127 protein-coding genes and 1 other annotated feature are annotated in these 112294 nt (G+C 40.0%); of the genes, 87 read left to right on the top strand and 40 right to left on the bottom strand.

What is annotated here, in order from left to right:
- Positions 1 to 84: 84 nt before the first annotated feature.
- Complete coding sequence (locus LCM09_RS17995) at positions 85 to 1368, top strand: MDR family MFS transporter (protein ID WP_318246533.1); 1284 nt, start codon at positions 85 to 87, stop codon at positions 1366 to 1368.
- Positions 1369 to 1466: 98 nt separating this feature from the next.
- Positions 1467 to 1748: a sporulation YhaL family protein gene (locus LCM09_RS20945; RefSeq protein ID WP_318246532.1), complete on the top strand. Its 282-nt coding sequence runs from the start codon at positions 1467 to 1469 to the stop codon at positions 1746 to 1748.
- A gap of 50 nt (positions 1749 to 1798) precedes the next feature.
- Here the strand turns inward: LCM09_RS20945 and LCM09_RS17985 are convergent, their stop codons facing one another.
- Positions 1799 to 2701, bottom strand: coding sequence for a peptidylprolyl isomerase (locus LCM09_RS17985; RefSeq protein ID WP_224884759.1), 903 nt, complete (start codon positions 2699 to 2701; stop codon positions 1799 to 1801).
- 195 nt (positions 2702 to 2896) lie between these two features.
- Positions 2897 to 3076: a hypothetical protein gene (locus tag LCM09_RS17980; RefSeq protein WP_224884855.1), complete on the bottom strand. Its 180-nt coding sequence runs from the start codon at positions 3074 to 3076 to the stop codon at positions 2897 to 2899.
- Positions 3077 to 3200: 124 nt separating this feature from the next.
- Here LCM09_RS17980 and LCM09_RS17975 point away from each other — a divergent pair, with 124 nt between their 5' ends.
- Positions 3201 to 3797 (top strand): YpmS family protein, encoded by a 597-nt coding sequence (locus LCM09_RS17975; protein ID WP_224884757.1) that lies wholly within the window; start codon positions 3201 to 3203, stop codon positions 3795 to 3797.
- Positions 3798 to 3918: 121 nt separating this feature from the next.
- Here LCM09_RS17975 and LCM09_RS17970 read toward each other — a convergent pair whose 3' ends face one another.
- A complete protein-coding gene (locus LCM09_RS17970) occupies positions 3919 to 4464 on the bottom strand; it encodes a DUF3267 domain-containing protein (RefSeq protein WP_224884755.1) in 546 nt (181 codons plus the stop codon).
- 229 nt (positions 4465 to 4693) lie between these two features.
- Here LCM09_RS17970 and LCM09_RS17965 point away from each other — a divergent pair, with 229 nt between their 5' ends.
- Positions 4694 to 5038, top strand: coding sequence for a DUF1878 family protein (locus LCM09_RS17965; RefSeq protein WP_224884753.1), 345 nt, complete (start codon positions 4694 to 4696; stop codon positions 5036 to 5038).
- Here LCM09_RS17965 and LCM09_RS17960 read toward each other — a convergent pair.
- Together LCM09_RS17960 and LCM09_RS17955 are read right to left on the bottom strand one after the other, a co-directional pair.
- Positions 5035 to 5607, bottom strand: a complete 573-nt coding sequence (locus LCM09_RS17960; protein WP_224884751.1) for an HTH-type transcriptional regulator Hpr — start codon at positions 5605 to 5607, stop codon at positions 5035 to 5037. The two genes, LCM09_RS17965 and LCM09_RS17960, sit on opposite strands and share 4 nt — an antisense overlap.
- Before the next feature lie 78 nt (positions 5608 to 5685).
- Positions 5686 to 6054, bottom strand: coding sequence for a YtxH domain-containing protein (locus LCM09_RS17955; RefSeq protein ID WP_224884747.1), 369 nt, complete (start codon positions 6052 to 6054; stop codon positions 5686 to 5688).
- 165 nt (positions 6055 to 6219) lie between these two features.
- Here LCM09_RS17955 and LCM09_RS17950 point away from each other — a divergent pair, with 165 nt between their 5' ends.
- Both LCM09_RS17950 and LCM09_RS17945 read left to right on the top strand, forming a co-directional pair.
- A complete protein-coding gene (locus LCM09_RS17950; RefSeq protein ID WP_224884745.1) occupies positions 6220 to 6417 on the top strand; it encodes a hypothetical protein in 198 nt (65 codons plus the stop codon).
- Between the two features lie 125 nt (positions 6418 to 6542).
- On the top strand, positions 6543 to 6941 hold the full coding sequence (locus LCM09_RS17945; RefSeq protein ID WP_224884743.1) for a YkvA family protein: 399 nt from the start codon (positions 6543 to 6545) through the stop codon (positions 6939 to 6941).
- A 48-nt stretch (positions 6942 to 6989) separates the two neighbouring features.
- Here the strand turns inward: LCM09_RS17945 and LCM09_RS17940 are convergent, their stop codons facing one another.
- The 4 genes from LCM09_RS17940 to serC form a co-directional block, all read right to left on the bottom strand.
- A complete protein-coding gene (locus LCM09_RS17940) occupies positions 6990 to 7232 on the bottom strand; it encodes a hypothetical protein (protein WP_224884741.1) in 243 nt (80 codons plus the stop codon).
- Entirely contained in the window at positions 7229 to 8869 is a 1641-nt protein-coding gene (locus LCM09_RS17935; protein WP_224884740.1) for an ABC1 kinase family protein, read from the bottom strand. Before LCM09_RS17935 ends, LCM09_RS17940 begins: the two co-directional genes overlap by 4 nt.
- Positions 8870 to 9040: 171 nt before the next feature.
- A complete protein-coding gene (locus LCM09_RS17930; protein WP_224884738.1) occupies positions 9041 to 9559 on the bottom strand; it encodes a tryptophan transporter in 519 nt (172 codons plus the stop codon).
- A gap of 131 nt (positions 9560 to 9690) precedes the next feature.
- Positions 9691 to 10779, bottom strand: coding sequence for a 3-phosphoserine/phosphohydroxythreonine transaminase (serC, locus tag LCM09_RS17925; protein ID WP_224884735.1), 1089 nt, complete (start codon positions 10777 to 10779; stop codon positions 9691 to 9693).
- 193 nt (positions 10780 to 10972) lie between these two features.
- On the opposite strand from serC, the gene LCM09_RS17920 reads away from it, so the two are divergent.
- Positions 10973 to 11860, top strand: coding sequence for a hypothetical protein (locus LCM09_RS17920; protein ID WP_224884733.1), 888 nt, complete (start codon positions 10973 to 10975; stop codon positions 11858 to 11860).
- A 31-nt stretch (positions 11861 to 11891) separates the two neighbouring features.
- On the opposite strand, the gene LCM09_RS17915 is transcribed toward LCM09_RS17920, so the two are convergent.
- Entirely contained in the window at positions 11892 to 12323 is a 432-nt protein-coding gene (locus LCM09_RS17915; protein WP_224884732.1) for an HIT family protein, read from the bottom strand.
- A 263-nt stretch (positions 12324 to 12586) separates the two neighbouring features.
- Between LCM09_RS17915 and LCM09_RS17910 the strand changes: the two genes are divergently transcribed.
- The 4 genes from LCM09_RS17910 (at position 12587) to LCM09_RS17895 (ending at position 15841) form a co-directional block, all read left to right on the top strand.
- Positions 12587 to 13054 carry a PCYCGC motif-containing (lipo)protein gene (locus LCM09_RS17910; protein WP_224884730.1) on the top strand — a complete coding sequence of 156 codons (468 nt, stop codon included), beginning with the start codon at positions 12587 to 12589 and terminating at the stop codon, positions 13052 to 13054.
- A 64-nt stretch (positions 13055 to 13118) separates the two neighbouring features.
- Positions 13119 to 13859 carry an ABC transporter ATP-binding protein gene (locus LCM09_RS17905; protein ID WP_224884728.1) on the top strand — a complete coding sequence of 247 codons (741 nt, stop codon included), beginning with the start codon at positions 13119 to 13121 and terminating at the stop codon, positions 13857 to 13859.
- The gene (locus LCM09_RS17900; RefSeq protein WP_224884726.1) at positions 13856 to 15061 is read left to right on the top strand and encodes an ABC transporter permease; all 1206 of its coding nucleotides are present in this window, start codon (positions 13856 to 13858) and stop codon (positions 15059 to 15061) included. Before LCM09_RS17905 ends, LCM09_RS17900 begins: the two co-directional genes overlap by 4 nt.
- Before the next feature lie 42 nt (positions 15062 to 15103).
- Entirely contained in the window at positions 15104 to 15841 is a 738-nt protein-coding gene (locus LCM09_RS17895) for an EcsC family protein (protein ID WP_224884723.1), read from the top strand.
- Between the two features lie 41 nt (positions 15842 to 15882).
- On the opposite strand, the gene LCM09_RS17890 is transcribed toward LCM09_RS17895, so the two are convergent.
- On the bottom strand, positions 15883 to 16317 hold the full coding sequence (locus LCM09_RS17890; protein ID WP_224884721.1) for a ferritin-like domain-containing protein: 435 nt from the start codon (positions 16315 to 16317) through the stop codon (positions 15883 to 15885).
- 166 nt (positions 16318 to 16483) lie between these two features.
- Between LCM09_RS17890 and LCM09_RS17885 the strand changes: the two genes are divergently transcribed.
- Both LCM09_RS17885 and LCM09_RS17880 read left to right on the top strand, forming a co-directional pair.
- Complete coding sequence (locus tag LCM09_RS17885) at positions 16484 to 16999, top strand: type 1 glutamine amidotransferase domain-containing protein (protein ID WP_263623066.1); 516 nt, start codon at positions 16484 to 16486, stop codon at positions 16997 to 16999.
- A gap of 15 nt (positions 17000 to 17014) precedes the next feature.
- Entirely contained in the window at positions 17015 to 17362 is a 348-nt protein-coding gene (locus LCM09_RS17880) for a DUF3243 domain-containing protein (protein ID WP_224884719.1), read from the top strand.
- Between the two features lie 46 nt (positions 17363 to 17408).
- Here the strand turns inward: LCM09_RS17880 and LCM09_RS17875 are convergent, their stop codons facing one another.
- The 4 genes from LCM09_RS17875 to LCM09_RS17860 form a co-directional block, all read right to left on the bottom strand.
- The gene (locus tag LCM09_RS17875; protein WP_224884717.1) at positions 17409 to 18293 is read right to left on the bottom strand and encodes a diacylglycerol/lipid kinase family protein; all 885 of its coding nucleotides are present in this window, start codon (positions 18291 to 18293) and stop codon (positions 17409 to 17411) included.
- A gap of 39 nt (positions 18294 to 18332) precedes the next feature.
- On the bottom strand, positions 18333 to 19196 hold the full coding sequence (locus LCM09_RS17870) for a formate/nitrite transporter family protein (protein WP_224884714.1): 864 nt from the start codon (positions 19194 to 19196) through the stop codon (positions 18333 to 18335).
- A 175-nt stretch (positions 19197 to 19371) separates the two neighbouring features.
- A complete protein-coding gene (locus LCM09_RS17865) occupies positions 19372 to 20115 on the bottom strand; it encodes a PRC-barrel domain containing protein (protein WP_224884712.1) in 744 nt (247 codons plus the stop codon).
- A gap of 65 nt (positions 20116 to 20180) precedes the next feature.
- On the bottom strand, positions 20181 to 20738 hold the full coding sequence (locus tag LCM09_RS17860) for an antibiotic biosynthesis monooxygenase family protein (protein WP_224884711.1): 558 nt from the start codon (positions 20736 to 20738) through the stop codon (positions 20181 to 20183).
- Positions 20739 to 20842: 104 nt separating this feature from the next.
- Between LCM09_RS17860 and LCM09_RS17855 the strand changes: the two genes are divergently transcribed.
- From LCM09_RS17855 to LCM09_RS17810, 10 genes are all read left to right on the top strand, one after another.
- A complete protein-coding gene (locus tag LCM09_RS17855) occupies positions 20843 to 23005 on the top strand; it encodes a transglycosylase domain-containing protein (protein ID WP_224884709.1) in 2163 nt (720 codons plus the stop codon).
- Between the two features lie 205 nt (positions 23006 to 23210).
- Positions 23211 to 24254, top strand: coding sequence for a uroporphyrinogen decarboxylase (gene hemE / locus LCM09_RS17850; protein WP_224884707.1), 1044 nt, complete (start codon positions 23211 to 23213; stop codon positions 24252 to 24254).
- An 18-nt stretch (positions 24255 to 24272) separates the two neighbouring features.
- Positions 24273 to 25229, top strand: coding sequence for a ferrochelatase (gene hemH / locus LCM09_RS17845; RefSeq protein WP_224884705.1), 957 nt, complete (start codon positions 24273 to 24275; stop codon positions 25227 to 25229).
- Positions 25222 to 26637: a protoporphyrinogen oxidase gene (gene hemY, locus LCM09_RS17840; RefSeq protein ID WP_224884703.1), complete on the top strand. Its 1416-nt coding sequence runs from the start codon at positions 25222 to 25224 to the stop codon at positions 26635 to 26637. Before hemH ends, hemY begins: the two co-directional genes overlap by 8 nt.
- A 78-nt stretch (positions 26638 to 26715) precedes the next feature.
- Positions 26716 to 27999, top strand: coding sequence for an ATP-binding protein (locus LCM09_RS17835; protein ID WP_224884701.1), 1284 nt, complete (start codon positions 26716 to 26718; stop codon positions 27997 to 27999).
- Positions 28000 to 28011: 12 nt separating this feature from the next.
- Positions 28012 to 28587 carry a TetR/AcrR family transcriptional regulator gene (locus tag LCM09_RS17830; protein WP_224884700.1) on the top strand — a complete coding sequence of 192 codons (576 nt, stop codon included), beginning with the start codon at positions 28012 to 28014 and terminating at the stop codon, positions 28585 to 28587.
- 181 nt (positions 28588 to 28768) lie between these two features.
- Positions 28769 to 31075 (top strand): YhgE/Pip domain-containing protein, encoded by a 2307-nt coding sequence (locus tag LCM09_RS17825; RefSeq protein ID WP_224884698.1) that lies wholly within the window; start codon positions 28769 to 28771, stop codon positions 31073 to 31075.
- 173 nt (positions 31076 to 31248) lie between these two features.
- Positions 31249 to 32388 (top strand): ABC transporter ATP-binding protein, encoded by a 1140-nt coding sequence (locus tag LCM09_RS17820; protein WP_224884696.1) that lies wholly within the window; start codon positions 31249 to 31251, stop codon positions 32386 to 32388.
- A complete protein-coding gene (locus LCM09_RS17815; RefSeq protein ID WP_224884694.1) occupies positions 32381 to 33043 on the top strand; it encodes an ABC transporter permease in 663 nt (220 codons plus the stop codon). Before LCM09_RS17820 ends, LCM09_RS17815 begins: the two co-directional genes overlap by 8 nt.
- A gap of 34 nt (positions 33044 to 33077) precedes the next feature.
- Positions 33078 to 33959, top strand: coding sequence for a glycine betaine ABC transporter substrate-binding protein (locus LCM09_RS17810; protein WP_489753194.1), 882 nt, complete (start codon positions 33078 to 33080; stop codon positions 33957 to 33959).
- Positions 33960 to 34011: 52 nt separating this feature from the next.
- Here LCM09_RS17810 and LCM09_RS17805 read toward each other — a convergent pair whose 3' ends face one another.
- On the bottom strand, positions 34012 to 34740 hold the full coding sequence (locus LCM09_RS17805; protein ID WP_263623065.1) for an amino acid ABC transporter ATP-binding protein: 729 nt from the start codon (positions 34738 to 34740) through the stop codon (positions 34012 to 34014).
- A 191-nt stretch (positions 34741 to 34931) separates the two neighbouring features.
- On the opposite strand from LCM09_RS17805, the gene LCM09_RS17800 reads away from it, so the two are divergent.
- From LCM09_RS17800 to LCM09_RS17785, 4 genes are all read left to right on the top strand, one after another.
- Positions 34932 to 36611, top strand: a complete 1680-nt coding sequence (locus tag LCM09_RS17800; protein ID WP_224884690.1) for a glycoside hydrolase family 13 protein — start codon at positions 34932 to 34934, stop codon at positions 36609 to 36611.
- 478 nt (positions 36612 to 37089) lie between these two features.
- A complete protein-coding gene (tkt, locus tag LCM09_RS17795; protein ID WP_224884688.1) occupies positions 37090 to 39090 on the top strand; it encodes a transketolase in 2001 nt (666 codons plus the stop codon).
- A 96-nt stretch (positions 39091 to 39186) separates the two neighbouring features.
- Positions 39187 to 40140: a DNA-binding transcriptional repressor DeoR gene (deoR, locus tag LCM09_RS17790; RefSeq protein ID WP_224884686.1), complete on the top strand. Its 954-nt coding sequence runs from the start codon at positions 39187 to 39189 to the stop codon at positions 40138 to 40140.
- Between the two features lie 2 nt (positions 40141 to 40142).
- Positions 40143 to 40877 carry an MBL fold metallo-hydrolase gene (locus LCM09_RS17785; RefSeq protein ID WP_224884685.1) on the top strand — a complete coding sequence of 245 codons (735 nt, stop codon included), beginning with the start codon at positions 40143 to 40145 and terminating at the stop codon, positions 40875 to 40877.
- A 40-nt stretch (positions 40878 to 40917) separates the two neighbouring features.
- On the opposite strand, the gene LCM09_RS17780 is transcribed toward LCM09_RS17785, so the two are convergent.
- Positions 40918 to 41112: a hypothetical protein gene (locus tag LCM09_RS17780; protein WP_224884683.1), complete on the bottom strand. Its 195-nt coding sequence runs from the start codon at positions 41110 to 41112 to the stop codon at positions 40918 to 40920.
- Positions 41113 to 41266: 154 nt separating this feature from the next.
- On the opposite strand from LCM09_RS17780, the gene lplA reads away from it, so the two are divergent.
- The 10 genes from lplA (at position 41267) to paaX (ending at position 49657) form a co-directional block, all read left to right on the top strand.
- Positions 41267 to 42256 (top strand): lipoate--protein ligase, encoded by a 990-nt coding sequence (lplA, locus tag LCM09_RS17775; protein WP_224884852.1) that lies wholly within the window; start codon positions 41267 to 41269, stop codon positions 42254 to 42256.
- 147 nt (positions 42257 to 42403) lie between these two features.
- A complete protein-coding gene (locus LCM09_RS17770) occupies positions 42404 to 43930 on the top strand; it encodes a fatty acid--CoA ligase family protein (protein WP_224884681.1) in 1527 nt (508 codons plus the stop codon).
- A gap of 124 nt (positions 43931 to 44054) precedes the next feature.
- Positions 44055 to 45002, top strand: coding sequence for a 1,2-phenylacetyl-CoA epoxidase subunit PaaA (gene paaA / locus LCM09_RS17765; RefSeq protein ID WP_224884678.1), 948 nt, complete (start codon positions 44055 to 44057; stop codon positions 45000 to 45002).
- 14 nt (positions 45003 to 45016) lie between these two features.
- Positions 45017 to 45358: a 1,2-phenylacetyl-CoA epoxidase subunit PaaB gene (gene paaB / locus LCM09_RS17760; protein ID WP_224884676.1), complete on the top strand. Its 342-nt coding sequence runs from the start codon at positions 45017 to 45019 to the stop codon at positions 45356 to 45358.
- Positions 45358 to 46137 (top strand): 1,2-phenylacetyl-CoA epoxidase subunit PaaC, encoded by a 780-nt coding sequence (gene paaC, locus LCM09_RS17755; RefSeq protein WP_224884674.1) that lies wholly within the window; start codon positions 45358 to 45360, stop codon positions 46135 to 46137. The genes paaB and paaC overlap by 1 nt, the downstream gene beginning before the upstream one ends.
- Positions 46138 to 46155: 18 nt before the next feature.
- Positions 46156 to 46629 (top strand): 1,2-phenylacetyl-CoA epoxidase subunit PaaD, encoded by a 474-nt coding sequence (gene paaD / locus LCM09_RS17750; protein ID WP_224884672.1) that lies wholly within the window; start codon positions 46156 to 46158, stop codon positions 46627 to 46629.
- Between the two features lie 24 nt (positions 46630 to 46653).
- On the top strand, positions 46654 to 46977 hold the full coding sequence (locus tag LCM09_RS17745) for an EthD family reductase (RefSeq protein WP_224884670.1): 324 nt from the start codon (positions 46654 to 46656) through the stop codon (positions 46975 to 46977).
- 15 nt (positions 46978 to 46992) lie between these two features.
- A complete protein-coding gene (locus tag LCM09_RS17740; RefSeq protein ID WP_224884668.1) occupies positions 46993 to 47766 on the top strand; it encodes an enoyl-CoA hydratase-related protein in 774 nt (257 codons plus the stop codon).
- Between the two features lie 130 nt (positions 47767 to 47896).
- Entirely contained in the window at positions 47897 to 48673 is a 777-nt protein-coding gene (locus LCM09_RS17735; protein ID WP_224884666.1) for an enoyl-CoA hydratase-related protein, read from the top strand.
- A gap of 93 nt (positions 48674 to 48766) precedes the next feature.
- Positions 48767 to 49657, top strand: a complete 891-nt coding sequence (paaX, locus tag LCM09_RS17730; RefSeq protein ID WP_224884664.1) for a phenylacetic acid degradation operon negative regulatory protein PaaX — start codon at positions 48767 to 48769, stop codon at positions 49655 to 49657.
- Between the two features lie 31 nt (positions 49658 to 49688).
- Here paaX and LCM09_RS17725 read toward each other — a convergent pair whose 3' ends face one another.
- Positions 49689 to 50219 (bottom strand): gamma carbonic anhydrase family protein, encoded by a 531-nt coding sequence (locus LCM09_RS17725; RefSeq protein WP_224884662.1) that lies wholly within the window; start codon positions 50217 to 50219, stop codon positions 49689 to 49691.
- Positions 50220 to 50346: 127 nt separating this feature from the next.
- On the opposite strand from LCM09_RS17725, the gene LCM09_RS17720 reads away from it, so the two are divergent.
- From LCM09_RS17720 to LCM09_RS17675, 10 genes are all read left to right on the top strand, one after another.
- The gene (locus LCM09_RS17720; protein ID WP_224884661.1) at positions 50347 to 51318 is read left to right on the top strand and encodes an NAD(P)H-dependent flavin oxidoreductase; all 972 of its coding nucleotides are present in this window, start codon (positions 50347 to 50349) and stop codon (positions 51316 to 51318) included.
- A 167-nt stretch (positions 51319 to 51485) separates the two neighbouring features.
- On the top strand, positions 51486 to 52502 hold the full coding sequence (locus tag LCM09_RS17715; protein WP_404800863.1) for an ABC transporter substrate-binding protein: 1017 nt from the start codon (positions 51486 to 51488) through the stop codon (positions 52500 to 52502).
- A gap of 86 nt (positions 52503 to 52588) precedes the next feature.
- Positions 52589 to 53623 carry an ABC transporter permease gene (locus LCM09_RS17710; protein ID WP_224884657.1) on the top strand — a complete coding sequence of 345 codons (1035 nt, stop codon included), beginning with the start codon at positions 52589 to 52591 and terminating at the stop codon, positions 53621 to 53623.
- Positions 53589 to 54383 (top strand): ABC transporter ATP-binding protein, encoded by a 795-nt coding sequence (locus LCM09_RS17705; protein ID WP_224884655.1) that lies wholly within the window; start codon positions 53589 to 53591, stop codon positions 54381 to 54383. Before LCM09_RS17710 ends, LCM09_RS17705 begins: the two co-directional genes overlap by 35 nt.
- Positions 54384 to 54548: 165 nt before the next feature.
- Positions 54549 to 54944, top strand: a complete 396-nt coding sequence (locus LCM09_RS17700) for a thioesterase family protein (protein ID WP_224884653.1) — start codon at positions 54549 to 54551, stop codon at positions 54942 to 54944.
- Between the two features lie 25 nt (positions 54945 to 54969).
- On the top strand, positions 54970 to 56070 hold the full coding sequence (locus LCM09_RS17695) for a Glu/Leu/Phe/Val dehydrogenase dimerization domain-containing protein (RefSeq protein WP_224884651.1): 1101 nt from the start codon (positions 54970 to 54972) through the stop codon (positions 56068 to 56070).
- 29 nt (positions 56071 to 56099) lie between these two features.
- Positions 56100 to 57164 carry a pyruvate dehydrogenase (acetyl-transferring) E1 component subunit alpha gene (gene pdhA / locus LCM09_RS17690; protein ID WP_224884851.1) on the top strand — a complete coding sequence of 355 codons (1065 nt, stop codon included), beginning with the start codon at positions 56100 to 56102 and terminating at the stop codon, positions 57162 to 57164.
- Entirely contained in the window at positions 57161 to 58156 is a 996-nt protein-coding gene (locus LCM09_RS17685) for an alpha-ketoacid dehydrogenase subunit beta (protein WP_224884649.1), read from the top strand. The genes pdhA and LCM09_RS17685 overlap by 4 nt, the downstream gene beginning before the upstream one ends.
- Before the next feature lie 15 nt (positions 58157 to 58171).
- Positions 58172 to 59341 carry a dihydrolipoamide acetyltransferase family protein gene (locus LCM09_RS17680; RefSeq protein ID WP_224884647.1) on the top strand — a complete coding sequence of 390 codons (1170 nt, stop codon included), beginning with the start codon at positions 58172 to 58174 and terminating at the stop codon, positions 59339 to 59341.
- Positions 59341 to 60756: a dihydrolipoyl dehydrogenase family protein gene (locus tag LCM09_RS17675; protein WP_224884645.1), complete on the top strand. Its 1416-nt coding sequence runs from the start codon at positions 59341 to 59343 to the stop codon at positions 60754 to 60756. Before LCM09_RS17680 ends, LCM09_RS17675 begins: the two co-directional genes overlap by 1 nt.
- Before the next feature lie 20 nt (positions 60757 to 60776).
- Here the strand turns inward: LCM09_RS17675 and LCM09_RS17670 are convergent, their stop codons facing one another.
- Positions 60777 to 61346, bottom strand: coding sequence for a helix-turn-helix domain-containing protein (locus LCM09_RS17670; protein WP_224884643.1), 570 nt, complete (start codon positions 61344 to 61346; stop codon positions 60777 to 60779).
- Positions 61347 to 61444: 98 nt separating this feature from the next.
- On the opposite strand from LCM09_RS17670, the gene LCM09_RS17665 reads away from it, so the two are divergent.
- The 4 genes from LCM09_RS17665 (at position 61445) to LCM09_RS17650 (ending at position 64363) form a co-directional block, all read left to right on the top strand.
- Positions 61445 to 62155 carry an AzlC family ABC transporter permease gene (locus LCM09_RS17665; RefSeq protein ID WP_224884641.1) on the top strand — a complete coding sequence of 237 codons (711 nt, stop codon included), beginning with the start codon at positions 61445 to 61447 and terminating at the stop codon, positions 62153 to 62155.
- The gene (locus LCM09_RS17660) at positions 62148 to 62456 is read left to right on the top strand and encodes an AzlD domain-containing protein (protein ID WP_224884640.1); all 309 of its coding nucleotides are present in this window, start codon (positions 62148 to 62150) and stop codon (positions 62454 to 62456) included. The genes LCM09_RS17665 and LCM09_RS17660 overlap by 8 nt, the downstream gene beginning before the upstream one ends.
- Positions 62457 to 62639: 183 nt before the next feature.
- Positions 62640 to 62891 (top strand): hypothetical protein, encoded by a 252-nt coding sequence (locus LCM09_RS17655; protein WP_224884639.1) that lies wholly within the window; start codon positions 62640 to 62642, stop codon positions 62889 to 62891.
- A 200-nt stretch (positions 62892 to 63091) separates the two neighbouring features.
- Positions 63092 to 64363 (top strand): M48 family metallopeptidase, encoded by a 1272-nt coding sequence (locus LCM09_RS17650; protein ID WP_224884637.1) that lies wholly within the window; start codon positions 63092 to 63094, stop codon positions 64361 to 64363.
- Here LCM09_RS17650 and LCM09_RS17645 read toward each other — a convergent pair.
- Complete coding sequence (locus LCM09_RS17645; protein ID WP_224884634.1) at positions 64323 to 64682, bottom strand: hypothetical protein; 360 nt, start codon at positions 64680 to 64682, stop codon at positions 64323 to 64325. The genes LCM09_RS17650 and LCM09_RS17645 overlap by 41 nt on opposite strands.
- 268 nt (positions 64683 to 64950) lie before the next feature.
- On the opposite strand from LCM09_RS17645, the gene LCM09_RS17640 reads away from it, so the two are divergent.
- Complete coding sequence (locus LCM09_RS17640) at positions 64951 to 65337, top strand: YueI family protein (RefSeq protein WP_224884632.1); 387 nt, start codon at positions 64951 to 64953, stop codon at positions 65335 to 65337.
- Positions 65338 to 65362: 25 nt separating this feature from the next.
- A complete protein-coding gene (locus LCM09_RS17635) occupies positions 65363 to 65878 on the top strand; it encodes a redoxin domain-containing protein (RefSeq protein WP_224884630.1) in 516 nt (171 codons plus the stop codon).
- Positions 65879 to 65912: 34 nt separating this feature from the next.
- On the opposite strand, the gene LCM09_RS17630 is transcribed toward LCM09_RS17635, so the two are convergent.
- Positions 65913 to 67253 (bottom strand): DUF2254 domain-containing protein, encoded by a 1341-nt coding sequence (locus LCM09_RS17630; RefSeq protein ID WP_224884628.1) that lies wholly within the window; start codon positions 67251 to 67253, stop codon positions 65913 to 65915.
- A 129-nt stretch (positions 67254 to 67382) separates the two neighbouring features.
- Between LCM09_RS17630 and LCM09_RS17625 the strand changes: the two genes are divergently transcribed.
- A complete protein-coding gene (locus LCM09_RS17625; RefSeq protein WP_224884626.1) occupies positions 67383 to 67550 on the top strand; it encodes a hypothetical protein in 168 nt (55 codons plus the stop codon).
- A gap of 241 nt (positions 67551 to 67791) precedes the next feature.
- Here LCM09_RS17625 and LCM09_RS17615 read toward each other — a convergent pair whose 3' ends face one another.
- A complete protein-coding gene (locus LCM09_RS17615) occupies positions 67792 to 68346 on the bottom strand; it encodes a histidine phosphatase family protein (protein WP_224884622.1) in 555 nt (184 codons plus the stop codon).
- 205 nt (positions 68347 to 68551) lie between these two features.
- Here LCM09_RS17615 and LCM09_RS17610 point away from each other — a divergent pair, with 205 nt between their 5' ends.
- The gene (locus LCM09_RS17610; RefSeq protein WP_224884620.1) at positions 68552 to 69124 is read left to right on the top strand and encodes a GNAT family N-acetyltransferase; all 573 of its coding nucleotides are present in this window, start codon (positions 68552 to 68554) and stop codon (positions 69122 to 69124) included.
- Here the strand turns inward: LCM09_RS17610 and cls are convergent.
- Positions 69099 to 70601: a cardiolipin synthase gene (cls, locus tag LCM09_RS17605; RefSeq protein WP_224884618.1), complete on the bottom strand. Its 1503-nt coding sequence runs from the start codon at positions 70599 to 70601 to the stop codon at positions 69099 to 69101. The genes LCM09_RS17610 and cls overlap by 26 nt on opposite strands.
- Positions 70602 to 70653: 52 nt before the next feature.
- Positions 70654 to 71049: a DUF948 domain-containing protein gene (locus tag LCM09_RS17600; RefSeq protein WP_224884850.1), complete on the bottom strand. Its 396-nt coding sequence runs from the start codon at positions 71047 to 71049 to the stop codon at positions 70654 to 70656.
- Between the two features lie 161 nt (positions 71050 to 71210).
- Between LCM09_RS17600 and LCM09_RS17595 the strand changes: the two genes are divergently transcribed.
- The 3 genes from LCM09_RS17595 (at position 71211) to LCM09_RS17585 (ending at position 73050) form a co-directional block, all read left to right on the top strand.
- Complete coding sequence (locus tag LCM09_RS17595; protein WP_224884616.1) at positions 71211 to 71909, top strand: AIM24 family protein; 699 nt, start codon at positions 71211 to 71213, stop codon at positions 71907 to 71909.
- Positions 71910 to 72056: 147 nt separating this feature from the next.
- A complete protein-coding gene (locus LCM09_RS17590) occupies positions 72057 to 72497 on the top strand; it encodes a macro domain-containing protein (RefSeq protein WP_224884614.1) in 441 nt (146 codons plus the stop codon).
- A 172-nt stretch (positions 72498 to 72669) separates the two neighbouring features.
- The gene (locus LCM09_RS17585) at positions 72670 to 73050 is read left to right on the top strand and encodes a KGG domain-containing protein (RefSeq protein WP_224884612.1); all 381 of its coding nucleotides are present in this window, start codon (positions 72670 to 72672) and stop codon (positions 73048 to 73050) included.
- 102 nt (positions 73051 to 73152) lie between these two features.
- Here the strand turns inward: LCM09_RS17585 and LCM09_RS17580 are convergent, their stop codons facing one another.
- From LCM09_RS17580 to ymzB, 3 genes are all read right to left on the bottom strand, one after another.
- Entirely contained in the window at positions 73153 to 73350 is a 198-nt protein-coding gene (locus LCM09_RS17580; RefSeq protein ID WP_224884611.1) for a DUF2188 domain-containing protein, read from the bottom strand.
- A 312-nt stretch (positions 73351 to 73662) separates the two neighbouring features.
- Positions 73663 to 74025 carry a DUF4870 domain-containing protein gene (locus tag LCM09_RS17575; protein WP_224884609.1) on the bottom strand — a complete coding sequence of 121 codons (363 nt, stop codon included), beginning with the start codon at positions 74023 to 74025 and terminating at the stop codon, positions 73663 to 73665.
- 93 nt (positions 74026 to 74118) lie between these two features.
- Positions 74119 to 74466, bottom strand: a complete 348-nt coding sequence (gene ymzB / locus LCM09_RS17570; protein WP_224884607.1) for a protein YmzB — start codon at positions 74464 to 74466, stop codon at positions 74119 to 74121.
- A gap of 116 nt (positions 74467 to 74582) precedes the next feature.
- Between ymzB and mnmH the strand changes: the two genes are divergently transcribed.
- The gene (gene mnmH / locus LCM09_RS17565) at positions 74583 to 75644 is read left to right on the top strand and encodes a tRNA 2-selenouridine(34) synthase MnmH (RefSeq protein ID WP_224884605.1); all 1062 of its coding nucleotides are present in this window, start codon (positions 74583 to 74585) and stop codon (positions 75642 to 75644) included.
- On the opposite strand, the gene LCM09_RS17560 is transcribed toward mnmH, so the two are convergent.
- The gene (locus LCM09_RS17560) at positions 75607 to 76071 is read right to left on the bottom strand and encodes a hypothetical protein (RefSeq protein WP_224884603.1); all 465 of its coding nucleotides are present in this window, start codon (positions 76069 to 76071) and stop codon (positions 75607 to 75609) included. The genes mnmH and LCM09_RS17560 overlap by 38 nt on opposite strands.
- 342 nt (positions 76072 to 76413) lie before the next feature.
- Here LCM09_RS17560 and LCM09_RS17555 point away from each other — a divergent pair, with 342 nt between their 5' ends.
- The 5 genes from LCM09_RS17555 to LCM09_RS17535 all read left to right on the top strand — a co-directional run bounded on the left by LCM09_RS17555 (position 76414) and on the right by LCM09_RS17535 (position 83428).
- On the top strand, positions 76414 to 78540 hold the full coding sequence (locus LCM09_RS17555) for an ATP-dependent Clp protease ATP-binding subunit (protein WP_224884601.1): 2127 nt from the start codon (positions 76414 to 76416) through the stop codon (positions 78538 to 78540).
- Between the two features lie 261 nt (positions 78541 to 78801).
- Positions 78802 to 80070: an ATP-grasp domain-containing protein gene (locus tag LCM09_RS17550; protein ID WP_224884599.1), complete on the top strand. Its 1269-nt coding sequence runs from the start codon at positions 78802 to 78804 to the stop codon at positions 80068 to 80070.
- Between the two features lie 30 nt (positions 80071 to 80100).
- Positions 80101 to 82071, top strand: coding sequence for a hypothetical protein (locus tag LCM09_RS17545; protein ID WP_224884597.1), 1971 nt, complete (start codon positions 80101 to 80103; stop codon positions 82069 to 82071).
- A gap of 139 nt (positions 82072 to 82210) precedes the next feature.
- Positions 82211 to 83203, top strand: a complete 993-nt coding sequence (locus LCM09_RS17540) for a zinc-binding dehydrogenase (protein ID WP_224884595.1) — start codon at positions 82211 to 82213, stop codon at positions 83201 to 83203.
- A gap of 54 nt (positions 83204 to 83257) precedes the next feature.
- Positions 83258 to 83428 carry a hypothetical protein gene (locus tag LCM09_RS17535; RefSeq protein WP_224884593.1) on the top strand — a complete coding sequence of 57 codons (171 nt, stop codon included), beginning with the start codon at positions 83258 to 83260 and terminating at the stop codon, positions 83426 to 83428.
- 74 nt (positions 83429 to 83502) lie between these two features.
- On the opposite strand, the gene LCM09_RS17530 is transcribed toward LCM09_RS17535, so the two are convergent.
- Positions 83503 to 84123: a hypothetical protein gene (locus LCM09_RS17530; protein WP_224884591.1), complete on the bottom strand. Its 621-nt coding sequence runs from the start codon at positions 84121 to 84123 to the stop codon at positions 83503 to 83505.
- 172 nt (positions 84124 to 84295) lie between these two features.
- On the opposite strand from LCM09_RS17530, the gene LCM09_RS17525 reads away from it, so the two are divergent.
- The gene (locus tag LCM09_RS17525; RefSeq protein WP_224884588.1) at positions 84296 to 84976 is read left to right on the top strand and encodes a DUF1836 domain-containing protein; all 681 of its coding nucleotides are present in this window, start codon (positions 84296 to 84298) and stop codon (positions 84974 to 84976) included.
- A 52-nt stretch (positions 84977 to 85028) separates the two neighbouring features.
- On the opposite strand, the gene LCM09_RS17520 is transcribed toward LCM09_RS17525, so the two are convergent.
- The gene (locus tag LCM09_RS17520) at positions 85029 to 85526 is read right to left on the bottom strand and encodes a BsuPI-related putative proteinase inhibitor (protein WP_224884586.1); all 498 of its coding nucleotides are present in this window, start codon (positions 85524 to 85526) and stop codon (positions 85029 to 85031) included.
- 140 nt (positions 85527 to 85666) lie between these two features.
- Between LCM09_RS17520 and LCM09_RS17515 the strand changes: the two genes are divergently transcribed.
- The 3 genes from LCM09_RS17515 to LCM09_RS17505 all read left to right on the top strand — a co-directional run bounded on the left by LCM09_RS17515 (position 85667) and on the right by LCM09_RS17505 (position 87173).
- Positions 85667 to 86290: an NUDIX hydrolase gene (locus tag LCM09_RS17515; protein WP_224884584.1), complete on the top strand. Its 624-nt coding sequence runs from the start codon at positions 85667 to 85669 to the stop codon at positions 86288 to 86290.
- A gap of 204 nt (positions 86291 to 86494) precedes the next feature.
- Positions 86495 to 86698, top strand: coding sequence for a hypothetical protein (locus LCM09_RS17510; protein WP_224884582.1), 204 nt, complete (start codon positions 86495 to 86497; stop codon positions 86696 to 86698).
- Positions 86691 to 87173 carry an endolytic transglycosylase MltG gene (locus tag LCM09_RS17505; RefSeq protein WP_224884580.1) on the top strand — a complete coding sequence of 161 codons (483 nt, stop codon included), beginning with the start codon at positions 86691 to 86693 and terminating at the stop codon, positions 87171 to 87173. Before LCM09_RS17510 ends, LCM09_RS17505 begins: the two co-directional genes overlap by 8 nt.
- 123 nt (positions 87174 to 87296) lie before the next feature.
- On the opposite strand, the gene LCM09_RS17500 is transcribed toward LCM09_RS17505, so the two are convergent.
- Together LCM09_RS17500 and LCM09_RS17495 are read right to left on the bottom strand one after the other, a co-directional pair.
- On the bottom strand, positions 87297 to 88505 hold the full coding sequence (locus LCM09_RS17500; protein ID WP_224884578.1) for a GerMN domain-containing protein: 1209 nt from the start codon (positions 88503 to 88505) through the stop codon (positions 87297 to 87299).
- Entirely contained in the window at positions 88505 to 89038 is a 534-nt protein-coding gene (locus tag LCM09_RS17495) for an RNA polymerase sigma factor SigX (RefSeq protein ID WP_224884577.1), read from the bottom strand. The genes LCM09_RS17500 and LCM09_RS17495 overlap by 1 nt, the downstream gene beginning before the upstream one ends.
- 151 nt (positions 89039 to 89189) lie before the next feature.
- Between LCM09_RS17495 and LCM09_RS17490 the strand changes: the two genes are divergently transcribed.
- The gene (locus LCM09_RS17490; protein ID WP_224884575.1) at positions 89190 to 90467 is read left to right on the top strand and encodes an MFS transporter; all 1278 of its coding nucleotides are present in this window, start codon (positions 89190 to 89192) and stop codon (positions 90465 to 90467) included.
- A gap of 33 nt (positions 90468 to 90500) precedes the next feature.
- On the opposite strand, the gene LCM09_RS17485 is transcribed toward LCM09_RS17490, so the two are convergent.
- From LCM09_RS17485 to LCM09_RS17475, 3 genes are read right to left on the bottom strand one after another with little or no spacing between them, the layout of a single operon-like run.
- The gene (locus LCM09_RS17485) at positions 90501 to 91103 is read right to left on the bottom strand and encodes a GNAT family N-acetyltransferase (protein WP_224884573.1); all 603 of its coding nucleotides are present in this window, start codon (positions 91101 to 91103) and stop codon (positions 90501 to 90503) included.
- Between the two features lie 29 nt (positions 91104 to 91132).
- Positions 91133 to 92014, bottom strand: a complete 882-nt coding sequence (locus tag LCM09_RS17480) for a protein-glutamine gamma-glutamyltransferase (RefSeq protein ID WP_224884571.1) — start codon at positions 92012 to 92014, stop codon at positions 91133 to 91135.
- On the bottom strand, positions 91995 to 92927 hold the full coding sequence (locus LCM09_RS17475; protein WP_224884569.1) for a hypothetical protein: 933 nt from the start codon (positions 92925 to 92927) through the stop codon (positions 91995 to 91997). The genes LCM09_RS17480 and LCM09_RS17475 overlap by 20 nt, the downstream gene beginning before the upstream one ends.
- Before the next feature lie 167 nt (positions 92928 to 93094).
- On the opposite strand from LCM09_RS17475, the gene LCM09_RS17470 reads away from it, so the two are divergent.
- Both LCM09_RS17470 and LCM09_RS17465 read left to right on the top strand, forming a co-directional pair.
- Positions 93095 to 93952 carry an ABC transporter permease subunit gene (locus tag LCM09_RS17470; RefSeq protein WP_224884567.1) on the top strand — a complete coding sequence of 286 codons (858 nt, stop codon included), beginning with the start codon at positions 93095 to 93097 and terminating at the stop codon, positions 93950 to 93952.
- 27 nt (positions 93953 to 93979) lie between these two features.
- Positions 93980 to 95017, top strand: a complete 1038-nt coding sequence (locus LCM09_RS17465) for an ABC transporter permease (RefSeq protein WP_224884849.1) — start codon at positions 93980 to 93982, stop codon at positions 95015 to 95017.
- A 44-nt stretch (positions 95018 to 95061) separates the two neighbouring features.
- Here LCM09_RS17465 and LCM09_RS17460 read toward each other — a convergent pair whose 3' ends face one another.
- Complete coding sequence (locus LCM09_RS17460) at positions 95062 to 95700, bottom strand: hypothetical protein (protein WP_224884565.1); 639 nt, start codon at positions 95698 to 95700, stop codon at positions 95062 to 95064.
- On the bottom strand, positions 95697 to 96260 hold the full coding sequence (locus LCM09_RS17455) for a sigma-70 family RNA polymerase sigma factor (RefSeq protein ID WP_224884564.1): 564 nt from the start codon (positions 96258 to 96260) through the stop codon (positions 95697 to 95699). The genes LCM09_RS17460 and LCM09_RS17455 overlap by 4 nt, the downstream gene beginning before the upstream one ends.
- A gap of 153 nt (positions 96261 to 96413) precedes the next feature.
- On the opposite strand from LCM09_RS17455, the gene LCM09_RS17450 reads away from it, so the two are divergent.
- The gene (locus LCM09_RS17450; RefSeq protein WP_224884562.1) at positions 96414 to 97055 is read left to right on the top strand and encodes an N-acetylmuramoyl-L-alanine amidase; all 642 of its coding nucleotides are present in this window, start codon (positions 96414 to 96416) and stop codon (positions 97053 to 97055) included.
- A 305-nt stretch (positions 97056 to 97360) separates the two neighbouring features.
- Here the strand turns inward: LCM09_RS17450 and LCM09_RS17445 are convergent, their stop codons facing one another.
- Positions 97361 to 97528, bottom strand: coding sequence for a YfhE family protein (locus tag LCM09_RS17445; protein ID WP_224884560.1), 168 nt, complete (start codon positions 97526 to 97528; stop codon positions 97361 to 97363).
- A 163-nt stretch (positions 97529 to 97691) separates the two neighbouring features.
- On the opposite strand from LCM09_RS17445, the gene LCM09_RS17440 reads away from it, so the two are divergent.
- The 3 genes from LCM09_RS17440 to argS all read left to right on the top strand — a co-directional run bounded on the left by LCM09_RS17440 (position 97692) and on the right by argS (position 100422).
- On the top strand, positions 97692 to 98006 hold the full coding sequence (locus LCM09_RS17440) for a hypothetical protein (RefSeq protein ID WP_224884558.1): 315 nt from the start codon (positions 97692 to 97694) through the stop codon (positions 98004 to 98006).
- Positions 98007 to 98237: 231 nt separating this feature from the next.
- Positions 98238 to 98420, top strand: coding sequence for a hypothetical protein (locus LCM09_RS17435; protein WP_224884556.1), 183 nt, complete (start codon positions 98238 to 98240; stop codon positions 98418 to 98420).
- Positions 98421 to 98475: 55 nt separating this feature from the next.
- Positions 98476 to 98688, top strand: a binding site (T-box leader).
- Positions 98689 to 98736: 48 nt separating this feature from the next.
- On the top strand, positions 98737 to 100422 hold the full coding sequence (gene argS, locus LCM09_RS17430) for an arginine--tRNA ligase (RefSeq protein ID WP_224884554.1): 1686 nt from the start codon (positions 98737 to 98739) through the stop codon (positions 100420 to 100422).
- Positions 100423 to 100463: 41 nt separating this feature from the next.
- Here argS and LCM09_RS17425 read toward each other — a convergent pair whose 3' ends face one another.
- On the bottom strand, positions 100464 to 101198 hold the full coding sequence (locus tag LCM09_RS17425) for a TraR/DksA C4-type zinc finger protein (RefSeq protein WP_224884552.1): 735 nt from the start codon (positions 101196 to 101198) through the stop codon (positions 100464 to 100466).
- Between the two features lie 151 nt (positions 101199 to 101349).
- On the opposite strand from LCM09_RS17425, the gene LCM09_RS17420 reads away from it, so the two are divergent.
- Positions 101350 to 101817, top strand: coding sequence for a hypothetical protein (locus tag LCM09_RS17420; protein ID WP_224884550.1), 468 nt, complete (start codon positions 101350 to 101352; stop codon positions 101815 to 101817).
- A gap of 39 nt (positions 101818 to 101856) precedes the next feature.
- Here the strand turns inward: LCM09_RS17420 and ctaG are convergent, their stop codons facing one another.
- Positions 101857 to 102762 carry a cytochrome c oxidase assembly factor CtaG gene (gene ctaG, locus LCM09_RS17415; RefSeq protein WP_224884548.1) on the bottom strand — a complete coding sequence of 302 codons (906 nt, stop codon included), beginning with the start codon at positions 102760 to 102762 and terminating at the stop codon, positions 101857 to 101859.
- 262 nt (positions 102763 to 103024) lie between these two features.
- Between ctaG and LCM09_RS17410 the strand changes: the two genes are divergently transcribed.
- The 11 genes from LCM09_RS17410 (at position 103025) to LCM09_RS17365 (ending at position 112280) form a co-directional block, all read left to right on the top strand.
- Positions 103025 to 103351, top strand: coding sequence for an ArsR/SmtB family transcription factor (locus tag LCM09_RS17410; protein ID WP_224884546.1), 327 nt, complete (start codon positions 103025 to 103027; stop codon positions 103349 to 103351).
- 102 nt (positions 103352 to 103453) lie between these two features.
- A complete protein-coding gene (locus LCM09_RS20850; protein WP_263623060.1) occupies positions 103454 to 103576 on the top strand; it encodes a hypothetical protein in 123 nt (40 codons plus the stop codon).
- Positions 103577 to 103611: 35 nt separating this feature from the next.
- Entirely contained in the window at positions 103612 to 103758 is a 147-nt protein-coding gene (locus tag LCM09_RS17405; RefSeq protein ID WP_224884544.1) for a hypothetical protein, read from the top strand.
- Between the two features lie 162 nt (positions 103759 to 103920).
- Positions 103921 to 104850, top strand: a complete 930-nt coding sequence (locus tag LCM09_RS17400) for a cation diffusion facilitator family transporter (protein ID WP_224884541.1) — start codon at positions 103921 to 103923, stop codon at positions 104848 to 104850.
- Between the two features lie 109 nt (positions 104851 to 104959).
- Entirely contained in the window at positions 104960 to 105277 is a 318-nt protein-coding gene (locus LCM09_RS17395) for an ArsR/SmtB family transcription factor (RefSeq protein WP_224884540.1), read from the top strand.
- A 69-nt stretch (positions 105278 to 105346) separates the two neighbouring features.
- On the top strand, positions 105347 to 106120 hold the full coding sequence (locus LCM09_RS17390; protein WP_224884538.1) for an SDR family NAD(P)-dependent oxidoreductase: 774 nt from the start codon (positions 105347 to 105349) through the stop codon (positions 106118 to 106120).
- A 130-nt stretch (positions 106121 to 106250) separates the two neighbouring features.
- Positions 106251 to 106823 (top strand): SCO family protein, encoded by a 573-nt coding sequence (locus tag LCM09_RS17385; protein ID WP_224884536.1) that lies wholly within the window; start codon positions 106251 to 106253, stop codon positions 106821 to 106823.
- Positions 106824 to 107078: 255 nt separating this feature from the next.
- Entirely contained in the window at positions 107079 to 108518 is a 1440-nt protein-coding gene (locus LCM09_RS17380) for an NADP-dependent isocitrate dehydrogenase (protein ID WP_224884534.1), read from the top strand.
- A 99-nt stretch (positions 108519 to 108617) separates the two neighbouring features.
- The gene (locus LCM09_RS17375) at positions 108618 to 110096 is read left to right on the top strand and encodes a spore germination protein (protein ID WP_224884533.1); all 1479 of its coding nucleotides are present in this window, start codon (positions 108618 to 108620) and stop codon (positions 110094 to 110096) included.
- Between the two features lie 22 nt (positions 110097 to 110118).
- A complete protein-coding gene (locus LCM09_RS17370) occupies positions 110119 to 111213 on the top strand; it encodes a GerAB/ArcD/ProY family transporter (RefSeq protein ID WP_224884531.1) in 1095 nt (364 codons plus the stop codon).
- Positions 111210 to 112280 carry a Ger(x)C family spore germination protein gene (locus LCM09_RS17365; RefSeq protein ID WP_224884529.1) on the top strand — a complete coding sequence of 357 codons (1071 nt, stop codon included), beginning with the start codon at positions 111210 to 111212 and terminating at the stop codon, positions 112278 to 112280. The genes LCM09_RS17370 and LCM09_RS17365 overlap by 4 nt, the downstream gene beginning before the upstream one ends.
- The last annotated feature ends 14 nt before the right edge of the window (positions 112281 to 112294 follow it).

Raw genomic sequence — 112294 nt, 5'->3', positions numbered from 1 at the left:
ACTTGTAGAACGATAGAGAAACGCTACTGGCGTTTCTCTATTTTACTGTTAGCGATCATCATAGAAATTGCTAGGAAGGAAAAGATGATGAAATTAAGAGATTGGGATCGTAATCTAAAAATCCGTTTGTTTGGGGAAGGTATGATTAATGTTCTGTTCTGGATGTTTTTCCCTTTCATGGCTATCTATTTTTCTGATTCATTTGGTAAAGGGATGGCTGGACTCCTCCTTGTACTATCTCAAGTATTCGGAGTTCTAGCTAACCTTGTAGGAGGATACTGTGCAGATAAGTATGGTCGGAAACGAATGATGCTCATCGCTGCAGTAGGCCAAGCATTAACGTTTCTTCTTTTTGCATATGCCAATTCACCATGGCTTGTTTCGCCAGTACTAACATTCGTAAGTTTTTCGATCCTGGGCATATTCGGATCACTCTATTGGCCTGCTAGTCATGCGATGATAGCTGACGTCGTAGAAGAAAAGGATCGGAATACAGTGTTTGCCGTTTTTTATACTGCTTTAAATATATCTGTCGTAGTGGGACCGATACTTGGAGGGATTTTCTTCTTCCAGCATAGGTTCGGCTTATTACTAACCGCCGCAATCGTGAGTTTCGGTGTTGCTTTCTTGATTGCAGCTTTCATTCGAGAAACAGCTCCAGATCAGATGGAGAAAAAGCTTGTTACCGATTCTTCTACCAAATGGTATGGATTTGTGAAAGAGCAGCTTAAAGACTATAGAGTCATCGTACAAGACAAGGTCTTTCTGCTATTCATTCTTGCTGGAATTTTTGTTGCACAGACGTTCATGCAACTAGACCTCTTGATTGCTGTTCACCTAAGTGAATCAGTACAAGAGCAAACCGTAAGTAAGCTTTTCGACATCAGGGCAGATGGGAAAGAAATCTTTGGTTGGCTGATAGCCGAAAATGGACTGCTCGTAGCTCTGTTAACGGTGTATATGACGTCGAAGATGAGTCGCTTTAAAGAAAAGAATGTGTTCATCGTTTCTTGCGTAATCTATGCCATGAGTATGATTATGTTTGGCTATACGACGCATGTTTGGATGCTTGTCTTTGCTATGTTTGTATTCACGATGGGTGAGCTAATGGTAGTAGGTATTCAGGAAGGATTCGTGTCAAGGTTAGCTCCAGAGCATATGAGAGGTCAATATTTTGCAGCAGCTAGTCTCCGATTTACAATAGGTAGAACGATTGCACCTCTAGCCATCCCACTGACTGCGATCATTGGATTCCCCTTAACTTTTTCACTTATCGGCTTGTTAGCGCTAGTAGCAGCAATGTTGTATTACGTCATGTTTAATTTAAGAGAGGCAAAGAAAGAAGAGCTTCATGAAGGAGTTCTATGATTGTATGAAACATTGGTATATTCCTTTCTATTCTTTCATAAATTGTAGTAATCCAAAGAGCTTGTACTGAAGAAGTGAATGAAAGGGAGGCGCGAGAGGTGAGAAGAGGAATTCTTGTTACACTTGGGATTTTATTTATTATTAGTATCCTTCAGCTTACTGAAATCTTTTCAACAGTCACAGCGTTTGCATCAAGTTTACCTTGGTGGATTTATTTTGTTTTAGCTGGAATCATTTACAGTGGGTATAAATCCATGACCTTAACGGTCGAAGACCGGAAAGTTGATCAGATTCACATTGAAGAAGAAGGGAAAATCTATGTGAAGCGGATGGAAGATGAGAGAGAAAGAAGAAAAAAAGCACGGGTAAGTGGTCAATAAGAAACGAAAAAAGCCGAGAGGGACACGCCCTCTCGGCTTTGCTTTTATGATTACTCAGCGTTTTCTTCGTCTGCTTTTTGTTCAGCTTCTTGTTCTTTTTCTTTAAAAAGATCTTTAAACTGATCGTCTTTTACTTTAATATCGGCTTCTTTAATTAATTCGTCGATTACAGTAGGAACGTCTTTTGCGTTCTGTTGTAGATACTGTTCTTTCACTTCTTCTTTTGATTCTTCAAAAGGTTTTACAGTTTTACTTTTTAGCTTGATGATGTGATAACCAAATTGTGATTGGACGATATCACTGACTTCGCCTTTTTCTAGAGCGAATGCAGCTTCTTCAAATTCAGCAACCATGTCACCTTTTTTGAAAATTCCAAGATCTCCGCCATTTTGAGCTGATCCATCTTTGGAATATTCTTTCGCAAGCTCTGCGAAATCTCCGCCGTCATTTAATTTTTCTTTGACTTCTTTTGCAGTCTCTTCATCATCAACTAGAATATGACTTGCTTCTAACTCTGTAAAAAGATTTTGGTTTTCTTCATAGAACGTTTTAAGCTTTTCATCTGATACATCTACGCCTTCGGTAGCTGCTTTCTGAGCAAGTAACTGTTTACGGACATCCGTCTTAAACTGCTCAAGATCTTTGTATCCATTTGCTTGTAGTGCTTCTTCAAGCTGTTCGTCTGACTCGAAGTTTTCTTTAATCTTGTCTAACTCAGCTTGTACTTCTTTGTCGGAAACATCATATTTATCTTCAAGAATTTTTGTTTGAACGAGATCGCTAAGTACCGTTTCACCAGTCTGGTCTTTCATAGCCTGATAAAATTCTTCTTTCGTTATGTTACCTGCGCCTGTTTCTACTACTACTTCTGAATCGTCGCCAGAATTATTACTACATGCTGATATAGCAAGAATTGCGATGAAAGCAGTAAGTAAAATGAACATTTTTTTCATCAAGCATACACCCCTAAGCGTTAGTTAAATTTAACATTTTTGTGTCACAATTAATACTATAGCACAAATTGTATGATGAAGTTAAATTGGGTGAGAAATATGAGAGAAATTACATATTACAGCCAAAGTCATATGAATTGATTATAATAAAAAGATGGGGCATAAGCCCCATCCTATAAGTTTGCATATACGTTTTTAGGTGAAGAGTATTTCTACATAAGATGAAATAAGGAGAATCGTGATTAAAACATTAATCGTCCGAAACACATTAGGTTGCTTTTCTTCAGGAATATTCTTCTTCGTGCAAAGAGCATTCGTCATTGAATTAAAAGCAAGTAATATCATTGTTGCAAACAGGATGAAAATCAACCCGATAATTGTCATTTGAAAACCTCCCAGAGTCCAATTCGATAATTCGAAGGAATGTATAACAGTGTTTCCTTAAGCTGTCTATTCGTAGTATGATGAAAAAGATTCGTTCCACAAGGAGATGGTTAGATTGTTAAAAAATAAATGGCGCACAGCCTTTATCGCACTTGCCTCTTTAGTCATTATTGTTCTAGTGGCTATAGTTGGATTCTATCACTATTATTTCCCTGATAGTGAGTTTGCTAGAATTCCAGATAAGACGGCAGAAGAAGAGTCCTTTGAAACGACTTTTTCTATTCAGATGAAGAAAGAGCAACTAAATGAGATTATTAACAACGAGCTAGAAAAATATAGCGAAAAGCAAGAAAATCTCGGTTATAGTGTAAGCCTCAACGAGCTTGCAACGTTTCAAGGCTATATTACCATCTTTGATCGAAAAGTTGATTTCTTTCTTAAATTCGAACCGCAGGTCCAACCAAATGGTGACCTACTTTTACAAGAAAAGGCATTTCAAATAGGGATTCTTGAGTTGCCAAGCGATAAAGTACTTTCTTTTATAAAAAAACAGGCATCGTTACCGCCTGAAATTACGATTGATGCCGATGAAGGAACAATCTATATGGCTGTTAGTGACCTAGAGTTAAAGAATGGTATGAAATTAAGAGCTCAATCATTTGATCTACCGAATGATCAAATTGTTTTTGATGCTTACTATCCTATTAACTAGATCTGTGATCCTATTGTTATTATGAAGGAAGTCTTGTGAGAATTCAATACTGCCGGCTTTTGGGCTATATGCAAAAGAACAGAGCGCTTATTGAGAGCGCTCTGTTTCGTTTCTTATATAATTAAGATGCTCGCTTGATAAGGATATGAAATCCTTCGCTTCGATCTTCTACAAAAGCATGCCTCGGAGCTTTGAATACTTGTGATGCATAGAGAAAATCACTGAAACTAAAACCAAGATTTATCGCAGCAAGTATCGAGAAAAACGATACATATGAAGGCATAGCGATGGAAAAGCCAATCGCAGCAGCTGTTATCACGATGGCTGGACTCAATGCAGCAGTCAGATAAAGGTTTCGTGAAATTGGATTGCACGTTTCACAATGCATCTTTGGGACGATTGCCATACCCTTTTCTAATCTCATCGTCGCTTTCATACCAGCAAATGTTAAAGGAAGCCAGTGTAGAAGCTTATGAATAGGGAAAAGGATAGCCAACGAGCCAAGAAACGGCAAGATAGGCACAATCGCGTGTTCTGTTTTAGGATAGAACATACTGAACGTCAGGTAAAAAGCAATAAAATAAAGTAACGTTAATAACGTTGAGAAAATCGTCAGTCGGTGTACTCCGAATTCGCGATTTAAATAGATTGATTTCCAGCAATTCATAAGGATCACCTGCTTCCGTCTATGATGTGAATTATGTTGAATACTCGTATACTGTACAGCGATTTTCTGCAGAAATCAATACGTTTTGTAGAATTGAAATATGTCAAAAAATTTTAGACAAAATAACCGTTTTTTCGCATTGGTTGTTATTGGAAAAGACGTTTTCATTCCTACCCTAGTCCGTTAAAATAAAAGTACAATTGATCGCAGAGTGAGGAGTTATTTGTAGATGGAATCTATCCACGAACGTCTTAATAAAATAGAGTATCATAATCGTCTACTTGCTATGATGTATGAAGAGAATGGCAAGTATCCTTTCTATAGATTAGTAATCGAGCAAGGTCTAACAGAAGAAGAAGTGGAAGGGGTTTTCAAGCTTTGTGATGAGATAAAGAAAAAAATGCATGAGCAGATGGAAGAAGGGCTTCTTAGCCGAACCTCACTGCTCACACATTTTGTGGGAATGTTAGATATGAAATTAAAGCCTTTACCTACGATAAAGGCGATACAGTACCAGGAAGAGAAATACTCAAACGTAATGACTGAACTTCTTACAGCTTCTCCAGAGAACTAATAGATGTTTTGCTCATTTTCTTCATTGATGAATTTCTCGTCTTTTGAGAACTCGCCTTCAAGCTTTGTAAATGATTTCTGGAATATCTCCAAAAAATCATCACCATACAACCCTTTGATCACACTCATCATTTCATTGAACTCAGGGAATTTGCCGTAGAGATCTCGAAGCGGCATAGATGCCTTCAAGACACTATCTTTATTTGGTGAGTAATGTGCCCATGTTTCTTTGAGAAGTCTTTCGCCATCTTCTGTTAGCTGTACATATGTATTCCGTTTATCATTTTCTCTTTTTGAGAAAGTAAGAAGGGAGCGTGATTCGAGTTTCTTTGAAAAGTTAAACGCCGTCGAAACGTGCATAACTCCGAACTTCGCTATATCGGAAATTGAAGAGCCATCAAGGTGGTAGGCGATGGACAAAATGTGATGCTCATTAATGTTTAAGTCGAAGGGTTTCAACCATTCTTGCCAATCCCGTTCAACTGACTTCCAAAGCGCCTTGCTTAATTGACCTATTCGGTGGCTGAAAATCATAGCTTCTTGGATAGATAGATCATGACTACCTTTCATATTTGCCTCCTTAACAAATTCCCATTTTCGTTGGGAAATCTATATTAGAATACTGTTATGATGTTGTAAAAAAACCGGCTATTTTGGAGCCGGTTTGTTAACTTCACTCTTTACAGTTTCGATTGATTGTTGCATTTCCTCAATGTCTTCCTTAAGGCGAGTGAGGTTTGGTGCAATATCTTCTTGGAAGGAAGAAATGGAACGCTTTAAGTCTGAGCTGACCTCAGCGATTATTTGTTTTCCTTCAGAAGAAAGTTGTTTAATATGAGTCGTTAGTTCATTGAGGTCTTCTTTCAGTACATTGAAGCTTTCCTTTATCTCATCGCTTTTGTTCTTTGCGTCAGTAATCATGTCCTTCCCTGATTTTGGTGTTGTTAGCAGGACTGATGTGGCGGAGATGACTCCTCCAATAAAAAACCCCGTCACTAGTGCTTTTGCTTTTCCCATGATGATTTCATCCTTTCCTGACAATCCTATTCTTCTATGACAGTATTTCTCCGTTTAAGTGTGAATTCCTTCTTTTTTATCACTCTGCCCCCGGTCATGAAATGCCTATTTTGCACATATATTTTCTAGTAATGAATTCATGACGCGTGAATAGGAGGCATGAGTATGACTGGTTTTATATTTGCTCTTATTGTAGCAGGGTGTCTACTACTGTTAGCAACGTTCAATCGCTTGTTGCTGATAAGGAAATATTCGTTTTATACCGAACAGATTATACAAAAGAAACGAAATGCATTTTTGTTCGGAACGTTCGCTGTGGTCTTTTTACTACTAGGTGTTTCGATGGCTTTCTTAGTTTTTTAGGTAAGAAATCGTTCATTCTTTATTTTTCCCATATAATTTGATCTACAAACCCTTAAGCAGAAGGTTAGAAACACGCTCATTTGAGGTATCCTATATAAAGAAGGACCAAAGGAGCGTGTGTAATTATGAATAGAATGGTGAAAAGTGTGTTTAAGAAAATGACGCAAAAAGCCGTCAGCGTTGTAAAAGACAAAGATCAATTAAAAGAAGTTTCACTAGAATCCTTAAAAAAGGGAGCTCTTTATAAAGGGAAAAAGGGTATGAGTGATATGTGGGTGGACGTCAAAACGTTCTCAAGACTCGTACAGGAAGTAAGAAAAGGAGCGTATACCGATATATCAAGGAAAGCGGTTATCATGATCGTCGGGGGATTGCTGTATTTTATAAGTCCTCTAGACGCTGTTCCTGACTTTCTTGCAGGAGTAGGACTCTTAGATGACGTAGCAGTAATCGGTTTTGTAGCGAGGCAATTAAAACAAGAGTTGGAAAAGTTCCGCGAGTGGGAAACTGGAGTGAAAATTTAATTTGTTTATAAAGATAACGAGCTGGAGACAATGTGTCTCCAGCTCGTTTTATGGTTTTGTATAACGATTCCAAAATCGCAAGATCCAAGAGAATGGGAAAGGAAGTCGGTAACCTGCTTTCTCTAATTGCTTTAAAAGGTTTATAAATGCCCCGCCTACACGCCTATTTTGCTTCAGCTTCTCTTTATTCCCTTTAACGGTGATGCGATAGCCGTTTGAGAGACCTTCTATTTTCACCTCTGAATCGCCAAGCTTTTCAGTCGTTTCTTTCATTATGTTCTCGTCGCTCATTTCGTACTCTCCTTTTTTTGCCAGATTCTTTTCTCGCGTGATCCTGAAATCAGCATGAATAGGAAGCTTACTCCACCAGTTATGGAAGTTGCTAATTGCAGTTGATCAAGCTGGAATGAAAGGCTTATAAAAAAGCCAATGATACTGGTGAGTAGAATGAAGAAGCTATAATGCTTATTCCACAGCATGCTTTTAGATCGAGATTCCTTTCGTTTTACCGACTCTTCCCACGTGCGGTGGTCGTTCAATTCATCAGAAATTCTATCTAAAGGATTCTCGATCGAGCTTAGCTTTCCATAGATTTTACGGAAAATCTTTGTGGGATCATTTCGTTCTTCAGATGATTCGCTCTGTTCCACCCACTCCTGGACGATCGGTTTTCCTTCTTCAATAAGATCGATAGAAGGATCAAGTGTATAAAGGATTCCTATTATGGTAGAGATCGCACGTCCAAGAAAGGCAAACTCGCTTGGAAGCTGAATAGGCTGTTTGTTCACAAGGGTTTGAACTTCACGAAGAACTTGCTCAGCTGTATCCTCATCCATCATCGTTAAATCTTGTTCTACAAATAGGGTCACTAGAGTTTTGATCGCTTTTTCGATCTGTCTCTTATCAGAATCAGGCAGAAGGAAGCGTAGTTCGTCAAGTGCGTCTGTAACATCATCATACTGGCTGAGAACAACACCAGTAATCAGTTTTCGAATAGAGAGGGCATCACTCGCTTCAATAAATCCAACCATTCCAAAATCTATAAACACGATTGTGCCGTCGTTCTGAATAAGAATATTTCCAGAGTGAGGGTCTGCGTGAAATTGTCCTTCTTGTAATAGCTGTTCAAGGAATCCCTTTAACAGTTTTCTTGCAAGCTCTTTCCGGTTGATGCCCTGCTCTTCAATGTACGAGAGGTTTGTTACTCGAGCTCCTTCCATCCATTCCATCACGAGCACTTTTTTCGTTGACCATTCTGAAATGTAATGGGGGATACGGTACTGTGTACTTTCTTTATAACGTTCTTGAAAATTGATGCCATTCTTTAGTTCTTTACTAAAGTCGAGTTCATCTTCAATGACCACCCGAATTTCATCATATAATTTGGGGAGATCTAGCTGGTTGCTGTAAGATGTGAACTTATCCATCAACCAGAAAACGATTCGGAGTGCTTTAAAATCAGCACTAATAATCTTGCGTATATTTGGACGCCTGATTTTTATCGCTACTTCCTCGCCGGTCATGAGGTTTGCTCGATACACTTGACCAATCGAAGCAGATGCTACAGGACGTTCAGATACATTTTTGATTATATCTTCGTAATTGGAGGACCATTCTTCTTCTAAAATTCGTTTTGCTTTTGCCCAAGAAAAAGAAGGGACTCGATCGACAAGGTCTTCAATTTCTTCAAGAAACACTTTCGGAAGGATGTCTGCTCTTGTTGAAAGAAACTGACCGAGCTTAACAAGAAGCCCTTCAAGTCGAATGGCTTTTTCTTTATATTCTTTTGCCTGTTTCTTCAAGAGTTTTTGAAAGCGTTCTTGGTTCCATGAATGCTTGCTTTTTCTCCTGAACGTTTCGAGTTGGATGAAGAATTTAACGGACATAAAGACAATGACAATAATTCGGTATAGTGAGTTGAACTTCATTTTTTTCACCTGATTCTATAATGTGCGTTTAATGGTTAACATAGCCTATTTACGAAGTTTAGAAACAACTTTTTTATGTAAATAGCATATTAGAACAGCTCTATGTGGGGTAAATCAAACAAAAAAAGTAGGCTGACGAGAATGATCTCGTCAGCCTACTTTTTGTATATTTTAAAAGGCGAAAGTTGTGCGTTTAAGAATGGATTGTACTACTGGATAAATGAATACCATCGCAATCGTATTAACGATTGCTGTTGGAAGAACCACCGTTAGAAATAGTCCCGTAAATGCTGCGCCGCCAGGTAGTCCTGCGAATACGAGCGCTGCACCTAAGAATATTGCGCCACTAATCATTGTACCGATTGCCGTTAGTGCACCAGCTGTAACGAGTGAATTACCAAATCGTTGAACAAGCAAGTATAAACCAAAGAATGCAAAAGCAGTAATAGGCTTATCAATTACATTGGCAAGTTGTCCACCAGGAAAAGTTGTTGTTGCTGCAGATATAACACCTGTGGCCAAACCGAGTACAAGAACGCTTCTACGGTCAGGAAATAATAGAATTCCAAGAAACATCATCGTTAGAAGCATGTCGTTTTTCATTCCAGAAATAAGTCCTGGAATAATAGCATGCAAGATCGTTCCGATCCCTAGTAGTAAAGCCATCAATACCAAATTTTTTGTTTTCATAAAGAAACTCTCTCCTCTTCTCATCTCATTTTCCGTCAGTGTGTGACGGTGGTTCCCTCCAGAAGTGCTCTATGTGCCTCCTGCGAAAGAACTAGTTTAATAGTAACAAACGAACTGCCTATTGAAAAGTGTTAAATATTGTGCTTTTGATGGAATGTGTTCATAAAGTCGCATAAAGCTTCGACTGACTCTAGAGGAACAGCGTTGTAAATAGAAGCACGACAACCTCCTATTGAACGATGACCTTTCAGGCCTACAAACCCTTCTTCTTCTGCTTCTTTTAAAAATAGCTCTTCTAATTGCTTTTCAGGTAATATAAACGTGACGTTCATGCTAGATCGACTATCTTTGTCTGCAATACCAGTGTAAAAGCCCTTGCTTGCATCGATCGTATGATAGAGAAGGTTTGCTTTCTGCTTGTTCCATTCTTCAATCGCCTGTATGCCACCGTATTTCTTTGTCCATTTAAGAACGAGTGAAAGCATGTAAATGGAGAAGGACGGCGGTGTGTTATAAAGTGAGCTCTTCTCAACATGAGTACGATAATCAAGCATTGTTGGAAGGTTTTCAGGTGTGTCTTTCAGTAGGTCTTTCTTTAATATAACCACCGTAACACCTGCTGGGCCAAGGTTCTTCTGAGCGCCTGCATAGATCAGTCCAAATTGTTCGATTGGAATCGAACGACTTAAGATATCACTAGACATATCCGCAATGAACGTCTTGTCCGCTTTCTTAGGGAATTCCTTCCACTGCGTTCCGTGAATTGTATTATTCGAGGTGATGTGTACATAAGCGTCGTTATCACTGTAGGTTAACTCCTCTTCAGTAGGAATGCGGCTGAAATTGGTATGTTCACCAGTTGCTCCTGTGAACGTTTCCCCTACCTTTTGAGCTTCTTTAAGAGCTTTTTGTGACCAGCTGCCTGTGATGAAATAATTCCCTTGTTGTCCGTCTTGTAGAAAGTTCATCGGTACCATTGAGAATTGTAAGCTTGCGCCACCTTGTAAGAAGAGCACTTCATAATCATCAGGGATCTGTAGAAGTTCTCGTAACAGGTTTACTGCTCCCTCATGAATAGCTTTGTATTCTTTACTTCGATGACTGAATTCCATAACCGACATACCAAATTGCTGATAGCTAATTAATTCTGATTGCGCTTGATCTAATACTTCAAGAGGTAGTGCCGAAGGGCCGGCATTAAAGTTAAATCGTCTATTCAAGAGAAGACACTCCTTTAGTATAGTAATGCGATAACCTATTTTTGTTTGTAATTATCCTATCATTAATAGAAACATTATCGCTATATTTTTTCTGAATCTTATAAAATATTTGTTCGAATGTTCATCTAGTTTTTGATTACTTGCATTGTTTTGCTATCCTTATAGGAGCGAATGAAAAGGAGTGAATCACAACATGTACCGCGAAAGTAAACCCATTCACATTGGACCATACGACCATCCAGATATTTATCCAGGACCTAGACCATCTTCTTCGTTCGTGTATCATGACGGAAAAGCTCATCGAATCGACGAAGTACAGAATGTGCCAATTGAAGACCAGGTTGTTCATTATTCTTTAGGGGACGAAGTAACAGGAACGCTAGCATTCTCATCACCTTCAAGGATGACGGTTGAGGAATTGTTGGAAAGTGAGGGACTTGCTCCTATTGAAGATCGGATTCCTTTATTGGCATATGGCTCTAACGTGTGTTTGGCACAATTGAAATATAAGTTTAGCCTTAATCCAGATGTAAGTGACTTTATTTTGTTCTGCCGCGCCAATATCGTTGATACTGATGTAGTTGCAGGGTCTTTCTTAGCACCATATGGAGCACTTCCAGCTGTCATTGCGCCTGTCTCAGGAGCGAAAACGGAAGTGTGGGTTACATTTGTTGAAAGAGAGCAACTTGAACTTTTAAACCGCACTGAAGGAAGCTATGTACTGAGGGAGCATCAACACGAAAAGCTTGCTCTTACAACGGGAGAGCGGTTTGAGCGGGTATATGCATATTATTATCCTCATGCACTCTTAAAGGAAGGTTCCATGGTTCGGTTTATGGATATCCCAGGGGAATCCCCTTTGCCATCTATGTGGCAAGCTGATCTGTTGAATGAATTGAAAGGTCTTATGGGGTACGAGGGGCATAGAGAAGAGTTCATACATGAGCTCCGGTGGAATTCAGTCCTGCAATCAAAAGTCTCAACTTTCCTTACTGGAATGGAGGAGAAGTTCGACCATTCTGATTGGGTGGAGCCAACAGGATTTCACACGTTGAAGGAAATGAAGAGGTCACATAATTAAGAAAAGGAGGCAGCGGCCTCCTTTTCTTATATTAATTAAATTGTGAACGAATTCCTTCAGCAAGCTTTTGAAGCTTATCGGCATCGTACTCACTTTCGTGGGTTTTCCACACAGCTCCAAATCCATCACCTTTTCCATAGCGAGGAATGAGATGAAGGTGGTAGTGGAACACAGACTGTCCAGCAATCGCTTCATTGTTATTTAGGATATTCATTCCTTCCGGAGTAAAGTTTGCTTTTAGTGCATTTGCAATTTCAGGTACAGCTTCAAATAGCTTCGATGCCGTATCAGTGTCTAATTCATAAATATTCTGCTTATGTTTCTTTGGAATGACGAGTGTGTGTCCTTCTGTTACTTGAGTGAGGTCGAGGAAAGCGAGTACGTCTTCAGATTCATACACTTTTGCTGATGGAATATCACCGTTAATAATTTTACAGAAGATACAGTCAGGAGAATGACTCATTACGATCATCCTTTCATCATTTTTGTATATCGTACCATATTTTACATATGTATTGAAAAAAACAAAAGGCTCTGCCGGGGGTGCAGAGCCGTGAGCGTAACTTGTTTCAGGGAAGACGTCACACTCCATACTATGTTGCTCTGAAATGGACCAAACTATTCAACAAGATGTATCTGTTTTTCGAATATTCATATGAAATGATGGAATCCTTCGTTTAATCAAGATATGATGTGTACAGATTTAGTTAATGGAGGAGAGAGAATATGAAGGTTCGCTTATTAGCGTTAGTGTCATTACTGATGATATCTGTAGTTACAGGGTGTAATAGTTCTGAAAGTCACCAAGAGCACACGAGCAACGGAGATATACAAGAAACCACAGAGCTCAACGAATTACCTACTTTCCTTGAAAACCAACATGATACTGTCCAAGCTATTTATTCAAAAGTGGAATCTGAAGAAGACTTATTAGAACATATTCCATGTTATTGCGGGTGTGGCGAAATGGCTGGTCATATGAATAACTATGATTGTTTCGTTCATGACAAAACTGACGACACAGTGACATGGGACGACCATGGAACGAAATGTGGTGTTTGTCTTGATATCGCTGTAAAGGCAATAGATATGAAGGAAAATGGAAAGTCAGTTACTGAGATTAGAACGTATATCGATCAAAAGTATGAGAGTGGATATGGCAAGCCAACACCAACGCCATTACCAGAAGCATAGTCGTTTCACCGAGGGTATGTAAGTTTGTTAAAATGGAGTCAAATAAAGAAATGAGAGGGCCATTATGACGAATTCGATTTTAGAAGTGAACAATCTAACTGGTGGTTACCAGGCGAATAAACCTGTGTTACACGATCTATCTCTTAATGTGAATGAAAATGAAATCGTGGGACTGATCGGATTGAATGGAGCAGGAAAAAGTACCACCATAAAGCATGTGCTAGGGTTGCTTGATCCGATGAAAGGCAATATTCGTGTTGCAGGAAGTACGTTCAGTGAAAATAAAGATACGTATCGAAAACAGTTTTCGTATATACCAGAAACGCCTCTTCTGTACGATGAGCTAACATTATGGGAGCATCTACAATTGACAGCTCTAGCATATGAATTAGATGATGATTGGCAGCAAAGAGCAGAAGGACTCTTAAAAGAATTTCGAATGACGAACATGAAAAATTGGTTTCCTGGTCACTTTTCAAAAGGCATGAGGCAGAAGGTTATGATTATGTGTGCGTTTCTTGTTCAGCCTTCTCTCTATATCGTTGATGAACCTTTTGTTGGTCTTGATCCAATAGGTATCCAATCGTTTTTAGATACCATGGTACAAATGAAAGAAAAAGGCGCAGGTGTGCTGATGTCGACTCACATTCTTTCAACTGCTGAAAGATACTGTGATCGTTTCATCATTCTCCACGATGGCGTCATTGTTATGTCAGGAACAATGACAGAACTGCAGCATGAAATTGGGAAACCAGGCGCAACCTTAGATGAGATCTATATCAAAGCGACCAGGAGCGGTAAATGATGCAGCTCGAGATGTTATGGAAGGAAAGAGCAGGAGCGTTTTGGAATATTGCTCTTCGTTACTTTCGCTTAATTGGTAATAGTAGCTTTTTGTTTACGCTCGTCCTGACTCTTATTTTCGGAGCATATTATTATAGTGAGCTATTGAAAGTATTACCAGAGACTTTCCCGGGTGTGGCAGTGATTACAATTATTGCTGCTTTTGTTATCGTAAGAACGCCTCTTCGATTCTTTTTATCAGAAGCAGATCTTGTTTTCTTGTTGCCAGCAGAAAGTAAGCTCAAGGATTATTTCCTTCGATCTCTGTTTTATAGTTTTATGCTTCAGGCATTTATTACGGTAGTAACGATGGTTATTCTTGCGCCTCTCTATCAGCATGAAATGGCTGCCGGAACTAGTTACTATATATTTGTGATTGCTATCATGCTTTTGCTAAAAGGTCTAAATGTTCTAATGAAATGGATGGAATTGCATCTGCCGGCACATCGCTCGGTTGTCGGGTTCGTAGTTGTTCGTACGTTTATGACGATGCTACTGTCTTATTTATTGTTTGTTCAAGCCTCATGGGTGTTTGTCTCACTAACCGCAATTGGGTTCGTTGGTGTTCTATTGTTTGTGTTTTTTCCTCTACAAGGGAAGTATGCGATCAAGTGGGAAAAACTCCTTGCACTCGATGAGAAGCAAAGTATGAAGTTTTACCGAACGGCCAATTTATTTACGGATGTACCGAAACTAAAGCAATCTGTTAAAGGGAGAAGAGTGATTAGTTCAATTGCAGATAAAATTCTTCCGAATGATACCGTGTATGAAAAGCTTTATCAAAAAGCATTCGTTCGAAGTAATGAGTATCTCGGCATATACCTTCGCCTATTGCTCATTGGTCTATTAGTGATCGTTTTTGTACCTGGAACAACAGGTAAGATGATTGGGGCAGGGCTCTTTATCTATTTAACTGCTACGCAGCTTAGGACGCTTTATCCTCATTTCGATGCACATGTGATGATTAAGTTATATCCTCTAAAAAGCGGGCAGAAAGATCTTGCATTCCAAAAAATGCTCAAACGATTATTAGGAGTACAGGCCGTTTTGTTTGCACTGATTGCACTCGTCCTGACTCAAAGCGTAATAACCTTCTTTCTAATCGGATTGATAGGAAGCGTTGCTGTGCTGGTTGCTACTATGAAGAAAACAAGCAAACCGTAATTCCTTATGTAACACCAAACTCATACATAAAGGAAGATTGCTATGAATGGCTATGAAGCAGAAATTCGAGATGAGCTGATCATCTGGGAAAGGAAGATGACCCGGAAAGCTCCAATGTTTTCGAGAGCAACTAAGAAACTGCAAAACAAAGTAAATCATGTTATTCCTGAACGTGTCCATACAGTCGTTACGAATAGCATTCGAAAGATGGTTGAAGGAGTTCTCGCTGGAAACTCTTATACTGTGAAAGAACCTTTAAAGAATTTATCACTACAAGAAAGAGACAAGTTAGCAAGAGAAGCAACTGTTACCTTCAAAAGAATTGCAGCTGTTGAAGGAGCTGGAACTGGAGCAGGTGGGATTTTGTTAGGATTAGCAGATTTCCCATTGCTGTTATCGATCAAGATGAAGTTCCTTTTTAATTTAGCTAGTATTTATGGCTTTGATGCAAGACGATTTGAAGAAAGAGTGTTCATTCTTACGATTTTTCAGTTAGCTTTTTCCTCAAATCAAAAACGTAAAGAAGTATTCAGAAGGTTAAAGGACTGGGAAGCTACAGCAAATGGTTATAAAGAAAAGGCGTCCTTTGATAAAGAGTATGATTGGAAGTCGTTTCAACTGGAATATAGAGATTACATCGACATCCCAAAGCTTCTTCAAATGATTCCTGGATTAGGAGCAATCGTTGGGGCATTTGTGAATTTCCACTTTATCGATTGGTTAGGGGAGATTGGAATGAATGCGTATCGTCAAAGGTTGTTACCATCTAAAACGTCGTAACACAGTAAGAGCCGGCCATCATCAGGCCGGCTCTTTTGCTATTATTCGAATCGTGCATCGCTTAAAATGCGGTCCATTTCTTCCATATGGTGCGTTTCGTCTGCAATCATATCATCAAGCTTCACAACGAGTTCAGTATATCCTAGTTCTTCAGCTTGTTTTTTGCGCTTTTCGTAGCGGTCGATCGTATCTTTTTCTGCTCGTCTTGCTTCTAAGAGCATTTCCTTAACATCGCTCAGTTGTTTGACCTCAGCTGGTGTTGTAGTAGGTGTACCACCAAGAGTTTTGATCTTTTCAGCAAGGTAGAGGGCATGTCCTTGTTCGTCAGCTACTTCACCCTCAAAGAAGGGCTTCAACGTTTGACGATACAAGCCTGATACAACTGCCGCGTTGTACGTATACATGATACTCGCTGCATATTCATTGGCTAGGTCTACGTTTAATCCTTCGATTAGCTCCTGCTTCTTATCTTCCATTCAAAACACCCTTTCTAGTCAAAATGAGTTCCATCTTATTTTTACCCATTCATGAATTTTATAAAACATGGCTACACTAATCTTAGCTGCCTACTCAAATGTTTGCATAGGTGATGAAGGGGTAATAGTCAACTAGAACGTTATCTAAATGCAAGGAGGATTCACATTGAGTAAAATTGCAGTTCTTATGACAAATATGTTTGAAGACGTAGAGTATACAAAGCCAGCTGAGCAATTCGCTAATGCTGGACATGAGTTGACTGTTATTAGTCATAGTGCAGGAGAAGAGTTAACCGGAAAGCAGCAAGAAGCGACCGTAACTTCAGATATAGGCATCGACGAAGTCAAAGCAGAGGATTTTGATGTCTTATTCATTCCTGGAGGAGTTTCTCCGGATGAGTTACGAGCGGACGAGCGCTTTGTAAGCTTCACAAAGAAAATGATGTACCAGAACAAGAAAACACTCGTAATCTGCCATGGTCCTCAACTTCTATTAACTGCTGAAGTCCTTCATGGTCGTAACATTACTGGGTTTAAGTCGATCCAAACAGACCTTAAATATGCTGGAGCAAATGTATTTGATGAAGAAGTCGTTGTGTGTGGTGGGACATTAGTAAGCAGTCGTAACCCAGACGATATTCCAGCATTTATCGAAACGTCATTGTCTATAATGGATAGCTAAGGAGCGTGAATGGTAATGAGCGAAAAAAATCATTTAGTGAATAAGAAAAGTGAAGTAGACTTAAAAAAAGTGGACGACACGATGGATCGTATTAGTGAAGATCGTTTTGACGATATTCTGTCCAACTTTGAACAGTTCAAAGAGTATCTTGCTAACAAGGTAGAAGTAGGGGAGAAGCTTGGACTTAGTGAAGAGAGGTTAGCGCAAGCAGCAGAGAAAGTTGCTGATTATCTAGCTTATAAAGAAGAGCCTAAGAATAGAGAAGAAAAGCTTCTTCAAGAACTGTGGCTCGTAGGTGAAAAAGAGCATCGTCATGCTCTAGCACATATGCTTGTTAGAATGGTCTTAAAAGAAGATAAATAAAGAAAAGCCGCTGAATTTTTTCAGCGGCTTTTTAAGTGCCTGGCACCTAGAGGTCTCCAGCGAGGACAGTTAAGTGTTCAGGAAGTAGTTCTAATGTTGATGGGGTCGTGTAGTTACGCTCACCATCACAATCTATTTTCTGTTCAGGGTCGGCAGAAATACTTAATTTTTTCGTTTGGAAATGAATGATATCTTCATTTAAAGCAGGTTGTTTTGTGAATTTAGACTGAAAGAAAGACCAGAACGTAGGGAGTGACGATTCTTTAATAATCAAGACGTCGAACTTTCCGTCTGTAAGGTTATTCTCAGGAAAGAACGCTTGAACGCCTCCAGTAAAGGGTCCGTTTCCTACAAGCATCATAACTGCTTCACCTTCAAATTGTTTTTCATCTGACTCAACCGTTAGATGGAATGGAGAAGGGTCGTTAATTGTCTGAGCTGTGCTAATATAATACGATAGTCTTCCAAACAGTTCCTTCGTGTTCGGGTCGATATTTTCTGAAGCTTGCGTGATCATTCCGATGCCCCAGAAATTAAGAAAGTACTCATTATTCGAGCGACCCACATCGATGGTTTTTCTATTGTTTTGTATGAGCTGTTCAACAGCTAAAAGTGGGTTCTGGTTCAAACCGATCGCTCGTGAGAAATCGTTACAAGTTCCACCTGGAATAATACCGAAAGCGGGACGGTTCTTTTTGCTACAAAGCGCATTTGCTAATTCATATATCGTTCCATCCCCGCCAGCTCCAATCAGAACATCTACTTCTTCACAAATGTCATCCACGATTTCTGCTCCGTGACCAGGGTATTCTGTTTCGTAGAATGTAAACTGATCAAAGTTTTCTTCGAGTCTTTTCTTTATCGTGTCGATTTGCCTGATCATTTTTTGGTTTCCTGCATTTGGATTCAGCAACAGTGCTGCATGTGCCATGGGCAATTTCTCCTTTCGTTTAGATTCACTTACCTTTCATTAAGCTTCTTCTCGAGGGAAGTGCTCTTCGTTAATTTCTTCTTTGTACGCATAAGTGAAAGTGAGCGCTACTAATACTCCGCCTCCAATAAGGTTTCCGATACTAGCAGGAACGAGGTTGAATAATAAGAACTCCACCCATGTATACTCGGCGCTGTGGAAGATCGCTGTTCCGAAGTACCCCATGTTTGCTACGCTATGCTGGAAGTTCCCTGCAACGAAAATGATTACCGGAAGTGCAGTAGCAAGAACTTTACCAGTTAAGTCTCTTGCAGCGGTTGCAAGGAATGCTGCCATTCCGATCAACCAGTTTGCAATGATTCCGGAAAGAAGGATTTGGAACCAGCCTTTTGTTCCTTCAGATAAAAACTTCATTTTATGTTCAATATACACGTTCAGTTCAGTGTAGAACTCAGGCGAAAGAGAACCTGACAGCACAACTAACAATCCTACTAAAAGTGCTCCTAGTATATTCCCCAAATAGCAAACTACCCAGAACTTCATAAGTTGTTTTGGAATCCAGAACTTTCTTTGCAGAATATAGCTTGGTAATAAGACGTTAACTTCTGTAAATAGGATGGCTCCTGAGATAAATACGATCGCATACCCGGTTACGAAACCTGCACCGGCTAGAAGATTATGTATACCTTTCGTTTCAACCCCAAGGGCAATGAGAACAGAGAGAATTGAACCAAACGTTACAAAAGCTCCTGCTAGTATCGATAAGATAAACTGTCGATTGAGTGGTCTTGCACTATGAGACTCGCCCTTAACGATAAATGTTTCTACGATTTGAGCCGGGAAGTAGAATTGTCTTTCCGGATAAGAAGCTTTCCCTTCCTTCTTTTTATCCTGATAGGCCATAACAAGTCTCCTAACGTAATCTATTACTGCAAAACGGTTATGCAGTTACTTGTCAAATAAGCTCATGTCGCTAGTTGTCTAGAACTATCGTTTTTCGTCATATAAGGAGATTTCCTGGGAAATGTGAATACTCCCTGTCGGAAAATAAGCGAGATGGTCACCATCTCGCTCGATATCAAAATTTCCAGTATCCAGTTTTGCCGTAATGAGTATAAAGATCTTCTTCGAATCGTCGTGTCAGAGGCTCATTCAATAAATATTCTGGTGCGTTTTCTATTTTCTCTTTCGTAACATTTACTACAACGCTACGATCAGTCCAATGGATATCATCAATCCATTCAGTAGACAGTAAAACCTTTTTACCATGTAGGAGGTCCTTAGTGTCTACGACAAAATATCGAAGCTTCCACGTTTTGTCGTCGAATATAAAATCTTCAACGTGCCCGATTTCGCCATCGGTTGCTTGTATATGATAATTTGAAACTTCTTTTGTACTGCGAAGGTGATTATCGTCTTTACCTCGTTCATCATAATAACTTTCAGGGTTCGTTTCTTGTGGGGTAGGATACATCCCGCTACCCCATGCACCGGTTCCTACCCAATAGTAAGGCCAACCATAATGTTTATTGATAGACATTTCATGTTTTCTAGAGATTGTTTGGTCCGCATCGATCGAAGGACTGTTCTTCAATTCATCTGTTGAAAGGGAAACCGAGATTTCTTCTTTATCGTGCGTAAGCTTCTCTATTGAGTATGGTGATAGTAAGATTTTTCTTCCTGGTAACCATTTTCGGGTATCAACCACTAAATACCTAACAGCCCAGTGTTCATCATCAAAGTATAGTTCTTTCAATGCACCTTTTTCGCCATCGCTTGTGTCGATACTATATTTGTAGATTTCATTTTCACTTACAAGCATCAGATAACACTCCTGTGAAATTAATAGTATTCTATTGCAATGCAAATACCCTCAAATAACTTCATTTAAACGCTAGTGTGTTCTACTTGATACGTTTTCACATAAGGTTTTCCTCTAAACACCGTCTTGGGAAGGCCTTTATCTGTGTTGCGATTCTTGTGAGCTGCATTATAAGCTTCTGAAGACTGCCAATTTTTGAAAGCATCTTCACTACTCCAGAAGGTAGCAACGATGTAAGGGTCATTATGAATCGGACGTAGAATTCGAATGCCTTCACACCCGGGTTCGTTCTCTACTTTTCCTGCTCTATTTTTAAATCGTTCTTCAAAAGTAGCGCGTTCACTTTCTTCTACTGGAATATGGTTTAAAACGACAAAAGTAGGTTGTGAAACCTCACCTTTCTTGTCCATTATTTCGTACTCTTTCCCGCTCTTGAAGATGGACTCTGAAGAAGTCTCATGGTAGAGAGCAGCACCTTCATCGTTAGATAATAAATACAACTGCTCATTCCTATTTTCTTCTTTTAGTTTCGATAAGTAATCGTATGTACCGTATGTGACATAAACCTTCATATCATCCACCCTTTCAACAATTAGATAGGAATCGCCTGATACTTTACCCATTTTTTGCGAAAACTAAACAGAACTGTCAAATTATGATGTACAAAAAACGAAGTCGTTGAGGTAAGCTTAATTTTATTCGACTTGTAAGGAGAGTGCCGTACATAATGAAGAAGCTTGGTATAGGCTTGGTTGCAACGATTGCTGTTTTCCTAGTAGGATTGCTAGGATATCTAGGCATTCTACTTGCAGGGAATTACGCAATCGATGAGAAAAAGCTTGTCATGAACTCAGCGACTAAGCTCGTTACAACAGAGGGTGACCTCATTACGAAACTATATATTGAGAATAGAGATCCGGTTTCCATAGAAGATATTCCAGATCATGTACAAGAAGCATTCATCGCGACGGAAGACAGTCGTTTCTACGATCACCATGGTCTCGATATTAAAGCGATAGGGCGTGCGCTTTATCGAGATATTCTTGCTGGTGCGAAAGTTGAAGGTGGAAGTACAATCACACAACAGCTGGCAAAGAACGTATTTTTAACGAATGATAAATCATGGTTAAGGAAAACAAAGGAAGCTGTTATCGCGATTAATCTAGAGAGGAATTATAGTAAAGAGAAAATACTTGAAATGTATTTAAACCAAATCTACTTTGGTCATGGTGCATACGGACTGCAATCAGCTTCTAAATTATATTTTAATAAGGAAACAACTGAACTTAGTATCGAGGAAGGAGCGTTGTTAGCTGGCCTTCCAAAAGCCCCATCTCATTACTCTCCAATCGAGCACCCTGAAAAGAGTAAAGAACGAAGAGACTTAATTCTTTCCCTTATGGAAAAGCAAGACTATTTAACACCTGAAAAGGCAGTTCGATTACAAGGGAAAACGGTAGCGTTAGATATTGCTGAGGTGACTAAGAATCCTGCGTTTCTAACGTATGTCGACATGACGTTAGACGAGGCGAAAACGAAATTTAACTTGTCGAATGAAGAAGTGCTAAAAGGTGGATATAAAATCGTCGTTCCTATGGATATTACGCTTCAAAAAACGGCTTACTCTGAATTTCAAAATAAAGCGTTCTTCAAAGGAAGCGACCCGGACACGCCACCTGAAGGAGCACTAACGATGATGGATAGTAAGAGTGGTGGCGTAGTCGCTGTTCAGGGTGGTAGGGATTATGTTCAAAAAGGGTTGAATCACGTGAATACAAGGAGACAACCTGGATCCTCTTTCAAGCCTATTGCAGTCTATGGACCTGCTCTTGATAAAAAAGACTATCATCCATACACCCTCTTGAAGGATGAAAAGGAAGATTATAATGGGTATTCTCCTTCCAATTACAATGACCGTTATACAGGGGAGATGCCGTTATACGACGCTGTAAGAGTGTCAGCGAATGCCCCAGCAGTGTGGTTGTTAAACGAGATAGGTATTTCATATTCGAAATCATATTTAGAGAAAAGTGGTATTTCAATTGAAGACAAGGATTTGAAAATTGCTCTCGGAGGAATCGATAAGGGCGTAACACCATTTGAAATGATGGAAGCTTACCGACCTTTTGCTCACGAAGGCGAAAGAGTTGAGCCTTATTTTATCGAAGAACTTTACGATCATGAAGGGAAACTTGTAGGAAAAGCAAAACCTAAGAAAGAATCCGTGTATTCCGAGCAAACGGCATGGTACATGACGCGAATTCTTGAAGGAGTCGTTAAAAACGGCACTGCTCAAAGTGGGCAAGTGGATACTGCTCTAGCAGGGAAGACTGGTACGACTTCATATGAAGGTGTTGACGGCGGGGTTAGAGACGCGTGGTTTGTTGGTTTTACGCCAGAGATTGTCGGATCCGTATGGATGGGGTATGACCGAACAACAAATGATCAGTATCTTACAGGTGGAAGTGAGTACCCTGTTCAACTGTTTAAAAAAGTTGTGAACGCTCATGAAACGAGTACAACCGCTTTTCAAAAACCTTCAGACGTAAAAGAGATGGAAAAGCCTGTACAACTTCCTGAAATTGTAGACTTAGAAGCCGAAATTGATTTTCTTTATGGATTACCTGCTGTGAAATTAGAGTGGACGCCTTCTTCAGATGAAAGGGTAGCGTATAACATCTATGAAATAAAAGATGGAAACAGAAAGAAAATAGACACCGTGGAAGGTAAAGGGGAGTTTACCAAGTACTCCGTTTCCTTCTTTGGATCTGTATCGTACCAGGTCGTTCCTGTTAACCCACTAACTGAGCAAGAAGGAACTCCTTCTAACGAAACGTCATTTCGGATTTTAGACCGGTTTATTGATCGTAATGAGGAAGAAACAGGATAGTATCTTACAAAAGCGGGTAATAATGTGTTAATACCTCGTAATCATGCTTTCCTATGTTAAGGTTAGGGGTGTAAACGTCTTCAAACAAAGACAATTTTATGACAGTTTAATTTAATGACTATACACGTATCAATTCCATCGCTATTATATGTAGGGATGCATAAATGAACGAATAGCAATATGAGTATGAGAAAGGTGGACAACCATGAATAAAGCTCCATTTAATGATCAATTTCTTCGAGCATGTCGAGGAGAAGAAACAGATTTCACACCTGTATGGTATATGAGGCAAGCTGGTCGTTATCAAGCTGAATATAGAAAGATAAGAGAGAAGTATTCCTTCCATGAAATGAACCTGAATCCGGAGGTTGCTGCTGAAGTAACGAGATTTGCTGTTGAACAGCTAGGTGTAGATGCAGCTATCTTATTTGCGGATATTATGACACCACTACCATCGATCGGTGTCGATGTGGAAATCAAAAAAGGTGTTGGGCCGGTAATCGACAATCCAATCCGTAGTGTTTCTGACATCGATCGCCTTGGAGAATTAGATCCTCTAAAGGATATTCCTTACGTTATGGAAACGATCAAGATGCTTCGTGAAGAATTATCTGTACCTTTGATTGGATTCAGTGGTGCACCTTTCACAGTAGCAAGTTATATGATCGAAGGCGGACCTTCCAAGAACTATTACAAAACGAAAGCTTTAATGTACTCAGATCCTGAAGCGTGGCACCGTTTGATGAATAAATTAGGAGATATGACGATTGCTTATTTGAAAGCTCAGGTACAAGCTGGTGCTCAGGCATTGCAACTGTTCGATTCTTGGGTTGGCGCTTTAAACGAAGCGGACTATAGAACGTACATAGCACCTGTTATGAACCGCATTTTCTCTAGTTTGAGAGAAACTGGCGTCCCGCTTATCATATTTGGAGTAGGAGCAAGTCATCTGATCCAAGAGTGGAACAAACTGCCTGTCGATGTAATTGGAATCGATTGGAGAATCACGATCAAGAATGCACGTAATAAAGAGGGGATTACTAAACCTCTTATGGGGAACCTTGAACCAGCATTACTTCTTGCTCCATGGGAAGTGATTGAAGAGCGTACGAAAGAAATCCTAGATCAGGGCATGCAAGAGCCTGGTTTCATTTTCAACCTAGGTCATGGTGTATTCCCTCAGGTTGAGGTCGAAACGCTACAACGATTAACTCGTTTTGTACATGACTATACGAGTAAGAATAGGTAGGGGAACGGGAGGTACAATATGCCGAAACGAACAATAGGTCTCCTTGTCATGGCTTATGGTACACCTCGAAGCGAAGCGGAAATAGAACCATACTATACTCATATTCGGAGAGGGAAAAGGCCAACTGAGGAAATGCTACAAGATCTAGTTGAACGGTATGAGGCAATAGGGGGCATTTCTCCGCTATACGAAATTACCAAAGAACAATCTCAAAAGCTCGAAAGCAGAATGAATGAGCTTTTCGATGATGAAATAAAGTTTAAAAGTTATTTAGGTTTAAAGCATATCGAACCATTCGTTGAAGATGCAGTGAAAAACATGCAAAAAGACGGAATTCAGGAAGCGATCAGCATCGTTCTTGCACCACATTATTCTAGTTATAGTGTAAAGGCTTATCATGATAGAGCGAATAAGGCTGCAGAGAAGCTTGGTTTTCCAAATATACACAGTATCGAAGAATGGTACACCGAACCTAAATTTATTCAATACTGGGTTGAACAAGTTAATTCTTGTTTGAGAAGCCTCGATGACAAAGAAAAGAAGAAGACGATCGTCATCTTCACAGCTCATAGTTTACCTGAGAAGGTATTGCAACATGGTGATCCATACCCTTCTCAATTAGAAGAAACAGCAAGTCACATTGCTTCAAGAGCGGGTATCCAACATTATGCAGTAGCGTGGCAAAGTGAAGGCAATACGCCTGAACCATGGATTGGTCCTGACGTGCAGGATTTAACGCGAGATTTATTTGAGCAAGAGGGCTATACTGGTTTCATCTATTGTCCTGTTGGTTTCGTTGCTGATCATCTTGAAGTGCTTTATGACAATGATTACGAATGTAAGCAAGTAACAGAAGAACTTGGTGCTACTTATCATAGACCAGATATGCCGAACGCACGAGACGAATTTATAGAGATATTAGCTTCTGTAGTGACGAAAGAATTAATAAAGAAGAAGATGATAAATCATGAATAATTCAAAGAAAAAAATTGTGATAGTTGGTGGTGGGATTACCGGTCTCGCAGCTGCCTACTATCTTCAAAAAGAAATGAAAGAATCTCATCAACCATACGAGATCACAATCATAGAGGGCAGTGAGAGGCTCGGTGGGAAAATTCACACGGATACGACTAATGGCTTCGTCATCGAAAGAGGACCTGATTCTTTTCTAGCAAGAAAGAAGAGTGCAGCTACATTAGCGAAGGAAGTTGGACTCGAAGACCAGCTCGTCCCGAACTCAACAGGAAATGCGTTTATCTTAAATAATGATCAGCTGTATCCTATCCCAGGTGGTTCTGTAATGGGCATTCCAACAGAAGTAGCTCCTTTCGTATCGACACGTCTTTTTAGCTTGAAGGGGAAACTAAGAGCATCATTAGACTTGATACTTCCTAGGCGTGATCAAAATGGTCAGGATCAATCTCTTGGCTTGTTCTTCAGAAGAAGACTAGGCAATGAAGTTGTTGAGAATTTAATCGAGCCTTTATTATCAGGTATATACGCAGGAAACATCGATAAATTAAGCCTGATGTCTACATTTCCACAGTTCTATGAAGTGGAACAGAAGCATCGTAGTTTGATCCTCGGGATGAAGAAGACTACACCAGCTTCAAGAAGAAAGACTGGTAAAAAGAAACCTGCCTTTTTAACAATTAAATCTGGGTTGCAGTCATTTGTGAAGGCTATCGAAGATCACCTAACAGAAGTTGATATAAGAAAGAGTGTAAAAGTTGACTCGATTCGTAAAAACGGAGAGTCTTATCATCTTACAACCATGAGCGGAGAACAAATCGATGCTGATGCTGTTATCGTTACCACACCTCATCAGCAAGTGACTAGAATGTTAAGGGATCTTGATGAAGTCACTCCATTAGAAGATATGCCGTCAACAACCGTTGCAACGGTTGCGATGGCATTTCCTGAGGAAGCAGTAAAGAAGTCGTTAGATGGTACAGGATTTGTCGTATCAAGGAATGCAGATTACACAATAACGGCCTGTACTTGGACCCATCGAAAATGGCAACATGCTGCACCGAAAGGAAAAGTTCTTTTGAGATGCTATGTTGGTAGAGCAGGGCAGGAAGAAATCGTCGAAAAAAGTGATGAGGAAATTGTACAAACCGTACTGAATGATTTAAATCAGATCATGGAAATTGAAGGTCATCCGGAATTCTATCGAATAACAAGATGGCGTCAAGCTATGCCTCAATATGAAGTAGGGCACAGGAACCGATTCGAAGAAGTACAATCTGGCTTAAGAAGTAAGATGCCAGGTGTCTTTCTAGCAGGTGCTTCCTATGGAGGAGTTGGTCTTCCTGATTGCATCGACCAGGGAGTAGAATCAGTTACGTCAGTTATATCTTATCTTCGTAATCAGAAATAGATTCACCTAGCGGTGAATCTTTTTTGTGCATAGTAATAAACCGGTTACAGATAGTCTCCTATTGTCTCTAATGATAGAATGAAATGGCAACATATAGAAAAAGGAGACATGGCAATGTTAGATATGGCAAGACCTCTACTTGTAAATATTGCAATGCTATTTTCAGTGCTTTTCATCTGGAATATGGTCATGCCTTTTACACGGTCAAGGTCGTTAGGTTTAAAAGATAAACTCTTATATGGTGCCATTAGTTCCTTGATGGCTCTTCTGTGTATGCTGTTCCCATTAGAAAAGTTTGGAGACACTGTATTTGATCTGCGGGTGGTTCCTCTTATTCTTGTTACGTTGTACGGTGGAGTAATACCTGGTTTTATATGTACTGTCGTTATATCGATCGCTCGATTTTGGATGGGAGGAGAATTTGCTTACGTTGGTGTGAGCTTGGCAGTCATCGCGTTCTTTCTTTCGTGGGGATATAGAGACCTTTTTCAAAAAGCGAACCGAAAATGGAGTGTGATTCTTCAGGTTGGCGGAATATTTCTTATTACATATATAGCCATCATCATGTGGTTGGTGAAACCGTCAGAGCCATATTTTTATCCGATCTATTTCCTTTCATTTGCTATCGCGTATTTTTTTATATTTTATTTAACAGAGAAACTTGTTATCGTTAATCTCCAGCTCGAGGAAACGGTTTATCTTGAGAAACTATCGGTTGCAGGGAAAATGGCTGCTTCAATTGCACACGAAATACGAAATCCACTTACGACTGTTCGGGGATTACTTCAATTTATTTCAACAGATTCAAAGGAGCAGCAGGTAAAGAAATATGCCCCTTTGATGCTGGATGAGATCGATCGTACGAATAAGATCATCACAGATTACTTAACGCTTATTAAACCTACAAAGCTAGACCATGCAGAGGTGAACCTTAATAAAGTCGTTAGTGATACGATCGAGTTAACATCGGTGTTAGGGGTTTACCACGCAGTGAAAATTACTTATGAAGAATATGGGGATTTCATAATCCTCACGAACCCACAGGAGATTAAGCAGTGTCTTATCAATCTTATTAAGAATTCAATCGAGGCTATAGAAAATGATGGTCTCATTGAGATCATCTTGCAGAACGGAACAAAGAGAAATACCGTAGATATCATCATTAAAGATAACGGCTCTGGCATGAATGAGGAAGAATTGAAGAAAATTGGTTTGCCCTTTTACACAACGAAATCAAAGGGCACTGGATTGGGCACGATGATAACAAATAGGCTTATAAGGAACATGAACGGAAAGATAACTTACACAAGTACGGAAGGAATAGGGACGACGGTCACTGTAACCCTTCCTAAATTAAGATAAAGGGAGAGGACTATGGGGTTTGATCGAAAAGTAAGCATTATAAATGCCGCGGAAAAATCATTCTCAATGTTTGGATATAAAGCAACTACGATGGACCAAGTAGCAAAAATAGCGAACGTCGGGAAAGGCACCATATACACGTTCTTTAAAAACAAAGAAGAGCTTTTTAATGAAATTGTAAGTCAGATGGTAGGTGAGATGAAAGAGCTTGCTGAAACTTCGATTAGAGAAGAAGACTCCTTCTTTGAAAATCTTCACCGTGCCCTATTTGATGTACTCGAGCACCGTAAAGAGCATAAACTTGCGATTAAGCTTTCGCAAGAAGTGCGTGAAATAGGTACTCCAGCTGCATTAGAAGCTCTAAACCTCGTTGAACAAGCGATTACCTCTTTCATCAAACAAGAGATCGAGAGAGGCGTTAGAAACAATGAGATAAAAGAATGTGATCCGTCCCTCACCGCATTCTTACTATTTAAGATGTATATTGCTCTTGTCTTTGACTGGGAGAAAACGAATCGATCCCTTACAAAAGAAGAAATTGCGCACCATCTTGAATTATTTACGATGGAGGGGATTAAGAAGCCATAGGAGGTCTATTGCTTTAATAAAAAAAGGATGATATATTACTATCTGTAGCATTAATGACCGGATTCGAAAAATGGTCATTATTGTTTGAGAATCATATACAGCTAGTAGTTGGTGTTCTTTTTTTTAGCATTAATGACCAAATGACAAAATTGGTCACACAGACAATCGGGAGGTAAAAATTATGAAATTTCGTCATCTCCGTTCTGAGTGGCGTGCGTTATTCACAAATAAAAAAATTCTCATTCCTGTTCTTGCAGTATTATTTATCCCTGTTTTATACAGTGGAATGTTTTTGTGGGCATTTTGGGATCCATATGAGAATCTAGACCAAATTCCAGTAGCTGTAGTAAATGAAGATAATGGAGCAGATTTTGAAGGGGAACATATCGATATAGGAAATGAGTTAGTAGATAAGTTGAAAGATGATCCAAAGTTTAAGTGGGACTTCGTTAATGAAGAAGAAGCAAATAAAGGGCTTGAGGATCAAACCTACTACATGAAGATTCAAATTCCTGAAGATTTCTCTAAAAGGTCAACGACTGTATTAAATGAGCAGCCTGAAAAACTTAATTTAAAGTATGTTCCAAACGAAAGTTTCAATTTCCTTGCAGGGCAAATTGGAGGAACGGCTGTAAGTGAAATCAAGTCACAAATCGCGAACAATATTACTGAAAATTATAGTGAACTTGTTTTTGATAAGTTTAGCGAAATTGCGGATGGATTATCAGATGCATCTGATGGTGCTCTGGATTTAGCTGATGGATCGTCTGACCTTAAAGTCGGTACAGAGCAATTAAAAGAAAATGTAGCAAAGCTTAACAATGGGTCGATCGAACTAACGAACGGTGTGAGTGAATTACAGAATGGTTCTGTGAAACTCTCTAATGGTCTAGAAGAAGCTAGTCAGGGATCTACCACATTGTTAACGACGTTAGAGGATAAACAATCCAAAATTAATGAATTAGATGCTGGTGCTGGGCAAGTAAGTCAAGGTGTAAATCAATTTAGTGACGGTTTAAGTGAATTTAAATCAGGTCAAGAAAGCCTTCTCGCTGGTGTTGAACAGAGCAAGGGTGGAATCCACCAGATCATAACGAAGCTTGAGGACAAGTCTAGAGACGTTACATCGTTAGGTGCAACTGCCGGTAGCGTGAAAGAACCAATCGTTAACGGTGGCCAAGGAGCTGCGCAAGTATCTAAAGAGTTGCAGGGAGTTATACAAAGCATCCAATCGAATGGAAGCTATTCGGAAGAAGAGAAACAAGCATTAATCAGTCAGCTTAAACCGATTGCAGAGAAATCTGCAGGAGCTGCTCAATCCATTAAGGAGGGAGGCGCGAAGTTAGAATCTGTTACGAAAAGTATTTCATCAAATGTAGAAGGAATGAAAACAAGCCAGAATGAACTCATCACTGCGCTACAAAGTCTTTATGATGGACAAGTGAAGATTGAAAAAGGCTTACTACGATTTGGAAACGAGTTAGATACTGCTAGAGAAGATGTATCACAACTTCAAGCTGGCGCTGATAAAGTGGCTGAAGGAACGGCTAATGTGTCTTCTGGTTGGCAAGAAATGATTACGAATGTAAGTAAACTAAATAGCGGCGTTGTGGAATTAGAAAATGGGTCGCAGGTTCTTGTAACTGGCTTAACGGATCTCGAGGGAGGGTCTTCCGAACTTTCTTCAGGTGCAGGTCAGCTGTTAGAAGGGTCTAAGAAGTTAGACAACGGAGCCGAGAAAGTAACTGACGGATCAAACGAACTTCATAGTAAGTTAGACGAGGCAGCCAAAGAAACTGTTCAAACGAATGCAGATGAAGACACATACAATATGTTTGCAGATCCAGTAGACGTAGAAAGTGATGCAACAGATTCTGTTCCAAACTATGGAACTGGGTTTGCGCCGTACTTCCTATCGCTTGGTTTGTTTGTCGGAGCTCTTCTAATGTCGATCGTCTTCCCTCTTCGTGAACCTGCAGGGGATCCTAAGTCTGCTTTGGAATGGTTTGTTAGTAAGTATGGGATTCTTCTTACTGTTGGTGTGATTCAAGCCTTAGTCGCAGATGCAGTCTTACTATATGGTTTAGATATTGAGGTTCAAAGTGTTGCGTACTTTATTCTTTTCTCAGTGATATCAAGCTTGACGTATATGACGATGATTCAGTTCTTCGTCACAACGATGGGAGATCCGGGTCGATTTGTAGCGATCATTATCTTGATTCTACAGTTAACAACTAGTGCCGGTACATTCCCACTTGAATTGATTCCAGAAGGTCTCCAAATCTTTAATACGTGGTTACCTATGACATACACGGTATCTGGATTAAAGGCAGTGATCTCAAGTGGAGATTTTGCATTCATGTGGAACAATGTGTTGATCTTGCTTGGATTCACTCTGATCTTTGCAGTTGGAACGATTGTGTTCTTCTTTATGGAAATGAAGAAGCGTAGGAACAAAGGGTTCGATGAACCGGTAATAACAGAATAAGTGTAGTGAAGCCTTCTCAGTTTAGAGAAGGCTTATTTCTTTGAATTATTTTATGAAAAAGGATAGAGTAATAGTAAGATTGTTACAGAAAAGCATGTTGGTTGGTTTGGATATAAAACGTAAGGGTAATGACTGAGGATAGGTATTTTAAGGAGGCAGGGAGAAGGGGAACAATGATTACTTTTAAGAATGTTAGCAAACAATTTCCTGATGGAACAACCGCTCTTAAGGACATAAATCTACATATTGAAAAGGGCGAACTCTTAACATTGATTGGTCCGAGTGGTTGTGGAAAAACAACGACTATGAAGATGATTAATCGCTTGATCGAGCCTTCAGGTGGTCAGATATACATAGATGGAACATCGATCGCTGAGCAGGATCCAGTAGAACTTAGAAGAAGTATCGGTTATGTTATTCAACAGATTGGACTACTTCCACACATGACAATTGCGGAGAACATTTCGTTAATCCCTAAGTTGAAGAAATGGGAAAAGAGTAAAATAGAAGCACGTGTCGATGAATTATTACACCTAGTAGGCCTCGAACCTTCTACATTCCGAACGCGCTACCCCTTAGAATTAAGTGGAGGACAGCAACAGCGAGTAGGCGTTATCCGTGCTTTAGCTGCAGAACCCCCAGTCATACTAATGGACGAGCCTTTTAGTGCACTTGATCCGATTAGTCGTGAACAGCTTCAAGATGAACTTATTAAGCTTCAAAAGGAAATACAAAAGACGATCGTATTTGTGACGCATGATATGGATGAAGCGATGAAGATAGCGGATCGGATCGCGATTATGAAAGATGGCGAAATCCTGCAGCTCGATACACCTGATAACATACTACGTCATCCGAAAAATGAGTTTGTTCGTGACTTTGTAGGTGATGAACGGATCGCAAAAGGCCAAATTCCTACAGCTAGTGATCTGATGATACGAAAAGTTGCTACAGTGAAAGAAAGTCGTGGATTAGCTGAGGCATTTCGATTAATGAGGTCAGAACGGGTAGACAGTCTCGTCGTTACTGATCCAGACCACGTGTATAAGGGAGTCGTTACACTTGATGTTGTGCAACAACATTATGATGACGATTCGAAGCGCATCGTTGATGTGATGAGTGAACCAAAACCCGTCTCAATCGATACGCTCTATCCAGAAATCGCTAAACGCTTTGCTGAAGAAACGCCAGGTATGATTTTGGTAGTGGATGAAAATAAACTTGAAGGTGTTATTACGAATGGCAGTATGATGAGAGGGCTAGCTGGGCTCGATCAAGTAAGTCAACGAAAGGAAGGTGCCCTAAATGAATGATCGTAACTTCTTTGTATTATTCATTGAAACCATACAGGGGCGTTGGGATGATATTCTTGTAGCACTACAGGAACATCTCTTTCTATCGTTTATTTCGATCGTCATCGCGATCTTAATCTCGGTTCCGCTTGGTATTTTTATTTCACGTAGGAAGAAGCTTGCAGAACCAATCATCGCAATATCAGCAGTATTTCAAACCGTCCCTAGTTTAGCGCTATTTGGGTTCTTGATTCCTTTTCTAGGAATTGGAAGCACGACTGCTATTATTGCATTGACTGTCTATGCTTTGCTTCCTATATTGAGGAATACTTATACTGGAATTACCTCAGTCGATCAATCTTCAATCGAAGCAGGCAGAGGAATGGGAATGACAGATTCACAAATTCTAACGAAAATAGAAATCCCTCTATCATTACCAGTTATTATGGCAGGTGTAAGGACAGCGACTGTTTTGACGATAGGTGTTGCGACATTAGCGACGTTTGTTGGGGCTGGAGGCCTTGGTGATATCATTTACAGAGGTCTAACTTCCAATAAGGACGAGCTCGTGCTAGCAGGAGCACTTCCAGCTACGATTCTTGCACTTAGCTTTGACTTAATTCTGAAATTATTAGAAAGTGCAGCAACTCCAAAAGGGATTAAAGCAAAAAAATAAAGGGGAGATTAATTTGAAGAAGTTTACGATATTAATGTTAGGTCTTGCTATGGTGCTAGGCGCTTGCGGTGGCAACGATAGCGGTAGTAGTGAGAGTGATCCGATCGTCATCTCTGGTAAGCCGTGGACTGAACAGTATATTTTACCGCATATTGTGGGTGAATACATAAAGGCTAATAGTGATTATGAAGTCGAAATCGACGAAGCGGTCGGAGAGGTTAGTGTTATACATCAGGCACTTGTTGATGGAGATGTCGACATGTACGTTGAGTATACAGGAACAGGTCTTGAGACGGTTTTGAAAGGCACTGCTGACTCAGATGAATCTGCAGATGAAATTTTCCAGAGAGTAAAAGAAGGATATAAGGAAGAGTTTGACCTCGTTTGGCTTGAGCCACTAGGGTTTGAAAATGGGTATACCCTTGCGATTACACAAGAAACGAACGAAGGATTAAATGCTGAAACTTACTCAGATTTAGTACCTGTTTCGAATGAAATGGTGTTTGGAGGACCTCATCCATTCTACGAACGAATCGATGGGTATGAAGCGATGGTCGAAACGTATGGCTATGATTTTAAAGAGACAGAAAGTCTTGACCCTAACATTATGTATGATGCATTGAATGAAGGAGAAGTAGATGTTATTCCTGCATTTACTACAGATGGTCGAATTGCTCGTTTTAACCTTGTGAGTACGGAAGATGATAAGAATTTCTTCCCACCGTATTATGCTGCACCGGTTGTAAGACAAGATACGCTAGATTCACATCCAAAGTTAGCTGACATTGTGAACGAACTTGGGGGTAAGATTTCTGAAGAAGAAATGTCTGAAATGAATGCAAAAGTTGATCTAGACGGAGAAGAACCAGAAAAGGTAGCGATGAATTTCTTGAAAGAAAAAGGACTTATCGATTAAAGACTTTTAAGTTTACAAAAAACGTGCAGATTTCACATCTGCACGTTTTTTCTTATAGAATTTTACTTAAGAATGCTTTTGTTCGTTCATTTTGTGGATTTTGGAAAATCTCTTCTGGGACATTTTCTTCAACGATATAGCCGCCGTCCATGAATAGTACTCGGTCTCCCACTTCCCGTGCGAAGCCCATTTCATGCGTGACGACAACCATCGTCATCCCTTCTTTTGCAAGCTGTTTCATTACTTCGAGCACTTCCCCGATCATTTCAGGATCAAGAGCTGAAGTGGGTTCATCAAACAGCATCACGCTTGGTTCCATTGCTAATGCTCTAGCGATGGCAACACGCTGTTTCTGACCTCCAGATAGCTCGCCAGGGTAGCTATTTGCTTTTTCTTTTAGTCCTACTTTTTGGAGTAATTCCAGCGCTTGGTCCTTAGAAGCTTGTTTATTGTTCCCTTTTACCTTAATAGGAGCGACAGTGATATTTTCAAGAACGGTCTTATGTGGAAAGAGATTGAAATGCTGAAACACCATTCCAACATCTTGTCTTACTTTATTGATTTTGGTCTTAGGATCAGCGATGTCATGACCATTCACAATTACGCTGCCACCTGTAATATCTTCTAATTTATTCAAGCAACGAAGAAACGTACTCTTGCCAGAACCTGATGGACCAACAACACAGACGACTTCTTTTTCTTTAATCTCAGTGTTTATTTCTTTTAATACTTCTAAATCCCCGAAGGACTTTTTTAAGTTTTTGACTTGAATGATACTCATGCAGGTTAACCCCTCTCGACAAACTCTTTATACCTTTTGATGGGTAGTGAAGAATAGTCCCATTATACCAACTATACTAATAGAATTGAAAGGAGATCGCATTCACATCCATTATTTGTACTCCATACCATTCTCTTATATAATCGTTAGTGAAAACGTTTGCGCACATTTTGATTCAGGAGGGAATAGACGTGGGGAAACAGTGGTGGAAAGACAGCGTTGTGTATCAAATATATCCTAGAAGTTTCAATGATAGCAATGGTGACGGAGTTGGAGATATAAAAGGAATCACTGAAAAGCTAGATTATCTGAAAGAACTTGGGATCGATGTAGTTTGGTTATCACCTGTATATCAATCTCCTAATGATGACAATGGGTATGATATTAGTAACTATAGAGAAGTTATGGATGAATTCGGAACGATGGCTGACTGGGAAGAGATGTTAGCGGGAATGCATAACAGAGGTATTCGTCTAGTTATGGATCTTGTTGTAAATCATTCTTCAGATGAACATGCGTGGTTTGCGGAGTCTCGTAAATCAAAAGACAACCCGTATCGTGATTATTATATATGGCGAGCTTCAGAGAATGGTCATGAACCAAATAATTGGGGGTCGATCTTTGGTGGCTCTGCCTGGCAGTATGATGAGGCAACGGATGAATACTATCTTCACCTCTTTTCAAAAAAACAGCCTGACTTGAACTGGGAGAACCCAAAGCTTCGTGAAGAAGTATATGATGTTATGAAATTCTGGCTAGATAAAGGTGTTGATGGGTTCAGAATGGATGTCATCAACTTCATTTCTAAAGATCCGAATCTACCTGATGCTGAAAAAAAATCACCCGATAAGTATCAGTGGGGCGGCGACTACTTCGTTAATGGACCGAAATTTTTTGATTATATGAAAGACATGAACGAAAAAGTATTGAAGAACTATAACGCCATGACGGTTGGAGAAATGCCCTTAGCTACACCTGAGGATGGGGTGAAGTATACAGATGAAGAAGATGGGATCGTCAGCATGTTATTTCAATTCGAACACATGGATGTAACGAATGGTCCAGGAGGAAAATGGGATCAACAGCCTTGGAAGCTAACAGACTTAAAGAAAATCATTTCTAAGTGGCAAACAGAGTTACACGGGAAAGGCTGGAACAGCTTGTATATGGAAAATCATGATCAGCCTCGCTCAGTGTCTGTCTTTGGAGATGATGGAACGTACAGAGTTGCATCAGCTAAAATGCTTGCAGCATGGCTTCATTTACTCCAAGGGACTCCTTATATTTATCAGGGGCAGGAGCTTGCCATGACCAATGTGTATTTCGATCGAATCGAAGATTATGAAGATATCGAAACGTTGAATATGTACAATGAAGAAGTAAAAGAAAAAGGGAAAGATCACGCGGAAATCTTAGAAGCAATCCATAAGAAAGGACGGGACAATGCGAGAACGCCGATGCAGTGGTCAGATGAGAAACATGCAGGATTTACAACCGGCACGCCGTGGCTCAACGTTAACCCGAACTACACCGAAGTAAATGCAAAGAAAGCATTACGTGATAAGAACTCGGTCTTCTACTTTTACAAAGAACTTATTCGATTACGAAAAGAATACGACATCATCGTCCACGGTGACTACAAGCTTCTGCTTGAAGATGATGAACAGTTGTACGTCTATAAAAGAAAGTATAGTGATCAAACTCTCGTTGTGGCAGCTAACTTCTCTAGCGATAACGTAATCCTCGAACTAGATGAGCTATTACAAGGAGGCAGTCTTCTTATCTCTAATTATGAAGAAACGACACATCAACTAGAAAGTAGCTCTACCATGCGTCCTTATGAGGTAAAAGCTTACTTGTTTTATACGTAGACTATTCTTAAGTGGATTGACGAGCTTTTAATAAAGTCGGTAGTGTGTTGGAAGTTTATTTTAAAAAGTTCTTGGTTAGGCATAATTCTCAGCATAACGGTAATTGGAGCGGAAGGATGCTCGACTCCTGTGGGATGAGCGGGACAGGTGAGACCGGCGAAGCCGAGGAGGCTCACCGACCGCCCCGCGGAAAGCGAGCATCCTGGAGCGGAAATCAGCTGCTATCTTAATTCAATTAGACTCCCTTCTTTCTAAAGCGCGGTATTCCCCGCGCTTTTTTTATTGTAACTTATTTGTTTTAACTTTCATGATTGAAAACTTTTTTTTGGAGGGAAGATAATTTTGTGGCTTAGATGTTTTTTAGTGTAACCAGACATCTTTCCTTTTTCTTTTACCAGCACTCATGTATAATTATCAATGTACATTTGTTCAGAAGATATTTTACTAAATTTCATTATAAAAGAAGGAGTGTATACATATGACAACAAATCAAATGGATTCACTTGCAGTAAATACAATCCGTACGCTTTCCATCGATGCAGTTGAGAAAGCAAATTCCGGACACCCAGGAATGCCGATGGGAGCTGCTCCAATGGCTTATACATTATGGAGCCAGTTCATGGATCATAGTCCATCAAATCCTGATTGGTTTAACCGTGATCGCTTTGTATTATCTGCAGGACACGGCTCAGCACTTCTATATAGCATGCTTCACTTGTTTGGATATGACGTAAGCATGGAAGACTTGAAGTCATTCCGCCAATGGGGTAGTAACACACCAGGACACCCTGAGTATGGTGAAACGCCTGGGGTAGATGCTACGACTGGTCCATTAGGACAAGGTCTTGCTATGTCAGTTGGTATGGCTATGGCAGAGCGTCACCTAGCTGCGACTTACAATAGAGATGACTTTAACGTTATTGATCATTACACATATAGCATTTGTGGTGATGGAGATTTAATGGAAGGTGTTTCTTCTGAATCAGCTTCATTAGCTGCTCACCTTAAACTTGGACGTCTGATCGTTATGTACGATTCAAATGATATTTCTCTTGATGGAGACTTGAATCAGTCATTCTCTGAAGATGTTCAAAAACGTTATGAAGCTTACGGCTGGCAAGTAATCCGCGTTGAAGATGGTAACGATATGGCTGCGATTGCTGACGCATTGAAGCAAGCTAAAAGCAACACAGATCAGCCAACGATGATCGAAGTGAAAACGACGATCGGTTACGGTTCTCCTAACAAAGGTGGAAGCAACACATCTCATGGTGCACCACTTGGAGCAGATGAAATTTCTCTAGTGAAAGAGAACTACAACTGGGCTTATGAAAATGAATTCCATATTCCTGAAGAAGTGAAAAGTGTTTTCGCTGAAATCAAAGAAAATGGAGATAATAAAGAAAAGCAGTGGAATGAACTTTTCGCTAGCTATGAAGAAAAGTACCCAGAGCTTGCTGCCGAGTTGAAAGCAGCGATGAAAGGTGAACTTCCTGAAGGCTGGGATAGTGAAATTCCTTCATATGAAAAAGGTACGAGCACAGCTTCTCGTGCAGCATCCGGTGAAGTACTGAATGCAATCGCGAAAAACAATCCACAAATTTTCGGTGGTTCTGCTGACCTTGCATCTTCTAATAAGACGATGCTAAAAGATGAGAAAGATTTCTCAGCAGCGGATTATAGCGGAAGAAACATCTGGTTTGGTGTACGCGAATTTGCAATGGCATCAGCATTAAATGGTATGGCACTTCATAAAGGTCTTAAAGTATTTGGAGCAACATTCTTTGTATTCTCCGACTACCTACGTCCTGCTTTACGTTTATCTGCATTGATGGGTGTACCTGCAACTTATGTATTCACACATGACAGTGTAGCAGTCGGAGAAGACGGACCTACACACGAACCTGTAGAGCAACTTGCTTCTCTTCGTGCAATGCCTGGCCTTTCCATTATCAGACCAGCTGATGGAAACGAAACAGCTGCAGCTTGGAAAGTAGCACTTGAAACATCTACTAACCCTACAGCACTTGTTCTATCTCGTCAGAACCTACCTGTTGTAACAGATTCTCACGATCAAGCATACGAAGGCGTGAAACGCGGTGCTTATATTGTAGAAGGTAGCAATAATGCAGACGCTCTTCTACTTGCATCTGGTTCTGAAGTAGGCCTTGCTGTCGAGGCAAAGAATCTTCTTGAAAAAGAAGGAATTACAGCTTCAGTGGTGAGTATGCCAAGCTGGGACCTATTCGAAAAACAATCAGAAGACTATAAGAAGACAGTTCTACCTGATGATGTAACTGTTCGTCTTGGTATTGAGATGGGCGCATCTATGGGCTGGGATCGTTATGTAGGACACAAAGGTGATGTTCTAGCGATCGACCGCTTTGGAGCTTCAGCACCAGGAAACACGGTAATTAAAGAATTCGGATTCACTCCAGAAAACGTTGTTAAAAGAGTAAAAGCAATGCTATCAAGATAACACTTGAGAGGCTTTCAGAAGGCGAAAAGGTCTTTCTGAAAGCCTTTTTTATAGGTGTAGACGATAGCAAATACATATGGAATTACAGGTGTTGCTATGGATAAGGGAAAACTTGAAAAGGTTGTAGAGGCGGCCCGCTTATACTATCAGCTTGATTTCAGTCAGCAGGAAATCGCAAGCAAGCTGTCAGTTTCTAGGCCTACCGTATCCAGGTTATTAAAACAAGCTAAAGCGGAAGGGGTCGTTGAGATAACCATTCATGATCCTTCTGAAGATGTACATCGATTAAGCTCAGAGCTTGTAGAAGCTTTCGGTCTAATTGATGCTGAAGTCGCCATTGTTCCTCAGTTCGAAGAGGGCACCGTAAAACATCACGTTGGTAAGACTGCTGCACTGTATTTACATGAAACCATTGAAGATAATGACTTGATCGGTGTATCTTGGGGAACAACACTAAATGAAATGGGGAAAAACTTACGTCATAAGCTGCTGAAAAATGTTTCTGTCGTCCAATTAAACGGTGGCATCAGCTACTCTGAAACCAATACATATGCATATGAGGTCATTCAAATGCTCAGTCGTTCTTTCCACGCAGCAAGTCACTTCTTGCCTGTACCGGCTATCGTAGATCAACTTCTTGTGAAAGAGACGATGGAAGCTGATCGCCATATTAGGAAAGTACTCGATATGGGACGAGATGCAAATGTAGCCCTGTTCAGTGTTGGGATACCGACGAAAGAATCTGTTATCGTGCAAGCTGAGTATGTAACAGAGGATGAACTAGATGTCATTCATTCACGCTCCGTTGGTGAAATATGCTCGCGCTTTTTTGACGAGAATGGACGACATATTCATAAGAATTTGAACGAACGAACAATAGGCATCGATCTTGAAGAACTATCAAAAAAGGAAAAGTCCATTTTGATCGCAGGTGGACCTAAGAAAGTGGATGCGATATATGGAGCTCTAAAGGGTGGCTATGCGAACATTCTTGTTACTGATCAATATACAGCTCGCGCATTACTTGAATTGGAAGGGGAGAGAAATTAGCAATGAAAGTGACGGTACTAGGTCCTTGGGGAGGTTACCCGAAAGCCGGTGAGGCTAGCGCTGGTTATCTTGTTCAAAAGGAAGGATTCAATTTACTAGTGGATTGTGGAAGTGGTGTATTGGCACAACTACAGCATTATTTGCCTGTGGAAGAGCTCGATGCTGTTATCATAAGTCACTACCATCCAGATCACATTGCAGATACCGGTGTTTTGTACCATGGGAGACTCATACAGTCTAAAATCAGTAAGGAACTTCCAGAGTTGCCGATCTATGCGCCTCCACATGATAAAGAGGCATTTAATAGACTGAGTCATGAACCTTATACTGTAGCAAAACCATATAAGGAAAATGAAGAGCTCCAAGTTGGTCCATTTACAATTACGTTTCTTAAGACGACTCACCCCGTTACATGTTTTGCTATGAGAATTCGTGACGGAGAAAAAAGCATGGTCTTTACTGCCGATTCAAGCTATATGAAAGAGTTTGAACAGTTCGCAAATGGAACTGATCTTCTACTTTGTGAATGTAATTTATACAGTCATATGGATGGTTCGTCTATGGGGCATATGAATAGTACGGATGCAGCCAAGATTGCTAAAGCTGCCAGCGTAGGAACACTCATGCTAACACACCTTCCACACTTTGGTGTATTAGAAGACTTAGAGCAGGATGCGAAAAAACAGTTCGATGGAAAAGTCGTTCTTGCAGCAAGTGGTTTAACTTGGGAAGAATAAAAGAAGGACTGAAGGAAATTCCTTCAGTCCTTCTAGCGTATTAGTCAAGGTTATTGGAATCGAGTTTCCCGTTCATATCCATTAAGAAACCAATCTCTCTTCCAAGCAGGCGTGCGATCTCCTTACACTTCTTTTCACCTTCTGCTTTAATTTGCTCTATCGTTAAGCTCGAATTTAAGCTTGAAGCACCTACAATTACTGGGATATCCCCTTTTTCATAATAAACGATTTTCATTTGTGCCCCTCCTCATTTGCGTTTACTAGAAGTATTCGAAGCGTAGGAAAAAAGAACGGGGAGGAACCGCATTACATTTTATGGAGAGGGTGCTTTTTTGCTTAGTATAAAACAATTCATTACAATAGAATGAGAACAAACTGGAGGGAACATGATGCGATTTATAGATAACGAAAATATTATGGACGCTGGGATCAACCTAGCGATCGAAGAATACATTCTTAAAGAGCTTGACCCTGAAGAAACCTATCTTCTTTTTTATTCCATGAATCCTACTGTTATCGTAGGGAAAAATCAAAACACGATCGAACAGATCGATACAACCTACACACGTGAGAATGATGTTGATGTCATCCGACGTCTTTCTGGAGGCGGGGCGGTGTATAATGATCCAGGTAACTTGAGCTTTAGCATCATTACGAAAGATGATGGCAATAGCTTTCATAACTATAAGAAGTTTACAGACCCAGTGGTAAAAGCTCTACATAAGATGGGCGTAGATGCTGAATTAAGCGGACGGAATGATCTTCTCGTAAATGGGAAGAAGATATCGGGCAATGCTCAGTTCTCTACAAAAGGAAGAATGTACAGCCACGGTACTTTGATGTTCGACGTAAATCTAGAAAACGTTGTGAAAGCATTAAAAGTGAACAAAGAGAAAATAGAATCAAAAGGAATCAAGTCGATCAGAAGTCGCGTAACGAATATAAGTGAACATATGGATGAGGACATGACGCGTGAGGAATTTAAACAAAAGCTTCTTCAATCAATTTTCGAAGAGTATGATGAAGTGCCTACTTATCAGCTTACAGAAGAAGATTGGGATGAAATTAACAGAATCGCAGATAAGCGATATAAAAACTGGGATTGGAATTATGGGCGCTCACCGAAATTCAATGTTCAGCACTCAAAAAGGTTCCCGATCGGGTCGATAGACGTCCGCCTAGAAGTGAAAAAAGGTTACATTAAGCAAGCAACCATTTTTGGCGATTTCTTCGGAGTTGGTGATGTGAAGGAGCTAGAAGAACGACTCACAGATACAAAATATGAACCAGAGTCCATTAGAGATTCGCTTAAAGGTTTAGATGTAAAACATTATTTTGGGAACATATCAGAAGAAGACTTTATAAATCTTATTTATTAGGCGATAGGAGCTGACATACCAGCTCCTATTTCTATTTAAAGAGCGGTGAGTGAGAGATTTCCCCTTGCTTGATAAATTTTCTTCCAATATAATATATTTAGAAAATTAAAAATGAATGATTATTCATTCATATCAGGAGGAGAGCGAATGAATCTTTCGGAACAACTGACACAAACGGCACTATCGCATCCGGATAAGCAGGCGTATATTTATGAGGATCAAGCCGTAACGTATGCACAGCTTGACCAGAAAGTATCTCTTTTCGCAGCAAACCTTGCCGATGAAAATATTAACAAAGGCGACCATGTTGCATTGATACTGGGGAATTCACCAGAATTTATCATCAGTTACTATGGAGCATTAAGAGCCGGGGCGGTTGTTATTCCGATAAACCCCATCTATACTCCTAATGAGATTGGATACTTGCTCCATAATGGTGATGTGAAAGCAATCGTAACGTTAGAGCAGGCATTACCACTTGTTGAAGGCATGTCGAATCAACTTCCTGATGTAAAGCTCGTTACGTATGTTGGCGAAGCAACGGAAGAAAAGGTTTTATCAAACATTAAATTGAAACCGTTTACAACGATGGTTCTTGACGAAGGAAACGAGGTACCATCAGTTCAGACGAAAGAAGACGACGTTGCAGTCATTCTCTATACTTCAGGAACGACAGGTCGACCAAAAGGAGCGATGTTGTCTCATAAGAATATCGTGAGCAATGCTTCTGACACCGCTGATTATCTGGAGTTTAATGCGGATGATGTTGTCATCACTGCCTTACCTATGTTTCATGTGTTTTGTATGACCGTTTCTATGAATGCCCCTCTCATTGCTGGAGGTACCCTCCTTATCTTACCTAAGTTCAGTCCTCAAGAAGTTTTTCGTGTTGCAGAGAAATATAAAGCTACCGTCTTTGCAGGTGTCCCAACTATGTATAATTTTCTTTATCAATTTCCAGAAGGCCGAGAAGAGTATTTTAAGCATGTAAGAATATGTATATCTGGAGGCTCGCCATTACCAGTTGCACTGCTCCATCGTTTCGAAGAGAAGTTCAATGTAAAGGTATCTGAAGGGTATGGCTTATCCGAAGCAGCACCTGTTACGTGTTTTAATCCATTAGATCGTCCAAGGAAGCCAGGCTCGATCGGAACCAATATTACGAACGTAGAGAATAAAGTAGTCGATGAACTTGGACAAGAAGTTTCTCCAGGAACTGTTGGTGAGCTTATTGTGAAAGGGCCAAACGTGATGAATGGCTATTACAAGTTACCAGAAGACACTTCTGCGACAGTTAGAGATGGATGGCTTTATACAGGAGACTTAGCGAAGATGGATGAAGAAGGATACTTCTATATCGTAGATCGTAAAAAGGATCTCGTGATTGTTGGAGGATACAATGTTTATCCACGAGAAGTGGAAGAAATATTGTATCAGCATCCGAGCATTGTTGAGGCAGCTGTAGTTGGTGTTCCTGATCCTGATTTTGGTGAAGCAGTACAAGCCTTTGTCGTTACGAAGGATGTGCTCTCAGAAGATGAGGTTAAGAATTATTGCAGAGAGAACCTCGCTAAATATAAATGTCCTACGATTGTGGAATTTATTGATGAGCTACCAAAAAATACGACAGGAAAAATATTAAGAAAAGCGCTGCGAAAGCATGTAAATGCATAGAAATGAAGCCGGCTCAAATTGAGTCGGTTTTTTATTTAAAAGAAATAGTCAGAAAATAATTGATATTTATATGACAATAAAATATAATGACGTTAAATAAACGTTATATTGGAGGTGTGTGGGAATGGAAGCTGTTTATCAGCAAAACATCGATCATTTCATGGATCGAATTAATAATGGAGAGAAGATTGAAGCTGACGACTGGATGCCAGATGATTACCGTGAGGCATTGATACGCTTGATTTCAATGCATGGAATCAGCGAAATTATGGGAGCACTTCCTGAGAAGGAATGGGTACCAAAGGCGCCTACGCTTCATCGAAAGTTAGCGATCATGGCAAAGGTTCAGGATGAGATGGGGCATGGCCAACTTTTACTACGGGTTGCAGAAGATTTAATGGCACCGCTCGGTAAGAATAGAGATGACATTATGAAAGATTTATTCTCGGGTCGGTTAAAGTTTCATAATGTTTTTCATATGGAGGCACCTACATGGGGGGATGCCGGAATCATAGCGTGGCTTGTAGATGGAGCGGCGATTATTTCTCAGACGATGATGCTTGGAACTTCTTATGGACCATACGGTAGAGCCCTAAAGCGAATTTGTGCAGAAGAGGTATTCCATGCACAACATGGCGAGAGTATCATCATGGCACTCGCCGAAGGAACAGAAGAACAACGAGAACTTCTGCAGGATGCTTTAAACAGGTGGTGGACGTCGCTATTAATGTTCTTCGGACCTAAGTCGAAAAACGAAACGGGCCACTCGAATCAAGATAAGAATATGCAATATAAGCTGCGTACGAAGACAAACGAGCAGCTACGACAAGAGTTTTTGACAAAGTATGTTCCAAGGATTTGGTCCTTAGGGTTAACCATTCCAGATCCTACTCTACGCTTTGATGAAGAGAAATCAGAGTGGGAGTATGCTGATCCAGATTGGTCAGAGTTCAAGAAGATCGTTACAGGAAATGGTCCGAAATCAAAAGAACGATTGGCGCTTAGAGTAAGATCGTATGAAATGAATAGCTGGGTACGTGAGGCACTCGGTAAAAGACCCCAGCATATATAGAGAGGTGTTTTGAATTGAGTGATGCTGAAAAGGATTTCTATCAAGTATACGAAGTGTTCAGTAAGAAAACCGATACCGCACCGCTACAGTACCAGTTCAGTCTGCTTGCTCCAAATCGTGAACTGGCTTTCATCATGGCGAAGGAAAACTTCTTCCGACGAGAGCAGCCTGCAGATATCTGGGTTGTAAAACGAGATGATATCAGAACGATGACACAAGAAGAGCGAGAGGGCATAAAGAATCTCGATAAAGCATACAGAGAGACGAAAGGCTATGGCTACTTAAAGAAGAAGTGGCGAAAGTATGAGCAGGAGCAGCTTACAGAGAAAGACATTATGGGGGGAGGGAATTCGTAATGGAGTCAGCCGAATATCGCAGTAGTCTCATAGAATTGGTGTATCAGCTTGCGGATGATGACTTTATCCTTTCCTATCGTGGATCTGAGTGGCTAGGGCTTGCTCCTCATATCGAAGAGGATGTTGCGTTTTCTTCAATCAGTCAGGATCTAATGGGTCATGCTGCACTCTACTATTCCTTGCTTGAAGAACTTGGTGAGGGGGATGCTGACGAACTGACACATGCTAGGTCCCCTGAGAAATTTCGTAATGCTGTCTTGATGGAACTTCCGAACGGACCAGGAAGCTATCTAGAAGAACCTAACTACGATTGGGCGTTCACTGTCGTAAGAAATTATTTCTACACGCTTGCGAAAAAGGTGCGCTTGCATTCGATTAAGGAACACTCTTATGAAACGCTTCAACAAATCGTACAGAAGATTTCGATCGAAATGTCATACCATCTTATGCATTGGGAAACGTGGTTCGATCAACTGATGAACAGCACTCCAGAAGCAAGAAGAAGAATGACAGAGGCGATCGACGTAGTCCTTAAAGAAATGAAAGGCGTTTTCTCCTATGGAGATGATGGTGAGAAGATCGTTCATCTTTCCTTAATAGAGAGTGAAGAAATCCTTACTCGGAGATGGAAAGCAATTCTAAGCGAAAAGGTAGACCATCCTCTTGAAATTGAAATGAGCTCATTAAACGGAAGAAACGGTAAGCATACTGATCACCTTGAACGAGCGTTATCAACACTTTCAGAAGTCTATCAGTCTGTACCATCTGCAGAATGGTAGTTTGAGAGGAGCTTTGTTATGACAACAAGAAAGAAAGTTCTAGAAAAGCTTGAGTTTGTCAAAGATCCTGAAATCCCCTCGGTCAGTGTCGTGGACCTTGGCATTATTTATGATGTGAAGGTAGACGGAGGGAGTGTTGAAGTGGAGGCAATGCCAACATTTTCTGGATGCCCTGCTTTAGATATCATAAAACGAGATATCAAAAATGCGATTGAAACGATAGAGGGAATCACATCAGTAGAAGTGAAGTATATACGTGAACCAATCTGGACCACAGCTCGTGTAACAGACAGAGGAAGGGTGCAGTTAAAAGAATATGGAATAGCTCCTCCTGAAGAGAAAGTCGGAAGTGAATGGCGTGTTCCTTGCCCTTATTGTGACTCCATCTATACAACGATGGATAACATCTTTGGTCCAGCTGCATGTAGAAGCATTCTCTATTGTAAAAGCTGTAAAAACCCGTTTGAAGCCATGAAGCCAGTAGCAATCTAACAAAAAACGAAAGGTTGATGAAAAATGGTAAAAGTAATCGCATTGTACAAACAGCCGGAGAACAAACAGAAATTTGATGAGCACTATTTCAATACACACGCGCCAATCACTTCGAAGATTCCAGGGTTAAAGAAGATGGAAGTGACAAGAATCGTTGGTTCTCCTATGGGAGAAAGTGAATTCTATTTGCTATGTGAAATGTATTATGAAGACCATGAATCCATGAAGGCTGGTATGAAGTCGCAAGAAGGAAAAGCATCAGGCAAAGATTTGATGGGCTTTGCTGGGGATCTCGTTACGCTTATGATCGGAGAAGAAGTACACGAAACCGCAAATACTAAGCAATAGAAAAGGGGCGCGAGAATGTACGAAACGATTGAATACGAAGCACGTGACAAGATTGCGTGGATTCGCCTAAACCGACCAGATAAAATGAATGCGTTTACAATACTTATGAACAAGGAAGTTAAAGATGCTATTGAGCGGGGCGAGGCGAATCAAGACGTCCGTTGTATCGTGATTATTGGAAACGGAAGGGCATTTTGCGCAGGACAAGATTTGAATGGGGTAGACGAATCACTTGATCATGGTGACGTGCTTAGGTCTGCTTATAACCCTATGGTCAAGCAAATCGTGAACTGTGAGAAGCCTGTTGTAGCGGCTGTTAATGGAGTAGCAGCAGGCGCTGGAATGAGTCTTGCTCTTGCATGTGATTTTCGTATAGCGCATGAAAATGCTAGTTTTATCGAGGCTTTTGTACATGTTGGTCTTGTGCCAGACTCTGGTAGTATGTATTTTTTACCTAGACTAATTGGTCATGCAAAAGCGCTTGAACTTGCGATGCTAGGCGATAAAGTGAGTGCGTCACAAGCGAAAGACTTTGGAATGGTTAATGAAGTGTATCAAATGGAAGAGTGGGATAGTGGTGTTAACACCTTCATGAAGCGCCTATCTAATCTACCTCCAAAAGCCGTTACACTCATTAAACAAGGGATGGCGAAAAGCTGGGATAGTACTCTTGAAGAAGTACTGGAATTTGAAGCCGACGCTCAGAAGCAAGCAGGTCAAACGGAAGACCATCGTGAGGGTGTGAAGGCATTTATAGAGAAAAGACGACCGGTTTTTCAGGGATCATAATAGTATAGAGAAGAAGGAAACAGGGGGAAATGTCGAGAATAGATGTAGGGAAAGGGTCCTGGAGGTTGGTTGTCATTTCAACTTAGCTGCCAGGCTCTTTCCTATGTACGTAATTAGAGGAGGATGCAAATTGGCTGTCGTTACATATGAAGTGAAAAACCACGTAGGATACGTAACATTGAATCGACCAGATGTTTTAAATTGCTTTAACTATGAAACACTTTCGGTGCTTCAAGGTATTATTGATGATATTTATACGGATAAGAATGTTAGAGTCGTTATTTTTATGGGAGCAGGTGAAAAGGCTTTCAGCGCGGGAGCAGACTTGAAAGAAAGACGTTCGCTCTCTGAAGGTGAAGTGAAGAGGAACGTTAAGAAGATTCGTGAAGTCTTTTCCTCAGTTGAAGCTCTGCCTCAACCAACGATTGCAGCAATTAACGGATATGCATTCGGTGGTGGATTTGAACTCGCACTAGCTTGCGACTTCAGATATGCAGTAGAAGGGACTAAAATGGGACTGACTGAAACGAGTCTAGGAATCATACCAGGTGCCGGTGGAACACAAAGACTACCAAGACTGATCGGTTCTGCAAAGGCGCTTGAGCTTGTACTAACTGCGAGAAAACTAACTTCAGAAGAAGCGTTAGATTATGGAATACTAAATGGCGTGGTGAAGTCTGAAGACCTTCTCAGTAAATGTGAAGACCTCTCTTTTGAAATCTGCAAGAATGCGCCGGTTGCTGTGCAGCAAGCTAAATTCGCGGTTCGCGAAGGGATGAATGTTGATCGTCATACTGGTATGGCGATCGAATCGAAAGCTTACGAAGTAACGATACCTACGAAAGACCGTCTAGAAGCTCTTGATGCTTTTGCTGAGAAGCGAAAGCCTGAATTCAAAGGAGAGTAGTAATGAGTTGCGATGTCCTCTGCGCTCTGGTAGTATAACATCATATTTACGATGCGTTTTAAAAGCGGTATACCTTGAGCGGAGGAATTTGTTATGAACGAGAGTTTAAATACAAGATCGATGATTTTCACACTGTACGGAGACTATATCCGACACTACGGCAACGAAATATGGATCGGCAGTTTGATCAGGTTGTTGAAGGAATTCGGACATAACGATCAGTCTGTTCGAGCTGCAATTTCGAGAATGAATAAGCAAGGTTGGGTACAATCCAGAAAAGAAGGAAATAAAAGCTACTACTTCCTAACAGAGCGTGGTGTAAAACGGATTGATGAAGCGGCAAGACGGATCTTTAAACTTCAGCCTTCCTCCTGGGATGGAAGGTGGCGTATGCTACTCTATACGATTCCTGAAGAGAAAAGACATATCCGAGATGAATTAAGAAAAGAACTTGTTTGGAGTGGATTCGGAAGCTCTTCAGCAAGCTTATGGATGTCTCCCAATCATCTGGAGGATCAGGTGGATGGATTGATTGAGAAATACGACATTAAAGAACACATCCACTTTTTTGTAGCTGATTACAAAGGTCCTCATCAGAATACAGCACTTGTGAATGAATGTTGGGACCTTAAGGATATAAGCGATAAGTACCGTTCTTTCATCAAAGCTTACAGTGAAAAATTCGTCATCGATCAGAGTAAGATTGAACAAGGTAAAATGACTGATGGAGAATGCTTTGTAGAAAGAGCAAAGCTTGTGCATGAGTATCGTAAGTTTCTTTTCGTAGATCCAGGATTACCTCCAGCGCTTCTTCCTGAGGAGTGGCCCGGTGAACATGCCGCAAAGCTTTTTAGCGATTATTATCGTACTCTAGCTGAGCCCTCTTCTCGCTTTTTTGAGGAAGTCTTTAAAGAGGGGAATGAACTGAAAAAGAAAGACCATCGATACGATGCACTTCAGCATCCTCTCTTAATCGATCGATAAAAAAGGAACGGGCTCCCGTTCCTTTTTTTGATCAACGAATTTCTTGAGCGCCTTCGATCTGTTCAAGGAATTCCTTGCCTTTCTTTTTGTAGGTTTCGATCGTTAGGGCAATTAATTCTTTATCTTTATCATTGAGCTCTCTTACTACCTTCCCAGGTGAGCCTAATACCATCGTATTCGGAGGGATTTTCTTACCTGCTGGAATCAACGTATTAGCACCTATTAATGCTCCCTCACCAATTTCAGCTCCGTCAAGCACGATAGCTCCCATGCCGATCAAAGCTCCCTTCTTTACTTTGCACCCATGAAGAATCGCATTATGACCAACAGAAACATCGTCTTCCAAAACAAGCGGGAATCCTTCAAAGAGGTGGCATGTGCAATTATCTTGGATGTTACAGCCGTTACCTATCGTAATCGGTGCCTCGTCACCTCTTAACACAGAATTGAACCACACGCTTGATTCTTCGCCTATCGTTACATCTCCAATTACTTTAGCTCCGGGAGCGATAAAGACATCTTTACTTAATGATGGTTTACGACCGTTATACGAAATTAACATCGAAAAATCCTCTCTTTCATGTTTTTTTGCAGGAATTCAGTGTCTATTCTTTGAATGTTTATAATGAGTATAACACGTAACTTATTAAACGTAATAAAAGCGTTACAAGAAAAGGGGAGAAGACAACATGAATCGAATTTGCGAATTGTTATCGGTCAGCTATCCAATTTTACAAGGGGGGATGGGGAATATTTCGAGCTCTGAGTTAGCATCAGCTGTTTCTAACGCTGGTGGTTTAGGAACGATTGGAGCTGGAACGATGTCACCGGATGAAGTAGAGAAGCTGATGGTAGAAATGAAAGCTCGTACGTCCTTACCCTTTGCATTAAACATCCCAATTAATGTCACTCCTCACTTCAAAGAGATGTGTGAACTAGCTGTAAAACATAATGTGAAAGTTGTGTCTCTCTCGGCTGGGAACCCTTCTCCATACATTCCGTACTTTAAAGAGCATGGAATAAAAGTGATCTGTGTTACGGCTAGTGTGAAGCACGCGAAGAAAGCTGAGAGCGCCGGGGCAGACATTATAGTTGGAGAAGGCTTTGAAGCTGCTGGGATCAATTCAACGTTAGAACTTACAACGTTAACGCTAATTCCACAACTTAAATCAAGTGTGTCAATTCCAGTGGTAGCCGCTGGAGGAGTGGGAGACGGGAAAGGTTTGGCGGCAGCATTTGTACTTGGAGCAGACGGGGTACAAATGGGTACCAGACTTGTCGCAACAAAAGATTCTCCATACCATGCTCAGTATCTCGAACAGATTCTTCAATCGAATGACACTGGTACAGTTGTAGTTGGGCGAAGTGTAGGGCAAGTCAGAAGATTACTTAAAACAAAGTATTCGACGATGTTAGAAGAAGCTGAAAAAAATGGCGTTCACCCAATTGATTTCGCTAAAATGACTGGAGAAGACAAGCACATCATTGGAGCAATAGAAGGGCGATTGGAAGAAGGGTTTATTAATGGTGGACAGGTTAGTGGACTGATCGATTCGTTACCGACTGTAGAAGAGCTCTTTTTGAACATGATGCAAGAAGCTACGGAAGCGGTAGAGCATCAAATAGCACAACTTAACATGTTTAAACAAGCGAATCATTAAAAAAAATAAGTGCATTCTAAGGTAAATATTTTAAAAATAACTAATAGTGCTAATTATTTGATAATTCGTTGACAAGGATTATTTGGCGGTGTACCATAACGATAAAATATGACAGATGACCACATGAACGTCGAATTTTTGCAAGAAACAACCAGGGGGAGGAAATAATTTTGAAATCATGGAAAAAGTGGATCGGGATATCTCTTGTGAGCATCTTGGCACTTACGGGGTGTGGAAGCAATAATGCTTCGACTGATTCGGAAGGTGGAGAAGGTGGATCTGAAGAGAAGATGACTACCATTGGAGTTACTCAAATCGTAGAACACCCTTCATTGGATGCAGCATTCGAAGGATTCAAGATGGCTTTAGAAGAGAATGGGTTTAAAGAAGGGGAGAACGTTACATACGATGTGCAAAATGCACAAAACGATATGAATAATAGCAACACTATTGCTCAGAACTTAGTTGGAGACAAAGTGGATTTAATATTCGCCAACTCTACTCCAAGTGCTCAGTCAGCACTGAATGCAACGTCAGATATTCCAATCGTTTTTACTTCTGTAACCGATCCGGTCGGTGCGAAGCTAGTAGAATCGTTTGAAAAGCCAGGTGAGAATATCACTGGAACAACGGATACTCATCCTGATGCGATTCCAAAGACGATTGAATTTATTTCAAGTGAATTCAATGCAGAGAATGTTGGTTTAATCTATAACGCTGGTGAACAAAACTCTGTTGCGCAAATTAAGGTTGTTAAAGAAGCGCTAGAAAGTAATGGTCTGAACCCTGTCGAGAAAAGTGTTTCGACTTCTGCAGAAGTAAAGCAAGCTGCTGAGGCTCTTGTAGGTAAAGTGGATGTGATTTATATTGCAACGGATAACACCGTCGTATCCGCACTCGAATCTGTTATCAGCGTTGCAAACGATAAAGATATTCCGATGTTTGCAGGTGAATTCGACTCTGTTGAAAGAGGAGCATTTGCAGCTTACGGTTTTGATTACAAGGACATTGGCTACGAAGCTGGTTTAATGGCAGCGAAAATCTTAAACGGAGATGCGAAGGCTTCCGAGCTTCCTGTGCAATATCCTCAGAATCTAAAGTTGAAAATGAATAAGAGTGCAGCAGAAGAGATGCGAATCGACATCAAAAAAGAGTGGGAGGAAGAGGGGGAATATACAGAGTAACTGGACAGGTTCGAAAAAGAAGTCAGCTTCTTTTTCGAACCATTTTTTTTACTTGTTCTTAATATTATGAAAGGGAGGCTTTATCTATGGGGTCAGCATTGTTCGGTGCAGTCGAGTCGGGTGTGATCTATGCGATTATGGCGCTTGGTGTCTATTTATCATTTCGAATACTAGATTTTCCGGATTTAACAGTGGACGGAAGTTTTGTAACTGGAGCAGCAATCGCTGCAATTCTTATCGTGAACGGAACAAATCCTTTCTTTGCTACATTGATTGCAATCGGTGCAGGGTTTTTAGCGGGTTGCGTGACAGGGTTATTACATACGAAAGGAAAGATAAATCCACTTCTTGCAGGGATTTTAATGATGATCGCTCTATACTCGATCAACCTCAGGATTATGGGACGGTCGAATGTACCGCTGTTAAATGAAGAGTCGATTTTCACCAAAGTGGAATCAGTCTTCTCAACGCTTGGTATTGAGTCGCTAGTGAACAGTGTAGCTTCTGCAATAGCGCTTGGGAGCATCACCTCTACTTGGTCCATTTTGATCAGTATGATTTTACTCACCACGATCATTAAAGTTTTAACCGATTTCTTCTTGAGAACACAAGTTGGGCTAGCCTTACGAGCGACTGGTGATAACAAAAGGATGATCCGTAGCTTCTCAGCCAATACCGATCAACTAACGATTTTAGGACTGGGTATTTCCAACGCCCTTGTCGCACTGTCTGGTGCATTAATCGCGCAGTACAGTTCGTTTGCAGATGTTGGAATGGGTATTGGAATGATCATTATTGGACTTGCATCCGTAATCATTGGCGAAGCGATATTTGGGACGAAAACGATCGCAGTTACAACGTTTGCGGTTATTGGCGGAGCGGTGGTATACCGTCTCGTTGTAAGCTTGGCATTACGGGTAGATTTTCTTGAAACGGGAGATATGAAATTAATTACGGCTGTTATCGTAATCGGTGCCTTGATCTTCCCTCAATTAATCGATGGACAAAAAGAACGGAATAGAAAAAAACGCAAACGCTTACAGCAAGAAATGAAGCTGAAAGAACTTCAGGACGGAGGTAAGGATTATGCTTCTTCTAAATCAGATTCACAAAGTATTTAACGAAGGAACGTTAGACGAAAAGATTGCCCTCGAAGATATCAACCTTAAACTAGAACCTGGAGATTTCGTAACAGTCATCGGTAGCAACGGCGCAGGAAAATCGACTCTTATGAATATGGTTTCAGGCGTGTTAACACCTGATGTTGGTGATGTGTTTATCGATGAAAATAAAGTAACCGCAATGCCAGAATATAAGAGGTCTAGATTAATCGGTCGTGTATTTCAAGATCCAATGGCAGGGACAGCACCATCGATGACCATTCAAGAAAACTTGGCGATGGCTTACTGCAGAAATCGCAGAAGAACACTTGTAAAAGGTGTAACGAAAAAACTAAAGACAACATTCAGGGAAGCTCTTGGAACCCTTCACCTTGGACTTGAAGATCGACTGAACGCTAAGGTGGGAATGTTGTCAGGAGGGGAGAGACAAGCGCTCTCACTATTGATGGCAACGTTTACTGATCCTAAAATCCTTTTACTTGATGAACATACAGCGGCACTAGACCCAGCTCGAGCTGAACTGATTACAAAGTTAACAGGTGAAATCGTTGAAGATACTGGTTTAACGACGATTATGGTCACACATAATATGCAACAAGCGCTAGACTTAGGGAATCGTCTCATCATGATGGACAGTGGGAAAATTATTTTAGAAGTTGATGGTGAAGATAAAGAAAAGCTTACGATTGAAGAATTGCTGCACGAATTTCAAAGAATTAAGGGGGCAAAGTTAAATAGTGACCGGGCACTTCTTGGATAAAGCCATCTAACTGATGAGGCTGTCGAAATATGTTCGGCAGTCTATTTTTTTCAAATGGAAAGATCTTAATTTTTTGACAATTAATTGACGGTTATTATACGTGATGTTATTATATCGTTAAATAAACGTCATGCATTTCAGTGTGATGAATAGGGGTTGAAGCGCGTGAAGGATGGGATCGCAATTGGCCAAAGAACTACTATTACAACGAAAGTGACATCAGACATGGTCGCACAGTTTGAAGGAGAGATTGTCCATCCAGCATACTCTACCGTTTCAATGGTCTATCATATGGAATGGGCATCTAGAAAGCTCATTCTTCCATACTTAGAAGATGAAGAAGAGGGGATAGGTGGAGGAGTTGAGATGAAGCATCTTGGACCAGCTTGTGTGGGTCAAGAGATCACGATCAACGCAACCATCACCTCTTTGACAAGTAAGTCAGTGATAAGCAATGTTGAGGTTAGAAGGGGACTCGATATCATCGGCACAGGTTCCGTTGTTCAGTTTGTCCTCCCAAAAAAAGTAATAGAAGAGAAATTAGCTACCGCTAAATTGTAAGCGATTTCATTAAGGGGTGAAAATCATGTTTGATCGAATAGCTGAGCATGAACAGGTACTTTTTTGTAACGATGCCGCTACAGGACTAAAAGCCATCATTGCGATACATAACACAACGCTAGGACCTGCGCTCGGTGGCTGTCGAATGAGACCATATGAAACGGTGGATGATGCAATAGAGGATGTACTGAGACTCTCAAAAGGAATGACATACAAATGTGCTGCTGCAGATGTGGACTTCGGAGGCGGAAAAGCCGTGATTATCGGAGACCCTCTTACAGATCGCACGCCTGAATTATTTCGGGCATTCGGACAATTCGTTGAATCACTTAACGGACGATTTTACACAGGAACAGACATGGGGACAACACCTGATAACTTCGTGCATTCTCTTCGCGAGACAAACTGTATCGTAGGCGTTCCTGAAGAATATGGTGGAAGTGGGGATTCATCTATTCCTACTGCAAAAGGGGTTTTATACGGTATCCAAGCTACGAATAAAATGGTTTTCGGTAATGAAGAGTTTGGTGGAAAAACCTATGCCATTCAAGGGCTTGGAAAAGTAGGATACAAAGTGGCTGAAATGCTGCTTGAAGAGGGAGCAGAAATCATTGTGACTGATATTAACCGCCATGCAATCGACCGGCTTATTCAACGAGCGATCGAATTGAAGGGTGAGGTTAAGGTCGTTTCTGGAGATGAGATATATGAAGCGGACGCAGATGTTTTTGTTCCATGTGCGCTCGGCGGAATCATTAATGATCGAACGATCGACAAATTAAAGGTAAGTGCTGTCGTAGGATCAGCTAACAACCAGCTCCTTACGATCGAACACGGTGATCGTTTGCATAATAGAGGGATTCTGTATGCTCCAGATTATATCGTAAACAGCGGTGGATTGATCCAAGTATCAGATGAACTTTATTCTCCTCATCCAATGCGTGTGTTACAAAAGACGAAGGCAATTTACGACACACTCCACACGGTTTTCAAGAACGCAGAAGAAAGTTCGATATCGACTGTTCAGGCAGCGAATTATTTCTGTGAAGAAAGAATCGAGAGCCGCAAAAGGAGAAATAGCTTCTTTTCTCACAAAAAGCCTGGAAAATGGGCTGTGCGTTCTTAATTGCAAAAATAGGAGGATTCGAAATGGATATGAATGAAAAATTTCCTATCGTGCAGCTACTATCAGGTGACGGCAGGAGAACAGGAGCTGTTTGTGAACACGTAACGATCGAGAGAGCAAAGCTATTTTATGAACATATGGTATTTTCGCGTTTGTTCGATCAAAAAGCAGTAAATCTCCAAAGACAGGGGCGTATTGGGACATACGCTCCTTTTGAGGGACAAGAAGCTTCTCAAATCGGGAGTGCACTTGCGATGGAGGATGGTGACTGGATGTTCCCGACCTATCGGGATCATGCTGCTACGGCTGCGTTCGGGCATTCTTTAAAGAATATCTTTCTCTATTGGAAGGGATGTATCGAGGGATGCGTGCCTCCAGAAGGGAAGCATATTTTTCCTCCTTCCGTTCCGATCGCTTCACAGATCCTTCATGCTACTGGTACGGCCTGGGCTGAACAAAAGAAGGGTAGTGACAGGGTATCTCTCGTTTACTTCGGTGATGGAGCGACTTCTGAAGGTGATTTTCATGAGGGGTTGAATTTTGCGAGTGTATTCAATATACCTGTCGTATTCTTTAATCAGAATAATGGCTATGCCATCAGTGTGCCGCTTGAGCGTCAGATGAAAACAAAAACAATCGCACAAAAATCATTAGCATATGATATCCCTGGTGTACGGGTAGATGGAAATGATGTGTTTGCTGTATATGATGAAACGATGAAAGCCATTAATCGAGCGAGAAACGGGAATGGACCGACTCTAATAGAGGCAGTCACATGGAGGTACGGTGCTCATACGACAACAGATGAACCTTCGAAATACCGCGATCAGGCAGAAAGTAAACGAAGAAGAGAAAGTGATGACCCAATCACGAGATTGGAGAGGTTTCTCGAAATTGAAGGTGCCTGGGATTCTAGCTGGGCTGAACAAGTTAATGAAGAAGCCGAGCAGAAGCTTAATGAAGCAGTCATCGAAATGGAGAAAACGGTGAAATCTGATGAGGCCCTTATGTTTGATCACGTTTTCGGGACTGATGTGTGGCCGGTTCAGGAGCAAAAGCATCGTTTCTTTTATGAAGGGAGCGAGAAGGGATGAGTACCGCTGTAAATACTAAGAAATTGACGATTGTTCAAGCGATTACGGATGCGCTTAAAGAGATGCTAGAAGAAGACGAATCCGTATTGGTACTTGGGGAAGACGTAGGTAAAAACGGTGGAGTATTCAGAGCGACAGACGGGCTCTATGATCTGTTCGGTGATGACAGAGTTATCGATACGCCGCTTGCAGAATCAGGATTGATCGGATCATCGATCGGGCTTGCAATGAATGGCTTTAGGCCGGTTGTAGAAATCCAATTCCTTGGATTTATTTATCCAGGTTTCAACCAGTTGATTACGCATGCCACGCGTATTCGAACGAGAACACAAAGTCGCTATACGGTTCCCCTAACCATCCGTGCTCCATATGGTTCTGGTGTACGAGCACCGGAAATTCACAGTGATAGTACAGAGGCACTTTTCACACATATCCCTGGTCTAAAGGTTGTTATACCTTCAAATCCCTATGATGCGAAAGGTCTTCTCATCAGCAGTATAAAAGATCCTGACCCTGTTCTATTCCTTGAACCGATGAGAATCTATCGAGCAGGAAAAGAAGATGTTCCGAGTGAGAGTTACAGCATTCCACTTGGTAAAGCATCAAGGAAGCGAACTGGTGATGATGTGTCGATCTTTGCCTGGGGAGCAATGGTAAGGGTTGCCGAGAAGGCAGCTGAAGAAGCGAGTGAAAACGGAATCGAATGCGATGTCATCGACCTCAGAACATTATATCCGTTAGATAAAGAAGTGATTGCAGAATCAGTCCAGAGAACTGGAAGAGCTATTATCGTCCATGAAGCTCCTTCAACTGGAGGCGTCAGTAATGATGTGATGGAAATCATCAATGATACATCCTTCCTTTACATGAGAGCTCCAATAAAAAAAGTGACTGGATATGATACGCCGGTTCCATTATTTACTCTTGAAGATGACTATGCGCCTGATTCAAAGAAAATCTATCGAGCAATCGAAGAAGTGACTCGTTTTTAGGGAGGGTGAACAATAATGGAAGTGAAACTTCATGATATCGGCGAGGGAATGTCTGAGGGAGAAGTCGTTCAGCTCCTCGTCACTCCTGGAGATGTTGTAACCGTAGATCAACCGTTGCTAGAAGTTCAAACAGACAAAGTGACGGCTGAGCTTCCCGCACCTATAGCTGGAAAAATTGAAAATATCCTTGTTTCACCTGGTGATGTAATCGAAGTAGGAAGTATTATGTTAACGATTACGCCAACAGAGCAGGTTCAGCAAGAACCAACAGAACAAAAAGGTCGAAAACACCAACACCATAGGATTTTAGCTGCTCCTTTTACTAGGAAGATTGCGAGAGAAAATGGCGTAGATATTGAAAAGGTGACTGGAACTGGTCCAGCGGGACGCGTGATGGATGAAGATGTTATCAATCATATGAAGACTAGTGTTAAGAAACCAGAACCTATACACCAGAAGAAAGTAGAGAGGAAGGAGGAGTCACCTCAACTGCCTTCTAATACGATTCCATTCAGGGGAAGACGTAAACAGATTGCGGCGAAGATGTCGAAGTCCAGACTCACGATTCCTCACGTCTCACACTTTGATGAAGTCGATGTTTCCAATGTCCTTGAAATAAAAGCTCTTTTGGAGCAACGAGGAACTTCTATTTCAGTTGCGGCGTTTTATATTAAAGCGGTTTGTACTGCTCTTAAAGAATTTCCCGTTTTCAACTCCGAGCTCGACGAAGAAGAAGGTGTCATTCATTTAAAACCTTCGATTAATATAGGACTTGCAGCTGATACGGAGGAAGGGTTAATCGTTCCAGTTATTCACGAGTGTGATCAGCTTTCTGTAAAAGAGATTCATAAAGAAATGAAACGACTATATGAAGCAGCTAGTACGAATCAGCTTCTTCCGAAAGAAATGTCTGGAAGTACCTTTACGATTAGTAACGCAGGACCTCTTGGAAGTACTGGGGCAACGCCGATCATCAATTATCCAGAAGCCGCACTGATGGCTTTTCATAAGACTAAGAGAATGCCAGTCGTTGGTGAAGGTGATGAAATCGTTATTCGTTCCATTATGAATCTATCGATGACATTTGATCACAGAATCGCGGATGGTGCTCTTTCGATGCGATTTACGAATCGCGTGATGGAATTAATCGAGCAGCCTGCACTGCTGTTAACGGAGTTGAAATAATGGTAGTAGGAGAATTAGTTTACGAAAAGGATCTAGTGATTATAGGGGCAGGACCTGGTGGTTACCAAGCTGCCATCAGAGCGGCGAAGCACGGACGTGATGTAACATTGATCGATCGCTCTCGTCCTGGTGGAGAATGTCTACATAGCGGCTGTATTCCTTCAAAGTTACTCGCAGTTTCTGCGGGGAAGTTGAATGAGTCTGCTCCTGGACTAACGATATCTGCTTCATTTTCGATGAAGCAATGGAACGATGAAAAAAGAAGCGTGATCACAAATTTGGAAAAAGGTCTTTATTCATTATTTAAAAAGAACAAAATTGAACTTATTCAAGGAAATGCTTCTTTCTTATCTGAGGAGCGAATCGGTGTCGAGCAAGGTGAGAAATTTGAAGTGTGGTCTTTTAACCATGCGATCATAGCAACAGGAAGCAGTGCGAACGCCCCTTCTTTTTATGAAGAACACAGCGAGTTTGTCCGTTCTGTTGAGGAGCTCTACAGCGTTGAAGGTGTTCCAGAGACACTGCTGTTATATGGGGCTGACTATATGACAGCAGAAGTAGCGAGCAGTTTCCGAGCAATTGGATCGTCTGTACATGTGATTACAGATGAAGAGTCATTTCTCCCAGATCTCGATGAAACGATTGCGAAAGAGGTAAGAAGGCAATTTAAGAAACAAGGCATTCGCGTTTCTACTGGATTAACCGATATTAAATTGGTAGAGGAAGGTAGTTCAATAAAGGTGACGGCGCAAGATGCCAAAGGTGAAGGTTTGCAGGTGTTTGGGGACTTGTTGGGCTATTCAGCCGGCAGGGTGCGTAACCTTGAAGCGCTTGGTTTAGAAAATGCGAGAGTGAAGGTGACAGAGGATAATTTTATCGATATAAGCGAATCTTGTCAGTCTTCAAATCATAGCATTTATGCATGTGGCGATATTACGGATGGCCCTTCTCTAGCTGTTAAAGCGATCAAACAAGGAAAGGTAGCTGCGGACAACTGTTGTGGATTCTCATCAGTGAGCGAACTGAACTTTTTACCTATTGTCATCCACACCTTACCCCCTGTTGCATCAGTCGGTTTGACGGAAAAGGAAGCAGATGTTGCGGGGTACCATGTATCGACAGGGGTCTCACATATGAGAGCGAATGGTTTTGCTACGTTACATGCTCAACCAGATGGTCTTGTTAAAGTAGTGAGAGATGAGGAAACACACCTTTTATTAGGCTTCCATGCAATTGGAAAAGGGGCAATTGAACTTATTGAAAAAGGAACGCTGGCACTTGAAATGGTAGCGCGAGATGAGGATTTTATTTATCCATATGCACCTCATCCTGGCTTTGGTGAAGCATGGATCGAAGCGACAGAACTATCGCTAGAAGCTTCTAAAACTGAATTCAATAAACAAAAACAACGCTGACGGTTTAGCGTTGTTTTTGTTTATCTATGGCGCGGAGGATAATGGATGATCATCATCGCTTTACAAGGTGATTGTGAGTGATTCAAGTAGCTATGTGGGTAATTGGCTGTGAAGCGTAAACTCTCACCCTTCTTAATTGTGTATGAGATGTCATTTACCACTAGCTCCATTTCACCTTCTTCAACGAACAAATACTCTTCAACGCCTTCAGGGTGAGGGTTAGAGTGATAGTTGCAATCGAGGTCTAATGTAATCGAAAAACTCTCAAAAGATTTTCCTGGTTCCATTGGAAAGAGTGGGACGACTTTCATTTTTCCTGTTTCCTCAAAAAGTGGTTCGATTTCATCTCTGTTCACCTTTTTTATTACAGGTTGTTCGTCATCTATAAATGCAGTAAAGGATACTCCAAGCCCGTTAGCAATTTTCCAAAGAGTGTTCACTGTTGGATTCGAAGCGCCTCTTTCAATTTGAGCGAGCATTGGTTTACTGACGGAACACCTAGAGGAGAGTTGATCAAGACTTAGCTCATTCTCAAGACGTAGCTTCTTTAGTTTCTCACCGATTTGCTTTGTTAATGAATGGTCTTTCATACGTATCTCCTATTCTAAGCTTTCTATTGAAGGTTTGTTTAATATAACATACAATAAGTATAATATATTAAACAACAATTGCCAATGGGAGTGATGGTATGCAGGCAATCACAAATATTACTAGAAGTGAGTCAGGCTTTGCGAGTGGACTTAGAGCGGGGATGAGCATAGCGATAGGGTATATGCCTGTAGCGCTTACTTTTGGCTTATTAGCAAGGACTACTGGACTTACAGTCTTTGAAGCAATATTGATGAGCATGGTCGTTTTTGCTGGTGCGGCACAATACATAACGCTTAGCTTACTTGCGATAGGTACAGGAGCATTCGAGATTATCTTTACTATTTTCATTGTTAATATTCGTCATTTATTGATGAGTGCTTCCATTAACGAAAGAGTAACAGAAGATACCGTGTGGAAAAAGGCTCTTTATGCATTTGGTATCACTGATGAAACGTTTACTGTTGCTGCAACAAAGACTGGTAGTCTTACAACAAGTTATATGTTTGGAATTTGTTTGATTTCATATGCCAGCTGGGTTGTCTTTACGGGAGCTGGATATATGGTAGGAGCTTCCCTTCCAAGTGTGATTCAACAAGGAATGAGCGTTGCTTTGTATGCCATGTTTGTTGGCCTTCTTGTTCCTTCATCAAAGAAGAGTAAGAAAGTCGTGGTTCTAGCGGGAGTAGCAGCGATTTTTAACAGCTTGTTTTCTTACTTTCACATGTCTACTGGCTGGTCCATTGTTTTCGCTACGTTGCTATCATCGATTTTAGTAGAGGTCGTAATAGGGAGGAAAGAGAATGTCTAGTACAATGCTACTGATCATTATTGGTATGGCAGTCGTAACGTATATACCAAGAATGATTCCACTCGTTTTCTTTAACTCAGACAACATTCATCCGAAACTTCAAAACATCTTAAAGAATGTGCCGTTCGCAATATTGGGTGCGCTGATCTTCCCTGGAATCCTAACGATCCATGAAGATATTAAGTTTGGTCTTATCGGAGCGATCGTTGCATTCGTAACAGCTTACTTAGGGGCAAATTTAATTGTTGTGGTGATGACTTCAGTGGGCGCGCTTAGCGTATATGCTTACTTTTTCTTGTGAAACAGACAATTTTACAAAAAGATTAAATTAACGAAATAATCAAAAATATATATACTTTTAACGTTTCAGTTTCTTCTAAGCGGGAATTTGTGATAACAGGAAGGGATTCCCAACTAATAAGGAGGGTTTCCGGAGCCTTGTTCTCGCAGTCTAGAGAAATAATCTGCTAAAGGAGCTGGAAACATGTTAAAACCAACTGAAATTGAAGAAAAATCAACATGCAGAATGTGCGACAATGATTATACGTGGTTTATTCCGATCGCAAAGGAAAATTATCAAGCACAAGATAGGGTTGAAGCAACAGCGATTACTACAAAAAGTAGCCAGGCTCCAGTTGTGGAACTTCATGTGATCGCAAAATGTCCACACTGTGGGATTATGAATCGTTTTGACCACAACTACGATCGTTCAAATGTTTATGTAGAGAGCAAATAGAACTAGATAGGAAGAAACCGGTGGTGGCCCCGCCGGTTTTCTTTTTTATGGTAGAAAATGCTTGCACCTGTAATAATATTGGAGAAAGTTCTTACACTAATGATGAAATGTAATTACATAACCCTCATAAAGAGACAGGTTCTAATTGTGAAATTTGCTCGTACAAATAATATAGAGAAAGTATCGGGAGGAGAAATAGTATGAAGAAACGAGTAACCTGGTGGTTTATTCTTGGCTTCTCCGCGTACGCCCTTTTAATGGGGTTTTATTTGTTTTATTGGGCTGATTTTGGTGTGCCTGACGCTTATAAGGGGACGGCGGCAGATCCTGCTACATTTATGTCGGAAAGACAGCTTGAGTTGTCGGAAGAATATTCACGATACAGAAGTTTTCTATCATTCATTTCGATTCCGTATGAATGGGGAATTTATCTTCTTGTATTAGGATTTGGGTTATCGAAAATGTTTCAATCATTCGGAAAAGGATTATCTAAAAAAGGGTTTGTAGTCATACCTGTATATATCGTTCTTCTTTCTGCATTTACATGGATCGTTACATTCCCTCTAAAGTTTTGGAGCAGATCACTATCTGTGAAGTATGGAATCAATACACAGACTTTTTCCGATTGGATGAAGGATGAGATGATCTCTTTTTGGATCGACATCGGTCTAACTTCCCTTGTAATTGGGGTCTTATATTTATTGATGAAGCGTTATGAAAAAAGATGGTGGCTTGCTGCTTGGGGATTGATGGTACCATATCTTGCTTTTATGATGTATATCCAACCTGTTGTCATCGATCCACTCTATAATGACTTCACGTCCCTGTCAGATAAAGAGCTTGAAGAGCAAATACTCGATATGGCGAATGAAGCAAACATCCCTGCAGATAGAGTGTTCGAAGTGAACATGTCTGAGAAAACAAATGCAATGAATGCTTATGTTACTGGTATAGGATCAAATTTAAGAATCGTGTTATGGGATACTACAACAAACAAGCTGCAAGATGATGAAGTGCTTTTCATAATGGCTCATGAAATGGGTCACTATGTGATGAATCACTTATATGGGAATTTAGCGGGTGCTCTGATTATGAGCTTGTTCGGATTGTATATCGCTTATCGTCTTTTTGGGAAGGTGGTAGAAAAGTGGGGAGATTCATGGGGAGCATCGTCTGTTTCCGATATCACGACCCTTCCTGCACTTTTGCTTCTCTTTTCACTCATGTCCTTTATTGCAAGTCCAGTCGAGCTTGCTATTTCAAGGAATGCTGAAATAGATGCTGATAAATATGCGATCGAAATGACTGACGATGTCGATGCTGCTGTAGGTTCATTTCAGAAACTAACAATAAACAGTTTAAACGAAGTGAATCCTCCATTCTTGGTGAAGTATTTAAAATATGGTCATCCAACGATGATGGAACGATTGATTATGCTAAATGAATATGAGAACGGAACGTCTTCTGACTAGTAAGAAGGCGTTTCTTAATCTGTCGAGGAACTCTCTTTAGCTTTTTTTTTACCTTTAACATTTTATAAGAGGGGATTTCCGCTCCAGGATGCTCGCTTTCCGCGGGGCGGGCGGTGAGCCTCCTCGTCGCCAAAAAACGCTCCTGTGGGGCCTCACCTGTCCCGCACATCCCGCAGGAGTCGAGCATCCTTCCGCTCCAATCAACATTGATATGTAGTTTTGAAAACAAGACAAAAGCAAATTTGATTACTTCTAGAAAAATAAAGTAGAGAATGATTTCATCATAATCAGTCGGAAAGTTTGCTTTGATTGATTGCAACCTAGTAGGAGTGACTACCGCTTGACTCCCGTGGAAAACGGGCGTTCGAGACTCGGAGTGGACTGCTTTTTGTCCGCTATGAGGCTCGGGCGTTCGTCCACAGGAGTCTTGCGGTATTCAAACTCCTACGGAATAGGGAACACATTAATAAGATTCCCTACAAACTAGGAGACGCCTTCTAAGTAACTCAGAAGGCGTTTCTATTTACTAGCATTAAACCATTACAATGTGAGACACTAGCTTTAATCATCAAGAAGAGGTGTATGAATTGGACAAAGAGATCAAACAAGCATTAGACGCAGGCATTCATGGTACGCCAGAGTTAAAGCCTGCAGAAAAAGCACTGTATTTAACAACATTTCGGGAGCGTGTTTATGTTGCTCTCACGAAAAGGCAAGTTGCACAGAAAGAAGTTTATTCAGCAGTTAAGAACTTTATGAAGCAGTCCGACGATCTTGTTCTTCTTTTAAACGGAGATCTGTCATATTCGATGTTATCGAAATATATCAAAGAAGCATCTAAGGCGTCTGCGTCATTTACAATCATTAACGATAAAGAAACGGATACGCCATTAGGGCTAGTATTAGCCTCGAAAGAGACTGCAGTAAATCGTGAAGACATTTTTGTGCGTGATGAATATTTTTCTATAGATTAGCAGGAAGGCGAAGGAGCGAAGCTAGATGCTTAAACGAATCGTGTTTCTCATCATTGTCATCGCACTTGGATGGGGGATTTATAGTACAGTGATTGCAGAACCGAGTGTTGGTACAGAAGTTGGCGATCGTGCACCTGATTTTACACTCTCCACGCTTGAAGGAGAAGAGCAGGTGAGTTTATCTGATTATGAAGGAAAGCCCGTATTCATTAATTTCTGGGCAACATGGTGTCCTCCATGTAAAGAAGAAATGCCGGATATTCAAGCATTTGCCGATACATATAGTGAAGAAGTAGAGGTTTTATCGGTGAATTTTACTAAATTTGAACCACGTAAAGAAGAAGTACCTGCATTTGTTAAAGAAAATAACTTGAGATTCCCTATCTTGATGGATACCGATGGAAAGGTAGGAGAAGACCTGTACAAAGTTCTTTCTATGCCCACTTCATATATGATTGATAGCCAAGGGGTTATCGTGGAAAAAAGGGTGGGTCCTTTGACGCTTGAGGAAATGGAAGAGTGGTTGCAATCTGCATCATAAAAAAACGGCCGATATCGGTCGTTTTTTTATGGGTTTATACAGGTTTTTTAAGAGGAGTGTACGCTTCTTCGAATCCTGTTGCTTTCGCTACTTTTTCTAACTTCTCATTAATAAATCGAAAATCCAGCTCATCGAGAACGTTTGGATCGAATCCGCGTATAACAAATTGACCGAATTCCCAAATCGTCTCATGGATGTCATGCTTGTTTCCATCGGCTGCTAATTCGAGTGAGTGGAGGATCGAGCCGAGAACGGATACATCTTCACGAGCATAATGCCTGATCTGATAGAAGCTTTTATACAAATAGGTGCTGTAGGTGACAGGCTTCGTTATGAGACGAAGATTCTTTTTTTCATCGTGATACAGTGGATGAGGGATATGCTTCTGACCTAACCTTGATAAAACTCTTCCCAAACGATTAATGCAGTTAATAGCAGTGTTAGGGTCATTTATACCTGGAGAAATTGCTCGTAGCGCTATCTCTACAAGCTTTTGAATTCCATATTCAATATCTTGATCAGTTGTTCTTTCCGTTCCAAGAGATAAGGTAGCTAATATCTTTTCCTCTTCGGGATGCTCTTTCGTCGACCAATAGGAAAAGACAACGGTACCTTCATCAACGAATTCACCAATATCACGTTCTAGCTTAATGATGAAGTCATCCTTTATAGCAATCTTTAATAAATCGTTGATCGCTACATTTTGTAAGTAGCCAGATTTAAGTGATGAAATAGTGCGAGGCTCTTTCATTTTGATTTCATCTAGTTCCCATGAATCCCATGCAGCTGATCCACCATCGTTTGCTTTTTCATAATCTGTATAGGTTCGATCAATTGTTTCCAACGTATTTTTCGAGATATGTTTGATTAAGTTACCGACTAGAATCCAGTTTGCGACATGGTGGATGAAGTATACGAAGTAGGCTACACATACGATTGCATACGTGACTGCTAGCACTGGAGCAAAGTATACAAACCCTTCTACCTCGTTTTGTTCGATCAATAAGAGTAGGATGATAAAATAGATAATCCCACCAACGAAGATACCTAAGACACGTTTTGTGACGCGATCAGTGATAAAGTTCTGGAGCGTTCTTGGAGAGAAATTTGATAAATAGGTAGTAAGCACAACCATGATTGTAGAGAAGGTGATGGTAGTCATCGTTAGCATAGATGACACGAGCGTACTTAAGATTGTTATACTTGTATCATAAGTAGCAAAAAAGAAGTAAGGTAGAATAATGGCTTCCCCGTGTATGATGTGTCTATCAAAAATGAGGGTGAGAATAGCTGCAATAAACGCTCCAGCACCATAGAAGGTAGGTATAAACCAAAAGCTAGATTGAATTTGCCGTAAATTACTGTACTTCATCATATTCACCCCCATACGTCATGTTTAGGATAGTATTTGATCATTGAGTAACAAATCATACATACGGCATGTTACTTTTAATATAAAAGGGGTATGAACGTCTATAACAGATCAATAGGAGGAGATAGCGATATGCTAATTCATAAATCAGGAGTATACCGCAATATACATGAAAAGCGCTATGAATACTGGGTGGTAAAATCAGAAGAGTTAAAAGTAATGGCTTCTTGGATTAGCTGGGATCTCCCTCAGGATGCAATTGATAAATGGATGAATGAAGTAACAGATATCGAATCGTAAATATAAAAAATACCTCCCAATAAAAAAGGAGGTATTGATCATTGCTATTAAGTTTCAACTCCGTTCATTTTCCATGCGTTTCTTCACGTTTGCTTTAGGTTCCCAGCAGTCGAATTGATACGTTGGTTTCGTTTCAAAACCTAGTCGTTTACATCTATAAGTTGTACGAGGGTTTTTCACGACTTCAAAGTGAATGCAGGTTGCGCAACAATGGTATTTGGAATATAGCCCATCTTTCATTTTAATCATCACGAACCATAATGTGATCAATCGACACAAGGGTGTCGTTGTAAAAAACTAATTTATAACAATCGGGGTTAGTTAGAGACTTCCACGTATCAAAACCATGAGATTGTTCAAAATGATTGAGAATCAAAGTGAAAAGGTTCCCATGTGTTGCAACAAGTGCATTCTCATTTGTTACACGAACGACGTCCATTACTGCTTCCACGCCTCTAGAGGCAGCCTCAGCACTAGATTCTCCGCCAGCTAACTTGTAAGAAAAATCCTCAAATGTTTTCTCTAACTCTGTCATCCAGTCATCTATGTGCATTTCTGTGAGCTTTCTTTCTTCTAGGCGATCATCAATCGTAATCTGCTTGTCTAATTTGAGTGCAAGGGGCTCGATCGATTGAAGAGCTCTAGTGAAAGGAGAGCAATAAAGCTTATCGAACGATATGCCTTGAAGAGAGTCCGCTAGCTTGACAGCTTGCTCTCGTCCCTTTGCCGTTAGTGAAGCGTCATGAGCTTGTCCTTCTGCTTCACAGTGACGAATAAGATACAGGTTCTTCCCCACTATGATCACTCCTTCATCGTAACTTTTAATGAACACTGTCACCCAAATTTTATCATGAGTACCAGACTATTAAAAAAGAAATTCGAAAAATTGAAACTTATTTGGGTTTCGTTCGTCTTATTAATGACCCCCTTATTGATAGATTGGCCCGGAGAGCATGTAAGTTTTTCTCCGGGGATTTTTTTATGGATGGAGTGTGTTGCACTTGAAAGAAGAATTTCCGGAGCTACAAACATCTAGATTGGTTTTAAGAGAGATAAATGAAAAGGATCTACCGACATTATTTGCTATCTTTTCTAATGAACAGACAATGAAGTACTATGGCAGTGATATCATTCAAAACATGGAAGAAGCAGAAGGGATCTTAATGAGCTTTCGAAAAGGATTTGAGAACAAACAAGCGTTAAGATGGGGGATTTCAAGGAAGGATACGAATGAAATGATAGGAACGTGTGGATTCCATAATTGGTCGAAGCGAGTTGGTAGGATTGAGGTAGGGTACGACTTAATAGAAGAAGCAGAAGGTCGAGGGTATATGTCTGAAGCGCTATCAGCTATTATCGCTTATGGCTTCGAAGAAATGCAGCTGAATCGAATAGGTGCATTGGTTCATCAAGAAAACTCAGCCTCCCGAAATCTAGTACGTAAACTTGGTTTTCAGGAGGAAGGAATTCTTAGAGATTATACGTTTGCTGGAGGGAAACATATTGACCTCATCATGCATTCTCTCTTAACGAAAGATTGGACAAAAGTTAGAGAACTGGAGAAAAAAGTCTAGCAAAGGATTCTTTCGTACGATGTAGCAAGCCTCTTTCTTGATATCTGTGCTTGTCGACTTTTACTGAGTCTTCTATATCATTTCGATAAGCATGAACCAGATCAGAAATTGTACTAGCTTGGAATAAGAAAACATTGACTTCGAAATTCAAATGCATGGACCTCATGTCCATATTTGCCGTTCCAATCGTAGCCATATCATCATCTACGATCATTATTTTTTGATGAAGGAATCCTCTTTGATACATGTAGATTTCAACTCCATACTCCAGTAGTTGTGAAAAGTATGACCGAGTTGCATATTGAGTAAGGAATCCGTCGCTCACTTCAGGAACGATTAGCTTTACTTCAACACCTCTCATCGCTGCGATGGAAAGGGCTGATCTGAGTGCCTTATTCGGTACGAAATAAGGTGTAGCGATCCATACTCGCTCCTTGGCTGTTGTGATCAAATTAAAGTAAAGGTCTGTCATTGCACTTCTCTTTGTATCTGGACCGCTTGGGACGACCTGGGTTCCACCATCACCATCTACTTCATATGCTTCTAGGTACTTCTCTGATAATAAGCTTTCTCCTGACATGTACTCCCAATCCATTAGAAATACCCCATGCACTGCAGAGATGATCTCACCTTTTACAAGCAGGTGTGTATCACGCCAGTATTTCATACCATTATAATCGCCAGCGTACTCATCTCCGATATTGAGACCACCAACGAAAGCAGTACGTCCATCTATCACTATGATTTTTCTATGGTTCCGAAAGTTAACGGTCTGGTTGAAGAACCCATACTTAAGGGGGAGAAACTGCTGTACACTTGCACCTGCAGCTCGTAGAGCATTCTTTGAAGCCCTAGAGAGATTGTGGCTTCCGATTGAATCATATAGAACTCGGACTTCAACGCCTTCCTTCGCTTTATCAACGAGAAGTTGGATAATTGATTTTCCTAGCTCATCAGATCGAAAGGTATAGTATTCCAAATGAATATACGTTTTTGCTTTCTTGATCTCATCTTTAATAGCAGAGAATGTGTCACTGCCGTTAAGGAGAAGCTTGGTTTGTGAACGCATACTGATCGGACTAGATACCATGGTTGCGATAAGGTTTGAAAAATTTTGGTTCCGTTCTGATAAATCGTGCCAACGTTCTGAGGCAGAGAAATTCACATGCTTCTGAAAAAACTCGAGCCCATTCGTGCGCTTCTCTTTAAACAGGTGTCCCTGGACTTCTAACTGGCCTGAGAAGAGGAAGAACACATACCCAATGATCGGAAAGAAAATCAGCACGTACATCCATAATAGCGTCTTATAGGGCGACCGTTGTTCCAACATGAGAACAAAAAGAATAGAAAACAAAATTGCGAAATACACTGTTCCCGCTATCCACTTCCATAAGGCGGGGACAGAGGTGAATAATATAAGATAAGTGCTTGCTGTCATGAGAATAAAGAATATGATTTGTCGTATTTGTTTCATCATTAGCCCACCTAATTTAAAGTAGTACAGAACAAAAAAAGTAAGGGCTACGCCCTTACTCCGCTTTAGATTTTCTCTTTACGCGGTAGCGGCCCCACAGATCGATCAGTCTATCGCCAAATTCGGTGATCCTTTCGTCAGTTGTCTCTTTTTGTGGGTTTGGTGTGTTCTTAATTGACGTAAAAAGGTTCTTGAAAGGTTCAGGAGTTTCTTTTGCTTCTCCAATCACACCTTGAATCGTTTCTTTTTTTGTTTGAATATTTTCAGAAATTTGGTTCGTTGTGTTTGTTAAGTTATTCGTTTCTTCATTGATCCGATCTACTTTTTCTTGAAGTCTTGCAGCAGTGGCAGAAAAATCGTTCAGTGAACTTTTCGTTTCTTTAGAGGTTTTAACTGCTACGACACCGAGATAAACGAGTGAAAGAACAACGATTGTGATGCTAGCATACACGATAATCAAGATTATACCTCCAGTCTTAGTCTTATAAGAGTTAATGTACCCTCAGCAGGATTTTTCAAAACAACCCTTTTATACACAGTGTAAACCAACTATGTGAGAAGTAATAGGTATTGTTGTAAAATGGTGGTAATAAAGAGAAGGGAGAATGAATTATGAATCGATATTCCATGGATGAATTTATCAAATCTACAGAACAACAGGATAAAGGTGAAGGTTTCTTTGAACTTGAGACGGAAAGAGTGCTAGAAGTAAATTTGAATGGGAAGGTATGGGCAAAGGCAGGGGCTATGATCACGTATAATGGTCAGATCAAATTTGAACGAGAAGGGATTTTAGAACACGGCCTCGGAAAAATGTTCAAAAAAGCATTCACAGGTGAAGGTGCTTCACTTATGAAAGCAGATGGCAGAGGAAAACTATACTTAGCGGATGCTGGTAAGAAAATATCTATTATCCATCTAGGTGAAGGAGAATCGATCAGTGTAAACGGGAATGATCTTCTTTCATTTGAAGAAGGAATTGATTGGGACATACAAATGATGAAACGTATTACTGGTATGATGGCTGGTGGCTTATTTAATGTGACATGTAAAGGGCCTGGTATGATTGCAATTACAAGTCATTATGAACCACTTACGATACGTGTAACGCCGGAGAAGCCTGTTATTACTGACCCAAATGCAACTGTGGCATGGTCTGGTAATTTACAACCAGATTTTCAAACGGATGTATCATTGAAATCCTTTTTTGGAAGAGGAAGCGGAGAGTCTGTTCAAATGAAATTTGAAGGATCAGGGTTTGTAGTAGTTCAACCATTTGAAGAAGTCTATATGCAGAACAGCCAGGGGTAGGTAGAAAAAAGATTTAGGACGAGTGAAATCCTGTTAAAATAGCGAATCCTATCATAATATGCAGATTGAAGGAAAATATTCCTATTGAAATTATCTGATTTTTCATTATAATCATACAAAAGGGTTCTCTAAAAGGAGAGTGCATGTATGATTCAATTAGAAAAAGGCAACCTTCTTAAAAGTGATTGTACTGTTATTGCGCACCAATGTGACTGCTTTAATGCATTAGATGTCGGGATTGCAAAATCAGTAAAAGAAACGTACCCTGAAGCAGCCAAAGCTGATGAGAACTTTCCATTCCCTCCAAAGAAGAAACTTGGTAAGTGTTCATTTGCTTTAAGTAAAGATAACAAGAGGATTATTGCTAATCTCTATGGTCAATATAAGCCAGCTGGTCTTCAAACGAATTACCCAGCCTGGTTGAAATCTTTTGAACATATGATTAAAGAATTGAAGCCGTTTGAGGAAAAAGGTTTTAAAATAAAGATCGGTTGTGGAATAGATAAGGACGATTTGATCAACGTGAAGAAATCATTAGAAAAGCTTTCGAAGAAATATGAACGACCGATCCATGTTTACTACTCTTAACACAAAAGCCCCCGTTATGGGGGCTTTTTTATATGAAAATAGATAGAGTGAGCTTGGTAAGATTGGCTTAAATTTGTAAAATAACCCCATTATTTGGTTTTGAAAATGGCTACCGTGGAATACCAAAACTGTAGCAATAATAGAACAAAACTTTTAAAGGAGGAAGAAAAGAATGGCTAATAACAATGAGAAAATGAGCAGAGAAGAAGCTGGTCGAAAAGGCGGAAAGAAGACAGCGAGAGAGCACAACAAAGATTTTTATCAGGATATTGGTCAAAAAGGTGGAGAGAAAACTGCTAACGAACATGATAAGGAATTCTATCAGGAAATAGGCGAAAAAGGTGGAAATAAAACAGCGCGTGAACATGATAAAGAATTCTACGAAGATATAGGTGAGAAAGGCGGAAATAAAACAGCTCGCGAACACGATAAAGAATTTTATCAAGAGATCGGTGAAAAGGGCGGAGAACAAACATCTAAGAACCATGACAAAGAGTTTTATAAAGAGATTGGTAAAAAAGGTGGAAACAACAGCGGAAATAGCAATAGCTAAGGGGGAAGAGCGGATGATGATCCGCTCTTTTTATTTTAGAATGGTTCTAGTTAAACAAAAGAACAACCCCTCCATTTGTTATGAAAGGGTTGTTAGCGCTCTTTAATACTTTCGCTCTTCTTCAACTTCATGCTTATCATCAAGGATAAGTACTTTACTTGGTGTATCTTCTTTTGCTAATTCCTCAGCTTTCTCAACTGCATCAGAACGCATTTTATATAGATCTGTAGGTGCAATATCTTCCACCTTTACATACCAGCCTGTTACGTCTTTGTTTGGTGCTACTGTGAATTCTTTCATGATTATGTTCCTCCTTTAGTTGGTGTATATGTACTTCTTTCCCAACTAATAGGAAGCTAAAACCTGAGCATAAATAGTGAGAACAAATAAAAAACCAGCGTATCGCTGGTTTACTGAGGTCTCGTTGTGATATAGAAACCGATAATGAAAGCGATAGGTACAGCCCACACCATAAATGCAAGCGCCCATACTGTCAAACGGTTCCATTCTTTTCCTTTTGTAGCCAAGGCACACCCTCCACATTCTAAGTTTACTTCCATTATAACATGGACATACCTAAATTATGTGGAATGGCCCGAAATTTGTGGAATATTAGGAGATCATCCTGAAGGTCAATGGATATCGATAGTCCTCACCCTGGTTGGCTTTTACTGAAGCGATTATGATAAAGACAAGTTGAATGATGAAAATAACAGGAAGAAGGATGAATCCGATCAGGATCAAAGTGAGTAGCCCAGCGATTATGCCGTAGACCGTCATACAAATTTGGAAGTTTAATGCTTCTTTAGCTTGCTCGTTGATAAAAGGATGAACATCCTTTTTTATAGACCAAATGATTAACGGGGCGATAATGTTCCCAAATGGTATCAAATAGCCTGAAAGTGCTGACAGATGTGCAAACATGGCCCAGGAGCGAGTTTCTTCATCGGGTAATTGTATATCATTTTGCTCCATGAAATACCTCCTTCATAACAGTCTATATACAAGATATTAAGAAGGAGTTTTAGTTATTCTAAAATTAAAGCAAAAAGGAACCATTGGTCCCTTTTAGTTAGAATTATATGTGATAGTATAGTTTGCTCTTTCTGTTGTGATAGTTAGTCCGTCTTCTACTTGGTTAATGTTCATTAAACCTTCTAATTGAATGTCAAAGCTTGAGTGAGGAAGGGGGACAGTATCTTCTTCAGAAATAATTTTACCTTCTCCTTGAAGTTGGAGAAGTGTTGAATCAGTATAATGATCGATTTGTTCACCGTTTTGGAGAAACGTGATGCCTTCTAAAAGCATGATCGTTTTATCAACGTCTTCGTTCTCTATTTTCTCAATGATTAGATGTCCTCCCACCCAATTCTTAAAGGTATCTTGTATACGGGTAATCATTTCGGTAGTTTCCATTTTTTTCACCTCATTATAAAGTTCCCCTATTTCAATGTGCATAAACAAGCGTTTAATACGATTAGAAAACGGATGATATAATAAATCCAATCATGAGATAAAAAGGATGAGTCGTTATGAAAACTATCTCGATCAATGAATTATTCGATAGAGAAATCCCCATTATAGATGTGCGGACGCCAGCGGAGTACGAACAATTTCATATCCCAGGTGCTGTTAATATGCCTATCTTCTCTAATGAAGAGAGGGAAATCGTAGGGACTACATATAAAAAAGAAGGAACAGAGGCAGCGAAGGAGCTAGGGATTTCGCTTGTGTCTCCATCTCTCCCAGAATTTTATAAGCTTGCAAAAACGATATCACAAGGGAAGGAGTTCGTCATTTACTGCTGGAGAGGCGGTATGCGAAGCAAAAGTCTTGCAGTTATTTTTGAAATGATGGGTTTGCCTTGCCGTCAATTAGTAGGTGGAATTCGTTCGTATCGCCAAACAATTATCGAACAACTTGAAAAGTATGCTAAGCGAGAGGTGGAGTTTGTTGTATTAGAAGGTTTAACTGGAACTTCTAAGACTGAGATCTTACATCATCTAAAAGAAAATGGCTATCCTGTTATTGATTTAGAAGGGTTAGCAGCACATAGAGGCTCTGTTTTTGGAAGGGTGGGTTTACCCGAGAGAAGTCAAAAGGAATTTGAAGCGAAGTTATACGATAGACTGAATGAAATAGGCGAAACCGATTATTATGTAATTGAGTCTGAAAGCAAACGACTCGGGAACATCATTGTTCCGAACTTTATTTTAGAGGGCAAACAAAAAGGGACGCGCATCCATGTTCACGCCCCGCTTTCTTATCGAATTCAAACGATATTAAATACGTATCATCCTGAGCAGAATGCACAGAAAATAGTAAAAGGCATCCACAAAATCGAGAAACGACTGTCAGAAGAAGATCGTCAGCATATTTACCGCGCGCTTGAGGAAGAGAATTACGGTACAGTCGTTGAAAAGCTTCTGCTGGATTATTATGATCCCCGATATACGTATAAGGCAACTGAAAATATAGGAGAGGTCATCAATGTTCATTATCAGTCTCTAGTTGAAGGATGCCACCTTGTCCAGGATGAAGTTGATCGTCTGGTACCTAAGCTTCGATCAGAAGGCGAGAAAGTTTCGCTTTAATTGTTTTTTTCTGCTCTTTACCAGGTTCGTTGTTATATTGTTCAATCAAGTCATCGATTCGTTTGAAGTAAAGGTGACTGATCCAAGCAACGTAGTTTTTGTAAATAGGGGAAGTTAAGAATTTAACAAGCATGTTTTCTTCAGGGCCAAAGTAATATGTTTTGTCATCGAAAAAAGTAGAAAAACGACTGAACGATAGTTTTGTATAAGAGTTGTCCAATTCGTAGCGGAATTTATTTAGTACATCTGGAATCAGACGAATGGTGAAAACATCATCGTTATCAAACATTTCCTTAGGAGTAGGTAGGATAAGATAAGGATAATCACAGTCATCAAGGGCAATAAAGAAATCATTTGGTGATTCATGACAGGTAGGGACGCGCTTGACGGTGGATTCAACGATCAATTGATAGACCGAATCATTCATTGGTATTCCTCCCTTTTTAATCTATCACCATTGTTGCCAAACTAGTAAACTTGTATACCCTTTGTCGAAAAGTAGTTTAATACAATCTATTATCCAACCTTTGAAAAAATTCCTTTATTTCAAATATTACATTTTTTAGCCACGACACAATTTGTTGTGGCTACTCCTATATGGGGTTTTAACAAAGTATGGATTCAATAATAAGCGAAATACTTGAAAGTCAAAGATAGTCAGATTATAATATAATCACAAGGTCAAATATAGTCAAAGTCAAAAAAGTTGATCTTGATAAATTCGATATTCACTTTCATATAAATAAAACATTTATAAGGAGGCCATTTTATGCTTTGTGAAAAATGTAACCAAAATACTGCAACAGTGCAGTTGAATGTTCAAATTAACCACAATAAAAAACGCGTTCACTTGTGCAATTCATGCTATGCAAACGTGATGAATGGTCAGGAAACTCCTTCATCAAAAGGACAATTTGATGATTTCTTTCAACCATTTATGAAACAACCAGATCAAGAATTCTCTCCACATAACGAATCACAAAAACAAACTGGTGGTGGGAATGGTGGTCTGCTAGATGATCTAGGTAAGAACGTAACAGATGCAGCAAAAGCTGGTTTAATCGACCCAGTCATCGGGAGAGACGAAGAAGTAGCGAGAGTTATCGAAACGCTCAACCGACGAAATAAAAACAACCCTGTCTTAATCGGGGAGCCTGGTGTAGGGAAGACGGCCATCGCAGAAGGCCTAGCTCTTCGTATTTCAGAAGGAAACGTACCTTCTAAGCTTCAAAATAAAGAAATTTATCTATTAGACGTCGCATCTCTTGTATCAAATACCGGAATTCGTGGTCAGTTTGAAGAGAGAATGAAACAGCTAATTGCTGAACTACAAGAAAGAAAGAATGTCATCCTATTTATCGATGAAATCCATCTGATTGTTGGAGCAGGTTCAGCAGAAGGGTCGATGGATGCAGGGAACATCTTGAAACCTGCATTAGCCAGAGGCGAGCTTCAATTAATCGGAGCGACAACGTTGAAAGAGTACCGTCAGATTGAGAAAGATGCAGCTCTTGAAAGACGTTTTCAGCCAGTAATGGTAAATGAGCCTACAATTGAAGAAGCAATTAAAATCTTGGAAGGACTTAAGCCAAGGTATGAGGACTATCATGAAGTGAAATTCTCTGAAGAAGCGATTAAAGCATGTGTAACGTTATCTAATCGCTATATTCAGGATCGTTTTCTACCTGATAAAGCAATTGACTTATTAGATGAAGCTGGTTCAAAAATGAATTTAACGATTACTTCTTCAAATCATGATGACCTGCAGAAACGTCTAGAACAACTTGCAGCAGATAAAAAGGAAGCAACAAAGGAAGAAAACTATGAAAAAGCTGCAAAACTTCGTGATGAAGAGCTTAAGCTAGAAAAGAAATTAGAGGAATCCTTGAAAGACAACGATAAGCCGGATGCTCTAGTAAATCTTGAAGATATCCAACAACTTATTGAAAGTAAAACTGGAATACCTGTGAAGAAACTTCAGGAAGATGAGCAAATGAAGATGAAGAACCTTGCCGAGCAGCTTAACGCAAAAGTGATTGGTCAAGAAGATGCCGTTCACAAAGTCGCGAAAGCTATACGAAGAAGTCGAGCAGGACTTAAACGGAAAAACAGGCCGATTGGCTCCTTCTTGTTTGTCGGACCTACTGGTGTTGGTAAAACCGAATTATCTAAGTCACTAGCTGAAGAACTATTTGGAGATAGAGAAGCTATGGTTCGACTCGATATGAGTGAATATATGGAAAAACATTCTGTTTCTAAACTTATTGGTTCACCACCAGGATATGTAGGACATGATGAGGCAGGACAATTAACAGAACGTGTGCGCCGGAAGCCATATAGTATTCTATTGATCGATGAAGTTGAAAAAGCACATCCTGACGTTCAGAATATGTTTCTACAAATTCTAGACGATGGACGCTTAACAGATAGCGGGGGAAGGACTGTAAGCTTCAAAGATACTGTCATCATTATGACAAGTAACGCAGGTAGTTCGGAACGTCGAATAACTGTAGGGTTCGAATCAGCCGATAGCTATACGGATGTTATGGAAAGCCTAAGCTCATATTTCAGACCTGAATTCCTCAATCGCTTCGATTCGATCGTATCTTTCAAATCACTTGAGAAAGAAAGCCTTGTAACGATCGTTGATTTAATGATTGAAGATTTGGAAGAAAGCTTAATTGACCAACAAATTACCCTGCAAGTAACAGAAGACGCAAAATCGAAACTTGCAGAATTAGGATACAACCCTCAGTTTGGTGCTCGACCATTAAGAAGAGTTATAGAGGAGCATGTAGAAGATGGAATTGCTGATTTACTTGTAGATGAAGGAAACGTTACTTCCGTAAAAGTAGACGTAATCGAAGGTGAAATCAGTGTAATAAAAAAATCATAAATAACGATTGTTAGAAGCCGCTCACACTAGAGCGGTTTTCTTTTTTTTGTTAGGAATTAGAAAAATTAGGGAATAGATGAATAGCTAATTTTCTGACATGCCACTAGTCGAATTAACTCGAATAAGAAAGATTACTGACTTCTTTTGTCGTAATTTGGCTAAAAGTCAGAATATTAGTTAAAAAGTCATGTCATATCTGCTACGTTAGAGAGGGAAGGTCAGGAAGATTTCTCTACTATATGAAAAAAGGAGCGAAAACGAATGGAACTGGATCAATTAGAAATGAACCAGACGTTGGAAGAAAGTCAGCCAGAAGGAAAAACAATTCCATATTTAACTGCTTTAATTGGATGGAGTCTTCCGGCGATTGAGGCCTGTGATAAATTAAAACGGCCTTTTGTAGTGGTAGGTCCACCTGATTTTAAAGACTACGCAGAGAAACATAATATCACATTTGTAGGGTGGGAGTTTGATCGTCTAAATGAAGGATCAGACAAGCTTTATAAGCAACTGAAAGTACTAGGTGCTGAAGTTGCCGTTCCTCTATATGAAGAATGCGTAGAATGGGCTGGAGCACTTAATGCCAGATTTCGCCAAGAACCACGTCTCTTTAATCGTTCTCTTTTGTTAAGAGATAAAGGGATGATGAAAAGAAAAGCACAAATTGCTGGAATTAAAGTTGGTGTCTTTGAAGAGGCAAGAGACAAAGACGACGTAAAACGCTTCCTGAAGAGAGTAAATGAGGCACTTCTAAAAGTTGATGGTGATAAATACGATCCTATTCATTGTAAACCCCTCGATAAGGCTGGTTCTGTAGGTCACCGTGCGATTGATAACCCGGCCGACATCGAAGCTCTAACTGAAACGGATTTCCCGTTATTGATGGAAAGTCATCTTGATGGGCAAGAGTTTTCATGTGAAGTCTTTGTTCATAAAGGACAAATTCAATTCCTTAACATCACAGAATATGTGAAATTAGGGTATTCGAACTTTGTTCCACCTTCTCCGTCTCTAGAGTCCAAGCGACCAGTTATTCGACAAGCGATTGAACAACTTATCGAAGCATTTGAAATTGAAAATGGTGTTATACACCCAGAATATTTCATCATGCCAGATGGAACGTTGCACTTTGGAGAAGTAGCTGCACGTGTTCCTGGTGGTCATATTTTTGATTTAATTGAACGCGCTTACGGCTTTAGTGCGTATGAAGCACAAATCCTATGTAGTGATCCTAATACGACAGAAGAAGAGTTAAGAAAGTTCTTCCCATCTGAAGATGAGGCTAATGGATATGCTGGTTGCCTTATGGTACATCCTCACGTCAATTTCATTGAAGAGTTAACGATTCCAGATGAGCTAGAAGAGCACGCTTTCTTCGAAAAGCATGACATGTTCACACCTCCACAAGGAAAAGTAGCGGAGCGAGTTGGATTCGGAAATCATTATGGAACGATCTTCTTCTTTGGAGACGATAGTGCTGAGATGAGACGTTTACTTGAATACTATGAAAAGTACGATTTCTATCTATAGAATATTCTTTATCATAAAGGAGAATTAAGCATGCCATCTGACGTAACAGAAGGAAAGATTGCAAGGTTTTCCCAGTCTTTGACTAAGCTTAACGAAGCGCCCGCATATGCAAAATCAAGGTACCAGACGGACGTGTATCAAGAAGCGAATCGTCTTCTTGAAACAGATGAAGGGCTTGAAATTCTTTTTAAGTATGCAGATAAATTCGATGAAGCTGGAGTCTTCCAAGATGGGCCATGGGAAGATGCATCAAAGCTTCAGCCACCACTAGTTGCAGGCTCCCTTCAAGCAAAGGGGCTTCCATACGTCATCGAAATGATGAGCAATTTACGTATGTTAGCCATTGCTGAAGGTAAGGGCAAAAATTCTAATGTGTCCCAAGAAATGGCTATGGATTTTCTAAATGAAGTCATGGCTCTTAATTTAGATTTATTATTTCCTCAAGCAACAGAAGCTTCACGGATTGAAAAAAAGGAAAATGCTGCTGAAGCTCAGCGGTTGTTTCAGTTCATTTCTCGTTATCTTTCTTCGAGTGCACTCTCTGAAACCCTAATACACGAAATTAAACGATTAACTGCTCAACGCCCTATTATGGTTAAACGTACCGTTTCGATTATAAAAATGGCAAAAGAGATGCTTAAGACACATGAAGATGATAGTCAGAGAGAGGTTCTTCAGCAATTCGTTGCTTCAATCGAAGGACCATCCAATTTGAGCCATTTATACTCACAGCCTAATGAATACCGAAAGCAATTGATGAATCTTTCTGCTGAAGAGCTTCAAAGAGAAAGTGAGATCCTAGGTCGTTCTATGAGACAGACTGGTCTTTGTTCGCCGCATCATAGTGTTCTCGCACGCTTTTTGAGCAGAAAGTCTCCAGAGTTTCTTCCGGCACTCTTACAGTTGAGTGGAAAAGGAAAAGCGAATTTTGAGGAGCATGCAGAACTGGTTCATCAGCTTATAAAGGTGGCTCTTTTCCCTTCGACCTGTCAATCGGTATACGGGCTAGCATTGCTTTTAGAAAGAGGCGTTCTATCTGCTTCACCTGTCATACCAGGGCTAAGAAGACTGATCGAACTTGATATTCGACCAGAAGTTCGAAATGCTCTATTTAAATCGGCTAACGAAGGAGAAGGGCTCACGGCAAACAGCATCCTTCTAGCTGGTGTCATCAGCGTGCTTGGTCAACCGCTTGGAGTCGGTCAGGGCTTAAACCCAACCTGTCAGGCAGCAAGGGGAATTAGCTTATGGGCGCAGCATGCTCCTGGCTATTTATTGGAGATTATCCCTCGAGCAGCACGAGATGGCGAAATCGATATGGTTTTCGAAGGCGTGAGCATTTACTCTAAAGACCTTCAGGGAGGATTGGCTCCTGAACTTCATCCTGAGCTTGATCCGGTGTCCATCGTATTAGTTCCGCATTTGGATCGAATTTATAGTGAAATGATGACTAGAGTAGCTTTAAGAGGTGAAGATGGACATCGTTGGGTGAATCCTGCTTTTTATGGGAATTGGGTACAAAAAGGATTCAGTACAGTAATCGAGCCCATAACTGGGAACATTGCAGATTATCCGGGCTTTGTAAGGTTATTTTATGCAACGCATCATCCTGAATACAATGATGAATATGAATTAATCTATCCAAATCCTGTAGGGATATTTATTACCAACGTTCATGGAAAGATGCTTGGTTTTCATGCTGTGTCGATTCAAAGAGTAGCGAAGTGTCCTAAAGGAAATTACCGCGTTTATTTCTATAATCCAAACAATGACGGCTCTCAGAACTGGGGGCAAGGAATCGTTAGTACAGTTATGGGTAATGGAGAGAACTTTGGTGAAAGCTCACTTCCTTTCGAGGAATTCACATCCCGTCTCTATGCGTTTCATTACAACCCATACGAGCAAGGTGATTCGTACGCGGTTGAAAGAGAAAGTGTTGCAAAAGTAAAAACTCTTGCAAAAGATAGCTGGGGACTGGAATACAAATGGATTAGTGGCTAAACATAAACGCATCAGGATGATTCCTGATGCGTTTATTATATGTGTGATAATGTAGGAACCATAGGTTTATCAACGGTAAAACCTAGGAATAGATAGAGCAGGAGTAATTATACAAATGGTATTAGGAGGGGAATTACATATGGAAGGTTATGTTCACGGTGGAGTACAAGGAAAAGATGGCCTAACATACAAAGAGAATCTGGAAGAACCTCGCCCTGGTAAAGGGGAAGTGCAAATCCAAATAAAAGCTGCAGGTTTAAACCACAGGGACCTATCTGTTCCAAAGAGAAGATCGGATGGTGACCCTGATGTTATTTTAGGTTCAGATGGTGCTGGGGTAGTAAGTGAAGTAGGAGAAGGCGTCCAGTCTGTAAAAGTAGGTGATGAGGTACTTATTAATCCAGGAATCGGTTGGGAAAAGACCTCTGCGGTTCCCCCAGAAGGCTTCCAAATTGTTGGATTCCCTGGAAATGGCACATTTGCTGAAAGCATTGTGCTTCCTGAGGAAAATGCCATTCCAAAACCTTCTTCTATGTCTTATGAGATAGCCGCATCTTACGGTATAGCTGCGTTAACAGCTTATCGCTCATTATTCACTCGAGGTCAATTGAAGAGTGACCAAACGGTTTTCATTCCTGGTATCGGTGGAGGCGTTGCAACGTTTTTGCTTCAGTTTGCCAAAGCTATCGGGGCGAGAGTAATCGTAAGTTCAAGAAGTGAAGAAAAACGGAATAGAGCACTTGAACTTGGAGCAGATGTTGCACTATCCAATGAAGAAGATTGGGGAGAGGCAACTAAGGGCGAGAAGGTTGATCTTGTGATCGAAAGTGTTGGAGCAGCTACAATCAATCGATCTTTAGAAATCTTAACTCGAGGAGGAACACTCGTGATCTTTGGTTCATCTACAGGTGATACTGCTGAAATCAACTTAAGATCTTTCTTTTATGGACAATATAATTTCCTTGGTTCAACGATGGGAAGCAGAGAAGAATTTAGTACCATGCTTGAATTTGTAACGAACCATTCTATTGAGCCGATCATCGACACGACCTACACATTGAATGATATTGAGAAGGCATTTGATTATTTGTCGGAAGCGAAACAATTTGGGAAGGTTGTCATCACCGTATAGAAGGTATGTTTCTAAAAGTTCAGGTCATGATATGTAATGATGGAGGTGGATATCATGACGGAAAATAAGAAAAGGTCAAAACAGGATATCAAGATGAATACTTCATTAAATCCAGATATGGTTTTTGATAGTGTTTCCGGTCATTCACTCAATCAACGGTTTACTTCCGAACAAGGAAATGAGCTTATTTCGAACAAGGAAATACGTCAACAAAAAAATCAATAAGCTAACGTGTAAACCATAATAAGAAGACGAAAAGGGAGCCACTCTCGGCTTTCTTTTCGTCTTCTTTAGGTATTTTAATAATAAGGGTATCCGTAAGGAGGATAACCGTAATAGGGATAGTAAGGATATGGACGATAATATGGAATTAAACTAAGTGCTGCTATCCCTGCTAAAGGAAAGAAGTACCTGCCGTATCGTCGAAAACGGCGACGACCATATCCGTATTGACGTTCAACTTCTTCTTCTTCTACTTCTTGTGGGAGTAATAGGGACACATGTTCACTGTCTGAGTCCATAATGATGCCTTCATATTCCATTCCATCATTCATTCGAACGTTCGCATGATAGTTATTATACTTCTTACATAGTTTCTTCATATCGCCCGACAACTCTTTTAAAGCACCCTGAACTTGTTGGTTAGGCATATTAGCCCCTTGCATAGCACCTTGAACCTGCTGATTCGGCATATTCGGTCCGTGCATAGCGCCTTGAACCTGCTGATTCGGCATATTCGGTCCGTGCATAGCGCCTTGAACCTGCTGGTTCGGCATATTCGGTCCGTGCATAGCGCCTTGAACTTGCTGGTTCGGCATATTAGGCCCTTGCATAGCGCCTTGAACTTGGTTCTGCATGTTAGCTCCCTGCATAGCACCCTGGACGTGCTGGTTACCGTAAGGGTTGTTGTACATGTTCATAAGCAAATTCCTCCTTTACACAACACAGGATATTCACCCAATTCCGAAACAGTTCCAAAATAATATCGGGTAAATAGCCCAAATGTTCTATTTGAAATTGCTCCTTCTTGATATTTCCATAAAGAAGCTATACGATAAGTTCAAATGACCTTATAAGGTGTAGGGGTGTAAGATGAAAGGCTATTATTTAACTAGAATGGAAATGGGAAACATATTGCAGTGTATTCGGAATCAAGAGAATCCTCAGGAGATCTTGATTAAGGCGTGGGAACGTACAGGCAGTAAGAGGGAATTTAATGATGACAACAACCTTCCTCCTATTTTTCAAAAGCTTCTAAAAGCTGAAGAAAAGGCGATGGGTCTTTCAATAAACGAAATCGTCAGCCTAGGTAATCAAATTGAATATGCAAGCTTTCGCTCCACAGCTGTGCAGAATTGGGTGAAGAGAGACATAAAGGATTGGATAGGGTCTCCGCAGCATGGGAAGAAATATTCAGTCGAACAGGCCGCGATTTTATTCATTGTTGAAGATTTAAAAAACACACATGATTTTGAGAGCATTCGGTTGTTGTTAAAGTTTGCTTTCAATAATCCTGCTGATCGAAACGATGATTTAATCAATCCGCTTGTTTTCTATCACGCGTATGCGTGTCTCTTTGAAGAAGTTCACTCAAATAATAACCTCTCAGCAAAGGTTGTTAAAACGAAAGCGAAAGAGCTTTGTTCAAAGAGTCGCTTAACGTCGTTTCAGAGTGAAGCGATGGAAAGTCTTCTTATCTCTTCGTCACTTTCTGTTGAAGCTGCGTATTTTCAAACGATGTCGAAACATCACCTTGAGCGTGCACTTCGTTAACTTTAGGCTCGTATAATAAAACCAGCTGACATCAAATGCCAGCTGGTTTGACTTATTCTATTGTGAAATCAATCTTCTTCATATAGTCGTCATCGCCTTCTACCGTAAGCCAGATTTCTAGGGTATATGAGCCATTTGGTAACGAATCAAGCGTTATGGTGTAGTCCAACGTTTCAGCCTGCTTCACTTCAGCCGTTTGTATTTCTTTGATGAAACTTTTGTTAGCAGAATATGTTTTGAGAACCTCACCTTCTTCATTATAGAGTTTATAGTCGTACTTTTGACTTGATGGGAACGTAACGGTTTGTACCTTCTCTGTTTGGTTTTGAATGCGATAAGTAAAGGTAGCTTTCCCATTGTGAGTCGATTCTAATGTAAGTGATGGTTCCATTGAGCCAGCGACAATACCAGATGACCCAGAAGAAGACTCAGAAGTAACTTCTTCACTGGCGTTCGTTCCGTTATTCGTTGAATTCATTGACTCATTCCCTTCTCCACATCCGGTTAACGTCATTAGTGCAATACTACCGATAGCCAAGTATTTAAACATATAATCACCCTTTTCTTAATTGGACGTCTTGAGTAAGAGAAAGGTTACAACTATTATGAGAAAATTTTCGCAAATTGCGAAAAATCTCTTTATTATGAGTATAATAGATAGAGAAGGAAGCATAGAAGGAGTTCGATACAATGCAGGTATGGCAAGATATTCACTCTAAAGTTAAAGGGAGAAAGGGTGAAGTACTCGGTAATGAACGTTTCTTTAAATTTGCAGTGTTACTTCCGCTAGTAGAAATAAATGGTGAAGTCCATGTGCTGTTTGAAATAAGAGCACATACGCTTAGAAGACAGCCAGGAGAGGTGTGTTTTCCGGGCGGGAAAGTGGATCGATCCGATGATAGTCCACTACAAGCGGCTACGAGGGAGACATGTGAGGAACTCGGCGTAACTCGGGACGATGTCCATGTCATTGGTGAGCTCGATTATCTCGTTTCGTCTTTTCAATCGATCGTCTATCCTTTCTTAGGTGTTATTCAAAAAGATACGAACCTATCTCCTAATCCGGAAGAGGTCGAAGAAGTATTTACCGTCCCTTTGAACTATTTCATAGCGAATCCTCCTGAACGCCACGATATTAAACTACACGTGAAACCTGAAGATACGTTCCCTTTTCACCTTATTCCTAACGGTGAGGAATATAATTGGTCATCTTCTGTGATGCCAGAGTATTTCTATTACTATGAGGATTACGTTATTTGGGGAATGACTGCAAGAATCCTTTATCATTTCATTGAGCTTATTAACAATCAATAGCAGGCAATAAGTGTATTGCCAGTTTAATAAATAATAGGTAAACTAGAAAAGGTCGATTCGTGTCGTATTTTTTCTAGTTTTTTTGTGTTTCATTTTTAAATAAAAGCTGAAATAGACAGAAAGCCTTCTTGTGAAACGAAAGAATTGGATGGAAGAAATACGTTTATATAGAAAATGCAAAAAACAGTTCGTAGGGGGATAATAATGCTTTTGATCATTTTTCTATTGCTTGCCGGTTCACTCGGTTTCTTTATTTACTCATATTTTGTAAACGATTATGCAAAAGAAGTTAAAGGGCAAGTTGATGATGTGTATATTAATTTGATGAGAGAACTGAAGGTTGTAAAACAACGGACAGAACTTCTCGAACGTCAAACGAAAATTGCTGATGGTGGTAGCAATGAGTAAGCAAGAAGCAAAGGGTATCGCTGCAGGTCTTTTGGTTGCTGCAATTCTTCTAGGTGCTTATTACTTTATGTTTTCCAATGTATTAGCAGAGGATAGCAAGAAGTCTACCGACGAATTGGTTGAAGAGCAATTGAATGAACAAAATATGGTGATGATAAAGAAAGAAGAATACGAATCATTGCAGGCTTCAAAAAAACAGTTAGAGTCTATACATACCTCAAAGGAAAAAACGGATGATAAAAAAGATGCTGAAAAAGAAAAGCAAAAGCGTGAAAAGGTTGAATTTATCATCAAAGAGGGCATGACAAGTCAAGAAGTAGCGCAAAGTCTAGAAGATCAGAAACTAGTGAAAACTGCTGATGATTTCATAAATGTATTAAGAGAAAAAGGTAAAGAAACAGCTATTCAACCAGGTGAACATGAGCTTAACACGGAAATGACACCTGCTGACATCATTACTGAAATAGCAAGATAGTTAACTTAGTAAGAGCTTGGAATGGCATGTTACGCCACTAGGCTCTTCTGTATTGAAAGAAAAACGCATCCATGGACTAGGATGCGTTTTTCGTATTTTTTTCTCGAGTTCGGAGAAAGAGAATTATTCACTAAGAGAAATGGCATTTGGAGACTGAGGGATCTCGATTGCTTCATAAAAAGAGTACGGACCAACTTTTTCAAATCCAGTATTAAGGAAACTGACTTTATTGTAACCGAACTGTGCCGCAGTTAGCATGATTGCCTCAAGTGTTTCCATCGCTTCTTCTTCAGAAGTAAAGGTACTATCTTCAGTAAAGGTTACCACAGCTAGGTCGTCTCTTTTTTCAACGGAATCAATTGAAACGCCTTCTGGGATTGAAGGAATATACGCGCTATTTTGGCTATCGCCATCCTTCATAAGTGAAAGGACACTTTCTAAATCAGTTGCACTTTCACCATAGAGTACAGATCCTTTCGCAAGGTAGCGACTGTCCGTCTCTGTTTCAAATAGGAAGTATGGTGCAACCTCTTCTTCTATACTTTGTTCAGCGGGACCGAAGTTACCTAGCATATAGCCATCTTCCCCGTTTGTTTTCCAATTGATATTTTCTGCATCAATACTATCTGCAAGCCACAATGTGGTATTACGGACCAAGATGGATTCGTTTGATGACAAGCTGTCGCCAGGTGTAGGGAAGTCGACTACAAGCGTCTTCGATCCATTTAGCGTTTCAACATCGATGGAAGCATCAGCTAATGGTGATTGACCAAAACCGTTTGCGTTCGCATCAAATGACGAGAGGATTTCCTGAATCTGTTCTGGTAGAGTTTGCTTACTATCAACCTGGAAGGTTAATGGAATGAGAGCTAGACTTTCTTGGTCTGGAAACGAGAAGACAAGGCTGTTAGTTCCAGGCTGCATGGCAGGAGTGTAGTGTTCGAATGCAACCACTTCTTCAGCAACAAACCCTGCATTGTTATCTTCGGCTTTTCCGATTGGGTCTTCTACGATCTTCTTTCCTTCTTCATCAAGTGTAGCCGTCGTGGCGCTCTCATTAGAAGGTTGGCTGTCTGCAGAGGATTCTGTTAATGCACTCTCGGATTGGTCATCAGGTTGGTCAAATACACCTGGTAAAAGAAACAGGGATAGCACGACAACAGCTCCTGTTGCAAAGGAAGGAATCACCCACGTTAACCGTTTCTTACTTTTCTTCATGTTGTTACCTCGTTCTTTCATTTTATTTTGAACTTGTTGATAGATCATTTCTTTACTTTGATGATCTTTTACATCTGGCAATTTTGACAACAGAGATTTTGTTTTTTCGCTCATCATAAAACCCCCTTTAAATTCGTCTTCGTATGGTCATCCAACAGTTCGCGAAGTGCTTTGATCGCACGATGTTGGGTAGTTTTGACTTTACTTACACTCCACTCGAGCACCTCAGCCGTTTCGTTTACTGTAAATTCTTGGATATAACGAAGGATAAGGACTTGCTGCTGATCGAGAGTGCAGTTTTTCAAACTATGGTATATGGCTTGAACTTCTTCTTTTTGCATCACGATTTCTTCTGGGAGCGGTGTAGCGTCTTTTGCATTTTGTTTATTAAATTCAAATTTACTTAGCCAGCGGGATGACCTTCGATTATGTGTTCGCAGATAATCGATTGCGACATTTCTGGCAATCGTTAATAGCCATGTCTTTTCATTGCTTCTTTCTTCATATGAATGATAGGAGCGTAATACTTTAATATAAACTTCTTGAACAAGCTCCTCTGCGACTGCACGGTTTTTTACCATATAGAATAAGAACTGGAATAATGTCGCGTGATAGTCGTTATACAGCCGATCAAATGTTTCATTCATCTAAACCCCTCCTCCTCCTATATAACAAAACGATATACCATATTAAAAGGTTACAAGATGGTTGAATTTTCTTCAAAAAGACAAAGTACTTTGGGTTATCTGTACTCTTCTGTAGAATGGGAATTAATACCTTTAGGAGAGGAGATTCACAATGCAGCAATCTTCGAAGCAAAAGGAATCCCCATTTTTCTATGGGTGGCTGATCGTCGCAGCTGCTGCCGTAGGTGTTTTCTTTTCTGGTCCAGGACAGACCTATGGGGTTTCTGTGTTTATTGATCACTATATATCAGATTTTGGTTGGAGTCGTTCATTAGTTTCTGGTATTTATTCTTCTGCTACCCTAGCGGCAGGTTTATTACTATTTATTATCGGTAGAATGGTAGATAAATTTGGACAAAGACGGATGATGCTCATTGTAGGTTCGCTACTCGCTGTAGCTTGTTTATGGAACAGTTTTGTAGTTGGACCAGTCATGTTATTCATTGGTTTTTTTATGCTGCGTTTGTTTGGACAAGGATCTATGACTCTTGTACCGAATACGCTAGTGCCACAATGGTTTGTCCTTAAACGAGGACGAGCACTAAGCTTCATGGCTATAGGTGGGTTTTTAAGTTCTGCCACGTTTCCACCTCTAAATACGTGGTTAATCGCTTCGTTTGGTTGGGAGAATGCCTGGAGAATTCTTGCTGGGGCAATCGTTATTATTTTTCTACCAGTGGTTTTCTTCTTCATTCGAAACAAGCCAGAAGATATCGGTCTGCTTCCCGATAATGCAGTTTCTAAAAAGAGACTTGCTAAAAGGAAGGAAGAGAAGATGGATGAGGAAGAAGAGGAAGGTTTCGAAACGAACTGGACTGTAAAGGAAGCTATGAGAACAAGGGCTTTTTGGTTAATCTTATTTTGTGTAAGTATTCCTGCACTCGTAAATACTGGGCTTACTTTTCACCTCTTTTCAATATTAGGAGAGCAAGGGGTTCCAAATCAAACGGCCGCTTTGATCTTGAGTATAATGGCGATCGTTGGCTTTCCTGTAACGATGGCTTCTGGATTTATCCTTGAACGTGTGAATGTCCATATCGTATTGGGACTATCATTCATAGGACAAATTGCTTTTATTCTTTTATTAACTCAAGTAGATACCTATATTCTTGCTATTGGATTCGGAGTGCTTTGGGGGATTATCGGAGGGATTGAAAGGATCACACTCAATATTATCTGGCCAGATTACTTTGGGAGAGAAAATCTAGGTAGTATAAAAGGTATTGCTACTACAACGATGGTAATCGGTTCAGCTTTTGGTCCTTTACCTTTTGGTGTAGCTTACGATACGTTTGGTGGATATACAGAGATTCTGTTACTGATTTTGATTTTTCCGATCCTCGGTACAATTGCAGCATTCTTATCTCCACCACCAAAGAAAACGGCATGATGATGAGCTCCTTCCAAATGAACGGGAGGAGCTTTATTTATGGAACAAGGAGCAGACAAGAACATCAAAATATTTCTGATGGAGAAAGATATGCTCTTTGAAACATCCTTCTTTTTTGAACCCCAGTTGTTTTAAACGTTTAACGGCTGGTTCGTTATCTTGAATCGTTTGAGCATAGATTTTGTGCAACCTCATCTTATTAAATCCAAAATCAATAATGGACTTTGCTGCCTCGATCCCATAGCCTCCTCGCCAGTATTCCCTTGCAAGTACAGCTCCTATCTCAGCTTTGGACGATGTGCGATCCCAGTTTTGGTAACCGGCGGTGCCAATCAGTTGATTGTTGCTTTTCAGACGTATAGCAAAGCGAATGGCGTTTGTTGTAGCGATAGAGGAAGGGTCTTTGAAAGCATTGATATAATGGATGGCTTGTGTTCTAGTTTTCATGATTTCGCCAGTATCATAAAACGTAACAAGCGGGTCTCCGAAAATAGCAAGTAAAGGCTCGACATCATTTGGATGCAGAGCAGTTAGCACTAAACGTGATGTTAAAAGTGTAGGGTATGTCTCCATGGTCTGCACCGTCCGTTTTTTTATACTATATGCAGAACCATTTAAAGAGTAGCGGGCACTCATCTATATGAAAGGGAGAATGAACATGTCCTTTACGCTTCAGGAAAACGAATCGTAATATATTCTTTTAATAATTCACCTTGATTCTGATTGTAGTCGTCGATCGACACAGATGTATTTGATAGCTGATCGTCAAATAGCAATACGTTTTGATTACGTTCTTCGTGGCGCATTGTTGCAAACTGATATAGATAAGAGAAGCCTGGTCGAGTCGCTGTTTCAAGGAGGTAAGGCATCCTCATAGCCCCGGGGCGTCTTCTACGAGCAAGAGCATCTATAATACCTGGTAGTGTACGAAACCCAAGTCCATGACCGAAGAAAGTACCATCTCCCATATCTACTATGTTCTCCCCCTGCCATTCTGGTGTGAGAGGGTTCACATCAGGGTTTTTAACATAGCGAATATCGCCTGGAACGTATTGTGGTGGTATGTTATGAACAATACGAAGGTCCTTATCATACTTCCATCCCCATAAACGAATATCTGCAAATAAACTGTTGAACTTAGCGGGTGGCAGCATCCTTAAAGTAGCTTTGTACAATACGATAATCATTGCTGTCGCACATTCGAACGCATAAATTCTTCCGTTTCGAAAAATATCGATGATTGCTTCGGAAGGGGGAATTCCTGGTTTTAATTGAAACGCCCCATCTGGTAAAAGGTCCCAAAACATAGGATTGCATCTTGATTTGTAAAAGTCTGCGAACTGAGCCCCACTATAATAAAGCTCCCGAGCGCTAGCTGTAATAGCTGACCGAAATTGCATTTCAAACAAAACTTCTCCCCGAGAACGGTAGGTGTGTGTGGTGGGACTATTGAGTAGAGCTTCTAATACATTTCGTTCAAATTGATTTTGAATCATGCGTTCATCAAAATTATCAATAGTTACCTTTTTACCTCCTATAAGTATCATGGTTTACCTCCTCAATCGATTGAACCTGCGCATCTAGAGGTCTATTTAACCATTCCTTCCATTCTGAGCGAGAATACTTCCTTAACTTATATGAGAAATCTCCAAGTATCTTTTGTGTTTCTGATGGTAATGCTTTGAATTCCTCGTCATGATATCTAGTATTCGTCTGCTGCTCTTTATATTTCAACATATAATCAACACAATAAGGTTCTAATTGAGCGGTCATCTCATAGCTATCTTCATTTAGAACAAGGTATGGAAGGTTTTCTTCATACCAGTTTCTAAAATGAACGTAAGGCTCTTTAGCTTCATCTATACCAGGAATAAAATGGAGAAGTTCCAACGCGAATTCCTTTTCAGCTTCGTCCCCCGATGCTAATCGTTCGCCGATAGGAAGCAAACAACTAAAATTTTGTGAAGAAAAATATGCCCAGGTTAAATAATGTGTTTGATGACTATCATGGTTTCTCTTAAACAATAATTGTGAAACAGCAGGAAGATCAGTAGGGTCATGATAGATCGTTGTTAATAAGCCTGCAGAACGATCTAAGACGAAGCGATATTTGGAGTTCAAGTTCTCGTTAGCTCCCGTGTCAACAATCCACTTTAGAACAGAGTGAATGAGTTGAGGGGTTTCACATATTGAGTATGGAAAAGGTGTAGCCGGAGATCGTTCTTTAGCTAGAATATCCTTTCTAAGTGCGAGTGCTACCTTATTTCTGTCAGATAAGTACTTAGTTAATTGATTAGTAGTTATTAAGGATGAAAGTGTATATAGGGTTGGAAATGAAACCTCTTCATCGTTAACTTGTAAAGCGGCAAGCTTTCGATCTTGTTCGATGAGGGTAGTGAAATGACTTTTGAGTGCTGTTATGCCATTTATTTTTCGGATCATCTCAAGTGAGCTGTTCATAGAAAAGCCTCCTCTCATAATGCTACTTTTATCAACCTATTCACACTTAAGAAAATTCATCACTGACAGAAATTGAAATTTCATCTTTTCAAACTGAAACCTTTGGGAATAGTTTACGTCTTTAAGAGTGAGTAGTAGAAATAGATAGGCTATGAAAGGGGATCTATATGAGTAGAGGGATCAACCGATTCGGGGTGAAATTCCTAGCTTCATTTATTGGTGTGTTGTTACTTGGTGCATTACCAGGCTTGTTTGATGGCATGAAACTTGATATTGGGGGATATGTGGATCGATTAACATCTACTGTACAGAACCTTATTCATTATGATGAGCTCACGTTTAGAATTGGAAACAATCAATATGCTTTATTTCCTGAAATCTTTACATATCTGACTTATTCGTTGATCTTGCTATTCAGTGCTTTACTGATTGCTTTCTTAGTAGGCTTAGGTTCAGCATATGTCACGGTTATGCTTCCACGACCTTTTCAACGAATCATAAAGCGAGGATTATTTTTGTTCGAATCATTACCTGATGTTTTTGTTCTCGCAGTTGTACAGATTGGTGTCATTTGGTTTTATAAGAAGACAAGCATTCTACTCGTTGATATTGCGTCTTTTGAACGAATCTACGCGTTACCTATTCTCGTATTATCGATTTTGCCATCCTTACTATTCTATCGAATAATGTTGCATGTTTTGGAGGAAGAAGCAGATAAGCCTTATATTGAATTGGCAAAAACAAAGGGTGTAACTCGTTCTGCACTCGTGTTTATTCATATGTTTAGGAATGCATTATTACCGATTTATTTTCATTCTAAATCGATCGTTTGGTTTGCGCTTTCTAATTTATTCATAATGGAGTTCGTTTTTAATTTAAACGGAATTATACGCTTTATGTATCGCAATCCGACAGCTGAAATTTTTACGGCAAGTGCACTTCTTCTTTTTGTGCCAATCTTCATCATGTTATCACTCTACCAACTACTTGCAGAACGCGTTTCAAAAGCAGAGGCATTGTCATAATGAAAGGGGGGAAAAGAATTGCTAGCTGTGATTAAAAATCCAATGTTTCTTATCGGGATGATCGTACTATTACTACTCTTTGGTGGGAGCGTCTACTATTCGATTGCCTATGATGACCATATTCCACAAACCTTCTTGCTCTATAATGAGGATGGAAATTTAATCGATAAAGCTCCATTACCACCTACACATGTACCACCTTTTGGGACAGATCAATTAGGCTTTCACCTGTTTCAGCAAATCATTATCGGTGCAAAATACACGATTGGGATAGCGATTCTAGTAGCCTGTATGAGGATAGCGTTGTCGTTTGTAGCGGGAGTAATCTCTGGTACTTTCACAAGAAAAATATCTAGAGTATCGTCGGGGATGGTTGACGCTATGCAGTATATCCCAATTTCTTTGTTGAGTTATTTTATTTTACGTGGTGTGTTGATGGAGAACGGGATGGAGGGCACGTTTCAATATACCTTCTATGAGCGAGCGATTTTTGAAGTCATTATATTAACAGCCGTCGCTGTTCCAACCACCACAGTCCTTATATCGAATGAAACAAATTCGCTTTGGCAAAAGAGCTATATTGAAGGAGCCAGAATTCTTGGTGGTTCTAAGATAAGTATCTTATTCAGGCACATCTTGCCTCATTTGTGGCCAAGAATGACCATCATATTCCTTCAACAGTTAATCAATGTGTTCATTCTATTGCTTCATCTAGGATTGCTCAAATTATTCTTTGGAGGTACACTTTTTTCTCCAGATCCAGAGTTAGGGGATGAATATCGGTCCGTCTCTTCAGAGTGGTCAGGTCTTATTGGTTCTACATATGAATATCTTCCGTATAATACATGGATTCCGCTTATCCCAATTCTTTTCTTCGTGCTCGTTATCTTTTCAGTGAATATTGCCCTTGAAGGGTATAAGCAGACAATAAATCGACAGGCAGGCATAAAGCGGAGGAGTAAACAGAAGAAACGCACAATTGAAAAGGATGCGTCAGCAAGTTCGTTTCACTTTATCAATGAAGAAGATTACAAATTTCAAGAACGAAAAGCTGTCAATAGATAGTAGAAAGCACAACCGGAGAGGTTGTGCTTTTCGTTTGGTCAAAATCAGTTTGTTGAATTCCAGTTGATGCTAGTATCTTCTCTTGCTTTCGTACCTTTCAACAAAATCGCATCTTGGTTTTCATCAAAGTAATTTTGAATCACATATTCGTTTTCTGCAGTGATGATGATATCCACTGAGTAGTACCGCCAAAGATCGCCAAGTCCATTATATTCTTCGATATAGAGGTGCGATAATAATGTCAGATAGGTATTAGCCGCTTCCTTCATCTTAGCTTCTGAAAGCGTCTCAGGTACCATTAACTCCAAATGAAGTGTCGTTCCCTTCGCGAAATAGGTAACATCGAGAATATCGGTATCTCGCTTTGCTATTTCTGTAGAGCGCTTCATATATGCTGCGCTGATATATGGTGAATCAAGGGCTTCCTCTGCAGAATTATTGCTTGTAGGAAACCACATCTCGGTTCCTGTTAATTGAAAAGTGGTCGTAACAAGTAATAGGAGGCAAGCGACGATACCAACCCATTCAAGTACCATGCTTTTTCTTCTAGGGCGTCCAGAATAGTGCTGGATAAGGATATTTTCGAGCATTTTTTCTTTTTTTGCTTCAGTGAAATGCTCTTTCTGAAACAGTGATCGTTTCACCTGTTTTTTCAAATCGTTTGTTTTCATGTTGTCGTTCACTCACTTTCTCCACCCAGGCTGTTTTCGAGCAGGCGCCGAGCGCGATGCAGGCGTGATTTGATTGTAGCTTCCTTTGTATCGAGAAGGTGACTAATTTCTTTAATTGATAAATCTTCATGATAAAACAGAATAAATGATTCACGGTATTTAATAGGGAGCTTCAATATTTCATTACGCAACTTTAAAGATTCTTCATTTTGGACGAGTAATAACTCAGGAGATGAATCATGCGAATTCATTAATTTAAGCATCGTACTAGGGATTATGTTTCTAAATGACCAGCTTCGAACGTAATCATGACAGCGATTGACCGCAATTCGGTATAGCCAATTTTTTATGGAAGCTTCTCCTCGGTATGTATCAAGTTTCAGGAAGCATGTTAGAAAAACTTCTTGAACGATGTCCTCAGCTTTCCCCCAATCTTTTACATATGTATAAGAAAGTCTAAGTATGGATTCACCAAACTGTGACATTAACTGTTCGATCAGCTGCGTTTTTTGGACAGTGGTATACGACGAAATATCTTTTTGCTTTATTAAGTTGAGATCGCTTTTATTCATCTTATCAGCCCTTTTAGTATCCTTTTACTCTTAAAGACGGTATTTCCTACCAAAGGTTCCAGGTATTTATAAGTATTTGTACAGAGGTGCCCCTTTTTCCTTTTTTAAATCGATATATAGAGGAAGGAAACTATAAATGAGGAGTGAGGACAAATGATTATTATCGATGCAGGTCATGGAGGAATAGATCCTGGTGCATGTGCAAAAGGAATAAAAGAAAAGGATTGGACGCTAGAGGTATCGTTGCATCAGCAGTTGTTCCTTAAAAAGCTTGGGGTCCAAACGATACTAACTAGAAGTGAAGATAAGGGGCTTACACCTGGTAACCGTACGAATCTAGTCAAGAGATCTGGTGGTTCAATTTGTATTAGCAATCATTTCAATGCGGGTGGAGGAACTGGCGCAGAAGTCATCCACTCAATCTATTCAGATGGAATGCTTGCGACAGCTGCAGGTGAGGCTTTAAAGGAAGCTGGAATGCCTTTAAGGAGAATATTCTCTAGGAAAGGTAGTGACAACCGGGATTACTACTACATGCACCGCTTAACAGGCACAGTTGAGACAATTATCGTAGAATACGGTTTCTTAGACTCAAATGAGGACATGGCAAAACTTCGTACACACTCGTTTCGTCTAAAGCTAGCCGAGTCCGTAGCACTTTCTACTATTAAAATTATGAAGCCATCAAGGTATGTTGTACAAGCAGGCCTGTTTAAAGAAAAAAGCCATGCATTAAAGCTCTGTAACGAATTAAAGGCGAAGGGGTATGATGCATTCATAAAGCAGGAGGATTGATTTTTTCACTAATTTAATTTGGTTGCCTCATGAATGTGTGGAGGGATTTCCGCTCCAATCAACGTTGTTATGTGAATGAACTAAATTAAATAATTCATCAATTCAAGATCTTTTATTACAAAGTAGCTTTCAGAAATGTATTCCGACCGAGCCCCCACAGCGACGTTTTTTTCGCTAATAGGCTCGGGCGTTCGTCCGCAGGAAAGCAAGCGGTATACAAACTCCTACGGCATCGGGAAAGCTGAAGCCCGGTTCCTCTATAATTAAGAAAGAGTCATGCAAAATGCATGACTCTTTCTTAGTTCTTATTTTAATAGATCAGGATTTTCGCTTTTAGCTCGTTTTACTTTCGTTTTGCGAATGCCACCTGCGATATCTGCTTTCTTAAATTCCTTAGCGTATGCAACTTCTTGTGCATCACTTAATTCAAAACCTTTTTCATGTATCGGTTGATATTGAGAGTTCTTAGCCATTATGCTGTTCCTCCTTGTAAGTAAAGTAATAAGTATGTTCGGCTTATAGTAATCGATACCCTGCGAGATTTTGTGTTAAACATACAAGTCGAATTTTGTTACTAAACCGAGTTTTGTGGTACCTTATTAGTAAACGAATGTCGTCTACTAAAATGGAGGAAATATGGATCGAAAGAAATTAACCAATCTAATCATAGGCAGTTTCATTGTAATCGCTGGAGCTCTTCTACTAGGGAAGTATACATATGTCCATGAAGAGCACATTGAACGAGGGGAAATCGTTAGTAAAGAAAGCCACCATCATGAATACTATGTTTTTGTTCAGCCAGAGGGTGAAGGTGAAGCGAAGAAACTTGTTGTGGAAGATGAACTCACTTGGAACTTAGTTGACGAAGGCGAGTTGTACAACGTAGCTTATGCGTGGCACGGATCAAAAGAACCGAAAATTGAAGAGATGGAAAAAGTAGAACGGGAATGAGCTCTGAGGGCACATTCTCGTTTTTTCTTTGTATATCCAATGTTCAATAATTGTATGACTGAAGAAGTTGGATAATAGGAGAGTATGAAAAAAGTCTCAGATGAAAGATTGATATTGCTGGGCTTTTGTATCATTTTTATGAAGGTTATGATAACTTATGTCGAATGTATAGTCTCTTGTTGTTTAAGTATTGTATAATATAATTAACTATATCGGAAGGTGGTTCTTACGATGACGATTAGAAACACTCAAAAGGAAAAGCTCGCTGTAGATCGATGTATGAAGCACTTAGAAGTCGTCAACGTTGAACCTAAAGTAAGACAGCTGATTTATATGTACATGACCTCTATTTATCGGGAAGCATATGAAGAAGGTATATCCGATGGAGAACGGAAGGAACAACATTCAGGATAATTATCAGAAACGTATTGATTTTTTGCGTCATTTAGCTATACTGATTAGTAATATACTAACGTCTATGCGAAAGAGAGTAGTGTTTGTTAAGGGAAAAGCGATCCGGGGATGGTGTGAGCCTGGAGCCGAGGCATACATGAACCGGACTTTCAAGATACTGTTCTGAACAACTAGTAGGAATGGTCGGTTTCCCCGTTACGGAAATTAAGTTGGCACTGGTTATGACCAGGCAATAAGAGTGGTACCGCGGAAGAACTCCGTCTCTATTTTATATAGAGGCGGAGTTTTTTGTTTAGTTAAAGAGGAGGAACCTGAGTTGAATTATAAAGACATCTTTGCAAATGAACTGTATCATGCAATCGAGAAAAAGGTTGAATACGAGATCATCATGAAACGAATTGAAAAACCAAGTCAAGAAAGCTATGGAGATTTTGCCTTTCCTTGTTTTGATCTTGCCAAAATAATGAGAAGGTCCCCTCAACAAATTGCTCAAGAACTAGCTGAAAAAGTTGAACATCCTGCGATTGAAAGATGTGAGCCTGTAGGAGCGTATCTCAATATTTATTTAGAGAAAAGCGACGCTTCTTCTGCAGTTATTGGCAAAATTTTAGAGGGTGGAAAATCGTATGGGACAAGCGATGTTGGTCAAGGTGGGAAGGTCCCAATCGACATGTCTTCACCTAATATTGCGAAGCCATTTTCAATGGGGCATCTACGTTCAACCGTTATCGGAAATTCACTAGCACTAATTTTATACAAAATAGGATATGAGCCGGTTCGAATTAATCATCTTGGAGATTGGGGAACTCAGTTCGGTAAGTTGATAGCTGCTTATTTAAAGTGGGGAGATGAAGAGAAAGTTCGCCAAAATACAATTAAAGAGTTGTTAACTCTTTATATTAAATTCCATGAAGAAATTGAGAAAGATGCTGCGCTAGAAGACGAAGGAAGAGGTTGGTTTAAGCGTCTTGAAGATGGAGATGAGCAAGCTGTAGCGTTATGGAAGTGGTTTAGAGAAGAATCCTTACAAGAATTTAATCGGATTTATGATCTGATGGATATCTCTTTTGATTCAACGAATGGCGAAGCTTTTTACAACGATAAAATGGACCGTGTTGTAGATCTACTGAATGACAAAGGGTTTCTAAAAGAATCAGAAGGAGCTCTAGTCGTTGAAATGGAAGATGATAACCTTCCTCCATGCTTAATAAAGAAAAAAGATGGAGCGACATTGTATGCGACACGTGATTTGGCCGCAGCGATCTATCGGTATGAAACATACAGATTCAGCCAGTCCTTATACGTAGTAGGAAATGAACAAAGTTTGCACTTTAAGCAACTGATTGAGGTGTTGAAAAAACTTGAGTTTGATTGGGCAGATCACATGCATCACATTTCGTTCGGGATGATGTTAAAAGATGGGAAGAAGATGTCTACTAGGAAGGGAAAGGTTGTCCTTCTTGAAGAAGTGCTAGAAGAAGCCATTCAGCTTGCTAATGTTAATATTGAATCAAAAAATCCTACCCTCCAAAATAAAAGCATGATTGCACAACATGTAGGTGTAGGAGCAGTCATGTTCCATGATTTAAAGAATGATCGTCGCAATGACATCGATTTTTCACTTGAAAGCATGCTGAGAGTAGAAGGTGAAACAGGACCATACGTTCAGTATACGAATGCGAGAGCATGTTCGATTTTACGCAAAGGGCAATATTCACAAGGTGAGGTCCAGGGTGTTGACGATGAACAAGCATGGCCGATCATTATGCTCCTAAATGATTTTCCTGAAGTCATTCAACGAGCAGGGAGGGACTATGATCCATCACTAGTGGCAAAGTATGTATTAGATCTTTCAAGGTCCTTTAATAAGTACTACGGACAGGTAAGAATACTTGATGATAAACTACAAAAAGAAGCAAGACTCAACTTAGTTGCGGCAGTATCAGTCGTGTTAACAGAAGGTTTGAGACTACTCGGTCTACATGCACCGCAAGAAATGTAAAAAACGCCGATCCATGATAGCCATGGATCGGCGTTTTTTAATTACTTATAGTCTGAATCCTCCAATGACCCTTCGAACATGCTCTGTTCATATTCATCCATCGTCTCTTCATATCGTTCATGTGATTCGTTAGGCATGATTCCTGTTGGCTTGCCATTGATATCAGAAGTGATAAACGTTTCGATCTCTTCCACATACCCATACGGTTCATTAGATTCGACGTACATGTTGTCGTAATCTTTTTTAGGATCGATGAAATCCGACGGGGTTTCTGACGTGCCATAACTAGCTGCACGTTGCCACGAATCTTCTGAGTCAAAGAAGTTTGCATCTTTATTGTCGTTATCGAATTTACCGAACGGTGGACCTAGCGTATCTTCTTCAGCTGGCCGATTTTGTGATGTGTGGTTTGAAGGTGAATGGTCTACGCACGTTACGGCAGTAGGCATCGCCTCAAGGCGTTCTACAGCAATCTCCCTTCCACATACTTCACAAACTCCATATTTCCCCTGGTTTATTCTTTGTAGCGCAAGGTTAAGCTCGGCTTTCTCCTGCTTTAAATGCTCATCTAACGAAAGGTCCTTCTCTCTCTCGAAAAGTTCCGTTCCTGTATCACCCGGATGGTTATCATAATTTGAAAGCTCGCCAGTAGATTGTTGAACAAGAGCTTGCGATAGGCCAAAGTCTTCTTGTTCAGAAGTTTCCTGTTGTGCAATTTCTGCTAAACGTCTTTTTATGATTGTTTTAAATGAACGAAGCTGATTGGTTGTCAGCATACTTACAGCCTCCTTATTTAATATGGATATCTGTAGTATGTGGCAAAGAGTGACAAGCTAATTCTGAAAATAATTCCAAGCATGAAGAATCAATCCCATTTATTTGGAAAAAGTAATGGTGTACAAGTTGGTTTGAGAAGCTGGTGATAAGTTGAAAAGAAAACTCTTTCCTATTGAAATATTGTTATGGAGTATTGCGTTTCCAGGGTTTGGTCAAATTCTTAATCGAGCGTATATACGAGGTGGATTTTTCATCATTCTAGAATTTGTGATCAATGTGAAATCGAATTTGAATTTGAACATCATGTATAGCTTTCAAGGAAAATCTGGGCTAGCAATCGACGTAACAAATTATGAATGGGCCATGTTTTATCCATGTATCTATTTGTTTGCAATCTTTGAGAGTTATGTCATGGCTTATGAGCGATTAGGATTGCCTACTCCACCGTATTTAACTCTACCGTTTGTTTCAGCAGCGTATTTTTCAACGATTGGAGTGATTTACTCAAGCATTCCTTCACCAATCGCACCTACATTCATTCCGATAATAGGAATTGGGGTAGGCGTTGGAATAGGTTTTGCGCTTCGCGCTTTGATATTACGACGGTTATCTAAATAGAAACAGGCAGTGAAGAGACTTCTTCACTGCCTGTTTAAATTATACTTCTGTCATTCTGAAATTAGCTGATTGTAACTCTTCATCGTCTTTCTCTCTTTCTCTTCGTGCCCATTGGAAGAAGATATAGCCAAGAGCAGAACCATAAGAAATCTCTTGAATGATCTTCATGATGATTCCACCTAATTGCTGGTCCTCCATAATCCCTAGGGGCTTAAATTGTGAGAAAAGCTCCGGAGGTACAACTGTCCCTCCTGGAACACAATACCCCATTGCAGTAGCCCAAACTGTTGGATCTGTATAAGTAGTATATAATGGTGTTGTTGCAAAGATAATCAATGCACAGGCAGGTGTTAACAGAACACCGTCTGCGAAAATATATCCAAGCTTTTTAACTCCTGATAACGTATCATATTCTGGGACGGGACAAACAAGTGGCCACCACATTGCAAATGCAGATAAGATTAGTGCGACTTTGTAAATATCCTGAGCCGTATAGTTAACCATCAAGTAGTCAAATATTTCAGGTATATGATAGAAAGAAAATAAACCGTTAAATAAGAGCAAAGATATAATTGGAAATGTAAAGAATTTTACTAATTTGTGTACGACCTTGATGTTGAGAAGCGGCCTTAGAACCCATGCTGGAGTACCGATAATCATCAATGGCGGAGCGATTAGATAAACAAGCGCCATCTCTGTCATATGGATACTTAAGAGTAAATGTCCCATCAAGGACAGTGGTCCTCCAAATCCAATATAGAGAATAAATACGCCTAAAAGAAAGAACAGCTTTTTGTACAAGGGAAAAGGAGCTGAATCTTTAAATGAATTTTTCCATGGCCCTGTTACTAGTAGGTAAAGTACAGCCACAAAAATGGCTGCTACCATCAATCCAGGACTCCATAGAGCACTAAAGGAAAACGTGCTCGTTAATTGTTCCCACATAAGGAACACCTCCATCTATATTTCATAAGCCAGTAAGTAGTAAATCAACATACCCATCATACCATATCTTAAGAAAATCTCATTAGTTAGCAGTGTCTACCATCATTGTAAGAAGGAATGAATAGAAATACAACAATGCCCAAAAGGAATGTGTGAAGGAACCGTGACATTCTTACGTAGGTTGACAGTAGATTCACTCTTCACATAGAATGACAACAAGATAATATATGAACGTATATTCATATAGAATGGAGGAGGAGTTATGGATAATCAAGAACAAGACGTTATCCTTGAGAATTTGGATCTAGATGAAGAAACGTTGTTTATCGTGTCACAAACGTTTAAAGCTCTCGGGGATCCTACACGAATTCGGATTTTAAATCTTCTAGCTGATCATGAATGCTCTGTAAGTGAAATAGCAGAAGGACTACAATTATCTCAGTCCACCGTCTCCCATCAACTGCGGTTCTTGAAGAACTTAAGGCTCGTAAAGTTTCGTAGAGCCGGAACAAGCATTTATTATTCACCAGATGATAAGCACGTGATGGCTCTACTGAGTCAAGCGATTAATCATGCATGCCATGATTAGTACTTTATGTTGAAAAAAGTTTTGAAACGTTCATAAAATCGGATGTTGTATAAAGAGGGTCAACGTTATAATGTTGGTAGCAAGTGCGAGAGGGGAATAAGAATGTTAGCTAAAATTATGCAGCATAAGACAGAATCAGCTGTTATTTTCTTTGCGTTTATTCTGCCTTTTATCACAATGGTAGTAATAGGTGCATTCTCGATCTATTTATCTTATAGTGGTTAAGAGAATAACATAGTTTTTGTAGGAAGGTGGACGAGATGATGGACATTGGAACGATTTTGGTCGTCATGTCGACGGTTCTCTTCTTTGTGGTTTTTGGTCTGTTTGGTTTCTTTCTATATATGTTGAAACGCAAAGAAAGAAAGGTAGAGAGTCAAAAGGAGAGACTTAAGAATGAGGAGTAAAAATATTCGATTGCTTATCATATTATTAATAATCAGCGCAGTATGGGGAGTCGCCTACTGGATTTGGGCTTTTGGTAATGTATAAGAGGACTTTTCCAAAGAGGAGGGTCTTTTTTTTTATGTTATAAAAGTTTTGCTGTAAGGTATACATAATAAAGGCGAATGGTATGGAAATTGATCGAAAAGAGGGATAAAATGGGACACCACCATCATCACAACGCTGTTAAAAATATTAAAACAGCATTTTTTCTGAATTTAGGGTTTACGATTATTGAAATTATAGGTGGCCTATTAACAAACAGTATGGCGATTTTATCTGACGCTCTTCATGATTTAGGAGACTCGTTGTCCCTAGGTATATCCTGGTATCTACAAAAGAAGTCCAATAAGAAAGGTAGCAATGCGACGTTTAGCTTTGGATATAAACGATTCTCGTTGCTTGGTGCTGTTATCAATAGCATCATTCTCATAGTTGGCTCACTCTTTATTTTAACGCAAGCAGTCCCTCGCCTCCTAGATCCAGAGCCAGTTCAGGCAACTGGTATGTTGATCCTAGCAATCCTAGGGATTCTTGTTAATGGCGCTGCTGTATTTAAACTCAGAAGCGGTAAGTCGATGAATGAAAAAGTTGTGACGTGGCATCTTCTTGAAGACGTACTAGGCTGGGTAGCAGTGTTGATCGTAAGCATTGTATTGATGTTTAAGAACATACCGATTCTTGATCCGATTCTTTCAATCATGATTACGGTGTATGTCTTATTCAACGTTATCAAAAATCTTAAGAAAACCGTCATGATCTTCCTAGACGCTGTTCCAGAAGGTGTAGATTTCAAAGAAATTAAAAACAAAATTGCTGCTCTTCCTGGTATCATCTCTACTCATCACACTCACCTATGGTCATTAGATGGTGAACAGCATGTGCTAAGTACGCATATTGTTGTGGAAGAGTCACTCGGAAAAATGGAGATTATTGATCTGAAGAAAAAAATCCAGGAGTTTGTCGAAGAACTAAATTTAGAGCATTTAACGATACAAGTTGATTACCAGGATGAAAATTGTCTCATGGACAAAGAGGCATCAGAAGATCGTTAGAATTGAGCATTTTAAGAAAATAAAGGTCGGTTAATGTTGACAACCGTCTTTATTTTCCTTATTATCATATTAGATCATATGTTTAAACTTTTGAACGGACGTGTTTGCTATGAGTAAAGAAATGGAACATAACGGTGCAATTGAACTTTTTCGTAAAAGTACACCGATCTTTCAAGCATTAGGAGATCCATATAGACAGGATATCATTATGCTTCTAAGTGACCATGATCAATTAAGTGTAAATGAAATCACTGAGAAATCAACGTTGTCGAGACCAGCGATTTCCCATCACTTGAAAATTCTTCGTGAAGTTGGACTTGTTTCAGCTTCTAAACAAGGGACAACACGCTATTATTCATTGCAATTAGAAGAAAGTGTGGCAACCTTAAAACACTTGTTAGATAAGGTAGAAGATGCATGTTTTTAAATCTTCTACTTTTTAGCACATATAATGTTTAAATGTTTAAACTAATTGAAATAATGGAGGTTTTATAAAATGAAAGAAACAGCATTGATCACTGGGGCATCCAGTGGTTTAGGATATGATTTTGCTAAATTAATGGCGAAGGAGAACATTGATTTAATTCTTGTCGCACGAAATAACGAAAAGTTAGAAGAGAATGCTATAGAATTGAAAAAGGATGGTGTCGAAGTCGATATTATCGTAAGCGATCTTTCAAAACCTAATGCACCGAATGAAGTTTATTCACAAGTACAAAAGCTTGGAAAAAAAGTTGACATCCTCGTTAATAATGCAGGTGTAGGGTTGTTTGGTCAATTTGTAGATAATGATCTACAGAAGGAGATGGACATGCTTTATCTTAACATCAATTCACTAACGCACTTAACGAAACTATTTCTAAGAGGGATGTCAGAGCGAGGACACGGTAAGATATTGAACGTAGCTTCAACAGCAGCCTTCCAACCTGGTCCGTTGATGGCAGTTTACTATGCTTCTAAAGCATATGTGCTTTCATTTTCAGAAGCGATCGAAAATGAATTGAAAGGGTCTGGAGTAACAGTTTCGGCACTCTGTCCTGGCCCAACTAAAACAAACTTTGCAGACCGAGCTGACTTAGGTAAATCTAAATTATTCGATATGGGAGCAATGGATTCAAAAGCTGTTGCTAAATTAGGATACGAAGGGTTTATGAAAGGGAAGAGTGTTATTATTCCTGGGGGGCAGAATCGATTGATGGCAAATTCCGTTCGTTTGATGCCCCGAAAACTAGCGACCAGCATCGTAAGAAATGTTCAAAAAGAGAAGTGAGCCTGAATACATCGTTCGGGCTTTTCTTTATTTCATGAAATGATCAAAAAATACGCATAAAACGTATGGCAAGCTGATACTATTTCAGATATGGTATAAGGAGAAAGCTTAGTATGGAGGGAAGAGAGAAATGCGAAAAAAACTCGTTTTTACAGTGGGTCTTATTGGGCTTGTGCTGTTAGCTGCATGTGGGAAAGATGTACCCGACGATCTTGACTGGAAGGTAGAAGATTTTACATATACGGATCATACAAATAGTGAATTTGGATTACAGGATTTAGAAGGTGACGTTTGGCTTGCTAATTTCATTTTTACAAATTGTGATACTGTATGTCCTCCGATGACATCCAATATGTCTAAAATTCAGGATAGACTTGCCAAAGCTAATGTAGATGCAGAAATCGTATCTTACACCGTTGACCCAGAGCGTGATACACCTGAGCAGCTTGTCGCATTCTCTGAAAAGTTCGATGCTGACTTGTCTAACTGGCATTTTCTAACTGGTTATAATGGTGATGAAATACAAGAATTTGCTAAGAATAGCTTCCAAACCTTAGCATTGCCTGACCCAAATTCTGACCAATTTACTCACGGTACTTCTTTTTATCTTATTAATAAAGAAGGAATCGTCGTAAAGAAATATGAAGGTGTTTCGAACGTTCCATATGAAGAGATCGTTGACGATGTGAAAGCACTTCAGTAAATAAAACTTTTTTCATTGAAAGTGGTGGGGATTACCGATTCAGGGTGCTCGTTTTCCGTGGGGCAGGTATCTCTTCCGCAAGAAGAAGCTTTGAACCTCTTGATTGAGGTTCTTTTTGTTATAAGAAACGTTGTTGCTGTAACTTGCTAAATTGACAAAAAACAACAGGATTTCTATAATAACGAAGGAAAGCGATAACATAAATGGTTTAATCATAGAATCTTTGAGATTGACCAGAGAGAAGGAGAGAGAACCATGGCAGAGAAGCGTCCGATTACAGTTGCGACAGGGGACGGGATAGGTCCTGAAATTATGGAAGCAACAATGCACATTTTAGAAAAAGCAGGTGCTGAAATAGACCCAGAGTTTATCGATGTAGGTGAAAAGGTTTATCTTACAGGGAACTCTACTGGGATTCCACAAGAAGCATGGGAGTCACTACGTCGAACAAAAGTATTTCTGAAAGCACCGATTACAACACCTCAGGGTGGAGGCTATAAAAGCTTAAACGTTACGATTAGAACTGCTATGGGACTGTATGCAAACGTTCGCCCTTGTGTATCTTATAGCCCAGTCATCGAAAATAAACATCCAGACATGGACCTAGTGATCGTGCGTGAAAATGAAGAAGATCTTTATGCAGGAATCGAACACCAACAAACGCCTGATGTCGTTCAAAGCTTAAAGCTTATTTCTCGTCCTGGCTCTGAACGTATTGTTCGGTATGCATTTGAGTATGCTCGTCAAAACAATCGCAAGAAAGTTACTTGCTTAGTGAAAGATAATATTATGAAATTGAGTGACGGATTGTTCCATCAAGTATTTAAAGAAATTGCAGCAGAATATCCGGATATCGAATCTAGTCACTATATTGTTGATATCGGTATGGCACGCATTGCAGATACACCTGAAGAATTTGATGTCATCGTTACGCCTAACCTTTATGGTGATATTGCCTCAGATATCGCAGCTCAAATTGCAGGTAGTGTAGGGCTAGCGGGGTCTGCAAATATCGGCGATGAAATCGCGATGTTTGAAGCGATTCACGGAAGTGCTCCTGATATCGCTGGAAAAGAAATTGCAAACCCATCTGGACTTTTACATGGAGCGATCATGATGCTCGTTCATATTGGACAGCCTGAAGCTGCCCAAAAAGTTCATAATGCTTGGTTGAAAACGATTGAGGATGGTGTTTTGACTGGTGACATGGCAAGAGGGAAAGCTTCTGTAGGAACGAAAGAATTCGCTGCAGCAGTCGTTGAACGTCTTGGACAATCTCCATCTACTCTTGAACCAGTTACTTATAGCAACAAAACCATTCAAAAAGAAAAAGATATTAAACGTCCTAAGCATGAAGTGAAACGTGAATTAGATGGAACAGATGTCTTCTTATTCAACAATACCCTAACTGTTGACGAAATTGGTCAAAAGCTTGAAAGAGCAGCGGGAGATACGTTTGAATTCGTAATGATGACAAACCGAGGTGTCAAAGTATATCCTGATGGCTTCTCTGAAACATTCTTATCAGACCATTGGCGTTGCCGCTTCCAAAAGGGAGAGGGAAAACAAGTCAAGCAATCAGAGATTCGTGAATTACTTTCACGAATAGAAGATGAACAGCTTGATTGGATCAAGCTCGAAAACCTCTATCGATTTAACGGGAAAATTGCTTATTCATTAGCACAAGGTCAGTAAGAGCGCCATTTGGCGCTCTTTTTTTATGTCCAAATCTGGATAATCAAATGAATCATGCAAACACTAACGTACAGGATTGGATGAATGTGTGGTGATTGTATGTTTCAATGGCTAAAAAAACGCCATAACCCTGATAAACTAAAGAACTTGCCTCAACTTATAGCTAATTTAAAAACCTCTGGAGACTTTCTGCATTTTAAAAGTGAGAAGACTGGTACGGCATTTTATATATATTACTTCAAAACGTTAGTGAACGAGAAAGAACTAAGTGAAAAAGTAATTGAGCCTATGGGGAAACACAAGGTTGCTTCTCTAGCAGATGTTAAGGAGAATGTCCCTATTCCAGGAATCATCATAACAGATGATCTATCGGTCGTTTGTGAGAAAGTGATGGTCGGTTACCTCATTATTCGATTCAGTGAAGTCTCTGACGAATGTGCTTTAATTCCATCTCCCACAGACATTTCAAGAAAGGTAGCCCAGCCCGAGGTGGAGTTCACGGTTGTGGGATCAAAGGAAGCATTTGTAGAATCCCTCGATAAAAACGTCCATTTAATTCGGAAGAGGTTGCCTGTTCATGAGCTAAAGGCTTATGAATTAACAATAGGGAAGCTCACTCATACAAAAGTAGTTGTGCTTTACTTGGAAGGGATTACGAATCAGGAAAATGTAAATACAGTGAAAGAGCGCTTAAACAGCATCCACGTTGATCAAGTTGTGGATAATTCCATTATTATGCAATACATTACAGACGATAAAAACTCCCCTTTCCCACAACTTGTTGATACTGAACGTCCTGATCGTGCAGCATCGGGACTTTGTGAAGGAAAAGTCGTCATTTTATCAGAAGGTTCACCACAGGCTCTCCTGGGTCCGACGACGTTCGTCGAGTTTTTTTCTGCATTTGAAGATTACTTTGTTAACTGGATCGTGGCTTCTACTGCCAGGCTAATTCGAATATTTGCGGTACTATTTTCAATTTTGGTTACGCCACTTTATGTGGCTACACTAACTTATCATTATGAGCTTATTCCGAGTGATTTATTAAGTACGCTAGTGAGTTCGAGGCAACAAATTCCACTTCCTCCTATCCTCGAAGCGATTTTTTTGGAGTTATCAATTGAATTGTTAAGAGAAGCTGGAGCTAGACTTCCTACAAAGGTTGGTCAGACGATTGGTATCGTTGGGGGGATCGTAATTGGAACGGCATCAGTTGAAGCGGGATTAACGAGTAATGTTTTGCTAATAATTGTTGCATTAGCCGCACTTGCTTCTTTTACAACTCCTGTTTACCGAATGGGCAATACAATTCGTCTAATTCGTTTTCCGTTTCTCCTTTTTGCTCATCTATGGGGATTGCTTGGAGTTGTGCTTTGTTTCAGCTTCTTACTCATCCATTTGCTCAGATTGAAATCACTAGGAAGGCCTTTTCTAGAGCCGATCTATCCACTCAGAGTAAAGGATTTAAAAGATGCATTGATCAGATTACCTCTTAATTTTCAAACGAAGAGACCTATTCAATTACAAACTGAAGATACAGTGAGGTTTGAAAAAGACAAGAATGATTTTCATGAGTAAAGAGTGAAAGGAGAAATTTTATATGTCAGGAGCAGAAGTGAAAGAACAGCATAAAATTTCACCTTTCCTTGTTTTCTATTTAGTTCATACGATGCAAATTGGAGTTGGCGTTATGGGATTTCAACGCATCGTTGCGAAAGAAGCTGGAAACGACGCGTGGATTTCCGTTTTGTTGGCTGGTATCAGCCTTCACATTGTTATCTTTCTCATGTATAAAATCTTGCTAAAAGAAAATGGGGATATCATTGCTGTGCATAAACGGTTATTTGGGAAATGGATCGGGGGCTTATTGAGCTGGGTCCTCATCATTTATTTTATTGCAATGAGTCTTACAGTACTTCGTACATACATAGAAGTTGTACAAGTGTGGATGTTTCCAGATTTGAATAAATGGATTTTCGGATTTGTTTTTTTATTACTTGTATACTATTGTCTCTCAGGTGGATTCAAAGTGGTTACTGGAATTTCATTCTTTGGAGTCGTGTTACCGTTCTATCTCCTTTTGACGATGGCCTTTCCCTTATATCATGGTCATTTCAAAGATCTCTTACCTATCCTTAATCATTCAGCCTCAGAGCTCTATGCAGGCGCGAAAGCAGGTGCCCTTCCGTATTTAGGTTTTTCTACTTTACTGATTTATTTTCCATTTATTAAAGATCCAGCCAAATCTCATCGGTGGGCACAGGGTGGCCACTTGTTAACTATTTTTATCTATGTGATCGTAATGATCGCTACGATTACTTTTTTTAGTGCGAATCAATTAGAGAAAACGGTTTGGGCAACATTAACAACATGGAAGATTGCTGAGATGCCTTTTGTTGAGCGTTTTGAATACATTGGTATCGCTACTTGGGCTCTTGTGGTTCTACCTAATATTTGTATTACAGTCTGGGCAGGTGGGCGGGGGATAAGAAGACTGATAAATGTTAAACAGCGAACGATTACGATTCCTCTCCTGATCTTGATCCTAATAGTTAATAGCCTTCTTACACGAAGAGAAAATATCGACATGTTGAATAGCAGTATAAGTAATATCGGATTTTATATGATCTTCGTTTATATACCACTCCTCTTTATTTTTCAACTTGTGCTTTACAAAGTGAGGAAACAATCATGAAATTACGGATTCTATTATGTGTTTGTATGTTGATTCTAAGTGGGTGTGTAGAAAACTCTATTGTAGATGATATACAGATGGTAACCGTCATAGGGTATGAGAAAACAGATGATGGAAAGTTAAAAGGAATTGCGGTTGCTCCACAGTTTCAAGCAAACGGTAATGTGGAAAACAGCGTGTTTGTTGAGACAGCACAAATTAGTAAAGAAATTAGAAGTCAATTCAATACCGAATCCCCTAAACCGTTAGTAAGTGGGAAACTGCAGCTAGCGATCTATAGTAAAAAAATTGCAGAAGAAGATGGGATTATGGAGCTTACCGATACATTGCAGCGTGATCCATCTATAGGTTCTCGTACGTTTCTTGCGGTATCGAATAGTGATCCAGAAGCAATGCTGCGGACTAATTTTGGGAATGTCGATACGGGCCATTACATTCATAGCATTTTAGAACACAATAGCAAGTATGGAATGTTGCCTGAAACCAACTTGCATAACTTTTTCTATTATTATTTCTCAGAAGGAAACGACCCGTTTCTTCCTCTTATAGACTTGGAGGAAGATAAAGTGAAGATTACAGGACTTGTTTTACTGAAGAAGGATAAGATGGTATCAGAACTTCCCGCTGACGATCTCTTCACCTTTAAAATTCTATATGAGAACTTTAGCAGCAACGATTCATATACAACAGATCTCGGAGGCGGGGATCATGCATCAATTTATAATATAGCTTCGAAAAGAGACATCGATTTAAAGAAGATAAAAAAGAATAAAATCACGATCAATGGAAAGGTTTTAGGCGTAATAAAAGAATACACAGGTGAAGAGCTAAATACGAAAGTAAAAGAGAAAATTGAAAAGGACATGGAGGAGGAAGTTGAAAAGAAAGGTAGAGAAATGATCGAAAAGTTTCAAGAAGAGGGCATTGATCCACTAGGGCTTGGAAATGCTGTTCGTAGTGTAACGAGAGGAAAGTTTGATTATGATGAATGGAAGCAACGTTATACAGATATCGATATAAAGTTCAATATGGAAGTCGTTATTACAGAATCAGGAGTAATCGAGTAATGGAAAACGCATCC

This window comes from Guptibacillus algicola, assembly GCF_020171805.1.
GTDB classification, from domain to species: Bacteria; Bacillota; Bacilli; order Bacillales; family Guptibacillaceae; genus Guptibacillus; species Guptibacillus algicola.
Note: the sequence above shows the minus strand (reverse complement) of the source record. Positions and strands in the feature narration are given on the sequence as shown.

What these genes read in the sequence shown, in the direction of transcription:
- LCM09_RS17995 (WP_318246533.1), top strand. Translation starts at nt 85, where the DNA reads ATGATGAAATTAAGAGATTGGGATCGTAATCTAAAAATCCGTTTGTTT.
- LCM09_RS17985 (WP_224884759.1), bottom strand. Translation starts at nt 2,701, where the DNA reads ATGAAAAAAATGTTCATTTTACTTACTGCTTTCATCGCAATTCTTGCT.
- LCM09_RS17970 (WP_224884755.1), bottom strand. Translation starts at nt 4,464, where the DNA reads ATGAATTGCTGGAAATCAATCTATTTAAATCGCGAATTCGGAGTACAC.
- LCM09_RS17965 (WP_224884753.1), top strand. Translation starts at nt 4,694, where the DNA reads ATGGAATCTATCCACGAACGTCTTAATAAAATAGAGTATCATAATCGT.
- LCM09_RS17960 (WP_224884751.1), bottom strand. Translation starts at nt 5,607, where the DNA reads ATGAAAGGTAGTCATGATCTATCTATCCAAGAAGCTATGATTTTCAGC.
- LCM09_RS17955 (WP_224884747.1), bottom strand. Translation starts at nt 6,054, where the DNA reads ATGGGAAAAGCAAAAGCACTAGTGACGGGGTTTTTTATTGGAGGAGTC.
- LCM09_RS17950 (WP_224884745.1), top strand. Translation starts at nt 6,220, where the DNA reads ATGACTGGTTTTATATTTGCTCTTATTGTAGCAGGGTGTCTACTACTG.
- LCM09_RS17945 (WP_224884743.1), top strand. Translation starts at nt 6,543, where the DNA reads ATGAATAGAATGGTGAAAAGTGTGTTTAAGAAAATGACGCAAAAAGCC.
- LCM09_RS17940 (WP_224884741.1), bottom strand. Translation starts at nt 7,232, where the DNA reads ATGAGCGACGAGAACATAATGAAAGAAACGACTGAAAAGCTTGGCGAT.
- LCM09_RS17935 (WP_224884740.1), bottom strand. Translation starts at nt 8,869, where the DNA reads ATGAAGTTCAACTCACTATACCGAATTATTGTCATTGTCTTTATGTCC.
- LCM09_RS17930 (WP_224884738.1), bottom strand. Translation starts at nt 9,559, where the DNA reads ATGAAAACAAAAAATTTGGTATTGATGGCTTTACTACTAGGGATCGGA.
- LCM09_RS17920 (WP_224884733.1), top strand. Translation starts at nt 10,973, where the DNA reads ATGTACCGCGAAAGTAAACCCATTCACATTGGACCATACGACCATCCA.
- LCM09_RS17915 (WP_224884732.1), bottom strand. Translation starts at nt 12,323, where the DNA reads ATGAGTCATTCTCCTGACTGTATCTTCTGTAAAATTATTAACGGTGAT.
- LCM09_RS17910 (WP_224884730.1), top strand. Translation starts at nt 12,587, where the DNA reads ATGAAGGTTCGCTTATTAGCGTTAGTGTCATTACTGATGATATCTGTA.
- LCM09_RS17905 (WP_224884728.1), top strand. Translation starts at nt 13,119, where the DNA reads ATGACGAATTCGATTTTAGAAGTGAACAATCTAACTGGTGGTTACCAG.
- LCM09_RS17900 (WP_224884726.1), top strand. Translation starts at nt 13,856, where the DNA reads ATGATGCAGCTCGAGATGTTATGGAAGGAAAGAGCAGGAGCGTTTTGG.
- LCM09_RS17895 (WP_224884723.1), top strand. Translation starts at nt 15,104, where the DNA reads ATGAATGGCTATGAAGCAGAAATTCGAGATGAGCTGATCATCTGGGAA.
- LCM09_RS17890 (WP_224884721.1), bottom strand. Translation starts at nt 16,317, where the DNA reads ATGGAAGATAAGAAGCAGGAGCTAATCGAAGGATTAAACGTAGACCTA.
- LCM09_RS17880 (WP_224884719.1), top strand. Translation starts at nt 17,015, where the DNA reads ATGAGCGAAAAAAATCATTTAGTGAATAAGAAAAGTGAAGTAGACTTA.
- LCM09_RS17875 (WP_224884717.1), bottom strand. Translation starts at nt 18,293, where the DNA reads ATGGCACATGCAGCACTGTTGCTGAATCCAAATGCAGGAAACCAAAAA.
- LCM09_RS17870 (WP_224884714.1), bottom strand. Translation starts at nt 19,196, where the DNA reads ATGGCCTATCAGGATAAAAAGAAGGAAGGGAAAGCTTCTTATCCGGAA.
- LCM09_RS17865 (WP_224884712.1), bottom strand. Translation starts at nt 20,115, where the DNA reads ATGCTTGTAAGTGAAAATGAAATCTACAAATATAGTATCGACACAAGC.
- LCM09_RS17860 (WP_224884711.1), bottom strand. Translation starts at nt 20,738, where the DNA reads ATGGGTAAAGTATCAGGCGATTCCTATCTAATTGTTGAAAGGGTGGAT.
- LCM09_RS17855 (WP_224884709.1), top strand. Translation starts at nt 20,843, where the DNA reads ATGAAGAAGCTTGGTATAGGCTTGGTTGCAACGATTGCTGTTTTCCTA.
- hemE (WP_224884707.1), top strand. Translation starts at nt 23,211, where the DNA reads ATGAATAAAGCTCCATTTAATGATCAATTTCTTCGAGCATGTCGAGGA.
- hemH (WP_224884705.1), top strand. Translation starts at nt 24,273, where the DNA reads ATGCCGAAACGAACAATAGGTCTCCTTGTCATGGCTTATGGTACACCT.
- hemY (WP_224884703.1), top strand. Translation starts at nt 25,222, where the DNA reads ATGAATAATTCAAAGAAAAAAATTGTGATAGTTGGTGGTGGGATTACC.
- LCM09_RS17835 (WP_224884701.1), top strand. Translation starts at nt 26,716, where the DNA reads ATGAAATGGCAACATATAGAAAAAGGAGACATGGCAATGTTAGATATG.
- LCM09_RS17830 (WP_224884700.1), top strand. Translation starts at nt 28,012, where the DNA reads ATGGGGTTTGATCGAAAAGTAAGCATTATAAATGCCGCGGAAAAATCA.
- LCM09_RS17825 (WP_224884698.1), top strand. Translation starts at nt 28,769, where the DNA reads ATGAAATTTCGTCATCTCCGTTCTGAGTGGCGTGCGTTATTCACAAAT.
- LCM09_RS17820 (WP_224884696.1), top strand. Translation starts at nt 31,249, where the DNA reads ATGATTACTTTTAAGAATGTTAGCAAACAATTTCCTGATGGAACAACC.
- LCM09_RS17815 (WP_224884694.1), top strand. Translation starts at nt 32,381, where the DNA reads ATGAATGATCGTAACTTCTTTGTATTATTCATTGAAACCATACAGGGG.
- LCM09_RS17810 (WP_489753194.1), top strand. Translation starts at nt 33,078, where the DNA reads ATGTTAGGTCTTGCTATGGTGCTAGGCGCTTGCGGTGGCAACGATAGC.
- LCM09_RS17805 (WP_263623065.1), bottom strand. Translation starts at nt 34,740, where the DNA reads ATGAGTATCATTCAAGTCAAAAACTTAAAAAAGTCCTTCGGGGATTTA.
- tkt (WP_224884688.1), top strand. Translation starts at nt 37,090, where the DNA reads ATGACAACAAATCAAATGGATTCACTTGCAGTAAATACAATCCGTACG.
- deoR (WP_224884686.1), top strand. Translation starts at nt 39,187, where the DNA reads ATGGATAAGGGAAAACTTGAAAAGGTTGTAGAGGCGGCCCGCTTATAC.
- LCM09_RS17785 (WP_224884685.1), top strand. Translation starts at nt 40,143, where the DNA reads ATGAAAGTGACGGTACTAGGTCCTTGGGGAGGTTACCCGAAAGCCGGT.
- LCM09_RS17780 (WP_224884683.1), bottom strand. Translation starts at nt 41,112, where the DNA reads ATGAAAATCGTTTATTATGAAAAAGGGGATATCCCAGTAATTGTAGGT.
- lplA (WP_224884852.1), top strand. Translation starts at nt 41,267, where the DNA reads ATGCGATTTATAGATAACGAAAATATTATGGACGCTGGGATCAACCTA.
- LCM09_RS17770 (WP_224884681.1), top strand. Translation starts at nt 42,404, where the DNA reads ATGAATCTTTCGGAACAACTGACACAAACGGCACTATCGCATCCGGAT.
- paaA (WP_224884678.1), top strand. Translation starts at nt 44,055, where the DNA reads ATGGAAGCTGTTTATCAGCAAAACATCGATCATTTCATGGATCGAATT.
- paaC (WP_224884674.1), top strand. Translation starts at nt 45,358, where the DNA reads ATGGAGTCAGCCGAATATCGCAGTAGTCTCATAGAATTGGTGTATCAG.
- paaD (WP_224884672.1), top strand. Translation starts at nt 46,156, where the DNA reads ATGACAACAAGAAAGAAAGTTCTAGAAAAGCTTGAGTTTGTCAAAGAT.
- LCM09_RS17745 (WP_224884670.1), top strand. Translation starts at nt 46,654, where the DNA reads ATGGTAAAAGTAATCGCATTGTACAAACAGCCGGAGAACAAACAGAAA.
- LCM09_RS17740 (WP_224884668.1), top strand. Translation starts at nt 46,993, where the DNA reads ATGTACGAAACGATTGAATACGAAGCACGTGACAAGATTGCGTGGATT.
- paaX (WP_224884664.1), top strand. Translation starts at nt 48,767, where the DNA reads ATGAACGAGAGTTTAAATACAAGATCGATGATTTTCACACTGTACGGA.
- LCM09_RS17725 (WP_224884662.1), bottom strand. Translation starts at nt 50,219, where the DNA reads ATGTTAATTTCGTATAACGGTCGTAAACCATCATTAAGTAAAGATGTC.
- LCM09_RS17720 (WP_224884661.1), top strand. Translation starts at nt 50,347, where the DNA reads ATGAATCGAATTTGCGAATTGTTATCGGTCAGCTATCCAATTTTACAA.
- LCM09_RS17710 (WP_224884657.1), top strand. Translation starts at nt 52,589, where the DNA reads ATGGGGTCAGCATTGTTCGGTGCAGTCGAGTCGGGTGTGATCTATGCG.
- LCM09_RS17705 (WP_224884655.1), top strand. Translation starts at nt 53,589, where the DNA reads ATGCTTCTTCTAAATCAGATTCACAAAGTATTTAACGAAGGAACGTTA.
- LCM09_RS17695 (WP_224884651.1), top strand. Translation starts at nt 54,970, where the DNA reads ATGTTTGATCGAATAGCTGAGCATGAACAGGTACTTTTTTGTAACGAT.
- pdhA (WP_224884851.1), top strand. Translation starts at nt 56,100, where the DNA reads ATGAATGAAAAATTTCCTATCGTGCAGCTACTATCAGGTGACGGCAGG.
- LCM09_RS17685 (WP_224884649.1), top strand. Translation starts at nt 57,161, where the DNA reads ATGAGTACCGCTGTAAATACTAAGAAATTGACGATTGTTCAAGCGATT.
- LCM09_RS17680 (WP_224884647.1), top strand. Translation starts at nt 58,172, where the DNA reads ATGGAAGTGAAACTTCATGATATCGGCGAGGGAATGTCTGAGGGAGAA.
- LCM09_RS17675 (WP_224884645.1), top strand. Translation starts at nt 59,341, where the DNA reads ATGGTAGTAGGAGAATTAGTTTACGAAAAGGATCTAGTGATTATAGGG.
- LCM09_RS17670 (WP_224884643.1), bottom strand. Translation starts at nt 61,346, where the DNA reads ATGAAAGACCATTCATTAACAAAGCAAATCGGTGAGAAACTAAAGAAG.
- LCM09_RS17665 (WP_224884641.1), top strand. Translation starts at nt 61,445, where the DNA reads ATGCAGGCAATCACAAATATTACTAGAAGTGAGTCAGGCTTTGCGAGT.
- LCM09_RS17660 (WP_224884640.1), top strand. Translation starts at nt 62,148, where the DNA reads ATGTCTAGTACAATGCTACTGATCATTATTGGTATGGCAGTCGTAACG.
- LCM09_RS17655 (WP_224884639.1), top strand. Translation starts at nt 62,640, where the DNA reads ATGTTAAAACCAACTGAAATTGAAGAAAAATCAACATGCAGAATGTGC.
- LCM09_RS17650 (WP_224884637.1), top strand. Translation starts at nt 63,092, where the DNA reads ATGAAGAAACGAGTAACCTGGTGGTTTATTCTTGGCTTCTCCGCGTAC.
- LCM09_RS17635 (WP_224884630.1), top strand. Translation starts at nt 65,363, where the DNA reads ATGCTTAAACGAATCGTGTTTCTCATCATTGTCATCGCACTTGGATGG.
- LCM09_RS17630 (WP_224884628.1), bottom strand. Translation starts at nt 67,253, where the DNA reads ATGATGAAGTACAGTAATTTACGGCAAATTCAATCTAGCTTTTGGTTT.
- LCM09_RS17625 (WP_224884626.1), top strand. Translation starts at nt 67,383, where the DNA reads ATGCTAATTCATAAATCAGGAGTATACCGCAATATACATGAAAAGCGC.
- cls (WP_224884618.1), bottom strand. Translation starts at nt 70,601, where the DNA reads ATGATGAAACAAATACGACAAATCATATTCTTTATTCTCATGACAGCA.
- LCM09_RS17595 (WP_224884616.1), top strand. Translation starts at nt 71,211, where the DNA reads ATGAATCGATATTCCATGGATGAATTTATCAAATCTACAGAACAACAG.
- LCM09_RS17590 (WP_224884614.1), top strand. Translation starts at nt 72,057, where the DNA reads ATGATTCAATTAGAAAAAGGCAACCTTCTTAAAAGTGATTGTACTGTT.
- LCM09_RS17585 (WP_224884612.1), top strand. Translation starts at nt 72,670, where the DNA reads ATGGCTAATAACAATGAGAAAATGAGCAGAGAAGAAGCTGGTCGAAAA.
- LCM09_RS17580 (WP_224884611.1), bottom strand. Translation starts at nt 73,350, where the DNA reads ATGAAAGAATTCACAGTAGCACCAAACAAAGACGTAACAGGCTGGTAT.
- LCM09_RS17575 (WP_224884609.1), bottom strand. Translation starts at nt 74,025, where the DNA reads ATGGAGCAAAATGATATACAATTACCCGATGAAGAAACTCGCTCCTGG.
- ymzB (WP_224884607.1), bottom strand. Translation starts at nt 74,466, where the DNA reads ATGGAAACTACCGAAATGATTACCCGTATACAAGATACCTTTAAGAAT.
- mnmH (WP_224884605.1), top strand. Translation starts at nt 74,583, where the DNA reads ATGAAAACTATCTCGATCAATGAATTATTCGATAGAGAAATCCCCATT.
- LCM09_RS17560 (WP_224884603.1), bottom strand. Translation starts at nt 76,071, where the DNA reads ATGAATGATTCGGTCTATCAATTGATCGTTGAATCCACCGTCAAGCGC.
- LCM09_RS17555 (WP_224884601.1), top strand. Translation starts at nt 76,414, where the DNA reads ATGCTTTGTGAAAAATGTAACCAAAATACTGCAACAGTGCAGTTGAAT.
- LCM09_RS17550 (WP_224884599.1), top strand. Translation starts at nt 78,802, where the DNA reads ATGGAACTGGATCAATTAGAAATGAACCAGACGTTGGAAGAAAGTCAG.
- LCM09_RS17545 (WP_224884597.1), top strand. Translation starts at nt 80,101, where the DNA reads ATGCCATCTGACGTAACAGAAGGAAAGATTGCAAGGTTTTCCCAGTCT.
- LCM09_RS17540 (WP_224884595.1), top strand. Translation starts at nt 82,211, where the DNA reads ATGGAAGGTTATGTTCACGGTGGAGTACAAGGAAAAGATGGCCTAACA.
- LCM09_RS17535 (WP_224884593.1), top strand. Translation starts at nt 83,258, where the DNA reads ATGACGGAAAATAAGAAAAGGTCAAAACAGGATATCAAGATGAATACT.
- LCM09_RS17530 (WP_224884591.1), bottom strand. Translation starts at nt 84,123, where the DNA reads ATGAACATGTACAACAACCCTTACGGTAACCAGCACGTCCAGGGTGCT.
- LCM09_RS17525 (WP_224884588.1), top strand. Translation starts at nt 84,296, where the DNA reads ATGAAAGGCTATTATTTAACTAGAATGGAAATGGGAAACATATTGCAG.
- LCM09_RS17520 (WP_224884586.1), bottom strand. Translation starts at nt 85,526, where the DNA reads ATGTTTAAATACTTGGCTATCGGTAGTATTGCACTAATGACGTTAACC.
- LCM09_RS17515 (WP_224884584.1), top strand. Translation starts at nt 85,667, where the DNA reads ATGCAGGTATGGCAAGATATTCACTCTAAAGTTAAAGGGAGAAAGGGT.
- LCM09_RS17510 (WP_224884582.1), top strand. Translation starts at nt 86,495, where the DNA reads ATGCTTTTGATCATTTTTCTATTGCTTGCCGGTTCACTCGGTTTCTTT.
- LCM09_RS17505 (WP_224884580.1), top strand. Translation starts at nt 86,691, where the DNA reads ATGAGTAAGCAAGAAGCAAAGGGTATCGCTGCAGGTCTTTTGGTTGCT.
- LCM09_RS17500 (WP_224884578.1), bottom strand. Translation starts at nt 88,505, where the DNA reads ATGAGCGAAAAAACAAAATCTCTGTTGTCAAAATTGCCAGATGTAAAA.
- LCM09_RS17495 (WP_224884577.1), bottom strand. Translation starts at nt 89,038, where the DNA reads ATGAATGAAACATTTGATCGGCTGTATAACGACTATCACGCGACATTA.
- LCM09_RS17490 (WP_224884575.1), top strand. Translation starts at nt 89,190, where the DNA reads ATGCAGCAATCTTCGAAGCAAAAGGAATCCCCATTTTTCTATGGGTGG.
- LCM09_RS17485 (WP_224884573.1), bottom strand. Translation starts at nt 91,103, where the DNA reads ATGAGTGCCCGCTACTCTTTAAATGGTTCTGCATATAGTATAAAAAAA.
- LCM09_RS17480 (WP_224884571.1), bottom strand. Translation starts at nt 92,014, where the DNA reads ATGATACTTATAGGAGGTAAAAAGGTAACTATTGATAATTTTGATGAA.
- LCM09_RS17475 (WP_224884569.1), bottom strand. Translation starts at nt 92,927, where the DNA reads ATGAACAGCTCACTTGAGATGATCCGAAAAATAAATGGCATAACAGCA.
- LCM09_RS17470 (WP_224884567.1), top strand. Translation starts at nt 93,095, where the DNA reads ATGAGTAGAGGGATCAACCGATTCGGGGTGAAATTCCTAGCTTCATTT.
- LCM09_RS17455 (WP_224884564.1), bottom strand. Translation starts at nt 96,260, where the DNA reads ATGAATAAAAGCGATCTCAACTTAATAAAGCAAAAAGATATTTCGTCG.
- LCM09_RS17450 (WP_224884562.1), top strand. Translation starts at nt 96,414, where the DNA reads ATGATTATTATCGATGCAGGTCATGGAGGAATAGATCCTGGTGCATGT.
- LCM09_RS17445 (WP_224884560.1), bottom strand. Translation starts at nt 97,528, where the DNA reads ATGGCTAAGAACTCTCAATATCAACCGATACATGAAAAAGGTTTTGAA.
- LCM09_RS17440 (WP_224884558.1), top strand. Translation starts at nt 97,692, where the DNA reads ATGGATCGAAAGAAATTAACCAATCTAATCATAGGCAGTTTCATTGTA.
- LCM09_RS17435 (WP_224884556.1), top strand. Translation starts at nt 98,238, where the DNA reads ATGACGATTAGAAACACTCAAAAGGAAAAGCTCGCTGTAGATCGATGT.
- LCM09_RS17425 (WP_224884552.1), bottom strand. Translation starts at nt 101,198, where the DNA reads ATGCTGACAACCAATCAGCTTCGTTCATTTAAAACAATCATAAAAAGA.
- ctaG (WP_224884548.1), bottom strand. Translation starts at nt 102,762, where the DNA reads ATGTGGGAACAATTAACGAGCACGTTTTCCTTTAGTGCTCTATGGAGT.
- LCM09_RS17410 (WP_224884546.1), top strand. Translation starts at nt 103,025, where the DNA reads ATGGATAATCAAGAACAAGACGTTATCCTTGAGAATTTGGATCTAGAT.
- LCM09_RS20850 (WP_263623060.1), top strand. Translation starts at nt 103,454, where the DNA reads ATGTTAGCTAAAATTATGCAGCATAAGACAGAATCAGCTGTTATTTTC.
- LCM09_RS17405 (WP_224884544.1), top strand. Translation starts at nt 103,612, where the DNA reads ATGATGGACATTGGAACGATTTTGGTCGTCATGTCGACGGTTCTCTTC.
- LCM09_RS17400 (WP_224884541.1), top strand. Translation starts at nt 103,921, where the DNA reads ATGGTATGGAAATTGATCGAAAAGAGGGATAAAATGGGACACCACCAT.
- LCM09_RS17395 (WP_224884540.1), top strand. Translation starts at nt 104,960, where the DNA reads ATGAGTAAAGAAATGGAACATAACGGTGCAATTGAACTTTTTCGTAAA.
- LCM09_RS17390 (WP_224884538.1), top strand. Translation starts at nt 105,347, where the DNA reads ATGAAAGAAACAGCATTGATCACTGGGGCATCCAGTGGTTTAGGATAT.
- LCM09_RS17385 (WP_224884536.1), top strand. Translation starts at nt 106,251, where the DNA reads ATGCGAAAAAAACTCGTTTTTACAGTGGGTCTTATTGGGCTTGTGCTG.
- LCM09_RS17380 (WP_224884534.1), top strand. Translation starts at nt 107,079, where the DNA reads ATGGCAGAGAAGCGTCCGATTACAGTTGCGACAGGGGACGGGATAGGT.
- LCM09_RS17375 (WP_224884533.1), top strand. Translation starts at nt 108,618, where the DNA reads ATGTTTCAATGGCTAAAAAAACGCCATAACCCTGATAAACTAAAGAAC.
- LCM09_RS17370 (WP_224884531.1), top strand. Translation starts at nt 110,119, where the DNA reads ATGTCAGGAGCAGAAGTGAAAGAACAGCATAAAATTTCACCTTTCCTT.
- LCM09_RS17365 (WP_224884529.1), top strand. Translation starts at nt 111,210, where the DNA reads ATGAAATTACGGATTCTATTATGTGTTTGTATGTTGATTCTAAGTGGG.